Consider the following 112,971-nt stretch of genomic DNA (forward strand, 5'->3'; position numbering starts at 1 on the left):
CCACAAGGACAAGCACGGCTGGTGGGTCGTGGCTCAGCAACAGCTGACCAGCCACAACGGCGACACGTCCCGTGGTCTGAGCATCTTCGCCAACGCCACTGTGCATGACAAAGCCACCAACTTCGTCGACAACTATCAACAGATCGGTTTCGTCTACAAAGGCCCGTTCGATGCCCGTCCGAAGGATGACATCGGTATCGGTGTCGCGCGTATCCACGTGAACGACGATGCTCAGGACAACCGTCGCCTGGTCAACGCCGTCAACGGGATCGACGACTACGACAATCCGGGTTACCTGCCAATCCAGAAGACCGAATACAACTCGGAAATCTACTACGGCGTACACGTCACCGACTGGCTGACCGTGCGTCCTAACCTGCAATACGTGAAGAGCCCAGGCGGTGTGGACGACGTCCAGAACGCGCTGGTGGCAGGCATCAAGATTCAATCGAAGTTCTAACGCTGCAATCGTGTGCGGACCCGCTCCTCCGCACACCTCTCTGATGTGCTTCACAAACGATCAAGGGTCGTGTGTGCTTTACGGGCAGCTCAGCTGCCCGTTTTTTTTGTGAGGCACTGTTGTGGCTCACCCCGCCCCGGATTTCGGGGTGTTTTTTTGATTTGCGTCTGCCTCCTTTGGCGAGGGCGGCGCTTGCCTGCGATGGCAGTCTGTCAGCGAAAACACGTTCGTCTGACGCACCGCAATCGTCGACAGGCAGCCGTTGCAAAGGACAAATGAATCCACTCTCTGGACTGGTACAGCAATGGCTAACAGGGACACAGAGTCGCTTGAGCATCCGCTACAGCGCTTTTACACCTCGGTCCGGCCTCAGCCGACTTTTCAGTGGGAACGCTATCAGCAACGCGATGTGCTGATCATCGACCATCCCCAGTGTCAGGCGGTGTTCAGTCGTCAGGGCGCTCAGTTGCTGCATTTTCAGCCCAAGGGTCAGAAGCCGTGGTTATGGTGCGCGTCGCAGTGGCCAAACGTCGGTGCGATTCGTGGTGGCGTGCCTGTCTGCTGGCCGTGGGTCGGGCGCCATCCCGGTGAGGGCGGCTGGCCCGCTCATGGCTGGGGGCGCTTGCTCGACTGGAAACTGATCGACAGTCAGACCCACGACGCGGGTGTGTCGCTGCATTGGCGATTGTCGTTATGGGATTGGCAGGCCGATCTGCATGCCGAGCTGGGGCAGGGGATGGACCTGCGGCTCGAAACCCGCCACGAAGACAGCGAGCCCTGCCACTTCGGGCACGCACTGCACGCCTACTGGCGCATCAGCGACATCGCCGACGTTGCGCTCGAGGGCCTCGACGGTGTGCAGGGCTACGACGAGCTCAGCCGCAGCCACTGTGAGCAAAAGGGCGAGTTGCGGGTGATGGGCGGATGTCAGCGGGTGTTCGAGCATGCCGGACCGCTGGCGCTGCAGGACGATGCGTGGTCGCGTCGGTTGAGCATCGCCACGAGCGACAGCGACAGCACGGTGGTCTGGCATCCCGGCAATCGACCGTTGCTGGGTGTAGGCGGCGATGAAGCACAGGGCTTCCTGCGCCTCGAGGTCGTGTCGGGCATCGACGATGGCCTGAGCCTAGCGCCGGGGCAGCAGGCGCGGTTGAGCTTGCAGGCGCAGCTGATGCATTGATTGCGAAGCCCTGTAGGAGCGTGGCTTGTCCCGCGACCGGCGGGGAAACCGTCGCAAAATCAGACAATGCGGCGGATCAGTTGTACCAGATTTGCAGATTTCACTGCCGGTGCCCGGCAGGTCGCGGGACAAGCCACGCTCCTACAGAACAGCGCCTGATGAACGCGTTAATTCAACTCATCATCCGCCGGATAGCGGCTGGCATTGAGGCTTTCCTTGATCTTGCGCAGGTGGGGCTGAAAATCCACGCCGCGGCGCAACGTCATCCCGGTCGCGAGCACGTCGAGCACGGTCAGCTGAACGATACGTGACGTCATGGGCATATAGATGTCGGTGTCTTCGGGCAGCGGGATGTTCAGGCTCAACGTGCTGGCCTTCGCCAACGGCGAGTCGGCCGCGGTCAGGCCCAGCACCGATGCGCCGTTCTCGCGGGCGATGCGCGCTACTTCCACCAGCTCGCGCGTGCGACCGGTGTAGGAAATGATCACGAACAGCTCGCCGGTATGCGCCACGGACGCCAGCATGCGCTGCACCAGCACATCGGCATGGGCCGTCACCGCCAGATTGAAGCGGAAGAATTTATGCTGAGCATCCAGCGCCACAGGCGCCGATGCCCCCAGCCCGAAAAAGTGGATCTGACGCGCCTGGATCAACAGGTCGACGGCTTTGCTGATCAGGTTCGGGTCGAGCACCTGACAGACGCTGTCCAGCGACGCGATGGCGCTGGCGAAAATCTTGCGCGTGTAGGCTTCCGGGTTGTCATCGGCTTCGACGGCCCGACTGACATACGCCGCACCGCTGGCCAGGCTTTGCGCCAGCTGCAGTTTGAGCTCCGGATACCCGCTGACGTCGAACGAGCGGCAGAAGCGATTGACGGTCGGCTCGCTGACCTTCGCCGCCTGCGCCAGCGCAGCGATGCTGAAGCGCGTGGCCTGCTGAGGGTTGCTCAGAATCACCTCGGCAACCTTGCGTTCAGCCTTGTTCAACTCGTCGAGACGGCTCTGGATCTGCTCCAGAAGATTGCGTACGCGGTCCATTCAAAGTCCTTTCATGAAGCTGCAACAGGCTGATCTGCGGGCCTTTCTTAAAAAGGTAGTGACGTGGGCCTTTAGCCTGTAGCAAAGGTGGCCTATCGTACTGAGGGCCTGTGGTGATCACCACTGTAATGTGGTTTCGGAAGAAATGTTGTGGTTATTACTACATTTGGCCTTGAGTAACGCCTTTAAAAAAGGTATTTGTAGCCTAACTTGATAAAAGAACCAACATTATGCTCTCGATTACGGTTGAACCGTGCACTTTTGCCTTGTTTGGTGCCTTGGGTGACCTGGCAGTGCGCAAACTGTTTCCTGCGTTGTACCAGCTTGATCGGGCTGGACTGCTGCATGCCGAGACCCGAATTCTTGCCTTGGCCCGTGAGCCTGGAACTCCTCAGGAGCATCTGGCCTACATCGACAAAAGCCTGCGCCGTTTCGTCCCTGAGGCGCAGCTTGAGAGTGAGCACGTTGAGCGTTTTCAGGCACGCCTGAGCTACCTGCACGTGGACTTCCTCAAAGGCGACGACTACGTGGCGCTTGCCGAGGAAGTGGGCGACGCACAAACGATGATCGCCTACTTCGCCACGCCGGCCTCGGTGTACGGCGCCATCTGTGAAAACCTTGCGCTGGTCGGCCTGACCGATCGCACGCGCGCCGTGCTTGAAAAGCCTATCGGCCATGACCTGGCATCTTCGCGCCGGGTCAATGACGCGGTGGCCAAATTCCTTCCGGAAAACCGCGTTTACCGGATCGACCATTATCTGGGCAAAGACACCGTACAGAACCTCATCGCGCTGCGCTTTGCCAACAGCCTGTTCGAAACCCAATGGAACCAGAACTACATTTCCCACGTCGAGATTACTGTGGCGGAGAAAGTGGGCATCGAGGGCCGTTGGGGTTACTTCGATCAGGCGGGTCAGCTGCGTGACATGATCCAGAACCACCTGTTGCAGCTGCTGTGCCTGATTGCCATGGACCCGCCCAGCGACCTGTCCGCCGACAGCATCCGCGACGAGAAAGTGAAAGTGCTCAAGGCACTGGCACCGTTCACGCCCGAACGCCTCGCCACCCAGGTGGTCCGCGGGCAGTACATTGCCGGCTACAGCGAGGGCAAGCCGGTCCCCGGTTATCTGGAAGAGGAAAACTCCAACACCCAGAGCGACACCGAAACGTTCGTTGCCATTCGTGCCGATATCCGTAACTGGCGTTGGGCGGGGGTTCCGTTCTATCTGCGTACCGGCAAGCGCATGCCACAGAAGCTGTCGCAGATCGTGATTCACTTCAAGGAACCGCCGCACTACATCTTTGCCCCCGAACAGCGGATGCAGATCAGCAACCGCCTGATCATTCGCCTGCAGCCCGATGAAGGTATCTCGCTGCAAGTGATGACCAAGGATCAGGGGCTGGATAAAGGCATGCAATTGCGCAGCAACCCTTTGCAACTGAGCTTCTCCGACGCCTACCGCAGCGCCCGCATCCCGGATGCGTACGAGCGGTTGTTGTTGGAGGTCATGCGTGGCAATCAGAACCTGTTTGTCCGCAAAGATGAGATCGAGTATGCGTGGCAGTGGTGCGACCAGCTGATTGCCGGTTGGAAGAAGGCGGGCGACGCGCCCAAGCCTTACGCGGCAGGCTCCTGGGGACCAATGAGTTCCATTGCGCTCATTACTCGTGACGGGAGGTCCTGGTATGGCGATATGTGAACTTGAATTTCCAGCGGGTCTGAAAGCCCTGGAATTCGATAACCCCGAACTGCTGGCCAATGCGCTGGCCGATCACGTGGCCGAGCGTTTGAGCGCGGCCATTTCCAGCAATCCCCATGGCGTGGCCACGCTGGTCGTCTCGGGCGGCAAAAGCCCGGTGGCGTTCTTCCAGGCACTGGCGCAGAAGCCGATTCAATGGTCCAAAGTCTGCATCAGCCTCGCTGACGAGCGTTGGGTGCCGACCGAACACGCCGACAGCAATGCCGGCCTGCTCAAGCGTTATCTGTTTCAGGGGCCGGCAGCGGCAGCGGGCTTCTTCAGCCTCTATCGCCCGACCACGACGCTGGATGAAGCAGCGGCCGCCACCGACGAGGCGCTCAAGGAGCTGCCGAAGATCGATGTGCTGGTGCTGGGCATGGGTGACGACGGCCACACGGCCTCGCTGTTCCCTGACAGCCCGAACCTGGCCGAGGCGCTGGATCTGAACAGCGAACGCCGTTGCCTGCCGATGCAGGCGCCCACGGTGCCTCATCAGCGCCTGACCATGACGCGTTCGCTTCTGGCGTCGGCCGCAACGCCAATCCTGTCCGTCTCCGGGCAGGCAAAACTGGAAACCCTGCGCAAGGCACTGGCGGGCGATGACCTCGCTGAAATGCCGGTGCGTGCGTTCCTCAACCCGTCTTTAGAGATCTACTGGTGCCCATAAGCAAAGGATCAGCCGCCATGGAGAAAAACCAAGTGAAACAGCCGTTGAATAGCATGGCGAGCAAGATTGCCCAGATCGACGAACTCTGCGCGAAAGCGAAGATTCTGCCGGTCATCACCATTGCACGTGAACAGGACGTACTGCCGCTGGCCGATGCGCTGGCGGCCGGCGGCCTGAACGCGCTGGAAGTTACCCTGCGTTCCGAATTCGGTCTCAAGGCCATTCGCACCCTGCGTGATGCGCGTCCTGAGCTGTGCGTCGGCGCCGGCACCATTCTCGATCGCCACATGCTCAAGGCGGCCGAGGAGGCGGGTTCGCAATTCATCGTCACGCCGGGCAGCACCCAGGATTTGCTGGAAGCCGGGGCGCAAAGCGAGTTGCCGCTGTTGCCGGGTATCAGCAGCGCGTCGGAAATCATGATCGGTTATGCGCTGGGCTACCGCCGCTTCAAGCTGTTTCCGGCTGAGATCAGCGGCGGCGTCGGTGCGATCAAAGCGCTGGGCGGCCCGTTCCCCGAAGTGCGTTTTTGCCCCACAGGCGGCGTCAGCGCTGCCAACCTGAAGAGCTACATGGCGCTGCCGAATGTCATGTGCGTGGGCGGTACCTGGATGATCGACAACGCATGGGTCAAAAATGGTGACTGGCAGCGTATTACCGACGCCACGGCTGAGGCCATCGCACTGTTCGATTGATCGTGGATGGCTGACGAAACGTTGATGACGGACAGCTTGCGTTCAAGCGCAGGCTGTTCTAATCGTCGTCAATGAAGGATTGAAGAGATTGCGCTGCCTGACCCTTGCACGGCAGCGCAGCTAAAGAAGTCGTTGTTGCATGGCTGTTTGACGGTGCTCCTTGGTCAGGAGCGCCGTTTTTTTTCGCCTGCCGGTTCAGCGATAAATATGTACCGCACGGGCGCCGCATGAAGCGGATATCTTGGCCGCTCCTTTGTAGTTCGTTTCTTTGGTTTTTACGGCGCCCTGTCAACAGGGCGCCGTTTTTTTTGGATCAAGCTCAGGCCAGCGCACGCAGCGCCGCTACGAGCCGCGCCATGTCATCGGCGCGGGTGGTGAAGCCTGGCGTGATGCGGATGCAAGGCCCGCAACCTGCGCCGTAGCGTGTCACGGCGAAGATTCCATGTTCATCCAGCAGTCGCTGGGCCATGACCTGCTGATCTTCGTGGCGGATGAAGCGAAACGAGGTAATCCCGCAATAAAGTCTCGGATCGTCTGGCGTCAGGACTTCAATGCCCTCGATGGCACGTGCTTCCTTGACCCACAGATCGCGCAGGTAGGCCAGCCGCGCGCCCTTGATCGCCGAGCCGCCGATCGCGCGATGCTCGGCAAATACCGTGGTCAACGTCATCAGCGCGGGGATGTTCGGCGTGCCATAGGGCACCCGGCCAAGGATGTCGTCGTCGGCATAGCGCGTGTCGCCCATGTCCGCATCGATCGCCCCGAGCCGCCCCTGGCGGACATAGACGAAGCCCAGACTCAACGGCGCGCCCATCCATTTCTGCAGGTTGAACCCGGCGAACGGAACGTTGAGGGCGTCGAGCTCGAAATCCAGTTGGCCCAACGCATGGGCGCCGTCGAGGATGACATCGACGCCGTGGGATCGCGCAAGGTCAGTGATGGCCTGAACCGGCATCACCAGCCCCGTGCGATGGGTCACATGGGTCAGCGCCATCAGCTTGATGCCAGGGTTGGCGACGAATGCATCGCGATAGCTCTGCAGCAGCGATTCGTAGGTCGCGGGATGCCGATGGGTGATCTCGACAATGCCCGCGCCGCAGCGCTTGGCCAGCCAGCGCATGGCTGTCTGCACGCTGTTGTAGTCCAGATCGCTGATGAGTACCTGCTCACCGGGCTGAAGCTCGTTGTAGTTGCGGATCAGCGTCTGCAATGACTCGGTGGCGCAGCGGGTGAGCGCAATTTCGTGGGCGCCGACGCCCAGCAGTTGAGCAAGATCAGCGCGGATGACTTCGCTGTCGTGCATGTCGAACCGCTGGCGCACGTAGACTGAGTTACTGCGGTTGACGTACGCCAGGTTCTGCTCGTACTGACGCAACACTTCGCGGGTCATGCGGCCGAAATAGCCGTATTCGAGGTTAAGCGCCCCGGGCTCGACGTCGTATTGCTGGGCAATGTTCTCCCAGAAGGCTTCGTCCCGGGCGCGTCGGTCTGCCTGTTCGGCTGTGCTGCTCTTGGGAATGCTGGTCATCGGGCCGCTCGTGCGTTCAATGAAGAGGTCAGGAAAAGCGAATGGGTGATTTCAACGGGCTGTTGCGGAGGGGTCCCCGAGGGCGGGTGCGCAACGGATCGAGCAGCGAGGACAGCCCGTTGTGGTCGATTTCGTGCATCAGCGCCAGCAGACTGCCCAGCTCTCCAGGGGGAAACCCTTTACGGGCAAACCAGTTCAGGTAGTCGCCGGGCAGATCGGCCAGCAAGCGACCTTTGTACTTCCCGTACGGCATCTCCCGCTCGACTAACAACTTGAGTTTTTCAGGATTCATATTGCTGCCGTTTGTCCGTTTCAATGAACTTGAAAGATACGTGCATTCTGCAACTCCGCCAACAGACAGATCATGCATAAAGCTCGGTGTGGCTGTAGGGTAGTAAATGCAAGTCATTGAATAGTAACGACTTTATTGTTTGACGAAAGCTGGCATGGGCTCTGCAATGATTAACGTATCGAGTTTGGATGTATCAATTCTTCGATTAACCTGCCAGAAAGGAATAGCAAAATGACAGATATCAATAAAGAAGCGGTCTCGGTACTGAACGATCTGATCGAGACCAGCATTGACGGCGAGAAAGGTTTCCACACAGCTGCCGAAGATATCAAAAACCCCGAAATTAAAGCGTACTTCCTTTCTCGGTCCTCAGAGTGCAAAACCGCAGTGGCCGAGCTTCAGGCTGAAGTCCGTACCTTGGGCGGTGATCCGGATAAAACCTCCAGCGCTGCTGGCGGCCTGCATCGTCTATGGGTAGAGCTGAAAGCGGCAGTGACCGGTAAGAGCGACGAAGCGGTGCTGAACGAAGTCGAGCGCGGTGAAGACCATGCGCTGAAGGCTTATAAAGAAGCGCTGCAGAAGGCGACCGAAAAGAACTTGCCTGTGAACGTCACCGGCCTGATTCAGCGTCAGCTGACTGGCGTGCAAGCCAATCACGACAAAGTGAAGGCACTGCGTGACTCTGTCAAAGCAGCCAATGCACGTGCTAGCTGATTGACCTTAGCGGTACGAAAAACGCCAGCCAGCCTGGCGTTTTTTTATGCCTGACGATTCACGACTCAGTGGGCTCGACGCGATTACGGCCATTGCGTTTGGCAAGGTAGAGCGCTTTGTCGGCCACGTTGAAAAGCTGTTCGGGCCTGTCTGCTGCGTGTGGAAGATGCGACGCAATGCCGATGCTTGCGGTGATGGGTGACGGATCGTCTTCGAAGGGAGGCAGCGACTCAATCGCCGCCCGGATTTTTTCGGCAAGCACGCGAGCGCCAGCTAGATCGGTCTCCGGTAAGACCACCAGAAATTCCTCGCCGCCATACCGGGCCGCGAGATCGCCGGGACGTCGAATATTGGCCGAGATCGTCTGGGCGACGTTGCGCAGCGCGACATCGCCGCCGTGGTGGCCATGGCGGTCGTTGAACGCCTTGAAGTGGTCGACGTCGATCATCAGCAGTGACAGCGATTTGCCCGAGCGCATTCCGCGCAGCCACTCCTGTTTGAGCACCTGATCCAGCCGGCGCCTGTTGGCGAGTCCGGTGAGCACGTCCGTTGAGGCCAGCTCGGCCAGCTCCTGCTCGGCGTTGTGGCGCAGGCGCAATTGTTTGCCCAGCAGCCACGACAGCCACAGGATTCCCAGGCACAACAGGCCAGTGGCACTGGCGACGAGGAGGGCGTTGCGTTTCCAGACCGCATAGACCTCGTCCTGAGACTGGGCCACTACCACGATCAACGGCAAATCGCCCACGCGTGAGAACGTGTACAACCGCTCGGTGCCATACAGCTCCGACATTGCAGAGAAGTGGCCACTCACCTGATTGAGGATTCGCTGGAAATTGGGGCGTTGGCTGAAGTCCTCGCCGATCAGGCTTTTACCCGCATCATCGGATTGCCGTGCCAACAGAACGCCTTCGGCATTGATCAGATTGATCGAGCTGTTCTTGCCCACGTCCAGGCTTCTGAACAATTGGTTGAAGTAGGAAAGCCGCATCGTCGCAGCGGCGATGCCGACGAACTGGCCGTCCGCGGAGGGCAGGCGCCTGCTGAAGCTGATGCACCAGTCCTTGAAACCCCAGCGCGATTTGAAGGGGCCATCCACTCGCATGGCAAGCGAGGCGCTTTCGCGGTGCTTCTGGAAGCTTGAGCGGTCGGAGAAGTTGTCTTCGCGGGGAATGACGGAAACCGAATCGGCAATGATATCGCCGCGCCTGTCGAGCAACACCATATCGCCTTTGAAGGGCGCGGCGGTCGCCCGGTCGAAGAACACCAGTTGACGTAATTCAGGAGAGATCGACGTCACGTCCTGACGCTGCCATGCTGAAATCAGGCCCTTGAGCGACGTGTCGTACAGTTCGGCGCTGCGCTGCACGTCGGCATCGATCAGTTGAACCACATTGTTGGCCGAGCGCACGGCGGATTCGGTAGCATTGCCGCGCTCGCGAATCAGCAAGGACGCCACGATCGTCAGGATCGCGATCACCGCCAGGACGCTGCCGAGCATCAGCATTTTTTCCGGGCCGGACCTGTTTTTGAGCCGGGGTGGACCTGTGACTGTCATCAATCCGCTCTGCCTTGGAACATCACCACCCACATCTTGATTCCTGATACGCACCGGGAATCGCCCTGGCTGGTCCGTGCCTGATCGGGAAGGCTAGCGACTCACTGTTTCGAAGCGATGGATTAAAGATACTTTGTGCGCGCCGCGCAAGTCTGAAAATTCCGTAGATATCGCGCAATTTTCTTTATTGCGTGTAAGTCGGACAGATCGGCGAAAGCGCAGAGGAGGACGGCAGGCGTTTACATGGAACAAAGCCGCCAGATCGCAGGCTTCGTTCGCCATTGGAAACTGAATCGTTAACGTGCGCTGAGGGTCACTCGCCTTCGTCGAACTTGTTGTTGATCAGTTCGATCAGGCCATCCAGCGCGGCCTGCTCCTGGTCGCCCTCGGTCGACAGATGAATGTCCGTGCCTTTGCCGGCAGCCAGCATCATGACCGCCATGATGCTTTTGCCGTCGACCATGCTTTCCGGAGTCCGGCCCACGCGGATCTGGCAGGGATATTTGCCCGCCACGCCGACGAATTTCGCTGCAGCACGGGCGTGCAGGCCCAGCTTGTTGATGATAGTGATTTGATGAGCGGGCATCGCGATGGGGATCCTTTCAGCTTAGGTCGCGGTGGCGAACCTGAACATTCTTGAGCGATTGTTGCAGGACCTGACCCAGACGTTCGGTCAGGTAGACGGAGCGGTGATGCCCGCCGGTGCAGCCAATGGCAATGGTGACGTAGGCACGGTTGCTGGCGGCGAAGCGCGGCAGCCATTTGGTAAGGTAGGCGCAGATGTCCTGGAACATCTCCTCGACATCCGGCTGGGCGGCCAGGTAGTCCGCCACTGGCTGGTCAAGCCCGGATTGTTCGCGCAGCTCGGGCTTCCAGTAAGGGTTCGGCAGGCAGCGCACGTCGAACACGAGGTCGGCGTCGACCGGCATGCCGCGTTTGAAGCCAAACGACTCGATCAGGAAGGCCGTGCCTGGCTCAGGTCTGTTCAACAGCCGCAACTTGAGCGTATCGCGCAACTGATACAGATTCAGGTGAGTGGTGTCGACGGTCAGGTCGGCGAGGTCGATGATCGGCCCCAGCAGGGTTTTCTCATCACGGATGGCTTCAGCCAGCGAGCGGGTTGCCGTACTCAGTGGGTGGCGGCGGCGGGTCTCGGAGAAACGCTTGAGCAGCGTCGACTCCTCGGCATCCAGGAACAACACGTCACACTGAATATGCCGGCTGCGCACCTCTTCGAGCATGCGCGGAAAGCGGCTCAGATGGCTGGGCAGGTTGCGTGCGTCGATCGAAACCGCGAGCAGTGGCTCAGCCAGTTCGGTGTGGATCAGCGCTCGCTCGGCCAGTTCAGGCAGCAGCCCGGCAGGCAGGTTATCGACGCAGTAGAAGCCGCTGTCTTCAAGAACATCGAGGGCCGTACTCTTGCCGGAGCCGGAGCGACCGCTGACGATGACCATGCGCATGATCAGTGACCGTTCTGAACGTGAAGCACGACGTTGTAGAGCTCATCGCTGCTCTTCGCGTTCCGCAGGCTCGCCCTGACATCTGCACGGTCAAGCATGCTGGCGATCTGGCGCAGCAGTTCGAGGTGAGCGTCGGTTGCCGCTTCCGGCACCAGCAACACGAACAGCAGATCGACGGGCGCGCCGTCGATGGCGTCGAAGTCGACCGGTTTTTCAAGATGAAGCACTGCGCTGACGGGCGAGTCGCAACCTTTCAGTCGACAGTGTGGAATGGCGATACCATTGCCGAACCCGGTCGATCCGAGCTTTTCACGGGCAATGAGGCTTTCATAGACAGTTTGCTGATCAAGTTCAGGCACCTGCTGCCCGATCATTTTGGCAATCTGTTCGAGGACGGCTTTTTTGCTGCCACCTGGCACGTTCACGAGGGAACGGCCAGGGGTCAGAATGTTTTCAAGTCGAATCATGGGTGGGGGGTATCAGCGAGCTGCCGCACCTTTGAGGATGCTTTGCTGCTTTTCCTTATGCTTGAGCAATTGTCTGTCCAGCTTGTCAGTGAGCAGGTCGATCGCCGCGTACATGTCATCATGCTCCGCATTGGCAACCACCTCTCCACCGTGGATATGCAGCGTGGCCTCGATCTTCTGTTTGAGCTTCTCGACGGCCATCGTCACTTGCACATTGGTAATCTTGTCAAAGTGCCCTTCGAGCTTTTTAAGCTTCAGCTCGACGTACTCGCGCAGGGGCTTGGTCACTTCCAGTTGGTGTCCACTGATGTTGACTTGCATACAGCTTCTCCTTCGTTGCCAGTGCATTAAGAGGCAGGCTTGGGTGCCTGCCACTGGAACGCTGTGGCTTGTGACCTTTACATCAGTCGCTTGCGTTCACTCGAAGGCGCTATCCCTAGAGATTCGCGGTATTTGGCGACTGTGCGACGGGCCACTTGAATGCCTTGTGCCTCCAGTAAACCAGCGATCTTGCTGTCACTCAACGGCTTTTTCTGATTTTCCGCGGCAACCAGTTTTTTGATGATCGCGCGGATCGCCGTGGACGAGCATTCACCGCCTTCGGAGGTGCTTACATGGCTTGAGAAGAAGTATTTCAGTTCGTAGATGCCACGCGGCGTGTGCATGAATTTCTGCGTGGTCACGCGGGAAATCGTCGATTCATGCATGCCGACCGCTTCCGCAATGTCATGCAGGACCAACGGCTTCATTGCCTCGTCGCCGTACTCGAGGAAGCCGCGCTGATGTTCAACGATCTGCGTGGCCACTTTCATCAGGGTTTCGTTGCGGCTCTGTAGGCTCTTGATGAACCAGCGGGCCTCTTGCAACTGATTGCGCATGAACGTGTTGTCGGCGCTGGTATCGGCGCGACGCACGAAGCCTGCGTATTGCGGATTGACCCGCAGGCGTGGCACGGCTTCCTGATTGAGCTCGACCAGCCAGCGTTCATTGTCCTTGCGCACGATGACATCAGGGACGACGTATTCGGCTTCGGTGGATTCGATCTGCGATCCCGGACGCGGGTTGAGGCTCTGAACCAGTTCGATCACCTGGCGCAGGTCATCTTCCTTAAGCTTCATCCGGCGCATCAGTTGCGCGTAGTCGCGGCTGCCGAGCAGGTCGATGTAATCGCTCACCAGACGCTGTGCCTCGGCCAGCCATCTGGTCTTGGCCGGCAGCTGGCGCAGCTGCAGCAGCAGGCATTCGCTCAGCGTGCGTGCGCCGATACCGGCTGGTTCGAACTGCTGGATGCGGTGCAGAACGGCTTCGATTTCGTCCAGCTCGATGTCGAGTTCCGGATCGAATGCGTCGAGCAGCTCTTCCAGCGACTCGTCCAGGTAGCCCTGAGGGTTTATGCAGTCGATGAGGGTAACGGCGATCAGGCGATCGGTGTCGGACATGGGTGCCAGATTCAGCTGCCACAATAGATGGCTTTGCAAGCTTTCGCCGACGGAGGTGCGGGTCGTGAAGTCCCACTCATCATCGTCATTGCTCGGCAGGCTGCTCGCGCTGGTTTGATAAATGTCTTCCCATGCAGTATCGACGGGCAATTCGTTGGGAATGCGCTCGCTCCACTCGCCATCGTCGAGGTTGTCGACGGTCGGAGTGGCTTCCTGATAGGTCGGCTCCTGAACGTCGGGGTTGGGCTTGTGCTCGATGTTGTCGGCCATTGGGTCAACATTATCGAAATCGTCGCCTTCTTCCTGTCGTTCGAGCATCGGATTGGACTCCAGTGCCTCCTGGATTTCCTGTTGGAGATCCAGCGTCGACAGTTGGAGTAAGCGGATGGCCTGTTGCAGCTGCGGCGTCATCGTCAGCTGCTGGCCCATTCTCAAGACTAGCGAAGGTTTCATGGCAGGGGCTTAACACCTTATTCGCCGGCGCACTGCGCGCCATCCACTACTAGGGCGCCGAGGCGCCTACTTAAGCAAATTATATGCCTGAAACCGGAGTGTTTGCCTAGAGTGTGACGACAATTAATCCGGGGTTGGCGATGAGGCGCACGTTTGCGTTCGTCTCCAGCCCCCGTCTTCACCGGGTTACAGGCGGAACTCGTGGCCGAGATACACTTCTTTAACCAACTGGTTGGCCAGGATGGTTTCAGCGTCGCCTTCTGCGATGAGTTGCCCGTCGTTGACGATGTAGGCTGTTTCGCAGATATCCAGCGTCTCACGTACGTTGTGGTCGGTGATCAGAACGCCGATGCCCTTGGCCTTGAGGTGATGAATGATCTGCTTGATGTCGCCCACGGAAATCGGGTCGACACCTGCGAACGGTTCATCCAGCAGAATGAATTTCGGCGCCGTGGCCAATGCGCGTGCGATCTCGACGCGGCGGCGCTCGCCACCCGACAGGCTCATGCCGAGGTTGTCGCGGATGTGAGTAATGTGGAATTCCTGCAGCAGGCTTTCCAGTTCCTTGCGACGTCCGGCGCGGTCGAGTTCCTTGCGGGTCTCGAGGATCGCCATGATGTTGTCCGATACCGACAGTTTGCGGAAGATCGACGCTTCCTGGGGCAGATAGCCAATACCGGCACGCGCGCGGCCGTGCATGGGTTGGTGGCTGACGTCCTGCTCGTCGATGAGCACGCGGCCCTGATCGGCCTGAACCAGGCCCACGATCATATAGAAACACGTGGTCTTGCCCGCACCGTTCGGGCCGAGAAGGCCGACGATCTGACCGCTTTCGATGGAAAGGCTGACGTCACGGACGACCTGGCGACTCTTGTAACTCTTGGCCAGGTGTTGGGCTTTCAGCGTTGCCATTACTGGGCCTTCTGCTGGTCGGTTTTCTTTTTCGGCTGGATCACCATGTCGACACGCGGACGGGCTTCGGTCACCTTGCTGCCTGTCGCGCGGCCGGCGCTGGCAAGCTTGCGGACCGTGTCATAGACGATTTTCTCGCCCTGAGTGGTGTTGTTGTCCTTGTCGATGACCTTGGCCTTGTCGATCAGCACGACGCGGTTCTGCGCTGCGTGGTACTGAATGGTGACGCCCCAGCCCTGGACGGGCTTGGTGTCGCCAGCGGTCTGCAACTGCTCGAAGTAGGCGAGGTTGCCCACCGAGGTCACGACGTCGATGTCGCCGGCAGGGGTGCGAGTGATGGTCACGGTGTTACCGGTCACCTTCATCGAGCCCTGGGTGATGATCACGTCGCCTTTGTAGGTCGCGACACCTTGCTTGTCGTCCAGCTGAGCATCGTCGGCCTGAATACGGATAGGCTGATCCTGATCGTTCGGCAGAGCCCAGGCGCTCACGCTTCCCAGTGCTGCGCCCAGGCCGAGCAAAATAGGGAGGGTTTTAAGGAGCCTCATACTGTCCTCTTGCATTCGATAGCAGGTGTATCCTGCTTTCTTTTAGATAGGCCTTCATACCCGTACCGGTGCTCACGCCGTTGAAGCCGTCGATTCTAACGGGTTGCGCGGTTTCCGCATATTGCTTCTGAGGGAAGACAGTCATGCGGGTACTGGTGATCACGGTGGTGCGTTTCTTTTCGTCGGTGCGGTTGATGCGCACCTGATCGATCAGCTCGACATGGTCGCCACCGGGGGAGACCTCGGCGCGCACGCTCTGTACGTGCCAGGGGAATTCGGTGCCACGGTACATTTGCAGCACCGGCGTGGTCATCAGCGTGACATCGGTGGCCTTCAGATGCTCGACCTTATCGGAGGTCATGTCGTATTGCATGCTGCCGTCGGGCAGGTACTGAATGCTGTGGGCGTTGATCGCGTAATAGTCGATCGCGCTTTCGTCCACCGCAGCCTTGGGTTGATCCATGAAGCTTTCGGGGCTGACGTTCCAGTACCCGACCGCTGCAAGCAGCACCGCCAGAACACCGAAGATCAGAAACGTACGAAACTTTTTGCTGAGCATAAATGCACTTCTATAAGTAGGCGGCGTGGGCCGCTTCGAGGTTGCCCTGAGCGCTCAGGATCAACTCGCAGAATTCTCGGCCAGCGCCTTCGCCGCCACGTGCCTGGGTAGTCCCGTGGGCATGCTGACGTACGAAACCGGCGGCGTTGGCCACGGCCATGCCCAGGCCGACCCGGCGGATGACCGGCAGATCGGGGAGGTCGTCACCCAGGTACGCGACCTGGTCGTAGCTTAGATTCAGTTGCTGCAAAAGCTCGTCGAGGACGACGAGTTTGTCCTCGCGTCCCTGGTAAAGATGCGCGATGCCGAGGTTTTTTGCGCGACGTTCGACGACCGGTGTCTTGCGCCCGCTGATGATCGCCGTGGTCACGCCAGAGTTGATGAGCATTTTGATGCCCTGGCCATCGAGCGTATTGAACGTCTTGAATTCACTGCCGTCTTCGAGAAAGTACAAGCGGCCGTCAGTCAGCACGCCATCGACGTCGAAAACGGCCAGTTTGATGTTTTTGCCACGTTGCATCAGATCGTTCATATCGGCGCTCATTTACATGACTCCCGCACGGAGCAGGTCTTGAAGGTTGAACGCGCCGACGGGGCGATCGTTCTCGTCGACCACGATGAGTGCGCCGATCTTGTTGTCTTCCATGATTTTCAGGGCTTCGGCGGCAAGCATTTCCGGGCGCACGGTCTTGCCGTGCACGGTCATCACTTCGTCGATGATTGCCTGGCGGATGTCGATCGGCCGGTCCAGCGTACGGCGCAGATCGCCGTCGGTGAAGATCCCTGCGAGGCGGCCATCGGCTTCCAGAATGGCGGTCATGCCCAAACCCTTGCGGGTCATTTCCATCAGGGAATCGCGCAGTGGCGTACCGCGTGCAACCTGCGGCAGTTCGGCACCGGAATGCATGACGTGCTCGACCTTCAGCAGCAGACGGCGTCCCAGTGCGCCGCCCGGGTGCGAGAAGGCGAAGTCCTCGGCGGTGAAGCCTCGCGCGTCCAGCAAGGCGACGGCCAGGGCGTCGCCCATGACCAGAGCGGCGGTGGTCGAGGAGGTCGGTGCCAGATTCAAGGGGCAGGCCTCTTTCTCGACGCGGGCATTGAGGTTGATGTCAGCGGCCTTGGCCAGCGTCGATTCCGGATTGCCCGTCAGGCTGATCATCTTGATGCCCAGGCGTTTGATCAGCGGCAGCAGTGTCACGATCTCGGCTGTGGTGCCCGAGTTGGAGAGCGCCAGGATGACATCCGAGCTGGTGATCATGCCCATGTCGCCGTGGCTGGCCTCGGCCGGATGGACGAAAAACGAAGGGGTGCCGGTGCTGGCCAGGGTTGCGGCAATCTTCTTGCCGATATGACCGGACTTGCCCATGCCGACCACGACGACCCGACCCTTGCTGCCCAGAATCATCTCGCAGGCGCTGACGAAATCCGCATCGATGTGCGCAAGCAGCCCTTCCACGGCTTCTATTTCCAGGTGGATGGTGCTTTGTGCCGATTGGATCAGGTCGCGGGCGTTGGCCATGTCTGTAAAGGGTCGCTTGGTGAAAAGGCGGGGATTATAGCGACAATGTTCAAAAGCCTCACGCTTCATCGTCGCTCTTTGTTTATAGAGGCGTTCAGTCCTTCAGTTGATGCTGATTAATCGAAGTGGCTGAAGCAGGAAATTTCCTCTGTGTCTGAAATCTTCTTCTTTGTTTGCGACTCGACACGTTGGTGCTTTGGCGGCTTGGCACACCGGTGTTATAGTTCGCCGCTTGTTCGGCCCCTCCTGATAGTGTGTCGTTCGTCAAGGACGCGGCATCTCAGAGACAGGTTGCATCGCAAGGAGTTTAGATGAGTGCCGATAACGCCTACGCGGTCGAATTGAAGGGCGTGTCCTTCAAACGCGGTACGCGCAGCATCTTCAATAATGTGGACATTCGCATCCCCCGGGGCAAAGTCACCGGCATCATGGGGCCGTCAGGCAGTGGTAAAACCACATTGCTGCGACTGATGGGAGCACAACTGCGTCCAAGCGCGGGCGAGGTCTGGGTCAATGGCCAGAACCTGCCGAAGCTGTCGCGCAGTGACCTGTTCGACGCGCGCAAGCAGATGGGTGTCCTGTTTCAGAGCGGTGCGTTGTTCACCGATCTCGACGTATTCGAAAACGTGGCATTCCCGCTGCGTGTCCATACCAAACTGCCTGAAGACATGATTCGCGACATCGTCCTGCTGAAGCTGCAGGCGGTGGGGCTGCGTGGCGCGGTCGAGCTCATGCCCGACGAACTTTCCGGCGGCATGAAGCGTCGCGTCGCACTGGCCCGTGCCATTGCGCTGGATCCGCAGATCCTCATGTACGACGAGCCCTTCGTGGGTCAGGACCCGATTGCCATGGGCGTGCTGGTCCGGTTGATCCGCCTGCTCAATGATGCGCTCGGCATCACCAGTGTCGTGGTGTCCCACGACCTGGCAGAAACCGCCAGCATTGCCGACTATCTGTACGTCGTGGGCGACGGGCAGGTGTTGGGGCAGGGGACGCCGCAGGAATTGATGCAGTCGGATAACCCTCGCATTCGTCAATTCATGACGGGCGATCCCGACGGGCCGGTGCCTTTCCATTATCCGGCGCCGGATTATCGCGAAGATCTTTTGGGGAAGCGCTGATGCGCAGAAAGTCATTGATGGATCGTGTACGCCTGATGGGGCGCTCAGCGATCGATGTTGTTGCAGTGTTGGGTCGTTCGGGGATTTTTCTGGTTCATGCCCTGCTTGGGCGCGGCGGAATCGGCGGTGGTTTCCAACTGTTGGTGCGTCAGCTTTATTCGGTCGGCGTCATGTCGCTGGCGATCATTGTCGTGTCAGGTGTCTTCATCGGCATGGTTCTGGCGCTGCAGGGTTTCAGTATCCTGGCCAAGTACGGCTCGGAGCAGGCGGTGGGGCAGATGGTTGCCCTCACGCTGCTGCGCGAATTGGGCCCGGTTGTGACGGCGCTGCTGTTCGCCGGTCGTGCCGGCTCGGCGCTGACTGCCGAAATCGGCAACATGAAATCCACCGAGCAGTTGTCCAGCCTCGAAATGATCGGCGTCGACCCTTTGAAGTACATCGTCGCGCCGCGTCTGTGGGCCGGTTTCATTTCGCTGCCAGTGCTCGCGATCATTTTCAGCGTCGTCGGCATCTGGGGCGGATCCTGGGTGGCGGTGGACTGGCTGGGCGTCTACGAAGGCTCCTTCTGGGCGAACATGCAAAACAGCGTTTCCTTTCCCAATGATGTAATCAACGGTGTCATCAAAAGCGTCGTTTTCGCTTTTGTCGTCACCTGGATCGCCGTATTCCAAGGCTATGACTGCGAGCCCACATCCGAGGGGATCAGTCGCGCCACGACCAAGACCGTGGTGTACGCCTCGCTGGCCGTACTGGGCCTGGACTTTATTCTGACCGCCTTGATGTTTGGAGACTTCTGATGCAAAACCGCACCCTCGAAACCGGTGTAGGCCTGTTTCTGCTCGCCGGGATCCTGGCTTTGCTCCTGCTCGCCCTGCGGGTCAGTGGTCTGAGCGCCAGCGCCACCAACGACAGCTACAAACTTTATGCAAATTTCGACAATATCGCCGGTTTGACTGTCAGAGCGAAAGTGACCATGGCCGGTGTGACCATCGGCAAGGTCACTGCAATCGATCTGGACCACGATACCTTCATGGGCCGTGTGACGATGGAAGTGGATAAGCGGGTGAACAATCTGCCGTCCGATTCCACTGCCTCGATTCTGACCGCTGGCCTGCTGGGCGAGAAATACGTCGGCATCAGCGTTGGCGGAGATGATCAGCTGTTGAAAGACGGCGGCACCATCCACGACACGCAGTCGTCGCTGGTACTCGAGGACCTGATCGGCAAATTCCTGCTGAATTCCGTGGGTAAAGACGCTAAATGAGGAGTTTTTTCATGATCTCGATTCTGCGCCGTGGCCTTCTGGTGCTGCTGGCTGCTCTGCCGCTGTTCGCCAACGCTGCACCTGCGTCCTCCGCTCATGATCTGGTGGACCGTACGACCAAGCAGCTGCTGGCTGACCTTGCTGCCAACAAGGACAAGTACAAATCCGATCCGCAGGCGTTCTACGAGGCGCTCAACGGCATCGTCGGTCCTGTGATCGACGCTGACGGCATCTCCAAAAGCATCATGACCGTGAAGTACTCGCGCAACGCTACCCCGGCGCAGATGCAACGCTTCCAGGAAAACTTCAAGCGCAGCCTGATCCAGTTCTATGGCAATGCGCTGCTGGAGTACAACAACCAGGGCATCACCGTTTCGCCAGCCAAGGAAGAAGCGGCTGACCGCACGTCCGTCGACATGTCGGTCAAGGGCAACAACGGCGCGGTCTACCCGGTTTCGTACACCCTCGTGACCATCAACAACGAGTGGAAAGTGCGTAACGTGATCATCAACGGCATCAACATCGGCAAGCTGTTCCGCGATCAGTTCGCTGACGCGATGCAGCGCAACGGCAACAACCTGGACAAGACCATCGATGGATGGGCGGGCGAAGTTGCCAAGGCCAAGGACGCCACCGAGAACTCGCCTGACAAGGTCGTCAAATGAGTGAAGCGGCTATCACGGCGGTGGGCGGCGGCGAGCTGAAGCTGTTCGGCGTGCTGGACTACCGCACCGGCCCTGCGTTGCGCGAGCAGGGCGCTCAACTGATCAAGGCCAGCGATGCGCCGGCTTTGGTCCTTGATTGCTCTGGCGTCGAGAAGTCCAGCAGCGTCGGGCTGGCCCTGCTGCTGGCCTTCATGCGGGACGCCAGCAACGCAGGCAAGACGGTCAGCGTTCGCTCGCTCCCTGAAGACATGCAGGAAATCGCACAGGTATCGGGTCTGACCGAGCTGTTCGAACAACATTGATAGCTGATCATCGATCAAGCCCCTCGTCCGTCTCCTGCAAAGTAGGGTTCGCAACGAGAGGGCTTTTTTGTATGATGGCCGACCCGCGCGCGTAGGGCGCCGATTGAGGTTAAGCATGCAGGCCGTAGAAGTTAAAAGCTTCCTTGAAGGTAAGCTGCCAGAGATTCAGGTCGAAGTTGAAGGCGAAGGCTGTAACTTTCAGCTGAACGTGATCAGCGACGAGCTCGCTGCACTAAGTCCGGTCAAGCGCCAGCAGCAGATCTATACGCATTTGAACCCATGGATCGCTGATGGCAGCATCCACGCGGTCACCATGAAATTTTTCAGCCGCGCTGCATGGGCCGAGCGCACCTGAGCCAAAATGGCGTCGAGATTCTAATGGACAAACTGATTATTACTGGCGGCATTCGTCTTGATGGCGAAATCCGCATTTCCGGGGCAAAGAACTCTGCCCTGCCGATTCTCGCAGCCACGTTGCTGGCTGATGGTCCCGTGACCGTCGCCAACCTGCCGCACCTGCATGACATCACCACCATGATCGAGCTGTTCGGTCGCATGGGCATCGAGCCCATCATCGACGAAAAGCTCAGTGTCGAAATCGATCCTCGCACCATCAAGACCCTCGTCGCGCCGTACGAACTGGTGAAAACCATGCGTGCGTCGATTCTGGTGCTGGGCCCGATGGTTGCGCGTTTCGGTGAAGCCGAAGTCGCATTGCCTGGCGGTTGCGCCATCGGTTCGCGTCCGGTCGATCTGCACATCCGCGGCCTTGAAGCCATGGGCGCGATCATCGACGTCGAAGGCGGCTACATCAAGGCCCGGGCCCCTGAAGGCGGGCTGCGTGGCGCGCACTTCTTCTTCGATACCGTGAGCGTGACCGGTACCGAAAACATCATGATGGCCGCAGCGCTGGCCAACGGCCGAAGCGTGCTGCAAAACGCCGCTCGTGAGCCGGAAGTCGTCGATCTGGCGAACTTCCTCAATGCCATGGGCGCGAAGGTTTCCGGCGCTGGCACCGACACCATCACCATCGATGGCGTCAAGCGACTGGGTTCGGCGACCTACCGTGTCATGCCTGACCGCATCGAGACCGGCACCTACCTGGTTGCCGCTGCTGCAACAGGCGGCCGCGTCAAGGTCAAGGACACCGATCCGACCATTCTTGAAGCCGTACTCGAGAAGCTTCGTGAAGCCGGTGCCGAGATCACCACCGGTGAAGACTGGATCGAGCTGAACATGCATGGCAAGCGTCCGAAAGCCGTCAACGTGCGCACTGCGCCGTATCCGGCGTTCCCGACCGACATGCAGGCCCAGTTCATCTCGCTCAACGCCATTGCCGAAGGCACGGGCGCGGTCATCGAGACGATTTTCGAAAACCGTTTCATGCACGTTTACGAAATGCACCGCATGGGCGCTCAGATCCAGGTCGAGGGCAACACTGCCATCGTCACCGGCTGCGCGAAGCTCAAAGGCGCGCCCGTGATGGCGACCGACCTGCGTGCTTCGGCCAGTCTGGTGATTTCCGCGCTGATCGCGGAAGGCGACACGCTGATCGACCGCATTTACCATATCGACCGTGGTTACGAGTGCATCGAAGAGAAACTGCAGATGCTGGGCGCGAAAATCCGTCGCGTGCCGGGCTAGTCGTTGCGACCCGCTGCCTGAGCCGAGTCGATCGGCCGGGCAGCGTTCGTGACCGAGTGCAGCCAGAATTTTCTGATTCGTTTTACTCCGGGTCTGCGTTGTTCGATCCGGAAGTCGTCGGGCGCCGATTGCGACCCGACGCGCGCTTGCTGATAAGGACTGACGTTTCCAATGTTGACCATCGCACTGTCCAAGGGCCGCATCCTTGACGACACCCTGCCGCTTCTCGCAGCAGCGGGTATCGTGCCGACCGAGAATCCGGACAAGAGCCGCAAGCTGATCATTCCGACGACCCAGGACGATGTTCGCCTGCTGATCGTCCGTGCGACCGACGTGCCGACCTATGTCGAGCATGGCGCCGCCGATCTGGGCGTGGCTGGCAAGGATGTGTTGATGGAGTACGGCGGCCAGGGCCTGTATGAGCCACTGGATCTGCAGATCGCCAAGTGCAAGCTGATGACCGCCGGCGCGGTCGGGGCTGCCGAGCCCAAGGGCCGTCTGCGTGTGGCCACCAAGTTCGTCAACGTCGCCAAGCGGTATTACGCCGAGCAAGGTCGTCAGGTCGACATCATCAAGCTGTACGGCTCGATGGAGCTGGCGCCGCTGGTAGGGCTGGCGGACAAGATCATCGACGTCGTCGACACCGGCAATACGCTGCGTGCCAACGGCCTGGAGCCTCAGGAAATGATCGCTCACATCAGCTCGCGTCTGGTGGTGAACAAGGCGTCGATGAAGATGCAGCACGCCCGTATCCAGTCGCTGATCGATACCCTGCGCACCGCAGTGGAATCGCGACACCGCGGCTGACTGTTTCGCGCGACCGTGATCAAGGTTGCGCCCAGCTATCCGTGTCATAGCCAAATTTCTCAGGTGCCTGCGCGGATGGCTTGGTAGCTTAGGCTCCTGCCTATGCACAAGGCTCCTGAGAAAATGCCATTCATTGAGGCTCACGCTATGACCACTTCCAACACCATTCGCCGACTCAACGCTGCTGACCCTGATTTCGCTCGACATCTGGATCATCTGTTGAGCTGGGAAAGCGTGTCCGACGACTCGGTCAATCAGCGTGTGCTGGACATCATCAAGAACGTTCGCGAGCGCGGCGACGCGGCGCTGGTGGAATACACCCAGCGTTTCGACGGCCTCGATGTCGCGTCGATGGCGGACCTCATTCTGCCGCGCGAACGCCTCGAGCTGGCACTGACACGCATCACACCTGCACAGCGTCAGGCGCTTGAAAAGGCCGCAGACCGTGTGCGCAATTACCACGAGCGTCAGAAACAGGACTCGTGGAGCTACACCGAAGCCGATGGCACTGTGCTCGGCCAGAAGGTCACGCCGCTGGATCGCGCCGGTCTGTATGTGCCGGGCGGCAAGGCTTCCTATCCTTCGTCGGTGCTGATGAACGCCATTCCTGCCAAGGTCGCCGGTGTCGGTGAAGTGGTCATGGTCGTGCCGACGCCGCGCGGTGAAATCAACGAACTGGTGCTGGCGGCCGCGTGCATCGCCGGCGTCGATCGGGTGTTCACCATCGGTGGCGCTCAGGCGGTAGCGGCGCTGGCCTACGGCACCGAGAGCGTCCCGCAGGTCGACAAGGTCGTAGGGCCGGGCAACATTTATGTCGCGACGGCCAAGCGTCACGTGTTTGGCCAAGTGGGTATCGACATGATTGCCGGCCCTTCGGAAATTCTCGTGGTGTGCGACGGTCAGACCGATCCGGACTGGATCGCCATGGACCTGTTCTCCCAGGCCGAGCACGACGAAGACGCCCAGGCGATTCTGGTCAGCCCTGACGCCGACTTTCTGGACAAGGTGGCCGCGAGCATTGCCAGGCTGATGCCGACCATGGAGCGCGCCGAGATCATCAATACGTCCATCAATGGCCGTGGTGCGCTGATTAAAGTGGCGGACATGACCCAGGCCATCGAGGTCGCCAACCGCATCGCCCCCGAGCACCTGGAGCTGTCGGTCGCGGACCCAGAGGCGTGGCTGCCGCAGATTCGTCATGCCGGCGCCATCTTCATGGGGCGTCACACGTCCGAAGCGCTGGGCGATTACTGCGCAGGCCCCAACCACGTGCTGCCGACTTCGGGCACTGCGCGGTTCTCCTCGCCGCTGGGTGTTTACGACTTCCAGAAACGCTCCTCCATCATTTTCTGCTCCGAGCAAGGCGCGTCCGAGCTGGGCAAGACTGCGTCGGTGCTGGCGCGTGGCGAATCCCTGACCGCTCACGCACGCAGCGCTGAATACCGGATCGTCGACAACAATCAGGAAGGCAACTGACATGAGTAAATTCTGGAGTCCCTTCGTCAACGATCTGGTGCCGTACGTGCCCGGTGAGCAGCCGAAGCTGACCAAGCTGGTGAAACTCAACACCAACGAGAACCCGTATGGGCCGTCGCCGAAAGCGATCGAAGCCATGCGCGCCGAGGTCAACGACAACCTGCGTCTGTACCCGGACCCCAACAGCGACCTGCTCAAGCAGGCGGTCGCCCGTTACTACGGCGTTGAAGCCACCCACGTGTTTCTGGGCAACGGCTCCGACGAGGTACTGGCACACGCTTACAACGCGTTCTTCAAGCACGACAAGCCGTTGTTGTTCCCGGACATCAGCTACAGCTTCTATCCGGTGTACTGCGGTTTGTATGGCGTCGAATACGAAGCCATCGCGCTGGATGAGCAGTTCCAGATCCGTGTCGAAGATTACGCCCGCCCGAACGGCGGCATCATTTTCCCGAACCCTAACGCACCGACCGGCTGCCTGCTGGCGCTGGATGCGGTGGAGCAAATCGTCAGATCCAGTCCGGATTCGGTGGTGATTGTCGATGAGGCGTACATCGATTTCGGCGGTGAGACGGCGATCAGCCTGATCAGCCGCTACCCCAACCTGCTGGTCACGCAGACGCTGTCGAAGTCACGCTCGCTGGCGGGACTGCGCGTCGGTCTGGCAGTCGGTCATCCCGATCTGATCGAGGCGCTGGAAAGGGTCAAGAACAGCTTCAACTCTTACCCGCTCGATCGCATGGCGATCGTCGGTGCAGCGGCTGCGTTCGATGACCGCGAGTATTTCCTGAGCACCTGCAAGCGGGTGATCGACAGCCGCGAGCGTCTGGTCGAGCAACTGAAAGCCAAGGGGTTCGAAGTCCTGCCGTCAGCGGCGAACTTCATTTTCGCTCGCCACCCGCAGCACGACGCAGCAGGCCTTGCGGCCAAAGTGCGAGAGCAGGGCGTGATCGTTCGGCACTTCACGCAGGCACGCATCGCGCAATTCCTGCGCATCACCATCGGCACCCCCGAGCAGAATCAGGCGCTGGTGGATGCATTGGGAGCGTTGTAGCGATCTATTGCAGGAGCGCGGCGGTCCGGCCAACCATCGGGTCGCCGGCCCGCCGCTTCTGCATGTCTGAAACTTAATCCTCCGCCGCAGGCGCCGGGGTTTGTGGCGGACGCAGACCCACTTCCGCCATCAGCTTCAATTCCTTGCCGTTGCGCATCACCTGAATCGCGATCTTCTCCGACGGCTTGGTGCGCGCCACCTGGTTCATCGACCTGCGGCCATCGCCCGCGGGTTCGCCATTGATGCTCAGAATCACGTCGCCCAGTTGCAGACCTGCCTTCTGCGCTGGCCCGTCGCGGAAAATGCCTGCCACCACGATGCCGGGGCGGTCTTTCAAACCGAAGGACTCCGCCAGTTCCTGGGTCAACGGTTGCACCTCGATGCCCAGCCAGCCGCGAATCACCTGGCCGTGCTCGATGATCGACTTCATGACTTCGAGCGCAAGCTTGGTGGGGATTGCGAAACCGATGCCTTGTGAACCGCCGGACTTGGAAAAGATCGCCGTGTTGATGCCGGTCAGGTTGCCGTTGGCGTCAACCAGCGCGCCGCCCGAGTTGCCGGGGTTGATCGCGGCGTCGGTCTGAATGAAGTCTTCGTAGGTATTGAGGCCCAGTTGATTGCGGCCCGTGGCGCTGATGATGCCCATGGTCACGGTCTGGCCGACCCCGAACGGGTTGCCGATCGCCAGCGCCACGTCGCCGATGCGAATGCTGTCTGAGCTGCCGAGGGTAATGGATGGCAGGTTTTTCAGATCGATCTTGAGAACGGCGAGGTCGGTTTCAGGGTCGCTGCCGATGACCCGGGCGATGGTTTCGCGGCCGTCCTTGAGCGCCACCACGATCTGGTCGGCGCCCGAGGTCACGTGGTTGTTGGTCAGCAGATAGCCTTCAGGGCTCATGATCACTGCCGAACCCAGGCTCGATTCCATGCGTCGCTGCTTGGGCAGGTTGTCGCCGAAGAAACGCCGGAATTGCGGGTCTTCGAACAGCGGATGGTTGGGCTTGTTATTGACCATTTTGGTCGTGTACAGATTGGCCACCGCAGGCGCGGCGCTGCTGACCGCGTCGGCGTAAGACACCGGCCCTTGCTGGATGAAAGCGGTCTGAGGTGCCTGCTGCAGGTTGACGTCCTGGCTGGGAAGCCCGACCCACTGCGGGAAGCGCTGGATAATCAGTAAAGCGATAAGCACACCAGCGAGCAATGGCCAGCCGAGAAAACGCAGCGCTTTGAACATTGAGCAGAGTCCTGAGAGTAGATGCGCATCACCTGCGCCATAATGGCGGGCATTATACGAGGACCGGACCGGTCTGAACTGCATATTTAGGAGACTTTTATGGCCGTCGCGCTGAGCACTCTGGTTGAAGAAGCGGACCGCTATCTGAGTAGCGCCCGGGTACAGGATTATTGCCCTAACGGATTGCAGGTCGAAGGTCGCCCGCAGGTCACCCGCATCGTCTCTGGCGTGACTGCCAGCCAGGCGTTGCTGGATGCGGCGGTCGAGGCCAGCGCTGACCTGATTCTGGTCCACCACGGCTATTTCTGGAAAGGCGAAAACCCCTGCATCACCGGCATGAAGCAGCGCCGCCTTAAGACGCTGCTCAAACACGACATCAGCTTGCTGGCGTATCACCTGCCGCTGGATCTGCACCCTGAAGTGGGCAATAACGTGCAGCTTGCCCGGCAACTGGACATCACGGTCGAAGGACCACTCGATCCCGACAATCCGCGCATCGTCGGTCTGGTCGGGTCATTGTCCGAGCCGATGACCCCGCGTGACTTCGCCCATCGCGTTCAGTCGACGCTGGGGCGCGAGCCCTTGCTGATCGAGGGCAGTGAGATGATCCGCCGCGTCGGCTGGTGCACCGGGGGCGGGCAGGGCTACATCGATCAGGCCGTGCTGGCCGGCGTGGACCTCTACCTGAGCGGCGAGGCATCGGAGCAGACTTTTCACAGCGCCCGTGAAAACGACATCAGCTTCATCGCGGCCGGCCATCATGCCACCGAGCGCTATGGCGTGCAGGCACTGGGAGACTATCTGGCGCGGCGCTTCGCGCTTGAACATCTGTTCATCGATTGTCCCAATCCGATCTGACCCGGCGAGGCGGGGCAGGCGGTCCAAAGAGTGAGCTATATCGTTAGATCGTTTCGATCTAACCCGCCAACTGAATAGAATCAGGCCCCATGATAAAGTGCCTCGCTCGATAGAGCCCGCAGGCTCTCCATAAAGTACGTTATCCCGTGAGTAACCATGGTCGACAAACTGACGCATCTGAAACAGCTGGAGGCGGAAAGCATCCACATCATCCGCGAGGTCGCCGCCGAGTTCGATAACCCGGTGATGCTGTACTCCGTCGGTAAAGATTCCGCCGTGATGCTGCACCTGGCGCGCAAGGCGTTCTTCCCGGGCAAGCTGCCGTTCCCGGTCATGCACGTCGATACCCGCTGGAAATTCCAGGAAATGTATCGTTTCCGTGACCAGATGGTCGAGGACATGGGCCTGGATCTGATCGTCCACATCAACCCGGACGGCGTCGCGCAGGGCATCAACCCGCTGACCCACGGCAGTGCCAAGCACACGGACATCATGAAAACCGAGGGCCTGAAGCAGGCTTTGGACAAACACGGTTTCGACGCCGCCTTCGGTGGCGCACGTCGTGACGAAGAGAAGTCTCGCGCCAAAGAGCGCGTGTATTCCTTCCGCGACAGCAAGCATCGCTGGGACCCGAAAAACCAGCGCCCAGAGCTGTGGAACGTGTACAACGGCAACGTCAACAAAGGCGAGTCGATCCGCGTGTTCCCGCTCTCCAACTGGACCGAGCTGGACATCTGGCAGTACATCTATCTGGAAGGCATCCCGATCGTGCCGCTGTACTTCGCCGCCGAGCGTGAAGTCATCGAGATGAATGGCACATGGATCATGATCGACGACGATCGCTTGCGTAATCACCTGTCTGACGAAGACAAGAAACGCATCGTCAAGAAGAAAGTCCGTTTCCGCACACTGGGCGACTACCCGTTGACGGGCGCTGTCGAGTCCGAGGCCACCAGCCTTACCGACATCATTCAGGAAATGCTCCTGACGCGAACTTCCGAGCGCCAGGGCCGGGTCATCGATCACGATGGCGCCGGCTCCATGGAAGAAAAGAAACGTCAGGGTTATTTCTAAGGGACAGCGCCAAGTTTCAAGCGGCAAGCTGCAAGCGAATCAACAGCGAGCGATCGAAATGGATTTCGAGAAACTTCTGGTTTGGCAGAGAGCAAAGGCGTTGGCGGTAAGCCTCTACATGGAGCTCGCCAACTGTGGTGATGTGGCTTTCAAGAGTCAGATCACGCGCTCCGGACTCTCTGTTCCCAGCAATATCGCCGAAGGTATGGAGCGTTTCACCAACACGGAAAAGCGTCGTTTTCTGTCGATTGCCAAAGCTTCCTGTGGGGAGTTGCGAACACAGATCATGATAGGTGGTGAGATCGGTTACATACCGGCATTGCTGGCTGACCGCTGGATAAATGAAACCCGCGAGATTTCAAAGATGCTCAGTGGGTTGATCAATAGAATTTCTGACTAGCTGTACGCCGACAAGCTTACCGCTTGAAGCTTACAGCTTGGAGCCTGAATGCAATGAGCCATCAATCTGAATTGATCAGCGAGGACATCCTCGCCTATCTGGGCCAGCACGAACGCAAGGAGATGCTGCGTTTTCTGACCTGTGGCAACGTCGACGACGGCAAGAGCACCTTGATCGGTCGTCTGCTGCACGATTCCAAGATGATCTACGAAGACCATCTGGAAGCCATCACCCGAGATTCGAAGAAGTCCGGCACCACCGGCGATGACGTCGACCTGGCGCTGTTGGTCGACGGTCTGCAGGCCGAGCGCGAGCAGGGCATCACCATCGATGTCGCCTATCGCTACTTCTCGACCTCCAAACGCAAATTCATCATCGCCGACACCCCCGGCCACGAGCAGTACACCCGCAACATGGCCACTGGTGCGTCGACCTGTGACTTGGCGATCATCCTGGTCGACGCCCGTTATGGCGTCCAGACCCAGACCCGTCGCCACAGCTACATCGCCTCATTGCTGGGCATCAAGCACATCGTGGTCGCCATCAACAAGATGGACCTCAATGGTTTCGACGAGAACATCTTCGAGCAGATCAAGGCTGATTACCTGAAGTTCGCCGAGCGTATCTCGCTCAAGCCGACCACCATGGAATTCGTGCCGATGTCGGCGCTCAAGGGCGATAACGTCGTGAACAAGAGCGAGCGTTCGCCTTGGTACACCGGCAAGTCGCTGATGGAGATTCTCGAGACCGTCGAGATCGCCAACGACCGCAATTTCTCCGATCTGCGCTTCCCGGTGCAGTACGTGAACCGCCCCAACCTGAACTTCCGTGGCTTTGCCGGCACGCTGGCCAGTGGCGTGGTTCACAAGGGCGACGAAGTGGTCGTGCTACCGTCGGGCAAGAGCAGCCGCGTGAAATCCATCGTCACGTTCGAAGGCGAGCTGGAGCACGCAGGTCCCGGTCAGGCGGTTACGCTGACCATGGAAGACGAAATCGACATCTCCCGTGGCGACCTGTTGGTGCATGCCGACAACGTCCCGCAAGTGGCTGACGCGTTCGACGCGATGCTGGTGTGGATGGCCGAGGAGCCGATGCTCCCGGGCAAGAAGTACGACATCAAGCGCGCGACTTCCTACGTGCCAGGTTCGATCGCCAGCATCACCCACCGCGTTGACGTCAACACGCTGGAAGAGGGCCCGGCCAGCTCGTTGCAACTCAACGAAATCGGCCGGGTGAAAATCAGCCTCGACGCTCCGATCGCGCTGGATGGCTACGACAGCAACCGCACGACCGGCGCATTCATCGTCATTGACCGTTTGACCAACGGCACCGTGGCGGCGGGCATGATCATCGCCAAACCGACTGTGACAGGCGCAGGTCAGCACCACGGCGCACTGGCCCACGTCTCGGTCGAGGAACGTGCGCAGCGTTTCGGTCAGAAACCGGCCACCGTTCTGTTCAGCGGCCTCTCGGGCGCAGGCAAGAGCACACTGGCGTATGCCGTGGAGCGCAAGCTGTTCGACATGGGCCGCGCGGTGTTCGTCCTGGATGGCCAGAATCTGCGCCATGACCTGAACAAGGGCTTGCCGCAGGATCGCGCCGGGCGCACCGAGAACTGGCGTCGTGCCGCTCATGTCGCACGTCAGTTCAACGAAGCGGGTCTGCTGACACTGGCGGCATTCGTCGCTCCCGATGCGGCGGGCCGTGAGAACGCGAAGAGCCTGATCGGCAGCGATCGTCTGATCACCGTTTACGTCCAGGCCTCGCCGCAGGTCTGCCGTGAACGCGATCCTCAAGGCCTCTACGCTGCGGACAAGGACAACATCCCGGGCGAGTCCTTCCCGTACGACGTGCCGCTGGACGCTGATCTTGTGATCGACACTCAGTCGCTGAACGTCGAAGAAAGCGTCAAGCAAGTGCTCGATCTGCTGCGCACACGCGGCGCGATCTGAGTCACAGGCTGCAACCAGGAAACCCGCCAGCGATGGCGGGTTTTTTGTTTGTCCCGGATTTGTGACGGCCCGCGAATATCGCACTGTAGGCGTGAGCTGGCTCGCGAAGACTGAATTCCGGACGCTACCTCTCCACCGACTGCACCGGCCTCTTCCTGGCTAAAGCCAGTCCTACAGATGCGGCAAGCTTTTCGCAGGACCGGCTTCATGCTCCGGCCTCTCCCCGACCGAAGCCGGTCCTGCAGACGCCGCAAGCTTTTTGTAGGACCGGCTTTAGCCGGGAAGGCGTTGGGTGTTACGCCGCAGATCAAAGGGGCATTAGAGACACTTGGCTCACTCCTGCAAGGTGGATCAGCTGCTGTAGCAACCCGGTGAACTGGCTCCCTCACACAGCTGGCCATAAAAAAGCCCGCCGCTGAGTGGATCAGGGGCGGGCTGTTTCGGGTGTCTTCGATTACTTTTTCAAGCCGTAGTGCTCATCCAGCATGCCTGGCGTGTTTGGCGCCTTGGGTGCGTAATCACGTGGCGGCTCGGCGGCCGTGCGGGGTGGCGTCAGGCGGTCGCGCGGGGCCTGCAGCGCATCCGGGTGCAAAGCGGCCAGCAGACGTTGGCGAGTCAGGTCGTCGGTCGCCAGACGGTCGGCGCCTTCGGCGAGGTGTTCCTGGACATCCTGGTAGCTCTGGGACAGCTTTTGCACCAGATTAGCCGTGCTGTTGAAGTGAGTGACCACCTCGTTCTGATATCTGTCGAAACGCTCCTGAACGTCATCCAGCTGGCGCTGAGTGCTGTTAGGCGCGGCATGGGGCAGCGCACGCGCCACGAAGAAACCGATGGCGACACCAACGATCAGGGCGATAGTCGGCAGCAACCAAACTAAGAGCGAGTAATCCACGAGTCCTTCCTCTATAAACGGCTTTGCTTTACGTTAACGGCTCGAACCTGCGCTGTATAGCGGCGACGCGTCGCCAACATGCCAGCCACAGACAATCAGCTAGACGAGTCGACCCATTTGAAGGTCACGGAGTTCATTCTTGCTCATGCGTGAAACCCCTGTATTCATCGACGGCCCGGTGGGCCAACTCGAAGCCTTGTACCTTGACCTGGAAGGGGCCAAAGGCCTGGCGCTGATCTGCCATCCTAACCCGGTTCAGGGCGGCACGATGCTCAATAAAGTGATCTCCACTTTGCAGCGTACAGCGCGCGATGCGGGTTTCATTACCCTGCGTTTCAACTACCGTGGCGTCGGCACCAGCGCCGGCAGCTCGGACATGGGCCAGGGCGAGGTCAACGATGCCGAAGCGGCAGCGACGTGGCTGCGGGAAAAACATCCCGATATGCCGATCACCCTGTTCGGTTTTTCCTTCGGTGGATTCGTCGCCGCGACACTCGGCGGCCGGCTCGAGGCGAAGGGCGAAACACTGAATCATCTGTTCATGGTCGCGCCCGCGGTCATGCGCATCGCTGATCCAGCGGCACTGCCGCAGAAAGGCCCGTTGACCCTGATCCAGCCGGAAACCGACGAAGTTGTCGACCCACAACTGGTGTACGCATGGTCTGACGCGCTTCAGCGCCCCCATGAGCTGCTGAAAGTGGCAGAATGCGGACACTTTTTCCACGGCAAGCTGACCGACCTCAAGGATCTGGTCCTGCCGCGCCTTTCGAATTGATCGCAGTACACAGAATAAGCGACTAGCCATGACCACTCGTATCCTGACCGGTATCACCACCACCGGTACGCCACACCTGGGCAATTATGCGGGCGCCATTCGCCCGGCCATCGTCGCCAGCCGCCAGAGCAATGCCGATTCGTTCTATTTCCTGGCCGACTACCATGCGTTGATCAAGTGCGATGACCCGCTGCGCATTCAGCGCTCGCGTCTGGAAATCGCCGCAACGTGGCTGGCAGCCGGTCTGGACGTCGAGCGCGTGACCTTTTACCGCCAGTCCGACATCCCTGAAATCCCAGAACTGACCTGGCTGCTGACTTGCGTTGCCGCCAAAGGGCTGCTCAATCGGGCCCACGCCTACAAGGCGTCTGTGGACAAGAATGTCGAGGCCGGCGAAGACCCGGATGCCGGCGTCAGCATGGGCCTGTTCAGCTATCCGGTGCTGATGGCCGCTGACATTCTGATGTTCAACGCGCATCAGGTCCCAGTGGGTCGAGATCAGATTCAGCACGTGGAAATGGCCCGTGACATTGGCCAGCGCTTCAATCACCTGTTCGGCAATGGCAAAGAATTTTTCGTGATGCCCGAGGCGCTGATCGAAGAGAGCGTGGCGACCTTGCCCGGCCTGGACGGCCGGAAGATGTCGAAGAGCTACGACAACACCATTCCACTGTTCAGCAGCGCGAAGGAGATGAAGGACGCGATCTCGCGCATCGTCACCGACTCCCGCTTGCCGGGCGAGGCCAAGGATCCGGACAACTCGCATTTGTTCACCCTGTATCAGGCGTTCGCCACCGGCGAGCAGAGCGATAAATTCCGTGCCGATCTGCTGCAGGGGCTGGGCTGGGGCGACGCCAAGCAGCGTCTGTTCCAGTTGCTCGACAGCGAGCTGAGTGAAGCGCGCGAGAACTACCATCGTCTGATTGAACGCCCGGCTGATCTGGAAGATATTCTCCAGGCGGGCGCGGCCAAGGCCCGCCGCATCGCAACGCCGTTTCTGGGCGAGCTGCGTGAGGCGGTTGGCCTGCGTTCTTTCCGTGCAGCGCCGCAAGCCGTCGCGACCAGCAAGAAAAAAGCCAGTAAAGGCGCGCGGTTCGTCAGCTTTCGTGAAGACGACGGCAGCTTCCGCTTCCGCTTGCTGGCGGCCGATGGCGAGCAACTGCTGCTCTCGCGCAACTTCGCTGACGGCAAGGCCGCCGGTGCGGTGACCAGACAGCTGCAGCAAGGTGGCGATCTGGACATCCGCAGTGAGGGTGCTGCCTTCAGCGTATGGCTTGGGGGTGACTGCGTCGCCGACAGCCCGAGCTTCGCCGATGCCGCCGCGCGCGACGCCGCAATAGAGAGCCTGAAGCTGGCCTTGGCGCCACAACAGGATTAATTGCCATTCCAACGGGCCATCGCTACAGTGGCGGCCCGTTTTTGCTGCTCAGCTAACGAATATGACCCCCCTAGAAAGCTATCAGAACGACCTTAAACGCCCCGAGTTCTTTCACGACGCCGCGCAGGAAAATGCGGTGCGTCATCTGCAGCGCCTGTACGACGACCTGATCGCTGCCCATGAGAACAAGCCTGGCCTGTTCGGCAAGCTGTTCGGCAAAAAGGAAGCCGTGGCGGTCAAGGGCCTGTATTTCTGGGGCGGCGTGGGGCGCGGCAAGACCTATCTGGTCGACACCTTCTTCGAGGCGCTGCCGTTTCAGGACAAGATGCGCACGCACTTTCACCGCTTCATGAAGCGTGTGCACGAAGAAATGAAAAACCTGAAGGGCGAAAAGAACCCGCTGACCCTGATCGCCAAGCGCTTCTCCGAAGAAGCCCGCGTGATCTGTTTCGATGAGTTCTTCGTGTCTGACATCACCGACGCCATGATCCTCGGCACGCTGATGGAAGAACTGTTCAAAAACGGCGTGACCCTCGTAGCGACCTCCAACATCGTGCCTGACGGGCTCTACAAGGACGGCCTGCAACGTGCGCGCTTCCTGCCTGCCATCGCGCTGATCAAGCAGAACACCGACATCGTCAACGTCGACAGCGGCGTGGATTATCGCCTGCGTCACCTGGAGCAGGCCGAACTGTTCCACTTCCCGCTCAACGAGGCGGCGCAAGAGAGCATGCGCAAGAGCTTCCGGGCGTTGACGCCTGAATGCACGAAGGCGATCGAGAATGACGTGTTGATCATCGAGAATCGCCAGATCAAGGCGCTGCGCACGTGTGACGACGTCGCCTGGTTCGATTTCCGCGAGCTGTGCGACGGTCCTCGCAGCCAGAACGACTACATTGAACTCGGAAAAATCTTCCATGCCGTGCTGCTCAGCGGTGTAGAGCAGATGAGTGTGACCACCGACGACATTGCCCGGCGCTTCATCAACATGGTCGACGAGTTCTACGATCGCAACGTCAAGCTGATCATTTCTGCGGAAGTCGAGTTGAAAGACCTGTACACCGGCGGCCGCCTGAACTTCGAGTTTCAGCGTACGTTGAGTCGTCTGCTGGAAATGCAGTCCCACGAGTTCCTGTCCCGCGCGCACAAACCCTAGCAGCCGCTGCAAGCTGCGAATCGTAGGAGCGCGCTTGCCCGCGATGGCGATGGGTCGGTCAGAACAAGGTCGTCTGACACAACGCTATCGCGGCAAGCGCGCGCCTACAGTCTGGTTTTTTCAGGCTGCCTGCTGAAACTGCTGGCGGTACTGGTTCGGCGACAGATCAGTGTGTTGTCGGAACAGGCGTGCGAAGAAGCTCGCATCGTCGTAGCCGACTTCATAGCTGATGGTCTTGATGCTTTTGCGCGAACCTGACAGCAGCCCCTTGGCGGTTTCGATGCGCAGGCGCTGCAAGTAGTGCAATGGCTTGTCGCCGGTTGCGGTCTGGAACCTGCGCATGAAGTTGCGAATGCTCATGCCGTGTTCCCGAGCGACGTCCTCGAAGCGGAATTTGTCGGCGAAATGCTCTTCCAGCCAATGCTGAATCTGCAGGATGATCACGTCCTGATGCAGCTTCTGTCCCCCAAAACCCATGCGACCCGGCGCATAGCTGCGCTGCACTTCATACAAGATGTCGCGCGCGACGGTCTGCGCCACGTTAGGGCCGCAGAAGCGTTCGATCAGATAGATATAAAGGTCGCAGGCTGAGATCGTGCCGCCTGCGCAGTACAGGTTGTCGGCATCGGTCAGGTGTTTCTCCTGGTTGAGCAGCACCTTGGGGAATCGCTCGGCAAATTCATTGAAGAAGCGCCAGTACGTGGTGGCTTCCTTGCCGTCGAGCAGCCCGGCTTCGGCCAGCCAGAACACGCCGCTGGCTTCGCCGCACAGAACCGCTCCCCGAGCATGCTGCTCGCGCAACCAGGGCAGGATCTGCGGATAACGCTCACGCAGCGTGTCGAAATTGTCGACGAAAGCGGGAAGGATGATGATGTCGCTGTCATCGAGCACGCCGTCGACCGGCAGCACGACCTCACTGAAACTGCGCACCGATTGACCGTCCGGGCTGACCAGACGCGTTTCGAAAGCGGGGTTGAGGCCCTGGCCCAATTGCTTGCCATAACGCAGGCTGGCCAGGTGGAAGAAGTCCTTTGCCTGGGTGAGGGTAGAGGCAAAAATTCCGTCGATCGCAAGGATACTGACGCGCCGCAACGGCACGGTGGGTTGAGTAGACATAATCTGTTGTTCTTATATGGGAAAGTGGTCATGCAACGGCGTGATCGTCTTATTTTTTGTCGGATGTGTCCAGTGTCGTCGTCAATCCGCTCGGCATACGCTCATGCTCCAACTCTGTCCGACAATCCCGCCAGCCCAAGGTGTCCCATGCTTCCAAGAACACTCTTCAGCGCCGAACACGAGCTCTTCCGCGACAGCGTCCGCAAGTTTCTCGAGCAGGAAGCCGCGCCCTGGCACGCGCAGTGGGAGAAACAGGGCCACATCGACCGCACGCTCTGGAACCGCGCGGGCGAGCAAGGCATGTTGTGTTCGCACCTGCCGGAGGAGTACGGCGGCATGGCTGCGGACTTCCTCTACACCACCGTGGTGATCGAGGAAATCTACCGGCTGGGCCTGACCGGCATCGGATTTTCCCTGCACTCTGACATCGTGGCGCCCTACATCCTGCACTACGGCAGTGAGGCGCTTAAGCAGAAATACCTGCCGAAAATGGTCTCGGGCGAACTCGTCACCGCCATTGCCATGACCGAACCTGGCGCCGGTTCTGATCTGCAAGGCGTCAAGACGACTGCGGTGCTCGACGGTGACGAGTACGTCATCAACGGCTCCAAGACCTTCATCACCAACGGCTTTCTGGCGGACCTTGTGATCGTGGTGGCGAAAACCGATCCAAAGGCCGGCGCGAAGGGCACCAGCTTGTTCCTTGTGGAGGCGGGCACGCCAGGGTTCGAGAAGGGCAAGCGTCTGGAAAAGGTGGGCATGAAGGCGCAGGACACGTCGGAATTGTTCTTCCAGGACGTGCGAATCCCTAAGGAAAATCTGCTGGGCCAGGCGGGAATGGGCTTCGCGTATTTGATGCAGGAGCTGCCGCAGGAGCGCCTCACGGTCGCCATCGGCGCCATTGCGTCGGCTGAAGCTGCGCTGCAGTGGACGCTGGAGTACACCCGTGAACGCAAGGCTTTCGGTCAGGCGATTGCGGATTTCCAGAACACGCGCTTCAAGCTGGCCGAGATTGCCACTGAAGTGCAGATCGGCCGCACGTTCATTGACCGGTGTCTGGAGCTGCACCTGGAGGGCAAGCTGGATGTGCCCACTGCCGCGATGGCCAAGTATTGGTCAACCGACCTGCAATGCAAGGTGCTTGATGAGTGCGTGCAGTTGCACGGCGGCTACGGCTTCATGTGGGAGTACCCGATCGCACGTGCCTGGGCAGACGCGCGGGTGCAGAGGATTTATGCGGGAACCAACGAAATCATGAAGGAGATCATTGCCCGATCGCTGTAGGGAGAGGGCATGAACACTGTGGGAGTGAGCTTGCTCACGAAAGCGGCGGTTCTGTCACAGCAATGGTGACTGACACGATGCCTTCGTGAGCAGGCTCACTCCCACAGGTGCTTGCTAACCCGTTAAATCAGGTCAAGCCGATGTATCGATTCACGGCGCAGGGTTGGGCTGATCCTTGTGAATCGCTTCGATCCCCGCCAGCACTTCCTCAGACAACACCAGCTCGGCGCTGGCCAGGTTGCTCTCCAGCTGTTCGAGCGTGGTGGCACCGATGATGTTGCTGGTCACGAACGAACGGCCAGTGACGAACGCCAGCGCCATTTGCGCCGGATCAAGGCCGTGCTCGCGGGCCAGTGCCACGTAGCGAGCGCACGCTGCTTCCGACTGCGGGTTGAAATAACGCGTGAAGCGGCTGTACAGGCTCAGACGACCTTTGGCCGGACGCGCGCCGTTTTCGTACTTGCCAGACAGCATGCCGAACGCCATCGGCGAGTAAGCCAGCAGGCCGCATTGTTCGCGAATGGCGACTTCGGCCAGACCGACTTCAAAGCTGCGGTTGAGAAGGTTGTAAGGGTTCTGAATCGACACCGGCCGGGTCAGGTTGTGGGCGCGGGATTCGGCCAGAAAGGTCATGGCGCCCCACGGCGTTTCGTTGGACAGCCCCGCGTGACGGATTTTGCCTGCCTTGACCTGTTCATCCAGCGCTTCGAGCACTTCGAGCAACGGTGTGAAGTGTTCGTCGCTGTGGGTATAGCCCAGCTTGCCGAAGAAGTTGGTGCTGCGTTCCGGCCAGTGCAATTGATAGAGATCGATGTAGTCGGTCTGCAGGCGCTTGAGGCTGGCGTCGACCGCGGCGACGATGTGGTCGCGGTTGAATTTCAGATGACCGTCACGCACATAGTCGATGCCGTTGCCCGGTCCGGCGATCTTGCTGGCGAGGATCCAGTCGGCGCGATCGCCCGATTTCTTGAACCAGTTGCCGATAATGGTCTCGGTGCTGGCGTAGGTTTCTTTTTTCGGCGGGACCGGATACATCTCGGCCGTATCCATGAAATTGATCCCCGCCGCCTTGGCGCGTTCGATCTGGGCGAAGGCCTCGGACTCGCTGTTCTGCTCGCCCCAGGTCATGGTACCCAGGCAGATTGCGCTGACGTTGAGGTCGGTTCTACCCAGTTTGCGATAGTCCATCTGGCTCTCCTTTTTGAAAAGAGCCATAAAAGCAGGTTGAAATTTTTTTCGCAATCTGCATAATTCCGCGTCTCTTTGTCGTGGGAGTGATGCCCCGCGCCACAAGACACCGCTGCGATCGAACGCGCTGACCCGAGCCCCCTATAGCGTTCGTGCCCGGCGGCCTTTGACTTGTCAAAGACCGTACTAATGAGTATGCTCCGCCGTCTATTTTTCAGGGCGGCCTTTGAGGCTATAAAGAATGAAAACTTTTACCGCTAAACCGGAAACAGTAAAGCGCGACTGGTTCGTCGTCGACGCTGCTGGCCAGACCCTGGGTCGTTTGGCCACCGAAATCGCGAGCCGTCTGCGTGGCAAGCACAAGCCGGAATACACTCCGCACGTCGACACGGGCGACTACATCGTCGTGATCAACGCTGAGCAAATCCGTGTCACCGGTGCCAAGACCTCCGACAAGATCTACTACTCTCACTCCGGTTTCCCGGGCGGGATCAAGTCGATCAACTTTGAAAAGCTGATCGCCAAAGCTCCTGAGCGCGTGATCGAGACCGCGGTCAAAGGCATGCTGCCTAAGAACCCGCTGGGTCGCGACATGTATCGTAAGCTGAAAGTCTATGCGGGCGCTGCACACCCTCATACTGCTCAGCAGCCCCAAGAACTGAAGTTTTAACGGAATAGTTCATTATGTCGGCGACTCAAAATTACGGCACTGGCCGTCGCAAGACCGCAACCGCACGCGTTTTCCTGCGTCCGGGCACCGGTAACATCTCTATCAACAACCGTTCCCTGGACACGTTCTTCGGCCGTGAAACTGCCCGCATGGTAGTTCGCCAGCCGCTGGAACTGACCGAGACTGTCGAAAAATTCGACATCTACGTCACTGTGATCGGCGGTGGTGTGAGTGGTCAAGCTGGCGCAATCCGCCACGGTATCACCCGCGCTCTGATGCAATACGACGAAACTCTGCGTAGCGCTCTGCGCAAAGCAGGCTACGTCACTCGCGACGCTCGCGAAGTTGAACGTAAGAAAGTCGGTCTGCGTAAAGCGCGTAAGCGTCCGCAGTACTCGAAGCGTTAATTCGCTTTTCGTTCAAAAAGAACGCTCAGTTTCCGCTTGGAACTGGGCGTTTTTTTATGGGCGTCTATTATTGTCTGTGACAACACGACTCATCCGTGGACGCCGCGATCTACAAGGCTCCCTGATTTAGCCAAACGGTAACTCCCTTGCAGCCAGGAGGGCTTTTTACTTACCATTCGGCGGGTTTTTTTGACAGCTAGAACAATAATTCCAAAAGAAACCCGGCCAAGCGGGTTTTCGAAAAGCTGATGGGAGAGGACGCAATGAGCAATGACGGCGTGAATGCAGGCCGGCGTCGCTTCCTTGTCGCAGCCACGTCTGTGGTAGGCGCAGCAGGAGCGGTTGGAGCTGCGGTCCCGTTCGTGGGGTCATGGTTTCCCAGCGCCAAAGCCAAAGCCGCAGGCGCTCCCGTAAAGGTCAACATCAGCAAGATAGAGCCCGGCCAGCAGATGATTGCCGAGTGGCGCGGGCAGCCGGTCTTCATTGTGCACCGCACGCCGGAAATCCTCTCCAATCTGGGCAAGATTGCCGGCCAGCTTTCCGATCCCGAATCCAAGAACTCCACTCAGCCTGCTTACGTCGACCCTGTCGTCCGGTCGATCAAGCCCGAAATGCTGTTATTGATCGGCATCTGCACTCACTTGGGATGCTCGCCCACCTTTCGCCCTGAAGTCGCTCCGGCCGATTTGGGCAAGGACTGGGTTGGTGGTTATTTCTGTCCTTGTCACGGCTCCCATTACGACCTGGCCGGGCGCGTCTACAAGGCGCAACCTGCACCCCTGAATCTGCCAGTGCCGCCGCATTCCTACGAGTCGGACTCAATCATCGTCATTGGTGTCGATCAGGAGAAAGCGTAATGAGCAAGTTCATGGACTGGATCGATGCGCGCTTCCCCGCGACCTCCATGTGGGAAGACCATCTCAGTAAGTATTACGCCCCGAAGAATTTCAACTTCTTCTACTTTTTCGGCTCGTTGGCGCTGCTGGTGCTGGTGAATCAGATCGTCACCGGGGTCTGGTTGACGATGAGCTATACCCCGTCGGCGGAGGAAGCGTTTGCGTCCGTCGAGTACATCATGCGCGACGTCGAATACGGCTCCATCTTGCGCCTGTTGCACTCCACGGGCGCGTCGGCGTTCTTTATCGTCGTCTACCTGCACATGTTCCGCGGGTTGCTTTACGGGTCGTATCAGAAGCCGCGGGAGTTGGTCTGGATCTTCGGCATGCTCATCTATCTGGCGCTGATGGCTGAGGCCTTCATGGGCTACCTGTTGCCGTGGGGCCAGATGTCGTACTGGGGCGCACAGGTGATCATTTCGCTGTTCGGCGCGATTCCGGTCATTGGTAACGACCTGACCCAATGGATTCGCGGCGATTATCTGATCTCGGGCATCACGCTCAACCGTTTCTTTGCGCTTCACGTCGTTGCACTGCCCATTGTCATCCTGGGGCTTGTCGTGCTGCACGTGCTGGCGCTGCACGAGGTCGGCTCCAACAATCCGGACGGCGTGGACATCAAGAAATACAAGGACGAAAACGGCAAGCCCCTGGATGGCATCGCGTTCCATCCGTACTACACCGTGAAGGATATCGTCGGTGTGGTGGTGTTCCTGTTCATTTTTTGCTCAGTCGTATTCTTCTTTCCCGAGATGGGTGGCTACTTCCTCGAGAAGCCTAACTTCGAGCAGGCGAACGCCTTCAAGACGCCGGAACACATTGCGCCTGTCTGGTACTTCACGCCGTTCTACGCGATCTTGCGAGCGATCCCCGACAAGCTTCTGGGTGTCATGGCGATGGGCGCCGCCATCGCTGTGCTGTTCGTCTTGCCGTGGCTGGATCGCAGCCCGGTGAAATCCATGCGATACAAGGGATGGCTGAGCCGGATCTGGTTGCTGCTGTTTTGTGTGGCCTTCGTGATTCTCGGGATTCTGGGTGTGCTGCCGCCCAGCCCGGGGCGTGCGTTGCTGTCGCAGGTGTGTACGTTCGTGTACTTCGCCTACTTCATCCTGATGCCGTTCTACACGCGCATGGAGAAGACGAAACCGGTTCCGGAAAGGGTGACTGGCTGATGAAAAAGCTACTGGCTGTTTTCTTGCTGGCTGCACTCCCTGTCCTGTCTTTGGCCGACGAACACGGCGGCCTGGAGTTGGAAAGCGTCGATATCGATGTCGCCGACAAGGTCGCGATGCAGGACGGCGCCCGGACGTTCGTCAACTATTGCATGGGCTGTCACGGCGCCAAATTTCAGCGTTACGAGCGAGTGGCCGACGACCTAGGCATTCCTCATGAGCTGATGCTGGAGAAACTGGTCTTCACCGGCGCCAAGATCGGCGATCACATGAGTTCCGGCATGCAGCCTGCGGACGCCAAAGTGTGGTTCGGCGCTGCGCCGCCGGATCTGACCCTGGTGGCACGCGTGCGCGGCACTGACTGGCTTTACGGGTATCTGCGCTCGTTCTACGAGGATCCCGCGCGGCCATGGGGCGTCAACAACAAAGTGTTCCCCAATGTCGGCATGCCTAATGTGCTTGAGGGATTGCAGGGCCGTCAGGTGATTGGCTGCAAGCAAGTGCAACTGGTCGAGGAGGGCAAGAAGCAGTATGACCCGCTGACCGGCTCGCCGCTGACCCATGAGGCGTGTGATCAGCTCACCGTCTTGCCGAAAACGGGCACCCTGACCGAAGAGCAGTTCGATCAGAAAATCAAAAATCTGGTGACGTTCCTCGCCTATTCGGCGAACCCGGTGAAGTTGCAACATCAAAGAATCGGCACTTACGTGCTGCTCTATCTGGCGGTCCTGTTCATATTTGCGTACCTGCTCAAGCGCGAATACTGGAAGGACGTGCACTGATCGAAGATGGGTGTCGCTGACGCAGAACGCGCTCCGCAGAGCCTCGTTCGGGTAATGCACGCAGAGCAGGTATAGTGGCGGGCGAAAGATTGCAGAATTTACTTCGAGTAAATGAGCTATCTTGTCGCCCGCGACGGACACCTGCCACTGTGGATGTTGCCGGAGGCGCCTTCGGGGCGCGTTCGTTTTTTCTGCTTTTGAATATCAAACAAGCGAGGAGGATCGCCATGGGCGTGACCAACCGGTTGGCCTGTTACTCCGACCCCGCCGACCACTATTCCCATCGCGTGCGCATCGTGCTCGCCGAGAAAGGTGTCAGCGCCGAGATCATTGATGTTGTAGACGGTCGTCATCCGGCCAAACTGATCGAGGTGAATCCGTACGGCAGCGTGCCGACGCTGGTTGATCGTGACCTGGCGTTGTACGAGTCGACGGTGGTGATGGAATACCTGGATGAGCGTTATCCGCATCCGCCTCTGCTCCCGGTTTACCCGGTCGCACGTGCCAATAGCCGTTTGCTGATCCACAGGATTCAGCGTGACTGGTGCGCGCTGGTGGATGTGATTCTGGATCCGCGCAGCAAAGAAGCTGTCCGGGCCCAGTCGCGCAAGGAACTGCGTGAAAGTCTGACCGGCGTTTCGCCGCTGTTTGCTGAGAAGCCTTTTTTCCTCAGTGACGAGCAAAGTCTGGTCGACTGCTGTCTATTGCCCATACTCTGGCGCCTGCCGATTCTGGGTATCGAATTGCCGCGGCCTGCCAAGCCGCTGCTTGATTATATGGAGCGCCAGTTTGCGCGTGAGGCCTTCCAGGCAAGTCTGTCTGCTGCCGAACGTGACATGCGCTAAGGCCTAAGGAGCCGTTTGATGAACTCCAGTCGCCCCTATCTGATCCGCGCTCTTTATGAGTGGATCGTAGATAACGATTGCACGCCGCACATTCTGGTCAACGCCGAATACCCGGCGGTACAAGTCCCTCAAGGCTTCGCCAATGATGGCCAGATCGTTCTGAACATTTCGCCAAGCGCCGTACGCCATTTGCACATGGACAATGACGCAGTGAGTTTCGAAGGCCGTTTCGGCGGTGTCCCCCACAGCCTGTACGTCCCTGTCTCGGCCGTCATGGGGATTTACGCACGCGAGAATGGCCAGGGCATGGTGTTCGATCTCGAACCTGCCGTGGATGACGACGAAGATCTGGATGTCGATGACGACGTGCCGCCACCGGATGACGAGCCACCACGTCCGACCGGTCGGCCGAGTCTGAAAGTGGTCAAATAACGACTGCGCTGCAACGAAAAAAGGCGATCCCGGGGGATCGCCTTTTTTATTGCGTATCGATTGAAGCGGCAGGAGCGCTTGCTCGCGATGGCGTTGAGTCAGTGACTGTTCGCTGAATCTCACACCGCGATCGCGAGCAAGCTCACTCCTGCAGGGGTGTGAATCAGTCGATGTACTCGAACAGCTTCACGATCTTCTGCACGCCGGCCACGCCTTGCACCAGATTGGTCGCGCGGTTGGCTTCAGCCTGAGTGAGCAGGCCCAGCAGGTAAACGATGCCGTTCTCGGTCACCACTTTGATTCGCGAACCCGGGATCGCGCTGTCAGTCAGCATCTCGGTCTTGATCTTGCTGGTCAGCCAGGCATCGTTGCTGCGGGCCAGCAGCGAGGAGGGCGCGATGACCTGCAGCTCGTTGTCGACTTTCTTGACCTTCTGCACTTGGCTGGCGGTCTGTTCGGCCAGTTGCTTGAGGTCGGCCCGAGGCGTCTGGCCGGCCAGCAGGACCACACCGTTGAAGCTGGTGACGACGATGTGCGAGTTGTTGTCCAGATCAGGGCTGGCCTTGGCGATGTTCACCGACACTTTGGTCTCAATCAGCGAATCGTCGATCTTGCTGCCCAGGGTGCGAGTGCCACGGTCATCATCGATGGGCGCTTCACGGCTGGCGTTGACCACAGAGCTGCATCCGCTGACGCCCAGGCAAAGCGTCAAACCCAGCAGGCAGAGGCGTTTGGATATCATTCTTCACTCCCGAACAATTGGCTGTCGATCAAATCGCAAAGGCAATGGATCGCCAGCAGGTGGACTTCCTGAATACGAGCGGTGACCTTGGCCGGGACGCGGATTTCGACGTCTTCAGGCAGCAGCAGTGAGGCTACATCGCCGCCGTCGCGACCGGTCAGGGCTACGACAATCATTTCACGATCATGTGCGGCCTGGATGGCCTGGATGATGTTCGCCGAGTTGCCGCTGGTTGAGATTGCCAGCAGCACGTCGCCAGGTTGACCCAGCGCGCGGATCTGTTTGGAAAAGACTTCGTTGTAACTGTAATCGTTGGCGATCGAGGTGATCGTCGACGTGTCGGTGGTCAGCGCGATGGCCGGCAGGCTCGGACGTTCGCGCTCGAATCGGTTGAGCAACTCCGACGAAAAGTGCTGCGCGTCGCCGGCGGATCCGCCATTGCCGCAAGCGAGCATTTTGCCTTCGTTGAGCAGCGCGTTGACCATCACCTGGCTGGCTTGCTCGATGTAAGGTGCAAGAACGTCCATCGCCTGCTGCTTGGTATCGATGCTGGCCTGAAAAAGCTGGCGAATTCGGGATTGCATGTCCATCTATGTAAACCTTAATAGGGGCAGCGGGTCGGGTGACGTTTGAAGTGTGTCATCGGCTTCCCGGCACAAAACTGTGCAGCCCGCAAAGCAAAGAGCAAAAAAAAAACGGTATGGAATCATCGGCCCGCCTGGCTATGAACGGAAGCATTGCCGCTCTGGCGTGGGCCTTTCAGCTGTCGAAGGCATTCTTCAGCCAGTTCAGTGCGGGTGCTGTTCCCGGATCGCCATTGATCGCCACGACATCGAAACGGCAGGGTGAATCGGCCCATTTCGACTCGCTTTGCAGAAACGACTGGGCGGCCAGGGTGAGCTTTTCCTGCTTGCGAAAATCCACGCTTTCCAGCGCACCACCCCAACCTGCATGGCGACGATAGCGAACTTCGACAAATACTACTGTATCGCCGTCGAGCATGACCAGATCAAGCTCGCCGCGCTTGCACAACCAATTCTGTGTAATCAGCCGCAAACCCTGCTGCTGGAGGTGCCGCAGGGCGTAGGCTTCGGCCTCGCGCCCTGCGGTCTGTCGGGTGTTGCCAAGGGTCAAGGAGCGGTGTCCGGCAGACGCTGAACCTTGCCATCGACAAATTCGGCCCATGGCAGTTGACGTTCGATGCGCTGGCCCTGGCCAATCGCCAGACTGCCGGAGAGGCCGTCGATGCGGGTGTCGGGCAGTGTTTTCAATTGGGTCAGACGTGGCGCCAGACGATAGGCGTCGATGCCCATGGCGTACAGGCGACCCAGGCTGCCGCCGGCCTGAGGCCACTGCGTGGTGACTTGCTGGCGCAGCGGGTCGGCAGCATTGAGCAGCCAAGGCGTTTCGCAGAAGCGCACGCCAGCCAGGTCGTTGTACATCGCCTGGTCGCCGCTGTTGGTGAACAAGTGCGAAGTCGCGTAGACCGGCACGTCGCCCGCGTACTGGAAGACCATGGTTGGCTTGATCTGCTGAGCCTGTTGCGGCGTTGCGGCGAGGAACATGAAGTCCACGTCCTGGCGGCGGCTCGGCTGAGCAGCCATCTGCGCGCCCGTTGTGCTCTGCAGTCGCTGAGCGCGGCCTTCGCTGTTGCGCAGTTGGAACAGATCGGCGACTTGCTGGGCCAGCGCCACCGGCTGATCGATGCGCTCCACACCCAGCAGCGTGCCGCCTTTGGCCTGCCAGCTCTGGCGGAACGCCTCGAGCACGCGATCGCCCCATTCGCCTTTCGGCACCATGGCGACAGCGCTGCGTTTACCATCGGCCCAGGCGCGGCGTGCAACTTCCCGCGCTTCGTCTTCGGCCGCCAGACCAAACTGGAACAGCTCGGCAGGCCCCTGCGCGGTGGTGTCGCTGTAGTTCAACGCGAGGGTCGTGATCGGCAGTTGTTGATGAGTGCTCAGCTGTTTGACCAGTGGTTTCTCCAGTGGACCCACCACCAACTGGACGCCTGCCGCTTTGGCCTGTGCATAAAAGGCATCCATGGACGTGACGCGGGAGCTGTCGAACACCTCGATGGCGGGCGGCGTCTGGCCAGCTTGCTGGGCCTGATAATGAGCCGCCATGAAGCCATCACGCAACGCGCGCGAGACCGAAGCGAGCGGACCGTCCTGCGGAAGCAGCAAGGCAATCTTGGTCAGTGGCTGGCTTTTCAGTTCGCGTAACTGAGCCAGGGCTGACGGCAACTGGCGCGCGGCCGGATGCTGCGGGTTCTGCGCTTTCCAGTTATCGATGGCGGCCTGCTGCTGTTCCAGCGTGCCTGCGCCCTTGACCGCGCGGGCCAGGCTCAGCCAGCCGCCCATGTCGTCATTGGCGGTGCTTTGCAATTGCTCGGGCGGCAAGGCCGCGACCAGCGTCCAGATCGCGTCGTTGTTAGCGCTCAGGGCGTCGCCTTGCAGCAACGGGCCCATGAAGACGCGCTCGCTCGCGGCGGCCAGTGTCTGGCCATCGGCTTCCAGCGCGCGGGCGCGGACGGTATGGGTGCGGGTCTGCAGATCGACCGGCATTTCACCCAGGTGCTGCAGGCTCGGATGATTCAGCGCGGTCAGCGCAGCTTTTGGCTGGCTGCGTCCCAGCGCGAGTTCAGCCGAGAGGGTATTGGCGTAGATCTGCTTGTCGGTCTTGAGCTGATCCATCTGCACCTGCTCAAGAATGCTGGCAGCGCGACCTGGGTTGTTCTGGCGTGCAGCCAGATCCGCAGCGGTCAGTTTCAGCAAGGCAGCCTGATCAGGCGTTTTCGCCGTCGAAGCTTGTTCGAGCAACTGCTCGATGCTGGCGTCAGTGGTGCGTGGCAGTTCGCCAAGACTGGAGGAGGGCGAACCGGCGCAAGCCGCCAACAAGGCAGCCAGGCAGAGGGCAGAGAACAGCCGCAGGCAAGCGATCATGTATATGTTCCTGATACTCGAGCAAATAAGCGTGGAATTGTACCCAAGCACTGGCCGGGGCGCGACGTTGAAGGCGTCAAAGCTGCGATATGGATCGTCCTGAGGCGCACAGGCGCGCCCTGGTCGGCAGGTTTCCCATCCGCGGCATCGTGCCCGTGTGTGAGCGAATCTTTGCGTCCATTTTTCAATATCCCTGTTCGCTGCGCCCGATTGTCCTGGCCAGAGGCTGTACAATGCAGGCTTTCTACACAACATGAGGTGTGCGCTTTGACTGCTCCGGGTGCTTCGAATTCCACTACAGGCTCGCTTTATGTGGTGGCCACGCCGATTGGCAACCTGGACGACATGAGCGTGCGCGCGCTGAAAGTGCTTCGTGACGTTGCACTGATCGCTGCCGAGGATACGCGTCATTCATTAAGGTTGATGCAGCATTTCGGCATCGCCACCCCGCTGGCTGCATGCCATGAGCACAATGAGCGTGATGAAGGCAGTCGTTTCATCACCCGTCTGCTGGCCGGGGATGATGTCGCGCTGATCTCCGACGCAGGCACGCCGCTGATCTCCGACCCGGGTTATCACCTGGTGCGTCAGGCGAGGGCGGCGGGTATTCAAGTCGTGCCGGTGCCAGGTGCCTGTGCCTTGATCGCAGCCTTGTCGGCGGCAGGGCTGCCGTCCGATCGTTTCATTTTCGAAGGTTTTCTGCCCGCCAAATCAGTGGGGCGCAAGTCGCGTCTCGAGCTTCTCAAGGAGGAGCCTCGTACGCTGATTTTCTATGAGGCGCCGCACCGGATTCTGGAATGCCTGCAGGACATGGAAGCTATATTCGGCGCCGAGCGGCCTGCGGTGCTGGGTCGAGAGCTGACCAAGACGTTCGAAACCCTCAAAGGGCTGCCCTTGGGCGAATTGCGTGCTTTTGTCGAAGGTGACAGCAATCAGCAGCGCGGCGAATGCGTGGTGCTCGTGTCGGGGTGGAGTGAGCCGCAGGGCGAGGACGTGATTGGCGCCGAGGCGCGGCGCGTGCTCGATCTGTTGTTGCAAGAGATGCCGCTCAAGCGTGCGGCCGCGCTGGCGGCGGAGATCACCGGCGTGCGCAAGAACCTGTTGTATCAGGTGGCGTTGGAGAAGCAGAAAAGCGAGTGACCCACGCTGTTTGATTTTTCAGGCAAACGTGTGAGCGGCTTATTAAAGCTTGTTCTCAAGGCGCCCTGCCATTACCCTTGGCGGCGGAGAGTCGATTGGACAGTCGCTGCCTTTCATTGTTCCGCAATGAAGGGGGGAGGAAAGTCCGGGCTCCATAGGGCGGAGTGCCAGGTAACGCCTGGGGGGCGCGAGCCTACGGAAAGTGCCACAGAAAATAACCGCCTAAGCACTTCGGTGCCGGTAAGGGTGAAAAGGTGCGGTAAGAGCGCACCGCACGACTGGCAACAGTTCGTGGCTAGGTAAACCCCACTCGGAGCAAGACCAAATAGGGTTCCAAGGCGTGGCCCGCGCTGGAACCGGGTAGGTTGCTAAAGATGTCCAGTGATGGCCATCGTAGAGGAATGACTGTCCTCGACAGAACCCGGCTTACAGATCGACTCTCCACCTTTTTTTCTCCCCTCGTTTGTACCGTTTCTCCCTCCGCGTAATGCCAAAAAAATCTTAAACCTCACAAATCACTTTAAGTTCTGCGCTGAACTTTCTGTTCATCCTCGGAATTATCCGTAGGAACAATCCGAATTTTTTCAAAACTCCTGCATTACCTCTCCTAAATCTCCGTCCTGTAAGGGTTTTCCTTAAGAAGTCGCCTTGACGGTGTGGTGGGCGCATTCCTATAGTGTGCGCAAGTGGCGGAAAGTGGCGTGAAGTGGGTTTTTTGAGCGCAAAAAGATAATATTCGGAGATCGCGCCTGTGTTCCGTGGTGCAAACGCAATCAATCTCGACGCAAAGGGCCGTCTCGCTATGCCGAGCCGGTACCGTGACGAGCTCGATTCGCGTAGCGCCGGCCAGTTGATCGTAACCATTGATACCGTCGACCCATGCTTGTGCATCTATCCGCTTCCGGAATGGGAGTTGATCGAAGCCAAATTGCGTGAGCTCGCCACATTCCGTGAAGAGAACCGTCGTCTGCAGCGGCTGTTGATCGGGAATGCGGTTGACCTGGAACTCGACGGCAGTGGCCGTTTTCTTGTGCCGCCCCGTTTGCGTGAGTACGCCAAGCTCGATAAGCGAGTAATGCTGGTAGGCCAGCTGAACAAGTTTCAATTGTGGGATGAGGACGCCTGGAACGCACTTGCTGATGCGGACCTTGCGGCCATTCAAAAACCGGGCGCGATGCCTGATGAACTGCGTGATTTGATCCTGTGACTACGAATAGCGGCTTTACCCACATCACCGTACTGCTCGAAGAAGCCGTCGAGGCTCTCGCGGTGCGCGCGGATGGCTGCTATATGGATGGCACTTTCGGGCGCGGCGGACACAGCCGTCTTATATTGCAGCACCTGGGGCCGGACGGCCGACTTCTCGGATTCGATAAAGATCCTCAAGCGATTGCCACAGGGCAAACGCTGGCGGCCGAAGACGGCCGCTTTGTCATTGTGCAGCGCAGCTTTGCCGAGTTGGGCGCCGAGGCTCTGGAACGCGGCTTTGCAGGGAAAGTCAGCGGCATTCTGCTGGACTTGGGCGTTTCTTCGCCGCAACTCGACGACGCCGAGCGTGGCTTCAGTTTCATGAATGACGGCCCGCTGGACATGCGCATGGATCCGACCCGTGGCATCAGTGCGGCGGAGTTCGTCAACAGCGCGCCGGCCGAAGAGATCGCCCGCGTCTTCAAGGAATACGGCGAAGAGCGTTTTGCCAAGCGCATGGCAGGCGCTGTCGTGGCTCGTCGCGAAACCCAGCCCTTCGAGCGCACTGCCGATCTGGCCGAAGTCCTGAAAGTGGCCAATCCTGCGTGGGAAAAGGGCAAGAACCCTGCAACGCGCGCGTTTCAAGGGCTGCGGATTCATGTCAATAACGAGCTCGGCGACCTTGAAGCCGGCCTCGACGCGGCACTCGACGCGCTCGAAGTGGGCGGACGCCTGGTCGTGATCAGTTTCCATTCGCTGGAAGACCGCATCGTCAAGCTGTTCATGCGCAAGCTGGTGAAAGGCGAGGCGGACAACATGCCGCGCAACCTGCCGATTCGTCATCAGGCGTTCGAGCCGCGCATCAAGTTGATCGGCAAGGCGCAATTCGCCTCCGATGAAGAAACACGTGCCAACCCGCGCTCGCGCAGCGCAGTGATGCGTGTTGCGGAGAAACTACGGTGAGTCGCGTATTCTTCAAGCCGTTGCCGGGCGGCAGCTTCTTCATGCTGCTGCTGTTCGTCGCCGTTCTCGTTTCCGCGATCGCCGTTTCCTACAGCGCGCACTGGAACCGTCAGTTGCTCAACTCGCTGTACGCTGAACTGAGCGTGCGCGACAAGGCGCAGGCCGAGTGGGGTCGGTTGATTCTTGAGCAAAGCACCTGGACCGCGCACAGCCGTATCGAAGCGCTGGCCACGGATCAACTCAAGATGCGCATCCCCAACGCTGCCGACATCCGGATGGTGTCGCCATGATGAAACTCGAAGGGGCTCTCTACCCGTGGCGGTTCCGCGTCGTGGTCGGCCTGCTGTCGGTCATGGTGCTGGCGATTTCCTACCGCATCGTCGACCTGCAGGTCATCGATCATCGCTTCCTTATTGAGCAGGGCGATGCGCGCAGCCTGCGTACTGTTTCGATTCCGGCACACCGTGGCCTGATCACCGACCGCAACGGCGAGCCGCTCGCCGTCAGTACGCCGGTGACCACCATCTGGGCCAACCCTTCGGAAATGCAGGCCGACAAGAGCAAGTGGGGCTTGCTGGCCCAGGCGCTTGGGCAGGACCCTAAATCGCTGACCGACCGCCTGAATGAACAGGCCACCAAAGAATTCATTTACCTGGTCCGGGGCCTCACGCCGGAGCAGGGCCAGTCGGTGCTCGATCTGAAAGTCCCAGGCGTCTACGGCAAGGAAGAATTCCGTCGCTTCTATCCTGCAGGCGATGTCACTGCTCACATGGTCGGCTTCACCGACCTGGACGATCATGGCCGCGAAGGCGTCGAACTCGCCTACGACGACTGGCTCGCCGGGGTGCCGGGCAAACGGCAAGTGATCAAGGATCGGCGCGGCAGGTTGATCAAAGACCTGCAAGTGAAGAAAAACGCCAAGGCCGGGAAGACCTTGGCTTTGTCTATTGATCTGCGCCTGCAATACCTGGCGACCCGCGAATTGCGCAACGCCATTCAGGAAAACGACGCCAAGGCCGGCAGCCTGGTGATCATGGACGTGAAGACCGGCGAAGTGTTGGCGATGGTCAACCAGCCGACCTACAACCCGAACAACCGCCGCACCATGGTGCCTGCGGCAATGCGTAACCGCGCGATCATTGACGTGTTCGAGCCGGGCTCGACCATGAAGCCGATTTCGATGACTGCGGCACTGGACAGCGGCCGCTGGAAGCCTAGCGACAAGGTCGAGGTCTATCCGGGCACGCTGCAGATCGGCAAATACACCATTCGTGACGTGACCAAGACCGAAGGCCCGATCCTCGATCTGACCGGCATCCTGATCAACTCCAGTAACGTGGGGATGAGCAAGGTGGCGTTCGACGTGGGCGGCGAGGCCATCTTCCGTGCCATGCAGCGTGTCGGCCTTGGCCAGTACACCGGTCTGGGCTTCCCGGGCGAGCGCGTCGGTAACCTGCCGAACTACCGTGAATGGCGCAAGGCGGAAACCGCGACGCTGTCCTACGGCTACGGTTTGTCGGTGACTGCATTGCAATTGGTACACGCTTACTCGGCGCTGGCGAACAACGGCAAGATTGTCCCGCTGACCATTCTGAAGACCGACAAGCCGTCGGATTCGGTCCAGGCGATTCCGGAAACCACGGCCAAAACTCTCCAGGGCATGCTGCAGCAGGTGATCGAGGATCCGCGCGGCGTCTATCGTGCGCGGGTGCCGTCGTATCACGTTGCCGGCAAGTCGGGTACTGCGCGCAAGACGTCCGTGGGTACCAAGGGCTACGCCGAAAACTCCTACCGTTCGCTGTTCGCAGGCTTCGGTCCGATGAGCAATCCGCGTTACGCGATCGTGGTGGTCATCGACGAGCCGAGCAAAGGCGGCTACTTCGGTGGTCTGGTTTCAGCGCCAGTGTTCAGCAAAGTGATGTCCGGTACGTTGCGTCTGATGAACGTGCGCCCGGACAACCTCGGTCCGATTCCGCCGGAACAACAGGCCAACGCGGCGCCGCTCGTCGTTCCAGTCAAGGGAGGACGTGGCTGATGTCTTTCAACCTGAGCAAGATTTTCGCGCAGAGCGATCGTGACCTGCTGATCCGCGAACTGACCCTGGACAGCCGCAAGGTTCGCCCGGGCGATCTGTTCCTCGCGATCCCGGGCTTCAAGGTCGACGGCCGCGATCACATCACCGACGCGATTGCCCATGGCGCTGCCGCCATCGCCTATGAAGTCGAAGGCGCCAAAGTGCTGCCGATCACGGACATCCCGATGATTCCGGTCAAGGGCCTGGCAGCCCAGCTGTCCGATATCGCCGGCCGTTTTTACGGCGACCCGAGTCGTAGCCTGGACATGGTCGGCGTGACCGGTACCAACGGTAAAACCAGTGTGACGCAACTGGTCGCCCAGGCGCTCGACCAACTCGGACAGCACTGCGGCATCATTGGGACGCTGGGCACCGGTTTTTACAGTGAACTGCACAGCGGCATCCACACCACGCCTGATCCGATTTCCGTGCAGTCGACCATTTACGACCTCAAGAAGGCCGGCGCCAAGGCCATCGCCATGGAAGTGTCGTCCCACGGCCTGGATCAGGGCCGCGTGACTGCGTTGGCGTTCGATGTTGCGGTGATGACCAACCTGTCCCGCGATCATCTGGACTACCACGGCACGATGGAAGCCTACGCCGCGGCCAAGGCCAAGCTGTTCGCGTGGAATGACCTGCGTTGCCGCGTGATCAATCTGGATGACCAATTCGGCCGGCAACTGGCCGCCGAACAACACGTCTCGCGTCTGATCACCTACAGCCAGGAAGACAGCAGCGCTTACTTGTTCTGCCGCGATGCGCATTTCGATGACGATGGTGTGCGCGCCACGCTGGTCACGCCGCAAGGTGACCATGCCTTGCGCAGCAGCCTGCTGGGCCGCTTCAATCTGAGCAACGTGCTGGCCGCGGTCGGCGCGTTGATGGGGCTGGATTACCCGCTGGACGACATCCTCAAAGTGCTGCCGGGTCTCGAAGGACCGGTTGGCCGCATGCAGCGTCTGGGTGGCGGGTCTCGGCCGTTGGTGGTCGTTGACTACGCGCACACGCCCGACGCGCTGGAAAAAGTCCTCGCGGCCCTGCGGCCTCACGCCAAAGGTCAGCTGACCTGCCTGTTCGGTTGCGGCGGCGATCGCGATCGCGGCAAGCGTCCATTGATGGCCGAAGTGGTCGAGCGTCTTGCCGACAAGGTTCTGGTGACCGACGACAACCCGCGCACTGAAGACGCGATGCGCATTTTCGACGACATCCGCGCAGGATTCAGCGCGGCGGACAACGTCGATTTCGTTGCAGGTCGCGCCACTGCCATTGCCCGGATCATTGAGCAGGCTCAGGCCGCCGACGTGATCGTGCTGGCAGGCAAGGGTCATGAGGATTACCAGGAAATCGACGGCCAGCGTCATCCGTTTTCCGATCTTGAAGAAGCCGCCAAGGCACTGGACGCATGGGGGGCTGCACATGCTTAAGCCACTTATGTTCAGCGAATTGCTGGTGCCGCTCGATGCCCGTCGCGTCGGCGAAGACGTCAGTTTCAGCGGGGTCAGCATCGACAGCCGTGCGATCAATCCGGGGCAGCTGTTCGTTGCCCTGACCGGTCCGCGTTTCGACGGTCATGATTACCTCGATCAGGTCGCCGCCAAAGGCGCCGTCGGGGCGCTGGTCGAGCGCGAAGTGCCAGGCAGTCCGTTGCCGCAACTGATCGTCGGCGATACCCGCAAGGCGCTGGCGCAGATGGGTGCGCTGAACCGCAATGCCTTCATCGACAAGCCGGTGGCTGCGATCACCGGATCCAGCGGCAAGACCACCGTTAAGGAAATGCTTGCGAGCATTCTGCGCACCCGTGGCCCGGTATTGGCGACGCGTGGCAACCTGAATAACGAATTGGGCGTGCCGCTGACCTTGCTGGAACTGGCGCCAGAATTCGACGCCGCGGTGATCGAACTGGGTGCCTCGCGAATCGGCGAGATCGCGTTCACGGTCAGCCTGACCAAGCCTCACGTCTGCGTGCTGACCAACGCCGGCACCGCCCATGTGGGCGAGTTCGGCGGGCCAGAGAAAATCGTTCAGGCCAAAGGTGAAATCATCGAGGGGCTCGACGCTCGCGGCGTTGCGGTGTTGAACCGTGACGACAAAGCGTTCGACATCTGGGTCGCCCGCGCCAATGGCCGCAAGGTCCTGAGCTTCTCGACCCGGGACAGCCGCGCTGACTTTTACGCCAGCGATCTGGGCATCGACGCTCGTGGTTGCCCGACGTTCACGCTGCACAGCCCGATCGGCTCAGCGCAAGTGCAGCTGAACCTGCTGGGCGCGCATAACGTTGCCAATGCGCTGGCCGCCGCCGCTGCCGCGCACGCGCTGAATGTATCGCTGGCCGGGATCGTCGACGGTCTGAACAGCGTGCAGCCGGTCAAAGGCCGCACCGTCGCGCAACTGGCGACCAACGGCATTCGCGTGATCGACGACACCTATAACGCCAACCCGACGTCCGTCGCTGCGGCCACTGACATCCTCACCGGATTCCCGGGCCGCAAGGTGCTGGTCCTCGGTGATATCGGCGAGCTGGGCGACTGGGCCGAGCAAGGCCATCGCGACGTTGGCCAATACGCTGCGGGCAAGGTCGACGCGCTGTATGCCGTCGGTCCGCTGATGGCCCATGCCGTCGAGGCTTTCGGGCAGGATGCCCGCCATTTTGCGAGTCAGGCCGAGCTGATCGAGGCGCTGCGCGGCGAACACGATAAAAACACAACCATTCTGATCAAAGGTTCACGCAGTGCCGCGATGGAAAACGTCGTGGCAGCACTCTGCGCAACCGAGACTTACCCCTTGAAGGCGGAGAAACATTAATGCTGCTGCTGCTGGCCGAGTATCTGCAACAGTTCTACAAAGGCTTCGCGGTCTTCCAGTACCTGACCCTGCGCGGGATCCTCGGCGTGCTCACTGCATTGTCGCTGTCCCTGTGCCTGGGCCCATGGATGATCCGTGCCCTGCAGAACAAACAGATCGGCCAATCCGTGCGTAACGACGGACCTCAATCGCACCTGTCCAAATCCGGCACGCCCACCATGGGCGGGGCGCTGATCCTGTCCGCCATCGGTATTTCCACGTTGCTCTGGGCCGACCTGACCAACCGCTATGTGTGGGTCGTGCTGATCGTGACGTTGCTCTTTGGCGGCATCGGCTGGGTCGATGATTACCGCAAAGTCATCGAGAAGAACTCCAGAGGCCTGCCAAGCCGCTGGAAGTACTTCTGGCAGTCAGTGTTTGGCCTGGGCGCTGCGCTCTTCCTTTATATGACTGCGCAGACACCGGTCGAAACCACGCTGCTGATCCCGATGTTCAAGGATTTCAGCATCGCGCTGGGCGTCGGCTTCGTGATCCTGACCTACTTCGTGATCGTCGGGTCCAGCAACGCGGTGAACCTCACCGACGGCCTGGACGGTCTGGCCATCATGCCGACTGTCATGGTCGGCGGCGCACTGGGGATCTTCTGCTACCTGTCCGGTAACGTGAAGTTTGCCGAGTACCTGCTGATCCCTTATGTGCCGGGCGCAGGCGAGTTGATCGTATTCTGCGGCGCGCTGATCGGCGCCGGTCTGGGTTTCCTATGGTTCAACACCTATCCGGCTCAAGTGTTCATGGGCGACGTCGGCGCGCTGGCGCTGGGTGCCGCCTTGGGCACCATCGCCGTGATCGTCCGTCAGGAAATCGTCCTGTTCATCATGGGCGGCGTCTTCGTCATGGAGACCCTGTCAGTCGTCATTCAGGTTGCATCCTTTAAATTGACCGGCCGCCGCGTTTTCCGCATGGCGCCGATTCATCACCACTTTGAACTCAAAGGCTGGCCCGAGCCGCGCGTGATCGTCCGTTTCTGGATCATCACCGTGATCCTCGTGTTGATCGGCCTTGCCACGTTGAAACTGAGGTAGAACGAGTGTCACTGATCGCTTCTGACCACTTCCGCATCGTTGTCGGCCTCGGCAAGAGCGGCATGTCCCTGGTTCGCTTTCTGGCGAGCCGGGGCGTGGCGTTTGCTGTGGCCGATACGCGGGAGAATCCGCCAGAGCTTGCGACCTTGCGCCGTGACTACCCGCAAGTGGAAGTGCGTTGTGGTGAGCTGGACGTCGAATTCCTCTGCCGCGCCGACGAGCTCTACGTCAGCCCCGGCCTGGCGCTGGCGACCCCTGCGCTGCAGCAGGCTGCGATGCGCGGTGTGAAATTGTCCGGCGACATCGAGCTGTTCGCGCGTAACGCGAAGGCGCCGATCGTCGCGATCAGCGGTTCCAACGCCAAGAGCACCGTGACCACTCTGGTGGGCGAAATGGCGGCGGCGGCGGGCAAGCGTGTCGCTGTCGGCGGCAATCTGGGCGTGCCTGCGCTGGATCTGCTCAGCGATGACGTCGAGCTGTACGTGATGGAGTTGTCGAGTTTCCAGCTGGAAACCACCGACCATCTGGGCGCTGAAGTGGCGACCGTCCTGAATGTCAGCGAAGACCACATGGACCGCTACAGCGGCCTGCCGGCCTACCACCTGGCCAAGCACCGGATTTTCCGTGGGGCGCGGCAAGTGGTGGTCAATCGTCAGGACGCGCTGTCCCGACCATTGATCGGCGAAGGCGTGCCTTGCTGGACCTTTGGTCTGAACAAACCTGACATCAACGGCTTCGGTCTGCGAGAAGAGAACGGCGAAAAATACCTCGCCTTCCAGTTCGACAATCTGATGCCGGTCCGTGAGCTGAAAATCCGCGGCAGTCACAATCAGGCCAATGCGCTCGCAGCGCTGGCGTTGGGACACGCTGCGGGCCTGCCATTCGACGCAATGCTGTCGAGCCTGCGCACGTTCGCCGGCCTCGTGCATCGCTGCCAGTGGGTGCGTGACCGTAACGGCGTCGGTTACTACGACGACTCCAAGGCCACTAATGTCGGTGCCGCACTGGCAGGCATCGAGGGCCTGGGCGCGGACATCAGCGGCAAGCTGGTGCTGATCGCCGGCGGCGACGGCAAGGGCGCTGATTTCTCTGCGCTGAAAGCCCCGGTCGCCACTCATTGTCGGGCTGTCGTACTGCTGGGGCGCGACGCTGAACTGCTCGCCGCGACCTTCGGCGATTCGGTGCCTCTGGTACGCGTCACCACATTGGAAGAAGCCGTGCAACGTGCTGCCGAACTGGCGCAGGAGGGTGACGCGGTATTGCTGTCCCCGGCCTGTGCAAGCCTGGATATGTTCAAGAATTTTGAAGAGCGCGGACGCCTGTTCGCTCAGGCCGCGAGGGCCTTGTCATGATCTTTGGCGTGATCAAGCCTTACCCGTCGCCGATCATCAGCGGTCGTGGCGTCGATGTGGACTTCCCGATGCTCGCCGGCTGCCTGGCGCTGCTGGGGCTTGGCCTTGTGATGATCACCTCCGCGTCGTCGGAAGTGGCGGCCGTGCAATCGGGCAACGCGCTGTACATGATGACTCGCCATCTGATCTATCTGGTGTTGGGTCTTGGCGCGTGCGTCGCCACAATGATGGTGCCGGTCGCGACCTGGCAGCGCCTGGGCTGGCTGATGCTGATCGGCGCCTTTGGCCTGTTGGTCATGGTGATCGTGCCTGGCATCGGCCGCGAGGTGAACGGTTCGATGCGCTGGATCGGCTTCGGCATGTTCAACGTACAGCCCTCGGAAATTGCCAAGGTTTTCGTGGTGATTTTCCTTGCCGGCTACCTGATTCGCCGCCAGCAGGAAGTTCGCGAGAGCTGGATGGGGTTCTTCAAGCCGTTCATCGTCCTGCTGCCGATGGCCGGTCTGTTGCTGATGGAGCCTGACTTCGGGGCCACCGTCGTGATGATGGGGTCGGCCGCTGCGATGCTGTTCCTGGGCGGCGTCGGTCTGTTCCGCTTCGCCCTGATGGTGGCGTTGGCGGTGGGCGCGGTATTCGTTCTGGTTCAGGCACAGCCTTATCGTATGGCCCGTCTGATCACCTTCACCGATCCGTGGTCCGATCAGTTCGGCTCGGGCTACCAGTTGACCCAGGCACTGATTGCATTCGGGCGTGGCGAGTGGTTCGGCGTCGGTCTGGGCAACAGCGTACAGAAGCAGTTCTATCTGCCTGAAGCGCATACTGACTTCGTGTTCTCGGTACTGGCCGAAGAACTGGGTGTCGTGGGTTCGCTGGCGACGGTTGCGCTGTTCGTGTTCGTCAGTATTCGCGCCATGTACATCGGCATGTGGGCAGAGCGCGCCAAGCAGTTCTTCGCCGCGTACACCGCGTACGGTCTGGCGTTCCTGTGGATTGGTCAGTTTCTGATCAACATCGGTGTGAACGTCGGCCTGCTGCCGACCAAGGGCCTGACCCTGCCATTCCTCAGCTACGGCGGCAGCTCGCTGATCATCTGCTGCGCAAGCCTCGGGCTGCTGCTGCGCATCGAATGGGAATCGCGCAACAACATGGGCAGTGAAGAAGCCGAATTCAAGGAAAGCGATTTTGCCGAGGAGCCCACTCATGGCCGTCGGTAATGTCTTGATCATGGCGGGCGGCACAGGCGGACACGTGTTCCCGGCCCTGGCCTGCGCGCGTGAATTCCAGGCACGTGGTTACACCGTGCACTGGCTGGGCACGCCACGCGGCATCGAAAACGAACTGGTGCCTGCGGCCGGCTTGCAGCTGCATCTGATCAACGTCACGGGTCTGCGTGGCAAGGGGCGTCTGTCCCTGCTCAAAGCACCTTTCATGTTGCTCAAGGCGCTGGGGCAGGCGCGCAAGATCGTACGCGAGCTCAAGCCTGTTTGTGTGGTCGGCTTCGGTGGTTACGTGACCGGCCCGGGCGGGCTGGCTGCCAGGCTTTCCGGTGTGCCGTTGATCATTCACGAGCAGAACGCCGTGGCCGGGACCGCCAACCGCAGCCTGGCGTCCTTTGCGGCGCGGGTGTGCGAGGCATTTCCACAGACGTTCGCCGCATCGGCCAAGCGCCGCACCACCGGCAATCCGGTGCGTGCCGAACTGTTCTTTGAAACGCCGCGTCAGGCATTGATGGGGCGCAAGCCGCGCTTGCTGGTACTGGGCGGAAGCCTGGGCGCCGAACCGCTGAACAAGTTGCTGCCCGAAGCGTTATCGCAGGTGCCCGTTGAAATAAGGCCTGAAGTGTTTCATCAGGCCGGCAGGAATCACGATGAAGTCACTTCCGAGCGTTATCGCGCGGTGGGCGTGGAGGCGCAGGTCGCCCCCTTCATCAAGGACATGGCCCAGGCCTATGGCTGGGCGGATCTGGTGGTGTGCCGCGCAGGTGCGTTGACCATCAGTGAACTGGCTGCCGCCGGGTTGCCGTCGTTGCTGGTGCCGCTGCCCCACGCGATCGACGATCACCAGTCGCGCAATGCCGAATATCTGGCTCGTGAAGGCGCTGCCTTCGTGATGCCGCAAGCGACAACTGGCGCGGCGGAGATGGCCGCTCGCCTGAAAGAGGTTTTGATGCAACCCGAACAATTGAAGCGCATGGCCACCACGGCACGCCAACTGGCCAAGCCGGACGCCACCAACACCGTCGTCGATGTCTGCCTGGAGGTGGCCCATGGTTGAGAATCAACGTGCGATGCCGCAGCCGGAAATGCGCCGGATTCGTCGCATTCACTTCGTCGGCATCGGCGGCGTGGGCATGTGCGGGATTGCCGAAGTGTTGTTGAACCTGGGCTATGACGTTTCAGGTTCCGACCTCAAGGCGTCGCCGGTCACCGAGCGTCTCGAATCGTTCGGTGCGCACATCTTCATCGGCCATCGCGCAGAAAATGCATCGACCGCCGACGTGCTGGTGGTTTCCAGTGCCGTCAACACGTCCAACCCGGAAGTGGCGACCGCGCTCGAGCGTCGCATCCCCGTGGTGCCACGGGCCGAAATGCTCGCCGAGCTGATGCGCTATCGCCATGGCATCGCCGTCGCCGGTACCCACGGCAAGACCACCACCACCAGCCTCATCGCTTCGGTGTTCGCCGCGGGCGGTCTTGATCCAACGTTCGTGATCGGTGGCCGGTTGAACGCTGCCGGGACCAACGCACAGCTCGGCACCAGCCGTTATCTGATTGCCGAAGCCGACGAAAGCGATGCCAGCTTCCTGCACCTGCAACCGCTGGTCGCTGTGGTCACCAACATCGACGCAGATCACATGGCGACTTACGAAGGTGACTTCAACAAACTGAAGAAAACCTTCGTCGAATTCCTGCACAACCTGCCGTTCTACGGACTGGCCGTGGTGTGCACCGACGACCCGGTCGTGCGCGATATCCTGCCGGCGGTCAAACGTCCGGTCATGACATATGGCTTCAACGAAGAAGCCGACGTGCGCGCCATCAACGTCCGTCAGGAAGGCATGCGCACTCACTTCACCGTGTTGCGTCGCGACCGCGAGCCACTGGAAGTGTCGGTGAACATGCCGGGCAACCACAACGTGCTCAACTCGCTGGCGACCATCGCCATCGCCACCGACGAAGGCATCACCGATGAGGCCATCGTTCAGGGCCTGTCCGGCTTCCAGGGCGTGGGGCGTCGGTTCCAGGTCTACGGTGAGCTGCCGGTCGAAGGCGGCAACGTGATGCTGGTCGATGACTACGGTCACCACCCGCGTGAAGTGGCGGCGGTCATCAATGCCGTGCGCGGTGGCTGGCCGGATCGCCGGCTGGTCATGGTGTACCAGCCGCACCGTTACAGCCGTACCCGCGACCTGTACGACGATTTCGTGCAGGTGCTCAACGACGCCAATGTGCTGCTGCTGATGGAAGTCTATCCCGCAGGCGAAGAGCCGATTCCCGGTGCCGACAGCCGTCAACTGGCGCACAGCATTCGTCAGCGCGGTCAGCTGGACCCGATCTACATCGAGCGTGGCGTCGAGCTGGCTCCCTTGGTCAAGCCGCTGCTGCGCGCAGGCGACATCCTGCTGTGCCAGGGCGCCGGCGACATCGGCGGCCTTGCTCCGCAATTGCTGAAAAGCCCGCTGTTCACCGGTGCGATCGTGGCCTCAACCGAAGGTAAGCTGAAATGACAGCCGCCCTGCAATCCTCCCTGTTCTCGACTCTGGAGCCGAAAAGCTTCGGTCGTGTAGCCGTGCTCTTCGGTGGCAAGAGCGCGGAGCGGGAGGTTTCGCTCAAATCCGGCAACGCAGTGCTCCAGGCACTGACGAGCGCGGGCGTCGATGCGTTCGGTATCGATGTGGGCGACGATTTCCTGCAACGGCTGGTCAGCGAAAAGATCGACCGGGCGTTCATCGTGTTGCACGGCCGTGGCGGTGAAGACGGCACGATGCAGGGCCTGCTCGAATGCCTGGGCATCCCGTACACCGGCAGCGGCGTGCTGGCTTCGGCGCTGGCGATGGACAAACTGCGCACCAAGCAGGTGTGGCAGAGCCTCGGTCTGCCGACGCCTCGGCATGCGGTATTGAGCAGTGAAGCGGATTGTATTTCCGCCGCGACGGAACTGGGCTTTCCTTTGATCGTCAAACCCGCCCATGAAGGTTCCAGTATCGGTATGGCCAAGGTGAACCGCGTCGACGAATTGATCGCCGCATGGAACGCCGCCACTGCCTACGATTCACACGTGTTGGTCGAACAATGGATTCAAGGTCCGGAGTTCACCGTCGCCACGCTGCGCGGGCAGGTATTGCCGCCCATCGGTCTGGGCACTCCCCACAGTTTCTACGATTACGACGCCAAGTACCTGGCTTCCGATACTCAGTACCGGATTCCATGCGGCCTCGATGCAGGCAAAGAACAGGAGCTCAAAGCCTTGACGGCGCGTGCGTGCGAAGCGGTCGGCATTGCCGGCTGGGCACGCACCGATGTCATGCAGGACGCCGAGGGCAAGTTCTGGCTTCTGGAGGTCAACACCGTGCCCGGCATGACCGATCACAGTCTGGTGCCGATGGCCGCGAAAGCTGCCGGTCTCGATTTCAAACAGTTGGTGTTGGCGATTCTGGCCGACAGTGTCCAGGTGCGAGGGTAAATCATGCACGGCGCGACGCTTCGTCATCAGCAATCAGCTCCCGGTCGCAAGCCGGTGCCGCGTGGCGCGAGCCGGATGGTGGCCAAAGAGCCTCTGTCCGCGCGCATGCCCAGACCGAGCTTCGGTTTCCTGCGCAGCCTGATGTGGCCGGTGCTGCTGGTGGTGTTTGGCTTCGGAACCTACGAAGCGGCCCAACGTCTGTTGCCCTACGCCGACCGGCCGATCTCGCGGATCAACGTTCAGGGCGACCTGAGCTACATCAGCCAGCAGGCCGTGCAGCAGCGCATTGCGCCTTATGTGGCGACCAGTTTCTTCAACATCGATCTGGCCGGCATGCGTACCGAGCTTGAGCAGATGCCATGGATCGCCCACGCCGAAGTCCGCCGCGTCTGGCCGGACCAGGTGGTCATCCGTCTGGAAGAACAACTGCCGGTTGCGCGCTGGGGCGACGAGGCCCTGCTGAACAACCAGGGCCAGGCTTTTACGCCGCGCGAGCTGGCGAACTACGAACACCTTCCGCAGTTGTTCGGCCCACAACGGGCTCAACAGCAGGTGATGCAGCAGTACCAGGTCTTGAGTCAGATGTTGCGCCCGCTGGGCTTCTCCATCGCTCGTCTGGAACTGCGCGAGCGAGGCAGCTGGTTCCTGACCACCGGCGCAGGCAATGCAGGCCCAGGCCTGGAGCTGCTGCTGGGACGTGACCACCTGGTTGAGAAGATGCGCCGCTTTATCGCCATCTACGAAAAAACGCTTAAAGAACAGATCACGAACATTGCGCGAGTCGACCTGCGTTACAACAACGGCCTTGCCGTCGGTTGGCGCGAGCAGGCGCCAGCGCCAACGACGGACAAACCCGCCGTCGCGAAGAATTGATAAGAGGCAGGACCCATGGCAAACGTGCAAAGCGGCAAAATGATCGTCGGATTGGATATCGGCACCTCCAAGGTGGTGGCGCTGGTAGGCGAAGTCGCGGCTGATGGCACGCTGGAAATCGTCGGTATCGGCACCCACCCGTCGCGCGGCCTCAAGAAGGGCGTGGTGGTGAACATCGAGTCGACCGTGCAATCGATTCAACGCGCAGTGGAAGAAGCGCAGCTGATGGCTGGTTGCCGCATTCACTCGGCGTTCGTCGGCGTCGCCGGTAACCACATTCGCAGCCTGAACTCCCACGGCATCGTGGCGATTCGTGACCGCGAAGTCAGCTCCGCCGACCTGGAGCGCGTTCTTGACGCTGCCCAGGCCGTGGCGATTCCGGCTGATCAGCGTGTGCTGCACACCCTGCCGCAGGATTACGTGATCGATAACCAGGAAGGCGTTCGCGAACCTCTGGGCATGTCCGGCGTACGTCTGGAAGCCAAGGTTCACGTGGTCACCTGCGCCGTCAACGCCGCTCAGAACATCGAGAAGTGCGTGCGCCGCTGCGGCCTGGAAGTCGACGACATCATCCTGGAGCAACTGGCCTCGGCGTATTCGGTCCTGACCGATGACGAGAAAGAGCTGGGCGTCTGTCTGGTCGACATCGGTGGTGGCACCACTGACATCGCGATCTTCACCGAAGGTGCGATCCGTCACACCGCCGTGATCCCGATTGCGGGCGATCAGGTCACCAACGACATCGCCATGGCGCTGCGCACGCCAACCCAGTACGCCGAAGAAATCAAGATCCGTTACGCCTGCGCCCTGGCCAAGCTGGCCGGTGCCGGCGAGACCATCAAGGTGCCGAGCGTGGGCGACCGTCCACCTCGTGAGCTGTCCCGTCAGGCGCTGGCCGAAGTGGTCGAGCCGCGTTACGACGAACTATTCACCCTGATCCAGGCCGAGCTGCGTCGCAGTGGCTACGAAGACCTGATCCCGGCCGGCATCGTGCTGACCGGTGGTACCTCGAAAATGGAAGGCGCGGTCGAACTGGCCGAAGAAATCTTCCACATGCCGGTACGCCTGGGCGTGCCGCACAGCATCAAGGGGCTCGCGGACGTGGTTCGCAACCCGATTTACTCCACCGGCGTCGGCCTGTTGCTGTACGGACTGCAAAAGCAGTCTGACGGCATCTCGCTGTCCGGCCTTTCCGGCTCCGGTAGCAGTTATAGCGATGAACCGAAAGCGCCAGTGTTCGAGCGTCTCAAACGCTGGGTTCAGGGGAATTTCTAAGATTCAAAAAGTGGTAGGCAGGCAACAGGCGACATAAAACTAGAGAACTGAAGGAGAGGGAACATGTTCGAGCTCGTAGACAACATCCCACAAAGCCCGGTAATTAAAGTTATCGGCGTTGGTGGTGGCGGCGGCAACGCAGTCAATCACATGGTCAAGAGCAACATCGAAGGCGTCGAGTTCATCTGCGCCAACACGGATGCTCAGGCGCTGAAAAACATCGGCGCGCGGACCATCCTGCAGTTGGGTACCGGCGTGACCAAAGGCCTGGGCGCAGGTGCGAACCCTGAGGTCGGTCGTCAGGCCGCACTGGAAGATCGTGAGCGTATTGCAGAAGTTCTGCAGGGCACCAACATGGTCTTCATCACCACCGGCATGGGCGGCGGTACCGGTACCGGTGCTGCACCGATCATCGCTGAAGTGGCCAAGGAAATGGGCATTCTGACCGTTGCAGTGGTCACCCGTCCGTTCCCGTTCGAAGGCCGCAAGCGCATGCAGATCGCCGATGAAGGCATCCGCGCGCTGTCCGAAAGCGTCGACTCGTTGATCACCATTCCCAACGAGAAGCTGCTGACCATCCTGGGCAAGGACGCAAGCCTGCTGTCGGCATTCGCCAAGGCTGACGATGTACTGGCCGGTGCCGTTCGCGGTATCTCCGACATCATCAAGCGTCCCGGCATGATAAACGTCGACTTCGCCGACGTGCGCACCGTGATGTCCGAAATGGGCATGGCGATGATGGGCACCGGCGCTGCAAGCGGTCCTAACCGTGCACGTGAAGCGACCGAAGCAGCCATCCGCAACCCGCTGCTCGAAGACGTCAACCTGCAGGGCGCGCGCGGCATTCTGGTCAACATCACCGCCGGTCCTGACCTGTCTCTGGGTGAGTACTCCGACGTGGGTAGCATCATCGAAGCGTTCGCCTCCGAACACGCCATGGTCAAGGTCGGTACCGTTATCGATCCGGACATGCGCGACGAGCTGCACGTGACTGTGGTTGCAACCGGTCTGGGCGCGAAAATCGAGAAGCCTGTGAAGGTCATCGACAACACCATGCAGACCGCTCAAGCCGCACCTGTGCAGCAGCAGGCAGTCCGTCAGGAGCAGCCATCGGTGAACTACCGTGACCTGGACCGTCCAACCGTGATGCGCAATCAGGCTCACGCAGGCGCGACAGCCGCGGCGAAAATGAACCCGCAAGACGATCTGGATTACCTGGATATTCCAGCCTTCCTGCGTCGTCAGGCTGATTGATGAGTTCTATCAGGGGTATAAGGGTGATTGGTGTTCAGCAAAGGCGAGGTCTGCTATCATCGCCAGCCTTTGTTGATACTAATTCGCGATATGCGCTGAAGCGGCCAATGCCATGATTAAACAACGCACCCTGAAGAATATTATCCGTGCCACAGGTATCGGCCTGCACTCGGGGGAAAAGGTTTACCTGACCCTCAAACCTGCACCTGTGAACGCTGGCATTGTGTTTTTCCGTACCGACCTCGAGCCGGTTGTCCAGATCAACGCGCACGCGTTGAACGTCGGTGACACCACGCTCTCCACAACGCTGTTCAACGGCGACGTGAAGGTCGATACGGTAGAGCACTTGCTATCGGCCATGGCCGGCCTTGGCATTGATAACGCCTACGTTGAACTTTCTGCCTCCGAAGTTCCGATCATGGATGGCAGCGCAGGTCCCTTCGTATTCCTGATTCAGTCGGCTGGCCTGGAAGAGCAGGACGCACCGAAGAAATTCATCCGCATCCTTAAAGAAGTCTGCGTTGAGGAAGACGGAAAATACGCGAAGTTCATGCCGTTCGAGGGTTTCAAGGTGAGTTTCGAAATAGATTTCGACCACCCGTTCCTGAAAAACCGCACGCAAACTGCAAGCGTCGACTTCTCCAGCACTTCATTCGTGAAGGAAGTGAGCCGCGCCCGGACATTCGGTTTCATGAAAGACATCGAATACCTGCGCAAACACAACCTTGCACTGGGCGGCAGCGTCGAGAACGCAATCGTCGTGGACAAGGACGGCGTGTTGAACGAAGACGGCCTGCGGTACGAGGACGAATTCGTCAAACACAAGATCCTGGATGCCATCGGTGACCTGTATCTGTTGGGCAACAGCCTGATCGGCGAGTACCACGGCTTCAAGTCGGGACATGGCCTGAACAACCGTCTGCTGCGTGCATTGATTGCACAGGAAGACGCTTGGGAAGTCGTGACCTTCGAAGATGCCAGTACCGCACCGATCTCTTACATGCGCCCTGTTGCGGCAGTGTAAACAGTCTCTTCTTCTAGTTTGATTATTTAAGGCCACCTTCGGGTGGCCTTTTTTATGCGCGATCGAAAGGCAGTGCGGCTTCCTGGCTGAAGCCGGTCCTACAGTGTGCGAGGCAGGACCGGCTCTGTATCGGTAACACCGGCTTCAGCCGGGAAAGAGCCGGTGCGAACGCTGGCTTTTCGCCGCTTATGATTTTCCAGGCTCTTTCGGCACCGTATGCGCCGCCAATCGCTCCAGCGCTGCGCGCAGCTTGGGATCGCTGATTCCCTCGGCCGTTGCGCTGATGGTTTCGGCGGCGTTTGACGAAATGCCTCTTGAGTGACCAACGGCAGCCCGATGAATTGTCGCAGGCTGCACCTTGAGCTGCAGGCGCGTGAGGTTCGAGAATTCCTTGAACGCCACCAATTGCCGCTGCAGACGTTTTTGCTGATAGCGCAGCCGCGTGGCCCAATGTCCGTCAGTGACCACCAGCAGCAGCGTGCCTTCCCGCCACGAAGCCACATGACAGTGAGGGCGAGCGGCCGGTTGCAACTGACTTTCAAGCAGGCGCTGCAAATGCGCCAGCCGTTGGGCGTGGTTGAAAATGGCTTTGAGTGGCCTGGCTTCGCGCAACAGAACGGCCGGTGCGCGAGCCGGTAAAGGACGAAATGCCATGGAAGTTGCCTGACGGTACACGGCATCATGTTACCAGAACGCCGGACGTGACCCCTGTACTCATTGGGTCTGAGGGAAGCTCACTGTTGCGCCTGATGAAAAAACATTAATCAAACTTCTGCCCTCGATGGGTTGAAGTCCGAAGAAATGCCCCTATTGTACTTCTGCCCCGTAACATTGCTGTGCCAGCATCGTGGAATAACGCCACTTTCCTCACCACCATTTCCGGGTAGAATGCTCGTTCGCATGCGGCCATGAGGGCTGCACGGGCGACTCACGGGGCCGCCCTCCATCCCTATGTGTGGAAGATCCTGTCGATATGTTTGCACCTTTGTTAAAAAAACTTTTCGGAAGCAAAAACGAGCGCGAAGTGAAGCGCATGCTCAAGACGGTTCAGGTCGTCAACAGCTTCGAAGAGCAAATGGTGGCCCTTTCGGACGAGCAACTGCGCGCCAAGACCGAAGAGTTCAAGGCCCGCATAGCCAAAGGTGAGACCCTCGATAAGCTCCTGCCTGAAGCTTTCGCGGTCTGCCGCGAGGCGGGTAAACGCGTCATGGGGATGCGTCACTTCGACGTTCAGCTGATCGGCGGCATGACGCTGCACGAAGGCATGATCGCCGAGATGCGTACCGGTGAAGGTAAAACCCTGGTAGCGACCCTGGCGGTATACCTCAATGCGTTGTCCGGCAAGGGCGTGCACGTGGTAACCGTGAACGATTACCTGGCCCGTCGTGACGCCAACTGGATGCGTCCGTTGTACGAATTCCTCGGCCTGACCGTAGGCGTCGTCACGCCATTTCAGCCGCCTGAAGAAAAGCGTGCTGCTTACAATTCGGACATCACCTACGGCACCAACAACGAATTCGGTTTCGATTACCTGCGCGACAACATGGCCTTCAGCCTGGAAGACAAATTCCAGCGCGAGCTGAACTTTGCCGTGATCGACGAAGTGGACTCGATCCTCATCGACGAAGCCCGTACGCCGCTGATCATTTCCGGTCAGGCCGAAGACAGTTCCAAGCTGTACACCGAAATCAACAAGCTGATCCCGAAGCTCGAACAGCACATCGAGGAAGTGGAAGGTCAGGTCACCAAGCAAGGTCACTTCACCATCGACGAGAAGTCCCGTCAGGTGGAGCTGAATGAATCCGGCCACCAGTTCATCGAAGAAATGCTGACCGAAGTGGGTCTGCTGGCTGAAGGCGAGAGCCTGTACTCGGCGCACAACCTGGGTCTGCTGACCCACGTTTACGCCGGTCTGCGTGCGCACAAGCTGTTCCATCGCAACGTCGAATACATCGTTCAGGACGGCGGCATTCTGCTGGTCGACGAGCACACGGGCCGTACGATGCCGGGTCGTCGCCTGTCCGAGGGCCTGCATCAGGCCATCGAGGCCAAAGAGCACCTGAACATTCAGGCCGAAAGCCAGACACTGGCATCGACCACGTTCCAGAACTACTTCCGTCTGTACAACAAGCTGTCCGGCATGACCGGTACTGCAGACACCGAAGCGTTCGAATTCCACCAGATCTACTCGCTGGCCGTCATGGTCATTCCGCCGAACAAGCCGTTGGCGCGTAAGGATTTCAACGATCTGGTGTACCTGACCGCCGAAGAGAAATACGCGGCGATCATCACGGACATCAAGGCTTGTCTGGCCGAGCGACGTCCTGTTCTGGTCGGCACTGCGACCATCGAAACTTCCGAGCACATGTCCAATCTGCTGCGCAAGGAAGGCATCGATCACAAGGTTCTGAACGCCAAGTTCCACGAAAAAGAAGCTGAGATCATCGCCCAGGCCGGTCGTCCTGGCGCGCTGACCATCGCCACCAACATGGCCGGTCGTGGTACCGACATCCTGTTGGGCGGCAACTGGGAAGTGGAAGTCGCCAGCCTGGAAGATCCGACGCCAGAGCAGATCGCACAGATCAAGGCCGACTGGCAGAAGCGTCATCAGCAAGTGATCGAAGCGGGCGGCCTGCACGTCATCGCTTCCGAGCGTCATGAATCGCGTCGTATCGACAACCAGCTGCGCGGTCGTGCGGGCCGTCAGGGTGACACCGGTTCGAGCCGCTTCTACCTGTCGCTGGAAGACAGCCTGATGCGCATTTTCGCCTCTGACCGGGTGAAGAACTTCATGAAGGCGCTAGGCATGCAGTCTGGCGAGGCGATCGAACACCGCATGGTGACCAACGCAATCGAGAAGGCGCAGCGCAAGGTCGAAGGACGCAACTTCGACATCCGTAAGCAATTGCTCGAGTTCGACGACGTTTCCAACGAACAGCGTAAAGTGATCTACCACATGCGTAACAGCCTGCTGGCTGCGACCAACGTTGGTGACACCATTGCCGAGTTCCGCGAGGAAGTCCTGGACGCGACCATCAGTGCGCACATCCCTCCACAATCGCTGCCAGAGCAGTGGGATGTGGCCGGTCTGGAAGCCGCGCTGAACAGCGATTTCGGGGTCAAGCTGCCGATTCAGCAGTGGCTGGACGAAGACGATCACCTGCACGAAGAAACCCTGCGTCCGAAACTCCTTGAAGCCATCATGCAGGCTTACAACGAGAAGGAAGATCAGGCGAGCGCCGAAGCGTTGCGCACCTTCGAGAAGCAGATTCTGTTGCGCGTTCTGGACGATCTGTGGAAAGACCACCTGTCGACCATGGACCATCTGCGTCACGGTATCCACCTGCGCGGCTACGCTCAGAAGAACCCGAAGCAGGAATACAAGCGCGAGTCGTTCACGCTGTTCCAGGAATTGCTGGATTCGATCAAGCGCGACACCATCCGTGTGCTGTCTCACGTCCAGGTTCGCCGCGAAGATCCGGCCGAGGAAGAAGCCCGTCTGCGCCGCGAAGCCGAAGAACTGGCTCAGCGCATGCAGTTCCAGCACGCCGAAGCACCGGGGCTGGATCAGCCTGAGGCGTTGGCGGAGGACGGTGAAGACGTCGCCGTTGCCGCCGCCACGGCCATGTCGCCAGTGCGCAACGACCAGAAGCTGGGCCGTAACGAACTGTGCTGGTGTGGTTCGGGCAAGAAATTCAAACACTGTCACGGCCAGATCAATTAAGTAACGGCTCGACAGTGGCTGCACCGTAATACCGCGCCGCGACCGGCTTTGCCGTCGCGGCGTTTTTCAATTGATCGAGCCGTACCGGCGATAGCGGGCGGCCGGCTATTTCAAGGAGCGCATTTCATGGCTGTTGGTCTTGGTCCTCTGCCGACGCTGCACCCGGTTCCCGGTTTCGAACTTGGCATCGCCTCTGCCGGCATCAAGCGCCCGGGGCGCAAGGATGTCGTGGTCATGCGCTGCGCCGAAGGCTCCAGCGTCGCGGGCGTGTTCACCCTGAATGCCTTTTGCGCAGCGCCGGTGATCCTCTCCAAGCAGCGCGTGGGCGGCACCGTGCGTTATCTGCTGACCAACACCGGCAACGCCAACGCGGGCACCGGCGAGCCTGGGCTGCAAGCCGCTGAGCGCACCACCGCGCGTCTGGCTGACCTGACCGGCGTCGACGCCAGCGCCGTGCTGCCGTTTTCCACAGGCGTCATCGGTGAGCCGTTGCCTGTGGAAAAAATCGAAGGCGCACTGCAAGCGGCGCTGGATGATCTGTCCGTGGATAACTGGGCTGCCGCGGCCACAGGCATCATGACCACTGACACGCTGCCCAAAGGCGCGAGCCGTCAGTTCCAGATCGATGGCGTGACCGTCACCGTCACCGGCATCAGCAAGGGCGCGGGCATGATTCGCCCGAACATGGCCACAATGCTCGGCTACATCGCCACCGACGCCAAGGTTTCCCAGAGCGTATTGCAGGACCTTATCCGCGACGGTGCGAACAAATCGTTCAACCGCATCACCATCGATGGCGACACCTCGACCAACGACTGCTGCATGCTGATCGCCACCGGTCAGGCCGACCTGCCGGAGGTCACCGAAGCCCGCGGTCCGCTGTTCGACGCGCTGAAAAAGGCTGTCTTCGAAGTCTGCATGGAAGTGGCTCAGGCCATCGTGCGTGACGGCGAGGGCGCGACCAAGTTCGTGACCGTCGAAGTCAACGGTGGCGCCAACCATCAGGAGTGCCTGGACGTCGGCTACACCGTCGCTCATTCGCCGCTGATCAAGACCGCATTGTTCGCCTCCGATCCCAACTGGGGCCGCATTCTGGCAGCCGTGGGGCGTGCGGGTGTGCCGGACCTGGACGTGAGCAAGATCGACGTGTTCCTCAGCGGCGTGTGCATCGCCAGCAAGGGCGCGCGGGCCTCTACTTACACCGAAGCGCAAGGTTCGGCGGTCATGGCTGAAGAAGAAATCACCATTCGCATCGAGCTGGGGCGTGGCGATTGCAGCGAGACCATCTGGACCACTGACCTGTCCCATGAGTACGTGAAGATCAACGCGGAATACCGCACCTGATCGGACCTTGTGTGGCGGGCATGCACACTCCGGTGCTGAATCTGTAAGGGCGAATGCCTGCGACAGGGCGGTATCAGCGTCAGGCTTCATCGCCGGACTGCCGCATTGCCAATGAATTCGCCCTCGACAGGGTTCATTTCATACAGATATCAATGGAGCTGAAACATGAGCCTGCACCTGATCATCGGCGACAAACGCTACTCCTCTTGGTCATTGCGACCTTGGCTGGTGCTTGAAATGATCGGCCAGCCCTTCACTGATCAGGTCATCCGTCTGAATCAGGCGGACACTTCCCGCCTGATTCGCGAGCATTCACCCACCGGCAAGGTGCCTGCGCTGAAATGCGAGCACGGCACCATCGTCGATTCGCTGGCGATCTGCGAATACCTTGCCGAACGTTTTCCCGACGCTGCGCTGTGGCCGGTGGATGTGGCGGCGCGTGCTCAGGCGCGTTCGGCGTGCGCTCAGATGCACAGCGGCTTCGTCGCTCTGCGCTCCAACCTGCCGATGGACCTGCGCCGCGATGAGGCGCTGGAAGTCATTCCGGTGGAGGCACAGGCCGACATCGATCGCATGGTCGAGCTGTGGTCCGAGTGCCGCGCGGCGTCCAGAGACGGTGGCCCGTTTCTGTTCGGCAAGCCAGGCATTGTCGACGCGTTTTTCGCGCCGGTAGCCGTGCGGCTGCGCACGTACCACGTCGACTTGCCGGATGCGGCGAGTGCGTATGTCGAGACGATTTACCAATGGCCTGCATTCAAGCGTTGGCAGCAGGCCGGTCTGGAGGAAGGTTAACGTGAAACGCATCCATGTGGCCGCCGCCGTCATTCGTGGCATCGACGGCAGGATTCTCATCGCCCGACGTGCCGACAAGCAGCACCAGGGCGGCTTGTGGGAGTTTCCCGGTGGCAAGGTCGAACCTCAGGAATCCGTCGAAACAGCGCTGGCCCGAGAGCTGAACGAGGAGCTGTGCATCGTCGTCAAGGCGGCGCGCCCGCTGATCAAGATCAAGCACGATTACCCCGACAAGCAAGTGCTGCTGGATGTCTGGGAGGTCTCTTCCTTCACTGGCGAACCTCACGGGGCGGAAGGTCAGCCGCTGGCCTGGGTGTCGAATCGCGAGCTGGCCGGTTACGACTTTCCGGCTGCCAATCGGCCCATCGTCGCGGCCGCCCGTTTGCCTGCCGAATACCTGATCACCCCGGATGCCCTCGACACCCCGCAACTGTTGCAGGGCATGCAGAAAGCGATTGCCGACGGGATCAAACTGATCCAACTGCGTGCGCCGAATGGCTATGACCCGAAATACCGCGATGTGGCGGTCGATGCGGTCGGCCTGTGTGCGGGCAAGGCGCAGTTGATGCTCAAGGGCCCACTGGAATGGCTGGGCGATTTTCCCGCCGCTGGCTGGCACCTGACCAGCGAGCAATTGCGAAAGTACGCCAGCAAGGGCAGGCCGTTTCCCGAAGATCGCTGGTTGGCGGCGTCTTGCCACAGCGCTGAAGAACTGAGCCTTGCAGAGCAGATGGGCGTGGACTTCGTCACCCTCTCGCCAGTCCAGCCGACGCAGACTCACCCGGACGCGCAGCCGCTGGGTTGGGAGCTGGCCCGCGAGTTGATCGATGGCTTCAGCAAACCGGTTTACCTGCTTGGCGGAGTGGGGCCTGCCGAGCGCGAGCTTGCGTGGGAAAACGGCGCACAAGGTGTAGCCGGAATCCGGGCGTTCTGGCCAACCGTCTGAACGCGATTCCTGCAGGCGCGGGACACGTCGCGCGCTTGCAGGCTTGTGGTCACTCAGGCTTCTTCGCTGGCTCCCACAGGATTTCTGCCACACCTTCGCGTCGGGCGATGATCCTCGCGGCGACAAACAGCAAATCCGACAGCCGATTGATATAAGCCAGCCCGACGCCGGTCAGGGGCTCCAGGCTGTTCAAGTGCTGGCAACGGCGTTCGGCGCTGCGTGCCAGGCTTCGACAGACATGCGCCTGAGCGATCAGCGACGAACCGCCCGGGAGAATGAAGTTCTTCAGCGGGCCGAGTTCCTCATTCCAGCGATCGATCGCCGCTTCCAGACGCTCGACTTCGGCGGCATTCAGCGCCTGATATTCGGGCATCGCCAGCTCACCGCCCAGATCGAACAGCCGGTGCTGGCATGGGCCAAGCACTTCGATGATTTCCTGCATCGCCGGCATTGCTCCCGCCAGCCCTTCAAGGCCGGCCAACAGCAACCCTAACTGGCTGTTCAGCGTGTCGACCTCGCCAATCGCCTCGATGCGAGGGTGATCCTTGGGCACGCGGCGGCCATCGCCCAGCCCGGTTTCACCCTTGTCACCCGTGCGCGTGTAGATTTTCGACAAGCGAAATCCCATCGTTTTCTCCTGGTCCTGCGGACCTATTCATTACCGGCAATGATCTGCTCGGGCACATTCATTTCGCTGCCCGCCAGCGGCAGGCGCAAGGTGAAGCAGGTGCCTTGGCCCAGCGTGGAATGCACTTCCATCTGGCCCTTGTGGTTGTTGGTGATGATGAAATAGGAAACCGAAAGCCCGAGCCCGGTGCCCTGGCCGATTTCCTTGGTGGTGAAGAAGGGCTCGAACGTGCGCTTGCGTACGCTTTCCGACATGCCGATGCCGTTGTCCTCGACCTGAATTTCGGCCCATGGCGGATTCAGGCGAGTGCGCAGAATGATGCGTCCTGGCTCGGCGTCGTTCTCGCGCTGGTGAATGGCCTGCGCCGCGTTTTTCAGCAGATTGAGCAACACCTGCTCCAGTTCATTGGCGGTGCCGGGCACCGGTCCCAGGTTGGGATCGAACTGACGGATAATGTTCTGGCCCTTGAAATCGAAGCCGATGGTCAGGTCGAAGTCGTTGCTGGCGATTTCCACAGCCTGATCGATCAGCGCCGGGAGATCGCAAGGTGCCATTTGCCGATTGCTGCGACGACTGAAACTGAGCATGTGACTGACGATCTTCGCCGCCCGCGCACCTGCCTGCTGAATGCCGTCGAGCAATTGCGGCACTTCGCGGGCGCTGAGGTACTGGTTCACTGCGCTCAGCTCGACGCCTTCCTGTTCGGCCTGCTCCAGGTTCTTCGGCAATTCCGGCGACAGGCGACGGCGAATGTTCTGCACGTTGTGCATGATCGCGCCAAGCGGGTTGTTGATCTCGTGCGCCATGCCGGCTGCCAGGCCGCCCACCGACAGCATTTTCTCCGATTGCACCATCATTTCTTCCAGCGACAGGCGCTGGGTGATGTCGTCGATCCGGATCACCGCCCCGCGACCTGCGCCCCCGGTCAGCGGGTAGAAGGTGAGGGCGTAATGGTGCGAGACGTCGCCCTTGACCCAGGTCACCCGCTCGATCTTGGTGACGGTGTGGCGTTCGACCGTCTGTTTGATCTGTGGCAGGAAGGCCTTCATCGGCGCAAAGGCCAGGTAGATCGGCTGGTTCAAGGCTTCGTCAAGGGGCGTGCCCGACAGCGCGCCCGCTTCCTGATTCCACTGCGTGACGTAAAGCTGTTCGTCCAGCGCGATCAACGCCGAAGGCATCGAGTCGATGATGCTGTTGAGGTAGTTCTGAAAGCCGGTCAGCTTCTTCTCGATCTTGCTGCGTACCTGAACTTCCAGCTCCAGTTTGCGGTTGGTGTGGCGGGTTTCTTCGGCCAGTCCTTGCGCCTGATCGTAAGCTTCCTGCGACTCGTCACGCGCGCGCTTGAGCTGCTGCTCACGGGCCTCCATGCGCGACAGCATGGTGTTGAATGCCTCGGCCAGCGAGCCGATCTCGTCATGATTGCCGGGGCCGGCACGCAGCGCGTAGTTCTCCTCGCGGGTGACTCGCCGGGACAAGTCTTCCAGCTGATAGATCGGCTCGGTGATGAAGCGGCGAATCTGCCGGGCGACCCCGGCCCAGAGCAGCACGCTGAAAATCAGAATGCCAAGGCTGGCCGTCAGTGTGCCGGTGTAGAACGCCGTCGGCAGTTCGCTGCTGGCCACCAGCAGCAGGTGGCCGGGCGCCTGACCGGGCTTGGGCACTGGAATCACTTGAGTATTGCGAAACTCGGTGATGCGCCAGCTTTCCAGATTGCGATAGTGATCGGGCAGGCGCAGCTTGTCGCCCTGTTGCATTTGGGCCAGTCGATTGCCGTTGCTGTCATAGACTGCCGCTGCCCTCAAAGGGCTGTAGTTTTTCAGCTCCTTGAGCAGCGCTTGCGCGTTGTAGGGCGAAGACAGCGCCTGTTCGGACAGGCCGGGATTGCTGATCAGCCGGCCGATCGTCTGCAGGGCCTGCGGCGCCATCGCTTCCTGAGAAATGTAGTAAGCGGCGCTGATGAAGGTCAGGTTGGCGACCAGCAGGACCGTAGTCAGCAAGACCAACAGGGCGGCCAGAAGCTTTTGACCGACCGGCAGATTTTCAAGGCGCTGGCGCAATGGCATGGGGCAGAGTCACCGAAATGAGGAGCAGGCAGGTTAGCGCTGTTCGCGGCTTGCGCAAACCCGAACCGGCGAAATGATCGGCACCCGGCAAAGCGCGACCTTCTCCGTGGTCAGTCGCTGGGCAGGCCCTTGGCGACCAGGTGGGCGGTCAGCCTCTCGCGCACCCGGTTCAGCTCTGGCGCGGGACAGCCGTGTTCAACCGCTTTGGCGCAGAGGTAACCGAGCAAGTAGCTGATTTCGGTGCGCCGTCCGTGCGCCACGTCCTGATACATCGACGAGTAATTGGCTGCAGTGGCCTGAATCACCCGATTCACCTCGTCGTGCAGACCCGTGGCGGCGCCGGGTCTGCCGCATGCGTTCAGCACTTGAACCAGTTCGTCGCACAGCGCACGGACTTCTTCGCCCTGTCGCAGCAACGCGCCATTGGTGCACGCGTGCAGCACCGTCAGCGGGTTGATCGCGCAGTTGAGCGCCAGCTTGCGCCAGAGGCGGTCGAGAATGTCAGCGGTCCATTGGTGAGGAATTCCCGCTGCCGAGAGCTCGTCCAGCCATGGCGGCGGTGTCTGCGTGGTATCGCCGAGCCAGTTGAAGCCTTGTCCGGCAAACACGACGTTCCATGGCGGGTTGCAGAACGCGCCTTCGGTGCTGGAGACGAAAATGCAGCGAGCCTTGGGGATCATCGCTGCGACGGCATCCTGGCTGCCCAGACCATTCTGCAGCAGCAGAACCTCGGCGCCGTCGACCAGACGCGAAGCGATAGAGGCCACGGCACGTTCCGCGTCGTACGCCTTGCAGGCGACCAGCAGTCGCTCGACAGGCTCCGCAGACGCGGCCGATTGGGCAGGGATGGCAAAGGTCTGACGCTGGCCTCCTTCATTCAAAACGAGCCCGCCGTGCGCGTGATAGGCCGCCAGTCGCGCTTCGTTACGCAAGATCAGCCGCACTGGCAGGCCGGCGCGAGCCAGTCGCGTGGCCCACAGACTGCCCAGGCTGCCCGCGCCGAGTATGTGCCAGCACAGCGGTTTCAAGAGCGGGCGCGCCGCAGGTCAGTGAGTGCGGTGGGCAGTGAAAACAAAATCGACATCGCAGGCTCACATGAACGTGGGAAAAGTCTCGTTATAATGAGCGGGCTTTCATACCGTCAAGTCAGGCGTGCTCCATCCACATGTCGAGCCGCGCCGTATCAATTGGAGAATCTACATGCCCTCGTTCGACGTAGTGTCCGAACTGGATAAACACGAAGTCACGAATGCCGTCGACAACGCGATCAAGGAGCTGGACCGCCGCTACGACCTCAAAGGCAAAGGCAGCTTCGAGTTCAAGGAAAAGGAACTCACCGTCAACCTCACCGCCGAGGCCGAGTTTCAGCTCGAAGCCATGATCGAGATCCTTAAACTGGCCCTGATCAAGCGCAAGATCGACGTGCAATGTCTGGAAGTGAAGGATGCCTATCCGTCCGGCAAAGTGATGAAGCAGGAAGCGACGCTCAAGGAAGGCATCGACAAGGAGCTGGCCAAGAAAATCGTCGCGCACATCAAGGACGCCAAGCTCAAGGTCCAGGCCGCCATCCAGGGCGAGCAAGTGCGCGTGACCGGCAAGAAGCGTGACGATCTGCAGGAAGCCATCGCCGCCCTGCGTGCGAAAGAATTCGGCATGCCGCTGCAATTCAATAACTTCCGCGACTGATCCCGCCGATTTGCCTCAACGCGGGAACCTGAGGGTTTTACGCGCGTCGGAGTGCAGGTCCCCTTGAAACGATGGCGCCTGTGAGCGTCATCGTTTCTGCTTTCGTTTCGCGACCACAAGGAGCACTCAATGGAGCTGGATTTGAACGGCCAGGTGGATCACCTGGTCAAGGCTTCCCAAGCCTGGATTCCCATGGTCATGCAATACGGCAGCCGCGTGCTGCTGGCGGTCGTCGTGCTGCTGGTCGGCTGGTGGCTGATCAATAAACTGACTTCAAAAGTGGGCGCGCTGCTGGCCCTGCGTCACGTTGATCTGGCGTTGCAGGGGTTCATCAGCAGCCTGGGCAACATCATTCTCAAGATCCTCCTGATCGTCAGCGTCGCCTCGATGATCGGCGTCGAAACCACCTCGTTCGTCGCTGCGATCGGTGCTGCCGGTCTGGCCATCGGCCTGGCGCTGCAAGGCAGCCTCGCCAACTTCGCCGGCGGGGTGCTGATTCTGCTGTTTCGTCCCTTCCGCATCGGTGACTGGATCGAAGCGCAAGGTGTGTCGGGCACCGTCGACAGCATTCAGATCTTCCACACGATCATCCGCACCGGTGACAACAAGACCGTGATCCTGCCCAACGGCAACCTGTCCAACGGCATCATCACCAACACCAACCGTCAGCCGACCCGCAAGATCACCTTCGATGTGGGCATCGACTACGACGCCGACCTCAAGCAGGCGCTCGGCGTGCTGATGGAAATGGCCGACGATCCGCGCGTGCTGCAGGATCCGGCGCCGCAGGCCGTGGTGGCGGCGCTTGGCGACAGCTCGATCACCGTGTCACTGCGGGTCTGGACCAAGACCGGCGATTTCGGTGAAGTGTCCAACCGTTTCAACGCCGAGATTCGTGATCGCCTGCGTGCAGCGAACATCGACATCCCGTTCCCGCAGCGCGTGGTTCGTGTGGTGCAGGAGCAGCAGGAAGCAATGCCTCAGCGTTAAACCCTGAGCAGAAACGCAAAAGCCCCGGCTCGAAAGAGACCGGGGCTTTTTGTTGGGTGTCGGGAGTGCGTCAGAGGGCGGGCGCGTTGCCGGGTGAAGATCAGGGCTGTTCGCTTACCTGCGTTTCGGCCGGTTTCTCGTCCTCTTCGCGCTTCTCCTTGCGCGCTTCCTGCACCCAGTGCAGCGCAATCATGAACAGCGTCGGTACGCCCATCAGCGCCGTCACCAGGAAGAAGTTGTGATAGCCCAGCTTCTCGACCATGACCCCTGAATAGCCTCCAATCAGACGCGGCAGCAGCAGCATGATCGAGCTGAGCAGGGCGTACTGCGTGGCCGAGAACTTCAGGTTGGTCAGGCTCGACAGGTACGCCACGAACGCCGACGTCGCAAGGCCTGAACTGAAGTTGTCCAGCGAGATGGTGACAATCAGCATTTTCAGATTCGGGCCCATGTCGGCCAGCATCAGGAACAGCAGGTTGGTGGCGGCAGAGGTTGCTCCGCCAATGAACAGGATCGGCAGAATGCCGAACCGCACGATCGCCAGACCGCCGAATGCCGCGCCCACCAAGGTCATGACCAGCCCGAAAATCTTGCTGACGCTGGCGATCTGATCCTTGGTGAAGCCTTGGTCGATATAGAACACGTTTGCCATCACGCCCATCACCGTATCGGACATGCGATAGGTTGCGATCAGGCCGAGCAGCAGCAGCGCTTGCCAGCGGTAACGCAGGATGAAATCGTTGATCGGCGTCAGCACCGGCGCCAACCCGCGACGTCCTACAGAAGAAAGGCACGCGCCTGTCAGGAGGGTGTAGAGAATCGCACGCAGAAAGGCGCGGTCTTCCATGAGCAGGTCTTTCCAGGTCGTACCTTGAAAGAGCACGCTGGCGAAGTCGGTGTTGTACAACTGCGTGAACATGGCAGGCACCGACACCAACAGGACGATCAGCACGAACACCGATGCCAGTTGATGAACGAAGCCGTAACGGGCCGCCGACAGCTGCGTGCGCAATGGCACGGACGGCTCGCGCATGATCAGGCTGGTGATCAGCGCGGGCACCATGAGCAAACCGAACAACACGTAGGTGCCGGTCCAGGCGGAGTGTTTGTAAGCGAAGCCGGTGGAGCCGAAACCTTCGGCAAAATACAGCGCGCCGGCCGTGGCAAGCAGCGCCGCGACCCGGTAACCGGCCATGTAACTGGCGGCGAGGGTGGCTTGCTGGCTATCGCTGGCGATCTCCAGGCGGTAAGCATCGATGGCGATGTCTTGCGTGGCAGACGAAAAGGCGACCAGAACGGCAATCGCGATCAGCCAGGACAGGTGCTGCTGCGGGTCGCAGAAGCCCATGCCGATCAGACCCAGTGTCACCAGAGATTGCGACAGCACCAGCCAGGAACGCCGACGGCCAAGCCGACCCAGCAGCGGCAGACTCCATTGGTCGAGCAGGGGCGACCACACCCATTTGAACGCGTAGGCCAGGCCGATCAGGCTGGCATAACCGATGGTTTCACGGGCCACGCCCGCTTCGCGCAGCCAGACAGAAAGCGTAGAGAACACCAGCATGTAAGGCATGCCTGCGGCAAACCCGAGCAGCAAGAGCACAAAGGTAGAGGGGCTGGCATATGCGGCGAGCGCGGCGCGCCAGGTTTTGCGGGGCATGGGCTGGAATCTGCCTCAGATTACGTAAACAAAGCGCGCACTCTAACCGTTGTGCTCTGTCGGACGCCAGCCATGACGCTGCATATCCACACGATTGTTACGGATGGTCACGCCTTCGGCACGCAACCGCGCCCGTTGCTCCTTTCCCGACACGGTGCCTGCCGCCAGGCTGAGTCGACCTCCGGCGCCCAATACGCGATGCCACGGCAGGGTGCTGCCGTCTGGCAACTGGCTCAAGGTGCGGCCCACGAAGCGTGCCGCTCGTCCTAAACCGGCCAGCTCGGCCAGCTGCCCGTAACTCACGACTTTTCCCTCCGGCACTTGATGCAGCGTGAGGTAAAGTGCCGTGCGCCGGGCCTCTGCGGGAGACAGGCCGGTGGGGTCGTTTTCGATCGAGGATTGTTCGATCACGCATTCGTTCCTGATTGTAGGACCAACGGGAATTTTCGATAAGGAACTTGGGAAATTTCCTACGGTCAGTGTTACCTGTGCCGGCGGTCCCTCGATTGCCTTGACGTTGTCCGCAAGGATAATGCCCGATTTTCCGCGAACCAGAGCCTTGTAGTTGCTTATGTTGTCCAGAACCCTGTTGTGTCTAGCTATTACCAGCGCTTCCACTCCCTTGCTCGCCGACACCGTCTGGTTGAAGAACGGTGACAAGCTGACCGGGACCATCAAGGTCTTCGACGGCGGGAAGCTGCTGCTCAACACCAAGTATGCAGGCGATATCCCGCTGGACTGGAAAGAGGTCAAGACGCTGGAGAGTGACCAGCACTTGCTGGTCAAGCAGGACGCCTACAACGGTGAAATATCCAAGTCGCTGCACGCCGCCGATGACGGCAAGGTCACCCTTGCCAACGGCGACGCGCCCAAGACCGTGGATCTGGCCAGCATCCAGCAGATCATGAAGCCCAAACCTGTGGTGACTGATCTGGTCTGGAAGGGCAATGTCGACGCCGCCCTGGACTTCCAGCGTGCTGACAAAGACACCGACGACTACAACATCGCGTTCAAGACTTCGGCTACTCATGGCAGATGGCGTCACAACGCCGAGGGTGAGTACAACCGCGAGACGCAGGACAAAGAGACCACCACCGACAACTGGAACGCCGAGTACTCCATCGACCGGTTCATCACCGACAAGTGGTTCTGGGATGGCCGGATTACCTACAAGCACGACAACATCGAAGACCTGCGCCGCCAGAGAACGGTCGGTACCGGTCCGGGCTATCAGTTCTGGGACGATGAACTGGGTGCGTTCAAGGTCGGGACGCTGCTTAACCGCACGGATTACGAATACTCCAACGGGGAGAAAGACAACTTCTACTCGGTATCCGGCACCTGGGACTACAACCGCTACCTGATTGGCAAGAAGGTTGAGTTCTTCACCAACGGCGAACTCGGCAAGCCTATCAGTGGCGTTGCCGATTACAGCCTGGATACCGAAATCGGCCTGCGTTACAAAGTCACCGAGTGGGCGTCCCTCAACCTCAAGGCCGAGAAGAACATCATCAGCGGATCTGACGACGGCGATCTGGACAAGACTCGTTACACCGCAGGCTTCGGCGTGGCCTGGTAAGGCGGTTTCTTGATATTGGTCCCGCAAGTAGAGCTTCAGTCGACTTGCGGAGTCAGGCACTGTGGGAGCGAGCGTGCTCGCGAATGCTTGCTGGCTGTCGTCGCATCTTTGCCGGATGTCATGACCGCTTCGTGAGCAAGCTCACTCCCACAGAGATCTCCGGGTATTCCCGAACTCTCCGGCCACACCCAACTCCCGTAGGAGCGAGCTTGCTCGCGAAGACTGAGTAACAGCCGAAGCATTTTCAGCGGATGTACCGGCCTTTCGTGAGCAAGCTCACTCCCACAGAGATCTCTGGGTATTCCCGAACTCTCCGGCCACACCCAACTCCCGTAGGAGCGAGCTTGCTCGCGAAGACTGAGTAACAGCCGCTTCATCTCCACCGGACACACCGGCCAATTCGCGGGCAAGCGCGCTCCTACAAGGGTACGCGGGGCTGACTGGTAACAAAACCTGTGGGCAAGCTTGCTCATGAAAGCTGACGTCCAGACACTACATTTCCACCGCATCCACTGGCCTCTTCCCGGCTGAAGCCGGTCCTACAGACGCTGCGAGCTTTTCGTAGGAACGGCTTTAGCCGGGAAAGCGTCGGGGGTCACGCCGTTGATCGAGGGGCTGTTAAAGACAGTTGGCTCACTCCCACAGCGTTCGCGATTGGCCCACAGAGTTTTTACGCGATTTCTTCGCAAAATCGTCACAGCTTCTCAATCTGGCACCCGCCTGCGATAACGATTATCTTGTTCCCGATACCCGCCGATGTGGGTCTTTTCGTCTGTGCAGATTACGTTTTCTTTGAGGAGCCCCACCATGAGCGCCAAAGCCAACCGGCAAGCCCGAGCATTGCTGCTCAAGGAATATCGTGGCGTGCTGTCGACTCATTCCAAGTCGATGCCCGGTTTCCCCTTCGGCTCCGTGGTGCCGTATTGCCTGGACGACCAGGGCCGTCCGCTGATCCTGATCAGCCGCATCGCTCAGCACACCCACAATCTGCAGCTCGACCCCAAATGCTCGCTGCTGGTGGGCGAGCGGGGCGCCGAAGACGTTCAGGCCGTCGGGCGCGTCACTGTCATGGCCGAGGCGCATAAGCTCAGCGATGACGTGGCCATCGAAGCTGCCGCTCAGCGCTATTACCGCTATTTCCCCGAATCGCAGAGCTACCACAGCGCGCACGATTTCGACTTCTGGGTGCTGACGCCGGTGCGTTATCGCTTCATCGGCGGCTTCGGCGCGATCCACTGGCTGGACGAGGTCGCACTGACCAACCCTTTCGCCGGTGCCGCCGAGACCAGCATGGTCGAGCACATGAACCAGGACCACGCCAAAGCCATCGCGCACTATGTCGAACTGGCGGGTCTGCCGGCGACCGAGCCCGCGACGCTGGTCGGCATCGACAGCGAAGGCATGCATCTGCGCATCGGTCAGGGACTGTTCTGGTTGGCCTTCCCGGAGCCTTGTAATACGCCGACACAAGTGCGCCAGGCCTTGGTTCAGCTGGCTCACGCTGAAAAATGGCCGGTCGCTGAAGCCGTCGAGGCTTGAATTAACGAATTTGCGACTTCATCTAGGCTCTACTGGAAGACGTCTTCCGTTGAGGAACTGATTTGATGCGCGCTTTTCTTTTGCTTTTATTGCTTTTTCCGGTGCTCGAGCTGTTCGTGCTGGTAAAGGTCGGGATGTCTATCGGCTTTCTGGCGACGTTCCTGTTGGTCGTCGCAGGCTCGATGCTTGGGATTTTCGTGATTCGCGTCGCCGGTCTGGCCACTGCCATGAGCGCACGCGAAAGTCTGGCTCGGGGCGAACTGCCCGCGCAGCAGATGATGGATGGCTTGATGATGACGGTAGGTGGCGGGCTTCTGGTGCTGCCGGGCTTCATCAGTGATGTGCTCGGTGTCATTTGCCTGATGCCGTTCACTCGTCGTCTGCTGGCCAACAAGGTGCGCCAGCGTGCGCAGGATCAGGCCGCGCGGCAGCGGGCTTTTGCCGAAGACATGCATGCGGCGAACCCCGCAGGCCCGAGCGCGGGTCGCCCGAGTGCGCGGCGGCCGGAGGTCATCGAAGGTGAGGTGATCGAAGGCGAATACGAGCCGCTCGACAAAAAGTGATCCGCCTCCATGACTTGCACGGCACCTTCGGGTGCCGTACTGCTTTTTGGCGACCGCCATTTCGTTAAAAAATTTCTGGGTCGAGCCTTGTAATCAGCTTGCTCGCCCTTATGTATGGGTCACCGCAAGGTTTCTGGCGCATTTCGTCAGACCGTATTCTGCGGTTCGCTCGCGAACCGTAACCGGCAAGCCCGGATGTTTTAACCCCCCGGTGCCAACACCGGGCGTTCAAAAACCATAATTAGGAGATCGACAATGAAGCTTCGTCCTCTGCATGACCGCGTCGTAATCCGTCGCAGCGAAGAAGAAACCAAGACTGCTGGCGGTATCGTGCTGCCAGGTTCGGCTGCTGAGAAACCAAACCGTGGCGAAATCATCGCCGTCGGTGCCGGTCGCATCCTGGACAACGGTGAAGTACGTGCGCTGGCCGTGAAAGTGGGTGACAAAGTGGTGTTCGGCCCTTACTCCGGCAGCAACACTGTGAAAGTAGACGGCGAAGACCTGCTGGTGATGAGCGAGAACGAAATTCTCGCGGTCGTCGAAGGCTGAGTTGATACCCCGCATTTCCCGTTACTACAAAGTATTTAAGGAATAACGATCATGGCTGCTAAAGAAGTTAAATTCGGCGACGCTGGCCGTAAAAAGATGCTGGCTGGTGTAAACGTCCTGGCCGACGCTGTCAAAGCAACTCTGGGCCCGAAAGGCCGTAACGTCATCATCGAGAAAAGCTTCGGCGCTCCGCTGATCACCAAAGACGGTGTGTCGGTTGCCAAAGAAATCGAATTGAAAGACCGTTTCGAAAACATGGGCGCGCAGCTGGTCAAAGACGTTGCCTCCCGTGCCAACGACGACGCTGGTGACGGTACCACCACCGCTACCGTTCTGGCTCAAGCCATCGTCAACGAAGGCCTGAAAGCCGTCGCTGCCGGCATGAACCCGATGGACCTCAAGCGCGGCATCGACAAGGCGACCATCGCCATCGTTGCTCAGCTGAAATCGCTGTCCAAGCCTTGCACCGACACCAAGGCCATTGCTCAGGTCGGCACCATCTCGGCCAACTCCGATAATTCCATCGGCGACATCATTGCCGAAGCCATGGAAAAAGTGACCAAAGACGGTGTCATCACCGTTGAAGAAGGTTCGGGTCTGGAAAACGAGCTGTCGGTCGTTGAAGGCATGCAGTTCGACCGTGGCTACCTGTCCCCGTACTTCATCAACAAGCCGGACACCATGGTTGCTGAGCTGGACAGCCCTCTGCTGCTGTTGGTTGACAAGAAGATCTCCAATATCCGCGAAATGCTGCCAGTCCTGGAAGCCGTCGCCAAAGCCGGCCGTCCTCTGCTGATCGTTGCCGAAGACGTTGAAGGCGAAGCCCTGGCGACTCTGGTTGTGAACAACATGCGTGGCATCGTCAAAGTCGCTGCCGTCAAGGCGCCAGGCTTCGGTGACCGTCGCAAGGCCATGCTGCAGGACATCGCTGTCCTGACTGGCGGTACCGTCATCTCCGAAGAGATCGGTCTGAGCCTGGAAAGCACTACCCTGGAGCACCTGGGTAACGCCAAGCGCGTCGTGCTGAACAAAGAAAACACCACCATCATCGACGGTGCCGGCGTGAAGACCGACATCGACGCACGTATCGCTCAGATCCGTCAGCAAATCGGTGACACTTCGTCCGACTACGACAAAGAGAAGCTGCAAGAGCGTCTGGCCAAGCTGTCCGGCGGCGTTGCAGTGATCAAGGTCGGTGCCGGTTCCGAAGTTGAAATGAAAGAGAAGAAGGCCCGCGTTGAAGACGCCCTGCACGCAACCCGCGCAGCCGTCGAAGAAGGCGTGGTACCTGGCGGTGGCGTGGCTCTGGTCCGCTCCCTGCAGGCCATCTCCGAGCTGAAAGGCGACAACGCCGATCAGAACGTCGGTATCGCACTGCTGCGCCGCGCTGTTGAAGCACCGCTGCGTCAGATCGTTGCCAACTCCGGCGACGAGCCAAGCGTTGTAGTCGACAAGGTCAAGCAGGGTTCGGGTAACTTCGGTTACAACGCTGCCACCGGCGAATACGGCGACATGATCGAAATGGGTATTCTGGACCCGGCTAAAGTGACTCGTTCTGCTCTGCAGGCCGCGTCCTCCATCGCCAGTCTGATGATCACCACCGAGGCGATGATCGCTGACGTGGCTGAAGACAAGCCTGCAGCTGGCGGCATGCCAGACATGGGCGGCATGGGTGGCATGGGCGGCATGATGTAAGTCGGCCTTCACCCTTTAGCTGTAATAAAGAAACCCCGCTTCGGCGGGGTTTTTTTATGGGGGACTGGCTTTGGATCGTTACTCTGATGCCCTTCGGGCCTATCGCGAGCAAGCTCACTCCTACATCTGTTGCAACGTGCCGCGGTCTGATGGACTGAGTTGATCGCCTTCGTGTTCGCCAAGAATTTCGATGGAACACCGAAATGCGGACGAGGAGATCTGTCGGACTGCGGCACGTTGCAACAAATGTGCGAGTGAGCCAACTGTCTTTAACAGCCCCTCGATCAACGGCGTGACGCCCGACGCGTTCCCGGCTAAAGCCGGTCCTACGAAAAGCTCGTAGCGTCTGTAGGACCGGCTTCAGCCGGGAAGAGGCCAGTGGATGCTGTGGAAATGTAGCGTCTGGACGTCACCGTTCATGAGCAAGCTTGCCCCATAGGTTTTGTAACCAGTCAGCGCCGCGTACCTTTGTAGGAGCGCGCTTGCCCGCGAATTGGCCGGTGTATCCGGTGGAGATGCTTCGGCTGTTACTCAGTCTTCGCGGGCAAGCGCGCTCCTACGGGAGTTGGGTGTGGCCGGAGAGTTCGGGAATACCCGCAGATCCCTGTGGGAGCTTGCTCGCGATCGGCGACGCAGTCGCCGTAGAAACTATGCGGTCTGCTTGGTGAACCGCGTCATCCGATGCTGCTGCCGCTGCGCGCCAGATCGCGGGACAAACCGCGCTCCTACAAAGGATTTGTGGCGTTGCCAGGATTTGTGTCGAGCGCAGAATTTGTGGGAGCGAGCTTGCTCGCGATCGGCGACGCAGTCGCCGTGAATCGGGGCTATGCGGTCTGCCTGGTGAATCGCGTCGTCCGATTATGCTGCCGCTGCGCGCCAGATCGCGGGCAAGCCACGCTCCTACAAGGGATTTGTGGCGTTGCCAGAGTTTGTGTCGAGCGCAGAACTTGTGGGAGTGAGCTTGCTTGCGATGGGCCCGCAGGGCATCGATGTAGCGCCCTCAAGCCAACACCTATCCAGAAACCGCCGCTCCTTCAACCACCTTATCCCTCCCAGCCTCTGGCCGGTAAAGCACGGCGTAGTAAGCGCCCAGACAAATCAACCAGCAGAACACCGCTGTCCAGATGTTGTGTGAGAAGAAGTGCGCGCCCTGGAGCATTCGTCCAATGGAGAAGATCGTCCCCAGGCTGAAAGCGAAGATCAGGCCCGCTCTGGCCAGCCGGGGTCTTCGGTCGCGGAACACGAAGAACAGTGCGAACAGCGTGAAGCCGGTTGCCGCATGACCGCCGGGCCAGCATCGGCCGGGGCTGTCGGTTTGTGGGCGTGGGCTGAGGAGTTCGCTGTAGGTTTCTTTGCCCCCGAACTCAGTCAGGCTCCAGGGGCATTGCACCGCTGTCACCACCTTTACAGGTGTAACGAAACTCGTGGACAGCGCCATGGACAGCACCATACAGCCCAGTTCACGCCGCCACGGTTTGAGTTTTTCGACGAAGAAGGCGGCTGCGTAACCCGCGACCGAGAACAAGCCCAACGCGATGACCACCTGTTTGGCGCGGTCATGCAAGACGTTTTCCAGGAAGTAACTGTGACGACCGATGAAATCGCCGGTGGCCGGGTCATAAGCCAGCTTGGCGATGTCCATGTCCAGCGACGTCAACTCCAACAGCAGCAACGTCAGGGCGGTCAGCGCCGGAATGCCCAGGAAAACCCAAAGGTTGATCGGGCGGGAGGCCGGCCGTTGGAAGACTTGTGACATGGTAGATTCCGTGTAATGACGAGGAAAATTGCAGGTGAATCAAAGCGTCGGCAGTCTGTGCGCGGCGCTGTCGGCGGGGTGTGAATCGCGGGTGAAAAAAACGTTATGCACGGCGACGCTGGCCCTTGGGCGCTCTTGGCCGTAAGCTGCCGCCAACTTCGAGCATCTTGAACGCGTTCTTCGTAGCGCCTTCATGGCATGCCGACAACCGCAATGGGAGACCTGCACTCATGAGAATTCTGCTGGTTGAAGACAATCGCGACATTCTCGCGAACCTCGCCGACTATCTTGGCCTCAAGGGCTACACCGTCGATTGCGCGCAGGATGGCTTGTCCGGCCTGCACCTGGCGGCCACTGAACACTATGACCTGATCGTGCTCGATATCATGCTGCCCGGCATCGATGGCTATACCTTGTGCAAGCGCCTGCGCGAAGACGCACGCCGGGACACCCCGGTCATCATGCTTACCGCCAGAGATCAGCTGGATGACCGCCTGCAGGGCTTCCGTTCCGGGGCTGACGATTACCTGCTCAAGCCGTTTGCGCTGTCCGAACTGGCTGCGCGGATCGAAGCGGTGTTGCGTCGTGCACAAGGCGGCGGACGTCGTACGTTGCAGGTTGCCGATCTGGAGTACGACCTCGACACCCTGGAAGTCACGCGCGCGGGCAAGATGCTCAAGCTCAACCCTGTCGGCCTCAAACTGCTGGCGGTGTTGATGCAGAAAAGCCCGCACGTGCTACGCCGCGAGGTGCTTGAAGAGGCACTGTGGGGCGACGATTGCCCGGACAGCGACAGCTTGCGCAGTCATGTCCACCAATTGCGTCAGGTGATCGACAAGCCGTTCGACAAACCTCTTCTGCAGACCGTGCACGGTGTTGGCTATCGCCTGGCCGAGGGCCGCGATGGAGTTTAAGCAAAGCCTTGCCCAGCGGATCATCATCGCGTTTGCGCTGATGAGTGCGCTGGTTGCCGGGTCGTTCGCGATGGGCATCGTTGCCACCGTCCATCTGGTCGAAGAAAAGCTGATCTCGGCGGGGTTGGGCGGCGACCTCACTCGCTTGCTGTTGATGGACAGCGTCAGCGACTGGAGTCACCGTCCCGAGCCCGACCAGCTGTTCTACTTCAGTGGCGGGCCGGGCGATTTCGAACTGCCCAAGGATTTGCGCCACCTGGAACCGGGATTTCATGAAGTGTTTCGCGGGCCGTTGTCGTACCACGCGATGGTCGAGATCGTCGACGGCCGACACTACGTGCTCCTTCAGGATCAAAGCGACTTCGAAGAGCGCGAGCGTGTGCTGTTCGCCGTCGTGTTGGTGGGCTTCGTGCTGGCACTGGCGCTGGCGGTGTTCCTTGGCTGGGTGCTGGCGCGTCGGGTGATGGCGCCAGTGGTGCGGCTGGCCCGGCAGGTTCGCCATCGCGATCAATTACTCGGTCTGGCGCCGCCATTGGCGCCGGACTACGCCGCCGACGAAGTGGGTGAGTTGGCGGTGGCCTTCGATGCGACGCTCGGGCGTCTGCGCGATGCACTGACCCGCGAACGGATGTTCACCAGCGACGTCAGCCATGAGCTGCGTACGCCGCTGATGGTGCTGGCCAGTTCTTGCGAGCTGCTGCTGGGCAACCCGGCGCTGGATCAGCGGGCCAGGGCGCAGGTCGAGCGGGTGGCGCGGGCGTGCGAAGAGATGCGCGATCTGGTGCAGACGTTCCTCATGCTGGCTCGTACCCAGCGCGATGACGCCGGCATGCACCCTCAGCTGACGTTGCAAGGCGCCGCGCAGCAATTGATCAACCTGTGGCGAGAGCCGATCGAGACCAAGGGGTTGAAGCTGGAGTACTGTCCTGCGGATCCATCAGACAAACCCTACAACGCTACGTTCCTGTATGCGGTGATGGGCAACCTGCTGCGTAACGCCTTGCACTACACCGATCAGGGCTTCATTCGCCTGACGCTGCGAGACGAAGGCTTCATGGTGGAAGATTCCGGTGTGGGCATTCCCGAGGAGAAGCGCGAAGCGATGTTTCAGCCGTTCGTGCGCGGCAACGAGAAGCGCGGAGAAGGGCTGGGGCTGGGGCTGTCGCTGGTCCAGCGGATCTGCGAGAACCAGGGATGGACCGTTACGCTCGACACCATGGAGCCTAACGGCTGCCGCTTCAGCGTGGACATGCGATCGGACCGGCAGTGACAGCCGATTGCGTTGAATGCAAATGGCCAAAATGAAATGTTGCAGGGATCTGACGCGATATGGCTATATGCTAGCCCTATCGTCTTGAAAAACCCCGTAACATTTGGCCCGCTTTTTCGACGCTTTTTTCACACCAGCATTACCTGCCGATGACGCTGCTCTGCCTAGTTTAGCGGAGTCAACTTCAGGAGATGCACCCATGAGCAAGCGGATCGAGCTGGATTTCTCGCGCAAGTACGACGACGAACACGCGAAAAAATATTTGCACAAACACAAGGACGGACTGGCTCGACGGTTGTCTGATCGCCGGGACAAGCAGCTGGCGCGTCGTGCGCTGGCGCTGGCAGGTGAGCCGGGGCTGGTGCTGGACTTGCCGTGTGGTGCGGGTCGTTTCTGGCCCGTATTGGCAGAAAAAGAGAACCGCGTGATCATCGGCGCAGACAACTCGGCCTCCATGGTCAAGATTGCCTGCGAGTCTCAGCCGGCCGACGTGGTGAAACGGGTACAACCCTTGCAGACATCTGCATTCGCCATCGACATGCCGGATAACGCAGTCGACAGTATTTTTTCCATGCGCCTGCTGCACCATATCGGTAAAGCCGAGGACAGGGCGGTGTTGCTGAAGGAGTTTCATCGGGTGACCCGAGACAGCGTGATCGTCTCGCTGTGGGTTGATGGCAATTTCAAAGCCTGGAAACGCAAGCGCGCTGAGAAGACCCGAAACCCGCACGATTTCCAGAATCGTTTTGTGTTACCGGTCGATACGGTCGAAGCTGAATTTCAACAGGCAGGATTCCGTATCCAGGAACGACTGGATTTCCTGCCGATGTACGCCATGTGGCGTGTGTATCTATTACGTAAGAGGTAACAGGATGGCCGTGGATTTCGCTGCAGAGTTTACCGTTCCTGCCAAGGACCGTTTCGCCTACTTCTGGAACACCCGGGGCGAATGGGTGGAAGAGCCCAACGTTCGCCGGGGCGGTGAGAGTGGTGTGCAGCGCGTCGTTTCAGAGAATGGTCGCCTGCTGTACGTGAAGCGCCAGACCGGCCACATCTATCGCAGCTGGCTGCACCCGTTCGGTCGTCCGACGGTGCTTCGCGAGCGTGACGCACTGGAAGGCCTGCACCACCTGAACGTCAACGTCCCACGCATGGTGTTCTGCGGGGCAGAGCGCGATGAAAACAACGAGTGGCGTGCGCTGCTGGTCACCGCTTCTCTGGACGGCTACGTCGAATTCGAGAAGTGGCTGGAAGCGGGCGGTCGCGAGCAGTACGGCGAAGCCGTTTATGAGCAGATGCTCAAGGAACTGGCCGGCAATCTGGCTCGCATGCACAAGGGGCGCTGGCAGCACAGCTGCATCTACATCAAGCATGTGTTCGTGCGCGTCGTCGGCGAAGGCGCGGATGCCAAGCCTGAGGTCGCGCTGCTCGATCTTGAGAAATGCCGACAGCGAATGACCGCCTACGCCGCCGCTCAGCACGACATGAAACAACTGCGTCGCCACTCGTCGTTCAAACCTGCAGATTGGAGCAAGCTAGTCTACTTTTACGAAACCGCGTTTGGCAGCTCCATCAAAGGTTTAGATCGATGAAGTTAGAAATGGCACGAGGTTTGTTTTTGATCGGGGCGTTGGGAGTCACTTCCATTGCCCTGGCTGCCTGGGATCAGCCCGGGCCGAAGATTCTGAGTGCTGTGCATGGCGAAGGGGCCTGTCCTTTGCCTCGGACCAAGGCTGTTGCTTCGGCCCAACCCGATCATGATCTGCTGTTGTTGATGTTTGGCCTGGCACAAGGAACGGGGCCGCAGCATTGATACAACCACCGGACCAAAAGGCCCCGAACATCGGGGCCTTTTTATTTTGATTGGTTCAGGGCCTGCCGTTCGCTAGAAATGCTTACTCTGCCGACTCCAAGTCCAGAAGGCATCAACGTGACGCCCGAGAAGCCAACAACGCATACACACACGGCAACACAAACAGGGTGAACAACGTGCCGACCGACATCCCTGTGGCAATCACCAGGCCGATGTCGAAACGGCTGACCGCGCCGGCGCCGGTCGCGAGGATCAACGGCACCATGCCGAACACCATGGCTGCAGTGGTCATCAGCACAGGGCGCAGTCGGATCGCGGCGGCTTCTTCCACGGCTTCACGCGCCGTGAGGCCTTTGTCGCGGCGCAATTGATTGGCGAACTCGACGATCAGGATGCCGTGTTTGCTGATCAATCCAATCAGCGTCACCAGCCCGACCTGGGTGTAGATGTTCAGCGTCGAAATCCCCAGAAACAGCGGAATCAGCGCGCCGCAAATCGACAGCGGCACCGTGACCAGAATGACCAGCGGATCGCGGAAACTCTCGAACTGCGCCGCCAGCACCAGGAAGATGATCGCCAGCGCCAGCCCGAACGTCACCCACAGTGCATTGCCCTCCTGAACGTATTGTCGGGAGGCGCCGGCGTAATCGTAGGAAAAGCCGGGAGGTGCTTCCTCACTGGCGATCTGCCTGACCAACTCGATCGCCTCGCCCTGGCTTACCAGTGGAAAACCGGAAATGATCGCGGCGTTCAGTTGCTGAAACTGATTGAGCTGGCGCGGCCTTGCCCTGTCGCTGACTGATATGAGCGTCGAAAGCGGCAGCATTTTGCCTTCCGCGTTCTTCACGTAGTAGTTGGTGAGCCACTGGGGATTGTCCCGAAACGCCCGCTCAACCTGAGCGATGACCTTGTAGCTTCGGCCATCGATGGTGAAGCGGTTGATCTCCGCCTCGCCCAGCAATGTCGCCAGGCTCGCGCCCAGGTCCTGCATCGACACGCCCATCTGTGCGGCCTTGGCGCGGTCGATATCGACCACCACTTCCGGCTTGTCGAACGCCAGATCGATGTCCAGAAACGCGAACTTGCCCGAATCCGCCGCGCGCTTCTTGATCCGGTCGACCACTTCCAGCAGCGCCGCGTAATCATTGGGCGTGTTGACCACGAACTGAAACGGCAGGCCTTCTCCGGTGCCGGGCAGGGAAGGCAGGTTGAAGCCGAAAATCTGCAGGCCGGTGATGCTGTTCAGCTTGGCCTGGACCTCGGGCAGCAATTCCATCTGCGTGCGGCTGCGTTCATCCCACGGCTTGAGCAGGAAGCCACCCACACCCGTCTGCACGCCGTTGAAGCCGTTGATCTGGAACGACGAGTAGTACTCGGGAAACGCCTTGAAGATCTCGATGAACTGATCCGTGTAGCGGTTCATGTAATCGAGGTTGGTCGGCTGCGGCGACGTCGCCATCATGAAAATGATGCCCTGATCTTCGTCAGGGGCCAGTTGCGACTGGCTGAACTTGAGGAACACCGGGATCAGGCACAGCACCAGTACAGCGAAGACGATCACCACCGCTCGGGTGTTCAACGTCCCGTGCAGCAGGCGCTGGTAGCGCACTTTCAAGCCCTCGAAGACCTGATCGAGCTTATGCGCCAGGCCGCTCGGGTTCTCGTCGTGTCGCAGGAGCAGGGCGCACATCATCGGCGACAGCGTCAGCGCCACGATGCCGGAAATCACCACGGCCCCGGCCAGCGTCAGGGCGAACTCCTTGAACAGCGCACCGGTGAGCCCTTCGAGGAAGCCGATGGGGGCGTACACCGCCGCCAGGGTGATCGTCATCGACACCACCGGCATGGCGATCTCGCGCGCGCCTTCAAGGGCGGCATTCAGCGGCGTCTTGCCTTCTTCGATGTGCCGATGGATGTTCTCGACCACGACAATCGCGTCGTCCACCACCAGACCGATGGCGAGCACCATCGCCAGCAGCGTCAGCAGGTTGATGGAATAGCCCATCATCTGCATGAAGAACAGCACGCCGATCATCGAGAGCGGGATGGTAATGACCGGGATCAGCACCGAGCGCAGCGCGCCGAGGAACAGGAAGACCACGACGATGACGATCAGCACGGCTTCGATCAGCGTTTTCACGACCTCGTGAATCGATGCCTGAATGAACAGCGTGGCATCGTAGGCGATGGAGGCTTTCAGGCTCGGCGGCAACTGGGCTTCGAGCTCCGGCATGATCCGCCGCACCTCCTTGATCACATCCAGCGGGTTGGAGCTGGGCGTGCCCTTGATGCCGATGTACACCGAGGGCGTGCCGTCGAACGAGCTGACGGTGTCGTAGTTTTCCGCGCCCATCTCCACGCGGGCCACATCGCCCAACAACACGCGACTGTCGCCCACGGTTTTCAGCGGTATCGCGGCGAAGGTTTCCGGGGATTTCAGATCCGTTGTGGCGTTGACGCTGGTGACGACGTATTCGCCTTTTACTTCACCGGCCGCCGAAAGGAAGTTGTACTTGCGCACTGCGTCAGTGACGTCATTGGCGCTCAGGCCGAAACCCGCCAATTTTACCGGGTCGAGCCACAGGCGCATGGCGAAGACCTGATTGCCGAGAATCTCGGCTTCGGCCATCCCCGGCAGGGTGGCCAGCTTCGGTTGAATGACCCGCGACAGGTAATCGGTGATCTGTGGGTTATTCAGTTCGGCGCTGTAGAAACTGATGTACATCAGCGCCGAGGCGTCGGCCGCTTCTTTGGTCAGGACCGGATCTTCGGCGTCCTGCGGCAGCTTGTTCTTTACCTCGTTGGCCTTGGCCAGCAGTTCGGTATAAAGCCGGTCGCTGTTGGCGCCGATGCGCGCGTAGATGGAGATGACCGAAAAATTCTGTCGACTCACCGACGTCATGTAGTCGATGCCTTCAGCGCTTGCCAGACTTTGCTGCAAAGGTTGCGTGATATAGCCCTGAATGGTTTCGGCATTGGCGCCGGGATACGCCGTGGTCACGGTGATCAACGCGTTTTCCATCTGCGGGTACTGGCGGATGGTCAGCTTGTTGAAGGCCTGGAAACCCAGCAACACGATCAGCAGGCTGATCACGCTGGCGAGCACCGGACGGCGGATGAACGGGTCTGTGAATGCCATGAATGCTCCTTGGACAGTCAGCCGATCAATCAGCCTTGGGCTGAGAGTTCTGCTCGGCGGGTGCTGCCTGATCGGCACTGATGGCGACGGCGGCGCCGTTGTCGAGTTTGAGCTGGCCACCGGTCACCACTTGCTCGCCCGGTTGCAGGCCCTTGCTGATGATGACCTGACCGCCGCGACGCTCGCCGGTGGTGACGAAGCGCCGTTCGACGATGAGCTGCGGTTCGCCCTTGGCATCTTTTTCCGGCTCGCCGTCGCTGCCTTTTTTAGGAACGACGACGTACACCGAGTTGCCGTAGAGCGTGTAGGTGATCGTGCTTTCGGGCAGCACCAGTTGCCGGCTGTCCTCACCGAGCAGCACTTGCAGGTTGGCGAACATGCCCGGCAGCAGCTTGCTGTCGGGATTGGGCAGCGTGGCGCGGACCAGCACATTGCGCGTCGTGTCCTCGACCCTGGGGTTGATCGCGCTGATGCTGGCGGTGAACACGCTGTCCGGATACGCCGAAACGCTGACTTGCACCTGCTGGCCGATGGCGAGTCTGGGCACCATTTGTTCCGGTACATAGAAGTCGGCGTAAAGGCTGGTGAGGTCTTGAAGGGTGGCGATCACCGTGCCGCTGGCGAGATAGTCGCCGACGTCCACCTGGCGGATGCCGATGGTGCCGCTGAAGGGCGCCAGAATTCGTTTCTTGGCGAGCGAGGCATTCAGTTGCGCCACGGTAGCCGCCGCTTTCTTCTGGGTCGCGGCGAGCTTGTCGAATTCGCCTCGGGAAATGGCCGAGTCGCCCACCAGCTTGCTGCCGCGGGCGTAGTCGACCTGGGCGAGCCCCAAGTCCGCTTCGGCAGTACCCAACAAACCTTTTTCAACATCGCTGTCGAGTTGCACCAGCGGTTGGCCGACCTTGACCTTCTGCCCGGATTCGAACTGCACAGCCCTCACCGTGCCGGCGATCTCCAGTGCCAGATCGACACCTTGCAATGCCTTGAGCGTGCCGATGGCCGGCAGCCGGTTCTGCCACGCGCGTTCTTCGGCCACAGCGACCGCCACATTGATCGGCGGCTTCGGAGCGCTGAATTGCTGTATCTGCTGGTAGATCGAAAACGCCTTGTAGCCACCCAAGGCGAGCACCACGATCAACACGACTCCCAACATGATCACCATGCGGCGACGCAACATATTTCACTTCCTTGGAAACTCGATGCCCTACGGGCTCAGGCGTTGATTTGAACCACTCATTTTGATGCCCGCAGGCATCAAAGTCGCAATCCCAAGGCAACCCCTGTCCCACTCACACCAGATGCAGATGGTTGTCCCACAATCCCGAAGGCAATGCCAGTGGCTGGGCGACCAATGTGTTCTGGCGGCAGTCGTAAAACCGGCAGCGACCCTGGCCCGAGGTCACGACGAACCCGTCCGCGACCGCGCCGACGCCTGCGCAATCAGGCAGTGACGCGTCCAGGCGAAGTGCGCCGCTGTCCAGGTCCCAGATAAAGAAGCGGTTGCCCCTCGGCGCAGTCAGCGCGACCAGCCGCAATTCGTCGTGTATCGCCACGCTGGCGGTGTAATGCGCCATCGACTGCAGCTGCTGCGCGGCAACCGGGAATGCCTGGAACGGCTGGCCCGGACGCTTGATCGCCAGCAACTCGGCTGACTCGTGAGAGGGCCCCATGAACTGCTGACCGGCGACAACCGTGCCGTCGCTGGCGATCGCCATGTGCCGCACGCTGTTCATCTGTTGCGAAAGCGTTTCCTTGCTCAGTAACGTGCCGTCTCGCTGCATCAGCACAAGGCTGGGCTCCATCGCATCGAGGTTCATTTCGACGCGGCTTTCCGCCTCGGTCCGGATGCCACCGTTGGCGACCACGAGCGTCTCGCCATCCGGCATCCATGACACCTGATGCGGGCCGATGCCGTGGGTCGGCATCTCACCGGCATGCTCCAGCCGGTCACCGACGAAACGGTAGATGCCCAGCAGGCCACGGCCCGGATCACGCGTGTCGTTTTCAGTGGCGTAGAGCCATTCGCCGCTCTGGTGGATGACCGCGTGGCCGTAGAAATGCCGGTTCGGTCGCGATGTGATGGTTTGCAGCAGACGCCCGTCGCGCAGGTCGATCAGGTAGCTTTGCGTCCCCGGCCTGCGCGCGACGAACAGCGCCAGCGGCCGGTGCGGATGGTTGATGATGTCGTGGCAACGCTGGGCGACGGCGGTGGCGAACACCTGAGTGCCATCCACGCGATAGCCCACGGCGTAGTGCTGCCCGTCGCTGCCGTCCCGGGCGGACAACAGCAGCGGGCTTTCGCCCTTTTTCCTGAAAAGCGTCCAGCCGCCCAGCGTGCAGGCGCTGAGCACGAGACTGCCGAGGGCCAGAGCCTGACGTCGCAACATATCAGTCACCATCGTTGGCGTTGAAACCTAACTGAATGCCCAGCGCCTTGGCCAGTTCGCCTTCATGCAGGCGATGGACGACGTTCAGGCTGTCGTAAAAAGCGTTCAATTGCTGACGGCCTTCTTCAGTGGCCAGCAAATCCGCCAGGGGCGGTTTCAACGCGGCGAGCTGCTTGCGGCTCTCTGCGTAAGCCGCGTCGATCTTGTCGGCCAACGGCTTCTGCCCGGCGGGCAACAGGCCACGCAAACCTTTGTTGTCGACACCCGACCAGACGGTTTCGGCGCTGGCGAGGCTCGCCTGCAGGCTGCTCAGGGACGCCTTGCTGCGCCACGCTTCGGCCTGGAAAGGTTGCGGCATGCCTTTGGTCTGGCGACCCAGTGGCGTACCGAGTTTCTTCTTCAGCGTGTCCAGCGCAGTCACTTGCACGCGCAGCAATTCGGCAATCGCTTCGTGAGCGTCAGCGTAGCGCTGGTTGGGGAATTTGCTCAGCTGCGCGAGCATGCCGTCGCTGTTGTTCCAGCTGTTGAGGATGTCTTCGGCCAAGGCTTTCTGACGCTCGCCGATGGCGATCAGCAGCGGGCAATAGCGGCTTTTCTGTTCGGCGTTGGCCATGTCGATGTTGGCGTCGAAGAGAATGTATTCGTAGGCCGACAGGCCCTGGACCACCACGCTGGATTTCGCCAGCGCATCGGCAGTGATCTGCGGCTGAGCGGTGACCAGTTGCTCGACCTGACGCCCGACGAGGTTTTTCTTGTCTGGCCAGAACTGAATCTGCCACGCACGATTGCCCTCGGCCAAGGGACCGATCAACAGCGGTTGCAGCTCGGCCCAGGCTTTTTGCGCATGCAGAAAGTCAGCGCGCGCGGTGTCCAGATCGGATTTGCCCTCACAGTAGGCCAACGCGCTGACCGCCAGCTGCCTGTCTGCATCCACCCAGCGGCTGTAGGTCGGCAGGATCACCTGTTTGGCGATGGCTGCCGACGTCACCGCCTGCGGGTCGGAAGGCGCGCAGGCGCCGAGCGCGAGGGCGGCCAGACTGGTGAACAACAGCTTGGGACGGAACATGCCCGACTCCTTATCTTTGAAAAACGTTATAGAGAATTCAGGAACGCCAGCAGCGCCGCACGTTGCTGGGCATCGAAGGCCAGCACCTGGCGCTGTGCGGGCAACGCCTCGCCGCCATGCCAGAGCACCGCTTCCATCAGGTTGCGGGCGCGCCCGTCATGCAGAAACCGGGTATGGCCGCTGACCGTCTGCGTCAGGCCGATGCCCCACAGCGGCGGTGTGCGCCATTGCTGGCCGCTGGCCTGAAACTCGCTGAGGTTGTCGGCCAGGCCCTCGCCCATGTCGTGGAGCAACAGATCGGTGTAGGGCCGGATCACCTGGTTGGCCAGCTCAGGTTCGGCGGCATCGGCGGAAGTGGTGAACTGTGGCGTGTGGCATTGCTGACAGCCGGCCTTGAAGAACAGGTTCTTGCCCGCCAGCACTTGCGGGTCGGCGACGTCACGGCGCGCGGGAACACCCAGATTGCGCGTATAGAAGGTCATCAGTCGCAGGATGTTGTCGCTGACTTCAGGTTCGCCATCTGGCCCCTCGCCATTGGGCGCAGCCAAGCAGGCCGTTTGCGTCGAGGTGCAATCGTCGGCTGGCTTCAGACGGGATGTCAGCCCCATGTCGCCCGCCAGGGCGTGGGCATTCTGCTGATTGACGCTGGGCTGCGAGGCCTTCCAGCCGAACCGCCCAAGCACGGCTTTTTGCTGCGCATCGTCCCAGACTCGGTTGGGCGTGCCGGTGATGCCGGTGCCTTTTTTGTCCTCGGGATCAGCGTTGGCGAGAATCGCCGCCTCAGGGATTGCCTCGAGCAGGCCCAGGCCGATCATGGGCGGGGCAATGCGCGCCGATGCGCGGGTCTGCGGGTGCATCGGGCCGTACCCGAGCTGGGTGATCTGCAGGGTAGGGCGGCGCAGTTGCACCGGCGTGCCGTCGCGGAAGTGCAGGGTCATCGAGTCGTATTCGACCCGCACCTTGCCTTCCGGCGGGACACCGGGAATGGCCATGTCCTGCAACTGAGTGCCGTAAACGGGTTCGGGTGTCAGCCCCAGTTGTTCGATCTGCCGGGCGAATGCGGGGTCATTGGGGATCGACAGGCGCACCAGCATCGACACGGCGTTGTCGGCTCCTGCCTCGGGAGGATGACCACGGCCATCCTTGATGTGGCAGTTCTGACAGGCATTGGTATTGAACAGCGGGCCGAGGCCGTCGCGGGCGGTCGTCGTGGCCGGCGCGATGACCCAAGGGCTGCGGAAAAAACTGTTGCCCACGCTGAAGTCCAGGCGCCGGGATGGCGACAGGTTGGCAGAAGGCATGGAGAAGGCGTTGCGGTCGCTTTTGTTGACGGTGGCCGCGCCGGCGGACTGGGCCTCGCCGGGTTCGGCGGTGCTGAAACGCGGGGCGTCATCGCACCCGCCAATGGCCATGGCCACGAGCAGGAATAACGAGGAACGGGACCGCGCAGTCATACAGATCCTGCAAAGGGCTGGAAATCGGGGCGAGCAAGCTTACCAGCCCCGACTTTGATGAATAAGAGGGATTTGCGTTTGTAAGTGCCTCTCGCAATGTGTTGTTACCAATTCGCCGATCGAGCGCGATCAATCGGCAAGTTCAGGTGCCGGCGATCTCCAGTGTGGGGTTTTCCACCAGCAGTTGCATAAGCCGCCGTTCGCCTTCGACCACCTTGAATGAGCGGTAGTCGCCAATGCCGTCGAGCTGTCGCTCTCGCTCCCGGATGGCCAGCTCCTTGGCCCGCTCGTAGCCGTAATACTCGACCCGGAACGACTTGGTGACGCTGCTGCCGTTGCGCAGTGTTGTCCGCGCGACCCAATAGGCGACGCCGGTGTAGCAGCGGTAATGCACTCCGGGATGTCCGCTGGTGTTGGTGGCGATGATGCGCTGACGAATATCGCGGCTGAGTCTGGGCAGATGGCTCAGGAGCAGTTGATCGCGGCATGCGTCGGCTGCCTTGCGCGCCGCTTCGCGACCGCCATAGCGGGAGAATGAGAACAGTCGGTTGAAGGTTTTGCCATCGCGATAGAGCGTCACTTTCCAGGCTCGAGGCCCCTTGATGCCGACCAACAGATGGATGCCGTAATCGTTGGCTTTCTGCTTGCTGACGCGGCGCCTTTTCTTGTCTCTCTTGGGCACTGTCTGTCTCCTCCTGGATGGGATGGGGTCAAGGAAGTACGCATGATCGACGGCGTGGGAAGGGCGTTCAATCCGACGGCGAGCGAACAGGAAATGCCTTACAAACCTTACGGATCGATCCTCAAATTCGGTCGCGTGTGAGGTGTTTCCAGCCTTCGAATGACAAAAAAAATGCCGGCCCGTGACCGGGTCGGCATTGGTTTGTCGTTCGCTTGAACGGGCGGCGAACAGGCACCGCCCGATTTGTCAGAACTCGTGGTCGGCGTTGTCCGGGTTCAGGTCCGTGATGCCCAGTTTGCCTGCGGCCTGCTCGATCGCGCCGGTCTGTTTGACCAACGCACCGATGGCGTCACGCACCACTTGATTACCGGCAGTGTTGCCAGCGGCGATCAACTGGTCGAAGTGCTCGCCCTTGTTCGCATGATCGACGATGACTTGCAGCTTGGCCTGGGTGTCGTCCAGGTCTGCACGCAGTGTGGCATCGGTGGCGGCGTCCGCTTTGGCGACGAGGGAAGAGAGGCTCGCCCCGCTGACCTTGCTGCCATCCACGCGGGTGTACTCGCCCAGATAGACGTTGCGGATGCCCAGGCCGTTATAGAAGTGGGAATTGTGGGTGTTGTCGCTGAAGCAGTCGTGTTCGTCTTCGCTGGAGTTGGCCTCCAGTGCGACCTTCATACGCTCGCCGGCCAGTTCGCCCAGCGACAGGCTGCCCATGCCGAACAGCATTTTGCGCAGGCCGCTTTCGGCAGGCTCGGCTTCCAGCGTTGCCCGGTAGTTGTCGGCCACGCCGGGTTTCCAGTTGTTGACCATCTCTTCGAGGTCGCTGATCAGCAGCTGTGTCACGGCTTTCAGGTACGCGCGACGACGGTCGTTATGACCTCCCGTGCCGCCTTGACCTTCGATGTAATCGCTGGCCGGGCGCTCACCCGCGCCTGGGCCCGTGCCATGCAGATCCTGACCCCAGAGCAGGAATTCGATGGCGTGATAGCCAGTGGCAACGTTGGCTTCGGAGCCACCCAGCTCATTAAGGCTCGCAAGCTTTTCCGGGGTGATTTCGGTGACATCGACCTTGTCTTCGCCGACCTGTACCGAGGTGTTGGCGATGATGTTGGCGGTTGCGCCAGGGTTGCCCAGGGCGTGCTGATAATCCTTGGCCACATAGTCGATCAGGCCTTCGTCCAGCGGCCAGGCATTGACCTGACCTTCCCAGTCATCAATCAGGGTGTTGCCGAAACGGAAGACTTCACTTTGCATGTAAGGCACGCGGGCTGCGGTCCAGGCGTCGCGGGCCGCTTTGAGCGTTTGATCGTTGGGTGATGCGAGGAAGGCGTCGACGGCCGTGCCCAGTTTCTTCGCGGTTGACTCGGCGTCGCTGAACACGGCAAACACGATGCTGGCGTAATTCGCGACCACTGCCTTGGTGGTGGACTCGTCTGTCTGGGCGGGGGCGGCAGCGGGAGCGGCGGGTGCGGAGGCTGCCGCTGCGGGCGTCGGTGCGGCGGCGGCGGGCTTGTCCTTGCCTTGGTCACAGCCGGCCAGAGAAATAGCGAGGGCCAGCAGACTAGCGGTTGCCAGAGGCGTACGAATCATGACGGAATCCTGCGTCGAAAGAGTATGTGAGCGTTGGCGAGCGCCAAAAAAGCTGCGACATAATGCGAAGGATTTGCATTCCGTGTAAAGGCAAAACGCCCTTACTGGCGAGGGGAGATATTTCAAGCTGTTACAAGGATTCGGAGCCCGTCATCTTGCAGGAGCGGGTTCCTGCAGGCCGGTGACCTGAGCTTACAACACGCCGACGTGAGTACGTTGCGCCTGCTTCAGATACGACAGCAATTCACGGGCGGGCAATGGTTTGCTGTAGAAGTAACCCTGACCTTCGTGGCAGCCCTCGGAAATGATGTACGCCTCTTGCTCCGTCGTTTCGACCCCTTCGGCAATCACCTGCATGCCCAGGCTCTTACCCAGCTGGATGATCGCGCGCACGATCGTGGCGTCGTCATCGTCGTCGATCAGGTCCTGAACGAAGCTCTTGTCGATCTTGATTTTGTCCAGCGGCAGGCTTTTCAGGTAACTCAATGACGAGTACCCGGTGCCGAAGTCGTCGATGGCGATCAGCGCACCGGAGCGGCGCAGGCTGAGCAGATGCTGAGCGGCGGTGCTGATGTCTTCCATCAGGCCGGTTTCAGTGACTTCCAGCTCCAGACTGCGGGGCGGCAAACGGTAGATCTGCAGGAGGTTGTTGACCACACGAGGCAGCTCGGAGTGGTGCAACTGCACGGTGGACAGGTTCACCGCCATGCGCAGATCGGTAAAGCCCTGGTCATGCCACTCGCGCAGCTGTTTGCAGGCCTGGTCGAGCACCCACTCGCCGATGGCGATGATGGTGCCATTCTGCTCGGCCAGCGGGATGAACTGATCCGGCGGCACAAAGCCATGTTCCGGATGAATCCAGCGAATCAACGCCTCGACGCCCACCACGCGTTGATCGCGGTAGCTGATCTGAGGCTGATACACCAGATGAAACTGATTGCGCACCAGCGCTTCGCGCAGGTCTTTTTCCAGTTCGCGACGTCGGCGCATCTCGCTGTCGACGCTGGCGATATAGAACTGATACCGGTTGCGCGAGCGGGTCTTGGCCAGCGTCATGGTCTGTTCGGCTTTTTGCAGCAGCTTCTCGGTGCTGTCGCCATCTTCCGGGAATAACGTGATGCCGATGGTCGCGCGCAGCCGGATCTCCTCGTTCTCCACGGCGAAAGGCGCTTCGAGGTCGTCGAGGATATTCTGCGCAAGCTCAGCGGCTTCATATGGTTGCTCGATGTCGGCCTGAACCAGCGCGAACTGATCGCCGCCCAGACGTGCCAGCGCACCGAGTCTTCCGCTGTGACTGCGCAGGCGATCGGCCAGCGCGAGCAGCAGTTGGTCGCCCGCCTGATAACTGAACTGCTCGTTGATGCCTTTGAAATCGTCCAGACCCACGCACAGCACCGCCACGCGATGTTGCACCTTGCCGGCGTCGATGAGGATTTTGTCCAGTTGCTGCTGCAATTGCTGGCGATTGGGCAGCCCGGTTAGGAAGTCGTACTGCGCCATGCGCAGCAGGCTCGACTCGGCCTCATGGCGCAAATGGGTGTTGCGCTCGATGGATGCCAGCAGTTGGTTCGCCGTATTGACCCAGATGCCCAGCTCGTTTTTCTCGTGGCCCTTGAGCAATGGAAGTTGGTGCTCGCTGGGACGATCGGGGTTGATGCTGGTCAGGTGTTCGATGATTCGCGAGAGCGGTTTGGTCAGCAGCCAGTGATAGACCAGATAAAGCACCAGGCCCATCGCCAGCGCGCGCAGCACGCCTGAGATGAAGATGATCATCGAGTTGATCAGAAAGCCTTCGCCGTAAGTGGCGGTGTCGAGGGTAATGCGCAAATCGCCGTAATACTCGCTGTACGGGCTGCGGCCCACCAGTTGCGTGGTGAAACTGCGCTCCTGGCCGAGGATCAGGTCGGTCAGCCAGCGGGTAGGGGATGCCTTGAGGTCGCGGGTTTTTTCTGCCAGCAGGGTCTCATTGGGATGACCGATGGACGCCATGCGCACGGCCTTGTCCTGGAACAGCCCCTCGATGACCTGCATGCCCATCTCACGGTCCAGGCTGTAGACAGCCTGCGTAGACGGGTCGCGGAACATGTCGAGGATCCGCGCGGCATCGGTGGCGACAGCTTGTCGGGTCTTGTACGCGTCGTAGACGATCTGCGCACAACTGAGCACAACGCCGACGATCAGTGCCGAAAGCAGCACGACGCGCAGCAGCTTTACCGACAAGCTGTTTTTGAGTTCCAGCTTCAAATGGGCATTCCTTCATCCATGCTGATAGCGGGGCGACTGCTTGCAAGCATTGACATTGCAGGCCTTCGGGTCAAGCGTCCTGGTTAACGCATGACTCGTATGATTCGGATAACGTTTCACATGCAGGCACGTAAGGCTATCACTACTGTGTCGGTAGACAGTGGGCGGAACTTGAGCCTCGTTTCGTCGAATGGGCGTCAGCTGATATTAGTCCGCTATCGCTTTCTGACAATACATAAAGGATGAACAGAAGGCGAAAAAAAACCCGGCCAGGCCGGGTTTTTTGTGTGAGTCAGTCATCAGGCGGTGAAGTTTTTGCCTTCGAACTGTTCAGCGACGAACTTCCAGTTCACCAGGTTCCAGAATGCTTCGACGTATTTTGGACGCAGGTTACGGTAGTCGATGTAGTAAGCGTGTTCCCACACGTCGCAGGTCAGCAGCGGGGTGTCGCCGCTGGTCAGCGGGTTGCCGGCACCGATGGTGCTGGCCAGTGCCAGGGAGCCGTCAGCTTTCTTCACCAGCCAGCCCCAGCCGGAGCCGAACGTGCCGATGGAGGTCTTGCTGAATTCTTCCTTGAACTTGTCGAAGGAACCGAACGCAGCGTTGATGGCATCTGCCAGTGCGCCAGTTGGCTGACCGCCGGCGTTAGGGGCCAGGCAGTTCCAGTAGAAGGTGTGGTTCCAGACCTGGGCTGCGTTGTTGAAGATACCGCCCGAGGAGGTCTTGACGATTTCTTCCAGGGATTTGCCTTCGAACTCGGTGCCTGGCACCAGGTTGTTCAGGTTCACGACGTAGGTGTTGTGGTGCTTGTCGTGGTGGTATTCCAGAGTTTCCTTGGAGATGTGCGGTGCCAGAGCGTCATGAGCGTACGGCAGCGGCGGCAATTCGAAAGCCATGGTAATTCTCCTAATCAGGTCAGTTGCGGTTTGCGCAAGGCCGATCACGGGCGGCCAGACAGAACATACGCCGGCGAGTTTTATACTCTTTGCGACGCAGGGGCTGGATCATAGCACCGGCCCCGGCCCTTAACCACGCAACAACTGTGTGGGATAGAGGTTCCAGAGCATTGCAATCAATTCCAGGTTCACGCCGAGCGGACCAGCTGCAATGCCACGCTGAACATCATGACCGCCACCATCAGATCCAGCAGTCGCCACGTCGTCGGGCGTGCCAGCCACGGCGCCAGCCACGCCGCGCCCAGCGCCAGAGTCGAAAACCACAACAGCGACGCGCTCGCAGCGCCCACCACATAGGCTTCGGGCACGGCTTGCTGGGCTCCGAGCGAACCGATCAACAGAACGGTGTCGAGGTAGACGTGCGGATTGAGCAGCGTTACCGCCAGTGCGGTCAGCAGAACGGCGCGACGCGAGCGCTGACCATTGGCGTCGCCCTGCGCCAGGCTTTGCGGCGAAAGGGCGCGACGCAGCGCCTTCGCCCCGTACCACAGCAGGAACACCACGCCGCCCCAGCGCGCCACCGCTAACAACGCGGCGTTGTGCGCGAGCACGTTGGCCAGCCCGAATACACCGGCGGCCACCAGAACCGCGTCGCACACGATACACAGCACCGCGACCGAGACGTGATGCTCGCGGCGCAGGCTTTGCGCAAGGACGTACGCGTTCTGTGTGCCGATGGCCATGATCAGACCGCCGGCCACCAGCAGCCCGTTGAGATAGCTTTGCCACATGGTAGTTGGCTCCCGAGTCGGATCAGTGGGCGTTCTTCGCCAGCTCACGCAGAACGGCCAGCGCTCTGTGCGCATCGTCCCTACCGACGAAAAGATGATCGTGATAGAACCCCGCGATGACGTTGCAACTGATCCCCGCATTGCCCAGCGCCGTGGCGAAGGCGGCGGTCAGTCCGACGGCTTCCAGTGACGAGTGCACAGTCAGGGTGATCCACGCCATCACATAAGCCGAATCAAGTCCCAGCGCCCAGGCTTGCTGGCGTTCAAGAATGACCGTCATGCCTTCGCGCTCGCGAAAGCTGCCCAGAGGCTGGGTTCCGTGCAGATGACTGACGTCGGGCACGCTGCAGAACACGTAATCGCCGTCGTTCAATTCAGGACTCATGCTGCGCAGCAGCACACCGAGGGAGGTTTCACCGGACATGACATATCTCGCTAAACAGAAGTGGCCATTGTCGGGTCCGACGCGGTATAAGAAAAACCAATAAACATGATCGCTCATTAGGAAAACTGATGTTCGACTACAAGCTGTTGGCAGCGCTCGCTGCGGTGATAGAACAGGCGGGTTTCGAGCGTGCGGCGCAGGTCCTGGGGCTCTCCCAGTCAGCGGTGTCTCAGCGCATCAAATTGCTGGAAGCACGGGTCGGCCAGCCGGTGCTGATACGCGCGACGCCGCCCAGTCCGACCGACATCGGTCGCAGGTTGCTGAACCATGTGCAGCAGGTTCGTCTGCTTGAACGGGACTTGCAAAGCGTAGTGCCGGCGCTGGACGAAGGCGGCACGCCCGAGCGACTACGTATCGCTCTGAATGCCGACAGTCTGGCCACCTGGTGGGCGCAGGCAGTAGGCGATTTTTGCGCAGAACATCAATTGCTGACCGACCTGGTGGTCGAAGATCAGGACGTCGGCCTCAAGCGCATGCGCGCCGGAGAAGTGGCGGCGTGCCTGTGCGGCAGCGAACGGCCAGTGGCGGGCGCCCGCAGTCTTTTGCTTGGCGCGATGCGTTATCGTGCGTTGGCGAGTCCGGCATTCATTGCCCGGCACTTTCCCGAAGGGGTCACCGCCACGGCGCTTGCGCGCTCGCCGGCGCTGGTATTCGGCCCGGACGATTTTCTCCAGCATCGCTATCTGGCGTCGCTGGGTGTCGAGGGCGGGTTCGAACACCATTTGTGCCCTTCGTCCGAAGGCTTCATGCGCATGACCGAGGCCGGGATGGGCTGGGGACTGGTGCCCGAACTGCAGGTCGGCGAGCAACTGGCGAGCGGCCGTCTGGTGGAACTGGTGCCCGATCACTGCATCGATGTCCCGCTGTACTGGCATCATTGGCGCAATGGCGGGCTGTTGCTGACGCAGTTGACTGCACATCTGGCGAAAAAAGCCGGTCGTTGGCTGGTGCCCCTTCAGACACACTAAGCGTCTCTGATTCCCGCGCCATCAGGCGGCGGCAGCGGTTCAAATCCTATGAGCGCGGGATGGCCCCGCATTCATGCATGAAACACGGTAAGCAAACGGAGCGGTAAATGAAGATTCTGGTCACCGGCGCAAGCGGCTTCATCGGCGGGCGCTTCGCGCGTTTTGCCCTGGAGCAGGGGTTGAGCGTTCGGGTCAACGGCCGCCGCGCAGAAGGCGTCGAGCATCTGGTCCGGCGCGGAGCCGAATTCATTCAGGGCGATCTCAACGATCCCGACGTGGTTCACGCACTGTGCGACGACGTCGAAGCCGTGGTGCATTGCGCCGGGGCGGTCGGCACGTGGGGGCGTCGGCAGGACTTTCATAAGGGCAACGTTCAGGTCACCGAAAACGTCGTCGAGGCCTGCCTCAAACAGCGCGTGCGGCGGCTGGTGCATCTGTCCTCGCCGTCGATTTATTTCGATGGCCGTTCGCACCTGAATATCCGCGAAGAACAAGTGCCCAAGCGCTTCAACAATCATTACGCCGCGACCAAGTATCTGGCTGAGCAGAAAGTGTTCGGCGCTGAAGAGTTCGGTCTGGAGGTCATTGCGCTGCGCCCGCGCTTCGTGACCGGCGCCGGGGACACGAGCATTTTTCCGCGGCTGATGCAGATGCAGCGCAAGAAACGCCTGTCGATCATTGGCAACGGGTTGAACAAGGTCGATTTCACCAGCATTCAGAACCTCAACGAAGCCTTGATCAGCAGCCTGCTCGCCAGCGGTTCGGCGCTGGGCAAGGCGTACAACATCAGCAACGGCGCGCCGGTGCCGATCTGGGATGTGGTCAATTACGTGATGCGCCAGATGCAATTGCCGCCGGTCACGCGTTATCGCTCTTATGGCCTGGCCTATGGCGTGGCGGCGCTGAACGAGGCGGCGTGCATGATGTGGCCGGGCCGACCTGAACCGACGCTGTCCAGACTGGGGATGCAGGTGATGACGCGTGATTTCACGCTTGATATCAGCCGCGCCCAGTATTATCTGGACTACCAGCCCAACGTCAGCGTCTGGACCGCGCTCGATGAGTTCTGCGGCTGGTGGAAAGCGCAGCACGGCGGGGCGCTGTAAACGGCTGTCAGCATCCGTGGTTATACTGCCTGCCATTCAGATTCAGCGGTTTTTTCAAAGGGAAACGCATGCGCAAAGATCCGTATGACGACGTCGATGACGTCCCAAGCCTCAGTGCCAAAGATGATGACGATGATTTCCTTCCCGACGCCGGTGCCCGCGAGCGCACCACCGTGTATTCGCGCACCACGCCGGTCGTCAAAGTCAAAGCGCCCGGTACCGGCGCCTTGTGGGCCTTGATCGGGGCGCTGTTCATTGCGTTCTGCGGCCTGGGCTGGTGGAGTTTTCAACAGGTGACGTTGATGGAGCAGCAATTGGTCGCCACGCAGGAAAGCTTCGCGCGCATCAGTGAGGAAGCCGCTGGCAGGCTGCAGGATATTTCCGGAAAGGTGGTCGCGACCGAATCGGTTGCCAACAGCGGCGGCGAAGCGCTCAAGGCTCAGATCAAGCAGCTGCAGGATCAGTTGGCTGACCAGAGCAAGCAGCAACAGGGCGTGGCCGGTCTGCAGGGCGGGCTGGATAAACGACTGGAGCAGATCAGCACGCAGAGTGCTCAGCAGCAAGCGGTCAATCAGCAGTTGCAGGATCAGCTCAAAGCCGTGACGACTGAACTGGCCGCCTTGAAAGCGGCGGTGGCAGACAGCAAATCGGCGCAGTCGGGTCAGGATCGTCTGGACAACGAGGTCAAGAGCCTGAGCGCGGACGTGGCCACTCTCAAGAAGAGCAACAACAGCCAGGCGATCGAGCGTCTTGAGCAGGACATGATCGTGCTCAAGAGCGAGCAGGACAATCGTCCGGCGGCAGGCGCTTCCACGGGTGCGAGTACGGCGGAGTTCGATGCATTCCGCGGGCAGATGACGCGCAACCTGAATACTTTGCAGAGCCAGATTCAGACGCTGTCGCAGCAGATCAACGCCCGGCCGCAGTAGGTTAAATCGGGCTTTGGATTGCTGCATCGAAGCCCTTCGCGCCTGATTGCGAGCAGGCTCGCACCCACATTTTTTGCAACGACCCCCATTCTGTTGGACCGAGTGGTCAGCCTCTAAAGCTACCTGCTCGGTTCCTCAGGCCATGGCACATTCCAATCCATGTGGGCGCGAGCTTGCTCGCGAGCGGCCCGAAGGGCATCAGAGTAACAACCTGAAACCTTGTTAGCCCTCAAGCCCTTTCACCACCTGGAGCCTTACAGCGTCGGGTAATCCAGATAGCCTTCGGCGCCCTTGGCGTAGAACGTCTCGGGATGCGGCTCGTTCAGCGGCGCATCTTTGGCCAGACGCGCTGGCAGGTCAGGGTTGGCAATGAACGGCACGCCGAACGCCACAGCGTCTGCCTTGCCGCTGGCAAGCCACTCGTTGGCGGTTGCTTTGGTGAACTTTTCGTTGGCAATGAACGCGCCGCCAAAAGCCTGTTTCAGACGCGGTGCCAGGCTGTCATCGAGCTCACGCTCACGTGCGCAGATGAAGGCGATGCCGCGTTTGCCCAGCTCGCTCGCAACGTAGGTAAAGGTTTCGGCCAGGTTGTCGTCGCCCATGTCATGTGCGTCTGCGCGAGGGGCCAGATGCACGCCCACGCGACCCGCGCCCCAGACTTCAACGACTGCATCGGTCACTTCCAGCAACAGACGCGCGCGGTTTTCCAGCGAGCCGCCGTAGGCATCGGTGCGCGTGTTGGTGCTGCTCTGCAGGAACTGGTCGAGCAGATAACCGTTGGCGCCGTGGATTTCAACGCCGTCGAAGCCCGCTGCCTTGGCGTTCTCGGCACCGACCCGGTAGGCGTCGACGACGTCTTCGATTTCGGCCAGCTCCAGTGCACGTGGCGTCGGATAGTCAGCCAGCGGACGAACCAGGCTGACGTGGCCTTTGGCGGCGATGGCACTTGGCGCCACCGGAGCTTCGCCGTTCAGGTAGCTTGGGTGTGAAATCCGACCGACGTGCCACAGTTGCAGGACGATCTTGCCGCCAGCGGCGTGCACGGCTTTGGTGACATTGCCCCAGCCGCGCACCTGATCGTTGGACCAGATGCCCGGCGTATCCGGATAGCCCACGCCCATCGGCGTGACGGAGGTCGCTTCGCTGATGATCAGGCCGGCCGATGCGCGCTGCACGTAGTACTCGGCCATCATCGCGTTGGGCACTCGGCCTTCATCGGCACGGCAGCGGGTCAACGGCGCCATGATGATGCGGTTGGCCAGTTCCAGGTCGCCCAGTTTGATCGGGTCAAAAATTGTTGCCATCGGGGAAATCCTCAAAGCAGTCAGTAGTGGATGAATCCGCAGTCGTTCGAATTCATGGGGTGACAGCAGCCAGCTCGGCGTCGCCGCGCTGACGGAAATTGATCAGGGTGACCAGCAGCGCCAGTACCGCCAGAGCTCCGGCAGCCAGCGGCACGCTGGTGAGGCCGAAGCCGTGGGCGATGACGCTGCCGCCGACCCATGCGCCAAGGGCGTTGCCGACGTTGAACGCGCCGATGTTCAGGGTCGATACCAGGTTGGGCGCTTCCTTGCCGAAGGTCACGACGTTGATCTGCAGGGCCGGCACCGCGGCAAAGCACGCCACCGCCCAGAGGAACAGCGTGACCTCGGCAGGGATCAGCGTGACGCTGGTCCAGCTCAGGAGGGTCGAGACCACCGCCATGGTGATGAACACGCCGATCAGCGTCGCAGCCAGACGGCGATCCGCCAGTTTGCCGCCGATGATGTTGCCGACGGTCAGCCCCAGGCCAATCAGCATGAGGGTCCAGGTCACGCCCCGTGGCGATACGCCGGTGACTTCGCCCAGCAGCGGCGCAACGTAGGTGAACAGTGCGAACACCGACGCGGCGAACAGTGCCGTCATGCTCAACGACAGCCAGATGCCGGCGCCTTTGAGTGCGCCCAGCTCGGCGCGCATGTCGAGTTTCTCTTCATCGTGTCGCGTGGGCAGAAAACGGATAAGGCCGATGAAGGCGATCACACCGATCACCGTCACAGCGAAGAAGGTCGAGCGCCAGCCGGCCTGCTGGCCCAGCGCGGTGCCCAGCGGAACGCCCAGTACGTTGGCCAGGGTCAGACCGGTGAACATCAGTGCCACGGCTGAGGCGCGACGATTGGCCGGGACCAGACCTGCCGCCACCACCGAGCCGATGCCGAAAAACGCGCCATGGCACAGCGCCGTGACCACGCGGGCGAACATCAGCACGTTGTAGTCCGACGCGATGGCGCAGAGCAGATTGCCGATGATGAAAATGCCCAT

General features: G+C 60.2%; 109 protein-coding genes and 1 other RNA gene (2 of these 110 running past the window's edge). 68 read left to right on the plus strand and 42 right to left on the minus strand.

Annotation, left to right across the window (positions count from 1 at the left end; translation table 11 throughout):
* Both AAGQ88_RS04430 and AAGQ88_RS04435 read left to right on the plus strand, forming a co-directional pair.
* Positions 1-460, plus strand: the end of a protein-coding gene (locus AAGQ88_RS04430; protein ID WP_285423063.1) for a carbohydrate porin. The gene continues 896 nt to the left of window position 1, outside the view; 460 of the gene's 1,356 nt are visible here — the last part of the coding sequence; the start codon falls outside the window, past its left edge; it ends in the stop codon at positions 458-460.
* Between the two features lie 304 nt (positions 461-764).
* Entirely contained in the window at positions 765-1,640 is an 876-nt protein-coding gene (locus AAGQ88_RS04435) for a D-hexose-6-phosphate mutarotase (RefSeq protein ID WP_342654538.1), read from the plus strand.
* Between the two features lie 167 nt (positions 1,641-1,807).
* Here AAGQ88_RS04435 and AAGQ88_RS04440 read toward each other — a convergent pair whose 3' ends face one another.
* The gene (locus AAGQ88_RS04440; RefSeq protein ID WP_093461956.1) at positions 1,808-2,677 is read right to left on the minus strand and encodes a MurR/RpiR family transcriptional regulator; all 870 of its coding nucleotides are present in this window, start codon (positions 2,675-2,677) and stop codon (positions 1,808-1,810) included.
* Positions 2,678-2,907: 230 nt separating this feature from the next.
* Here AAGQ88_RS04440 and zwf point away from each other — a divergent pair, with 230 nt between their 5' ends.
* Genes zwf through AAGQ88_RS04455 form a run of 3 tightly spaced genes read left to right on the plus strand, consistent with a single transcriptional unit; the run spans position 2,908 to position 5,775 of the window.
* Positions 2,908-4,377: a glucose-6-phosphate dehydrogenase gene (gene zwf / locus AAGQ88_RS04445; RefSeq protein WP_093461953.1), complete on the plus strand. Its 1,470-nt coding sequence runs from the start codon at positions 2,908-2,910 to the stop codon at positions 4,375-4,377.
* On the plus strand, positions 4,364-5,083 hold the full coding sequence (gene pgl / locus AAGQ88_RS04450; RefSeq protein WP_285423065.1) for a 6-phosphogluconolactonase: 720 nt from the start codon (positions 4,364-4,366) through the stop codon (positions 5,081-5,083). Before zwf ends, pgl begins: the two co-directional genes overlap by 14 nt.
* Before the next feature lie 17 nt (positions 5,084-5,100).
* Positions 5,101-5,775, plus strand: a complete 675-nt coding sequence (locus tag AAGQ88_RS04455; protein ID WP_093461947.1) for a bifunctional 4-hydroxy-2-oxoglutarate aldolase/2-dehydro-3-deoxy-phosphogluconate aldolase — start codon at positions 5,101-5,103, stop codon at positions 5,773-5,775.
* A 319-nt stretch (positions 5,776-6,094) separates the two neighbouring features.
* Here AAGQ88_RS04455 and AAGQ88_RS04460 read toward each other — a convergent pair whose 3' ends face one another.
* Together AAGQ88_RS04460 and AAGQ88_RS04465 are read right to left on the minus strand one after the other, a co-directional pair.
* The gene (locus AAGQ88_RS04460) at positions 6,095-7,303 is read right to left on the minus strand and encodes an aminotransferase class V-fold PLP-dependent enzyme (RefSeq protein ID WP_342654539.1); all 1,209 of its coding nucleotides are present in this window, start codon (positions 7,301-7,303) and stop codon (positions 6,095-6,097) included.
* A 28-nt stretch (positions 7,304-7,331) separates the two neighbouring features.
* Positions 7,332-7,595 carry a DUF3820 family protein gene (locus AAGQ88_RS04465; RefSeq protein WP_342654540.1) on the minus strand — a complete coding sequence of 88 codons (264 nt, stop codon included), beginning with the start codon at positions 7,593-7,595 and terminating at the stop codon, positions 7,332-7,334.
* 231 nt (positions 7,596-7,826) lie between these two features.
* Between AAGQ88_RS04465 and AAGQ88_RS04470 the strand changes: the two genes are divergently transcribed.
* A complete protein-coding gene (locus AAGQ88_RS04470; protein WP_342654541.1) occupies positions 7,827-8,309 on the plus strand; it encodes a PA2169 family four-helix-bundle protein in 483 nt (160 codons plus the stop codon).
* A gap of 58 nt (positions 8,310-8,367) precedes the next feature.
* Here the strand turns inward: AAGQ88_RS04470 and AAGQ88_RS04475 are convergent, their stop codons facing one another.
* The 11 genes from AAGQ88_RS04475 to AAGQ88_RS04525 all read right to left on the minus strand — a co-directional run bounded on the left by AAGQ88_RS04475 (position 8,368) and on the right by AAGQ88_RS04525 (position 17,221).
* A complete protein-coding gene (locus tag AAGQ88_RS04475) occupies positions 8,368-9,813 on the minus strand; it encodes a sensor domain-containing diguanylate cyclase (RefSeq protein ID WP_342655737.1) in 1,446 nt (481 codons plus the stop codon).
* A 364-nt stretch (positions 9,814-10,177) separates the two neighbouring features.
* The gene (locus tag AAGQ88_RS04480; RefSeq protein WP_285423069.1) at positions 10,178-10,450 is read right to left on the minus strand and encodes an HPr family phosphocarrier protein; all 273 of its coding nucleotides are present in this window, start codon (positions 10,448-10,450) and stop codon (positions 10,178-10,180) included.
* 16 nt (positions 10,451-10,466) lie between these two features.
* Positions 10,467-11,324, minus strand: coding sequence for an RNase adapter RapZ (rapZ, locus tag AAGQ88_RS04485; protein ID WP_285423070.1), 858 nt, complete (start codon positions 11,322-11,324; stop codon positions 10,467-10,469).
* Positions 11,325-11,326: 2 nt separating this feature from the next.
* Positions 11,327-11,791, minus strand: coding sequence for a PTS IIA-like nitrogen regulatory protein PtsN (gene ptsN, locus AAGQ88_RS04490; RefSeq protein ID WP_342654542.1), 465 nt, complete (start codon positions 11,789-11,791; stop codon positions 11,327-11,329).
* Between the two features lie 12 nt (positions 11,792-11,803).
* Positions 11,804-12,112 (minus strand): ribosome-associated translation inhibitor RaiA, encoded by a 309-nt coding sequence (raiA, locus tag AAGQ88_RS04495; RefSeq protein WP_003377554.1) that lies wholly within the window; start codon positions 12,110-12,112, stop codon positions 11,804-11,806.
* Between the two features lie 77 nt (positions 12,113-12,189).
* A complete protein-coding gene (locus AAGQ88_RS04500) occupies positions 12,190-13,683 on the minus strand; it encodes an RNA polymerase factor sigma-54 (RefSeq protein WP_342654543.1) in 1,494 nt (497 codons plus the stop codon).
* 186 nt (positions 13,684-13,869) lie between these two features.
* The gene (gene lptB, locus AAGQ88_RS04505) at positions 13,870-14,595 is read right to left on the minus strand and encodes an LPS export ABC transporter ATP-binding protein (RefSeq protein WP_093461922.1); all 726 of its coding nucleotides are present in this window, start codon (positions 14,593-14,595) and stop codon (positions 13,870-13,872) included.
* Positions 14,595-15,143, minus strand: a complete 549-nt coding sequence (gene lptA / locus AAGQ88_RS04510; protein WP_093461919.1) for a lipopolysaccharide transport periplasmic protein LptA — start codon at positions 15,141-15,143, stop codon at positions 14,595-14,597. The genes lptB and lptA overlap by 1 nt, the downstream gene beginning before the upstream one ends.
* The gene (lptC, locus tag AAGQ88_RS04515) at positions 15,130-15,702 is read right to left on the minus strand and encodes an LPS export ABC transporter periplasmic protein LptC (RefSeq protein WP_093461916.1); all 573 of its coding nucleotides are present in this window, start codon (positions 15,700-15,702) and stop codon (positions 15,130-15,132) included. Before lptC ends, lptA begins: the two co-directional genes overlap by 14 nt.
* 10 nt (positions 15,703-15,712) lie before the next feature.
* Positions 15,713-16,246 (minus strand): HAD family hydrolase, encoded by a 534-nt coding sequence (locus AAGQ88_RS04520; protein ID WP_342654544.1) that lies wholly within the window; start codon positions 16,244-16,246, stop codon positions 15,713-15,715.
* Complete coding sequence (locus AAGQ88_RS04525; protein ID WP_285423074.1) at positions 16,247-17,221, minus strand: KpsF/GutQ family sugar-phosphate isomerase; 975 nt, start codon at positions 17,219-17,221, stop codon at positions 16,247-16,249.
* Between the two features lie 311 nt (positions 17,222-17,532).
* On the opposite strand from AAGQ88_RS04525, the gene AAGQ88_RS04530 reads away from it, so the two are divergent.
* From AAGQ88_RS04530 to hisC, 10 genes are all read left to right on the plus strand, one after another.
* Positions 17,533-18,342 carry an ATP-binding cassette domain-containing protein gene (locus AAGQ88_RS04530; RefSeq protein WP_285423075.1) on the plus strand — a complete coding sequence of 270 codons (810 nt, stop codon included), beginning with the start codon at positions 17,533-17,535 and terminating at the stop codon, positions 18,340-18,342.
* Entirely contained in the window at positions 18,342-19,139 is a 798-nt protein-coding gene (mlaE, locus tag AAGQ88_RS04535) for a lipid asymmetry maintenance ABC transporter permease subunit MlaE (RefSeq protein ID WP_285423076.1), read from the plus strand. Before AAGQ88_RS04530 ends, mlaE begins: the two co-directional genes overlap by 1 nt.
* The gene (gene mlaD, locus AAGQ88_RS04540) at positions 19,139-19,606 is read left to right on the plus strand and encodes an outer membrane lipid asymmetry maintenance protein MlaD (RefSeq protein ID WP_093461900.1); all 468 of its coding nucleotides are present in this window, start codon (positions 19,139-19,141) and stop codon (positions 19,604-19,606) included. Before mlaE ends, mlaD begins: the two co-directional genes overlap by 1 nt.
* 11 nt (positions 19,607-19,617) lie before the next feature.
* Positions 19,618-20,271, plus strand: a complete 654-nt coding sequence (locus tag AAGQ88_RS04545; protein ID WP_285423077.1) for an ABC transporter substrate-binding protein — start codon at positions 19,618-19,620, stop codon at positions 20,269-20,271.
* On the plus strand, positions 20,268-20,573 hold the full coding sequence (locus AAGQ88_RS04550; RefSeq protein WP_285423078.1) for an STAS domain-containing protein: 306 nt from the start codon (positions 20,268-20,270) through the stop codon (positions 20,571-20,573). The genes AAGQ88_RS04545 and AAGQ88_RS04550 overlap by 4 nt, the downstream gene beginning before the upstream one ends.
* 115 nt (positions 20,574-20,688) lie before the next feature.
* Complete coding sequence (locus AAGQ88_RS04555; protein WP_093461891.1) at positions 20,689-20,928, plus strand: BolA family protein; 240 nt, start codon at positions 20,689-20,691, stop codon at positions 20,926-20,928.
* Positions 20,929-20,951: 23 nt separating this feature from the next.
* Positions 20,952-22,217, plus strand: coding sequence for a UDP-N-acetylglucosamine 1-carboxyvinyltransferase (gene murA, locus AAGQ88_RS04560; RefSeq protein ID WP_093462571.1), 1,266 nt, complete (start codon positions 20,952-20,954; stop codon positions 22,215-22,217).
* Between the two features lie 171 nt (positions 22,218-22,388).
* Positions 22,389-23,024: an ATP phosphoribosyltransferase gene (hisG, locus tag AAGQ88_RS04565; RefSeq protein ID WP_074753869.1), complete on the plus strand. Its 636-nt coding sequence runs from the start codon at positions 22,389-22,391 to the stop codon at positions 23,022-23,024.
* A gap of 147 nt (positions 23,025-23,171) precedes the next feature.
* Positions 23,172-24,500, plus strand: coding sequence for a histidinol dehydrogenase (hisD, locus tag AAGQ88_RS04570; protein ID WP_285423079.1), 1,329 nt, complete (start codon positions 23,172-23,174; stop codon positions 24,498-24,500).
* Between the two features lies 1 nt (position 24,501).
* Positions 24,502-25,554: a histidinol-phosphate transaminase gene (hisC, locus tag AAGQ88_RS04575; protein WP_342654545.1), complete on the plus strand. Its 1,053-nt coding sequence runs from the start codon at positions 24,502-24,504 to the stop codon at positions 25,552-25,554.
* 73 nt (positions 25,555-25,627) lie between these two features.
* Here the strand turns inward: hisC and algW are convergent, their stop codons facing one another.
* Positions 25,628-26,788, minus strand: coding sequence for a Do family serine endopeptidase AlgW (gene algW, locus AAGQ88_RS04580; protein WP_285423081.1), 1,161 nt, complete (start codon positions 26,786-26,788; stop codon positions 25,628-25,630).
* Between the two features lie 99 nt (positions 26,789-26,887).
* Between algW and AAGQ88_RS04585 the strand changes: the two genes are divergently transcribed.
* The 4 genes from AAGQ88_RS04585 (at position 26,888) to cysN (ending at position 31,072) form a co-directional block, all read left to right on the plus strand.
* The gene (locus AAGQ88_RS04585; protein ID WP_342654546.1) at positions 26,888-27,646 is read left to right on the plus strand and encodes a Nif3-like dinuclear metal center hexameric protein; all 759 of its coding nucleotides are present in this window, start codon (positions 26,888-26,890) and stop codon (positions 27,644-27,646) included.
* Positions 27,647-27,802: 156 nt separating this feature from the next.
* Positions 27,803-28,720, plus strand: a complete 918-nt coding sequence (gene cysD, locus AAGQ88_RS04590) for a sulfate adenylyltransferase subunit CysD (RefSeq protein WP_093461876.1) — start codon at positions 27,803-27,805, stop codon at positions 28,718-28,720.
* Positions 28,721-28,778: 58 nt separating this feature from the next.
* The gene (locus tag AAGQ88_RS04595) at positions 28,779-29,120 is read left to right on the plus strand and encodes a four helix bundle protein (RefSeq protein WP_342654547.1); all 342 of its coding nucleotides are present in this window, start codon (positions 28,779-28,781) and stop codon (positions 29,118-29,120) included.
* 53 nt (positions 29,121-29,173) lie between these two features.
* On the plus strand, positions 29,174-31,072 hold the full coding sequence (gene cysN, locus AAGQ88_RS04600) for a sulfate adenylyltransferase subunit CysN (protein ID WP_093461872.1): 1,899 nt from the start codon (positions 29,174-29,176) through the stop codon (positions 31,070-31,072).
* A gap of 454 nt (positions 31,073-31,526) precedes the next feature.
* Here cysN and AAGQ88_RS04605 read toward each other — a convergent pair whose 3' ends face one another.
* Complete coding sequence (locus AAGQ88_RS04605) at positions 31,527-31,964, minus strand: DUF1043 family protein (protein ID WP_093461870.1); 438 nt, start codon at positions 31,962-31,964, stop codon at positions 31,527-31,529.
* A gap of 145 nt (positions 31,965-32,109) precedes the next feature.
* Here AAGQ88_RS04605 and AAGQ88_RS04610 point away from each other — a divergent pair, with 145 nt between their 5' ends.
* The 3 genes from AAGQ88_RS04610 (at position 32,110) to zapE (ending at position 35,273) form a co-directional block, all read left to right on the plus strand.
* Positions 32,110-32,739, plus strand: a complete 630-nt coding sequence (locus tag AAGQ88_RS04610; RefSeq protein WP_342654548.1) for an alpha/beta fold hydrolase — start codon at positions 32,110-32,112, stop codon at positions 32,737-32,739.
* Between the two features lie 28 nt (positions 32,740-32,767).
* Positions 32,768-34,117, plus strand: coding sequence for a tryptophan--tRNA ligase (locus AAGQ88_RS04615; protein WP_342654549.1), 1,350 nt, complete (start codon positions 32,768-32,770; stop codon positions 34,115-34,117).
* Positions 34,118-34,178: 61 nt separating this feature from the next.
* Positions 34,179-35,273: a cell division protein ZapE gene (gene zapE / locus AAGQ88_RS04620; RefSeq protein ID WP_093461864.1), complete on the plus strand. Its 1,095-nt coding sequence runs from the start codon at positions 34,179-34,181 to the stop codon at positions 35,271-35,273.
* A 120-nt stretch (positions 35,274-35,393) separates the two neighbouring features.
* Here the strand turns inward: zapE and AAGQ88_RS04625 are convergent, their stop codons facing one another.
* Positions 35,394-36,290, minus strand: coding sequence for a GlxA family transcriptional regulator (locus AAGQ88_RS04625; RefSeq protein WP_285423266.1), 897 nt, complete (start codon positions 36,288-36,290; stop codon positions 35,394-35,396).
* Between the two features lie 246 nt (positions 36,291-36,536).
* Between AAGQ88_RS04625 and AAGQ88_RS04630 the strand changes: the two genes are divergently transcribed.
* On the plus strand, positions 36,537-37,673 hold the full coding sequence (locus AAGQ88_RS04630) for an acyl-CoA dehydrogenase family protein (RefSeq protein ID WP_342654550.1): 1,137 nt from the start codon (positions 36,537-36,539) through the stop codon (positions 37,671-37,673).
* Between the two features lie 150 nt (positions 37,674-37,823).
* Here AAGQ88_RS04630 and AAGQ88_RS04635 read toward each other — a convergent pair whose 3' ends face one another.
* Positions 37,824-38,861 carry an NADP(H)-dependent aldo-keto reductase gene (locus AAGQ88_RS04635; RefSeq protein WP_093461858.1) on the minus strand — a complete coding sequence of 346 codons (1,038 nt, stop codon included), beginning with the start codon at positions 38,859-38,861 and terminating at the stop codon, positions 37,824-37,826.
* 241 nt (positions 38,862-39,102) lie between these two features.
* On the opposite strand from AAGQ88_RS04635, the gene rplM reads away from it, so the two are divergent.
* The 7 genes from rplM to AAGQ88_RS04670 all read left to right on the plus strand — a co-directional run bounded on the left by rplM (position 39,103) and on the right by AAGQ88_RS04670 (position 44,065).
* Entirely contained in the window at positions 39,103-39,531 is a 429-nt protein-coding gene (gene rplM / locus AAGQ88_RS04640; protein ID WP_062384256.1) for a 50S ribosomal protein L13, read from the plus strand.
* A 14-nt stretch (positions 39,532-39,545) separates the two neighbouring features.
* On the plus strand, positions 39,546-39,938 hold the full coding sequence (gene rpsI / locus AAGQ88_RS04645) for a 30S ribosomal protein S9 (protein ID WP_062384252.1): 393 nt from the start codon (positions 39,546-39,548) through the stop codon (positions 39,936-39,938).
* Positions 39,939-40,201: 263 nt separating this feature from the next.
* Positions 40,202-40,795: a ubiquinol-cytochrome c reductase iron-sulfur subunit gene (gene petA / locus AAGQ88_RS04650; RefSeq protein WP_093461856.1), complete on the plus strand. Its 594-nt coding sequence runs from the start codon at positions 40,202-40,204 to the stop codon at positions 40,793-40,795.
* Positions 40,795-42,006 carry a cytochrome bc complex cytochrome b subunit gene (locus tag AAGQ88_RS04655; protein ID WP_285423087.1) on the plus strand — a complete coding sequence of 404 codons (1,212 nt, stop codon included), beginning with the start codon at positions 40,795-40,797 and terminating at the stop codon, positions 42,004-42,006. Before petA ends, AAGQ88_RS04655 begins: the two co-directional genes overlap by 1 nt.
* Positions 42,006-42,788 carry a cytochrome c1 gene (locus AAGQ88_RS04660; RefSeq protein ID WP_342654551.1) on the plus strand — a complete coding sequence of 261 codons (783 nt, stop codon included), beginning with the start codon at positions 42,006-42,008 and terminating at the stop codon, positions 42,786-42,788. The genes AAGQ88_RS04655 and AAGQ88_RS04660 overlap by 1 nt, the downstream gene beginning before the upstream one ends.
* Positions 42,789-43,015: 227 nt before the next feature.
* Positions 43,016-43,633 (plus strand): glutathione S-transferase N-terminal domain-containing protein, encoded by a 618-nt coding sequence (locus tag AAGQ88_RS04665; protein ID WP_342654552.1) that lies wholly within the window; start codon positions 43,016-43,018, stop codon positions 43,631-43,633.
* An 18-nt stretch (positions 43,634-43,651) separates the two neighbouring features.
* Entirely contained in the window at positions 43,652-44,065 is a 414-nt protein-coding gene (locus AAGQ88_RS04670) for a ClpXP protease specificity-enhancing factor (RefSeq protein ID WP_342654553.1), read from the plus strand.
* A gap of 163 nt (positions 44,066-44,228) precedes the next feature.
* Here AAGQ88_RS04670 and AAGQ88_RS04675 read toward each other — a convergent pair whose 3' ends face one another.
* The 4 genes from AAGQ88_RS04675 to AAGQ88_RS04690 all read right to left on the minus strand — a co-directional run bounded on the left by AAGQ88_RS04675 (position 44,229) and on the right by AAGQ88_RS04690 (position 47,752).
* Complete coding sequence (locus AAGQ88_RS04675) at positions 44,229-44,807, minus strand: BON domain-containing protein (protein WP_285423089.1); 579 nt, start codon at positions 44,805-44,807, stop codon at positions 44,229-44,231.
* Positions 44,804-45,397: a phosphoheptose isomerase gene (locus AAGQ88_RS04680; RefSeq protein WP_093461840.1), complete on the minus strand. Its 594-nt coding sequence runs from the start codon at positions 45,395-45,397 to the stop codon at positions 44,804-44,806. Before AAGQ88_RS04680 ends, AAGQ88_RS04675 begins: the two co-directional genes overlap by 4 nt.
* A gap of 169 nt (positions 45,398-45,566) precedes the next feature.
* Complete coding sequence (locus AAGQ88_RS04685) at positions 45,567-45,941, minus strand: YraN family protein (protein ID WP_285423091.1); 375 nt, start codon at positions 45,939-45,941, stop codon at positions 45,567-45,569.
* Positions 45,938-47,752: a penicillin-binding protein activator gene (locus AAGQ88_RS04690; RefSeq protein WP_342654554.1), complete on the minus strand. Its 1,815-nt coding sequence runs from the start codon at positions 47,750-47,752 to the stop codon at positions 45,938-45,940. Before AAGQ88_RS04690 ends, AAGQ88_RS04685 begins: the two co-directional genes overlap by 4 nt.
* Positions 47,753-48,097: 345 nt before the next feature.
* On the opposite strand from AAGQ88_RS04690, the gene rsmI reads away from it, so the two are divergent.
* From rsmI to lpxC, 18 genes are all read left to right on the plus strand, one after another.
* Positions 48,098-48,892 carry a 16S rRNA (cytidine(1402)-2'-O)-methyltransferase gene (gene rsmI, locus AAGQ88_RS04695; protein WP_342655738.1) on the plus strand — a complete coding sequence of 265 codons (795 nt, stop codon included), beginning with the start codon at positions 48,098-48,100 and terminating at the stop codon, positions 48,890-48,892.
* A gap of 87 nt (positions 48,893-48,979) precedes the next feature.
* An RNA gene (gene rnpB / locus AAGQ88_RS04700) (RNase P RNA component class A) lies at positions 48,980-49,337 on the plus strand.
* 306 nt (positions 49,338-49,643) lie between these two features.
* A complete protein-coding gene (gene mraZ / locus AAGQ88_RS04705; protein ID WP_037017349.1) occupies positions 49,644-50,099 on the plus strand; it encodes a division/cell wall cluster transcriptional repressor MraZ in 456 nt (151 codons plus the stop codon).
* Positions 50,096-51,043: a 16S rRNA (cytosine(1402)-N(4))-methyltransferase RsmH gene (rsmH, locus tag AAGQ88_RS04710; RefSeq protein WP_285423094.1), complete on the plus strand. Its 948-nt coding sequence runs from the start codon at positions 50,096-50,098 to the stop codon at positions 51,041-51,043. Before mraZ ends, rsmH begins: the two co-directional genes overlap by 4 nt.
* Positions 51,040-51,333, plus strand: a complete 294-nt coding sequence (gene ftsL, locus AAGQ88_RS04715; protein ID WP_093461826.1) for a cell division protein FtsL — start codon at positions 51,040-51,042, stop codon at positions 51,331-51,333. Before rsmH ends, ftsL begins: the two co-directional genes overlap by 4 nt.
* The gene (locus AAGQ88_RS04720) at positions 51,330-53,078 is read left to right on the plus strand and encodes a penicillin-binding protein 2 (protein WP_093461824.1); all 1,749 of its coding nucleotides are present in this window, start codon (positions 51,330-51,332) and stop codon (positions 53,076-53,078) included. Before ftsL ends, AAGQ88_RS04720 begins: the two co-directional genes overlap by 4 nt.
* Complete coding sequence (locus tag AAGQ88_RS04725) at positions 53,078-54,541, plus strand: UDP-N-acetylmuramoyl-L-alanyl-D-glutamate--2,6-diaminopimelate ligase (RefSeq protein WP_342654555.1); 1,464 nt, start codon at positions 53,078-53,080, stop codon at positions 54,539-54,541. The genes AAGQ88_RS04720 and AAGQ88_RS04725 overlap by 1 nt, the downstream gene beginning before the upstream one ends.
* Positions 54,534-55,919 (plus strand): UDP-N-acetylmuramoyl-tripeptide--D-alanyl-D-alanine ligase, encoded by a 1,386-nt coding sequence (murF, locus tag AAGQ88_RS04730; protein ID WP_342654556.1) that lies wholly within the window; start codon positions 54,534-54,536, stop codon positions 55,917-55,919. The genes AAGQ88_RS04725 and murF overlap by 8 nt, the downstream gene beginning before the upstream one ends.
* Positions 55,919-57,001, plus strand: a complete 1,083-nt coding sequence (mraY, locus tag AAGQ88_RS04735) for a phospho-N-acetylmuramoyl-pentapeptide-transferase (protein ID WP_285423097.1) — start codon at positions 55,919-55,921, stop codon at positions 56,999-57,001. Before murF ends, mraY begins: the two co-directional genes overlap by 1 nt.
* Before the next feature lie 5 nt (positions 57,002-57,006).
* A complete protein-coding gene (gene murD, locus AAGQ88_RS04740; protein WP_342654557.1) occupies positions 57,007-58,353 on the plus strand; it encodes a UDP-N-acetylmuramoyl-L-alanine--D-glutamate ligase in 1,347 nt (448 codons plus the stop codon).
* Positions 58,353-59,567, plus strand: a complete 1,215-nt coding sequence (gene ftsW, locus AAGQ88_RS04745) for a putative lipid II flippase FtsW (RefSeq protein ID WP_285423267.1) — start codon at positions 58,353-58,355, stop codon at positions 59,565-59,567. Before murD ends, ftsW begins: the two co-directional genes overlap by 1 nt.
* Positions 59,554-60,627, plus strand: a complete 1,074-nt coding sequence (gene murG, locus AAGQ88_RS04750) for an undecaprenyldiphospho-muramoylpentapeptide beta-N-acetylglucosaminyltransferase (RefSeq protein ID WP_285423099.1) — start codon at positions 59,554-59,556, stop codon at positions 60,625-60,627. Before ftsW ends, murG begins: the two co-directional genes overlap by 14 nt.
* Entirely contained in the window at positions 60,620-62,080 is a 1,461-nt protein-coding gene (gene murC / locus AAGQ88_RS04755) for a UDP-N-acetylmuramate--L-alanine ligase (RefSeq protein WP_285423100.1), read from the plus strand. Before murG ends, murC begins: the two co-directional genes overlap by 8 nt.
* Complete coding sequence (locus AAGQ88_RS04760) at positions 62,077-63,036, plus strand: D-alanine--D-alanine ligase (protein ID WP_342654558.1); 960 nt, start codon at positions 62,077-62,079, stop codon at positions 63,034-63,036. Before murC ends, AAGQ88_RS04760 begins: the two co-directional genes overlap by 4 nt.
* A gap of 3 nt (positions 63,037-63,039) precedes the next feature.
* Positions 63,040-63,909: a cell division protein FtsQ/DivIB gene (locus AAGQ88_RS04765; protein WP_093461798.1), complete on the plus strand. Its 870-nt coding sequence runs from the start codon at positions 63,040-63,042 to the stop codon at positions 63,907-63,909.
* A 15-nt stretch (positions 63,910-63,924) separates the two neighbouring features.
* Complete coding sequence (ftsA, locus tag AAGQ88_RS04770; RefSeq protein WP_093461795.1) at positions 63,925-65,184, plus strand: cell division protein FtsA; 1,260 nt, start codon at positions 63,925-63,927, stop codon at positions 65,182-65,184.
* Between the two features lie 63 nt (positions 65,185-65,247).
* Entirely contained in the window at positions 65,248-66,438 is a 1,191-nt protein-coding gene (gene ftsZ, locus AAGQ88_RS04775) for a cell division protein FtsZ (protein WP_062384185.1), read from the plus strand.
* A gap of 112 nt (positions 66,439-66,550) precedes the next feature.
* Positions 66,551-67,462 (plus strand): UDP-3-O-acyl-N-acetylglucosamine deacetylase, encoded by a 912-nt coding sequence (lpxC, locus tag AAGQ88_RS04780; RefSeq protein WP_093461792.1) that lies wholly within the window; start codon positions 66,551-66,553, stop codon positions 67,460-67,462.
* A 186-nt stretch (positions 67,463-67,648) separates the two neighbouring features.
* On the opposite strand, the gene AAGQ88_RS04785 is transcribed toward lpxC, so the two are convergent.
* Positions 67,649-68,116 carry a DciA family protein gene (locus AAGQ88_RS04785; protein ID WP_342654559.1) on the minus strand — a complete coding sequence of 156 codons (468 nt, stop codon included), beginning with the start codon at positions 68,114-68,116 and terminating at the stop codon, positions 67,649-67,651.
* Positions 68,117-68,435: 319 nt separating this feature from the next.
* Between AAGQ88_RS04785 and secA the strand changes: the two genes are divergently transcribed.
* From secA to AAGQ88_RS04805, 4 genes are all read left to right on the plus strand, one after another.
* Complete coding sequence (gene secA, locus AAGQ88_RS04790) at positions 68,436-71,186, plus strand: preprotein translocase subunit SecA (RefSeq protein ID WP_342654560.1); 2,751 nt, start codon at positions 68,436-68,438, stop codon at positions 71,184-71,186.
* Positions 71,187-71,312: 126 nt separating this feature from the next.
* Positions 71,313-72,530, plus strand: coding sequence for a bifunctional glutamate N-acetyltransferase/amino-acid acetyltransferase ArgJ (gene argJ / locus AAGQ88_RS04795; protein WP_342654561.1), 1,218 nt, complete (start codon positions 71,313-71,315; stop codon positions 72,528-72,530).
* A gap of 165 nt (positions 72,531-72,695) precedes the next feature.
* Positions 72,696-73,322 (plus strand): glutathione S-transferase family protein, encoded by a 627-nt coding sequence (locus AAGQ88_RS04800; protein WP_285423105.1) that lies wholly within the window; start codon positions 72,696-72,698, stop codon positions 73,320-73,322.
* Between the two features lies 1 nt (position 73,323).
* Positions 73,324-74,268 (plus strand): Nudix family hydrolase, encoded by a 945-nt coding sequence (locus tag AAGQ88_RS04805; RefSeq protein WP_342654562.1) that lies wholly within the window; start codon positions 73,324-73,326, stop codon positions 74,266-74,268.
* A gap of 49 nt (positions 74,269-74,317) precedes the next feature.
* Here the strand turns inward: AAGQ88_RS04805 and AAGQ88_RS04810 are convergent, their stop codons facing one another.
* From AAGQ88_RS04810 to AAGQ88_RS04820, 3 genes are all read right to left on the minus strand, one after another.
* On the minus strand, positions 74,318-74,896 hold the full coding sequence (locus tag AAGQ88_RS04810; RefSeq protein ID WP_342654563.1) for a cob(I)yrinic acid a,c-diamide adenosyltransferase: 579 nt from the start codon (positions 74,894-74,896) through the stop codon (positions 74,318-74,320).
* Between the two features lie 23 nt (positions 74,897-74,919).
* Positions 74,920-76,959, minus strand: a complete 2,040-nt coding sequence (locus tag AAGQ88_RS04815) for an ATP-binding protein (RefSeq protein WP_342654564.1) — start codon at positions 76,957-76,959, stop codon at positions 74,920-74,922.
* A gap of 110 nt (positions 76,960-77,069) precedes the next feature.
* On the minus strand, positions 77,070-77,978 hold the full coding sequence (locus tag AAGQ88_RS04820) for a putative 2-dehydropantoate 2-reductase (protein ID WP_342655739.1): 909 nt from the start codon (positions 77,976-77,978) through the stop codon (positions 77,070-77,072).
* Between the two features lie 181 nt (positions 77,979-78,159).
* On the opposite strand from AAGQ88_RS04820, the gene AAGQ88_RS04825 reads away from it, so the two are divergent.
* Positions 78,160-78,645: a YajQ family cyclic di-GMP-binding protein gene (locus tag AAGQ88_RS04825; RefSeq protein ID WP_093461769.1), complete on the plus strand. Its 486-nt coding sequence runs from the start codon at positions 78,160-78,162 to the stop codon at positions 78,643-78,645.
* 135 nt (positions 78,646-78,780) lie between these two features.
* Positions 78,781-79,635: a mechanosensitive ion channel family protein gene (locus AAGQ88_RS04830; protein ID WP_093462567.1), complete on the plus strand. Its 855-nt coding sequence runs from the start codon at positions 78,781-78,783 to the stop codon at positions 79,633-79,635.
* A 100-nt stretch (positions 79,636-79,735) separates the two neighbouring features.
* Here AAGQ88_RS04830 and AAGQ88_RS04835 read toward each other — a convergent pair whose 3' ends face one another.
* Together AAGQ88_RS04835 and AAGQ88_RS04840 are read right to left on the minus strand one after the other, a co-directional pair.
* Positions 79,736-81,295, minus strand: coding sequence for an AmpG family muropeptide MFS transporter (locus AAGQ88_RS04835; RefSeq protein ID WP_285423109.1), 1,560 nt, complete (start codon positions 81,293-81,295; stop codon positions 79,736-79,738).
* A gap of 42 nt (positions 81,296-81,337) precedes the next feature.
* Positions 81,338-81,706 (minus strand): MGMT family protein, encoded by a 369-nt coding sequence (locus AAGQ88_RS04840; RefSeq protein ID WP_342654565.1) that lies wholly within the window; start codon positions 81,704-81,706, stop codon positions 81,338-81,340.
* A gap of 160 nt (positions 81,707-81,866) precedes the next feature.
* Between AAGQ88_RS04840 and AAGQ88_RS04845 the strand changes: the two genes are divergently transcribed.
* The 5 genes from AAGQ88_RS04845 (at position 81,867) to groL (ending at position 87,220) form a co-directional block, all read left to right on the plus strand.
* Positions 81,867-82,874, plus strand: a complete 1,008-nt coding sequence (locus tag AAGQ88_RS04845) for a DUF481 domain-containing protein (protein WP_285423111.1) — start codon at positions 81,867-81,869, stop codon at positions 82,872-82,874.
* A gap of 807 nt (positions 82,875-83,681) precedes the next feature.
* Positions 83,682-84,413: a HugZ family protein gene (locus tag AAGQ88_RS04850; protein ID WP_342654566.1), complete on the plus strand. Its 732-nt coding sequence runs from the start codon at positions 83,682-83,684 to the stop codon at positions 84,411-84,413.
* A gap of 65 nt (positions 84,414-84,478) precedes the next feature.
* Positions 84,479-84,976 (plus strand): FxsA family protein, encoded by a 498-nt coding sequence (locus tag AAGQ88_RS04855; protein ID WP_342654567.1) that lies wholly within the window; start codon positions 84,479-84,481, stop codon positions 84,974-84,976.
* Between the two features lie 255 nt (positions 84,977-85,231).
* Complete coding sequence (locus AAGQ88_RS04860; RefSeq protein WP_062384143.1) at positions 85,232-85,525, plus strand: co-chaperone GroES; 294 nt, start codon at positions 85,232-85,234, stop codon at positions 85,523-85,525.
* Positions 85,526-85,576: 51 nt separating this feature from the next.
* Positions 85,577-87,220, plus strand: coding sequence for a chaperonin GroEL (gene groL, locus AAGQ88_RS04865; protein WP_093461751.1), 1,644 nt, complete (start codon positions 85,577-85,579; stop codon positions 87,218-87,220).
* Positions 87,221-88,232: 1,012 nt separating this feature from the next.
* On the opposite strand, the gene AAGQ88_RS04870 is transcribed toward groL, so the two are convergent.
* Positions 88,233-88,976: a phosphatase PAP2 family protein gene (locus AAGQ88_RS04870; protein ID WP_342654568.1), complete on the minus strand. Its 744-nt coding sequence runs from the start codon at positions 88,974-88,976 to the stop codon at positions 88,233-88,235.
* Between the two features lie 230 nt (positions 88,977-89,206).
* Here AAGQ88_RS04870 and colR point away from each other — a divergent pair, with 230 nt between their 5' ends.
* The 5 genes from colR (at position 89,207) to AAGQ88_RS04895 (ending at position 92,973) form a co-directional block, all read left to right on the plus strand.
* Positions 89,207-89,890, plus strand: a complete 684-nt coding sequence (colR, locus tag AAGQ88_RS04875; RefSeq protein WP_342654569.1) for a two-component system response regulator ColR — start codon at positions 89,207-89,209, stop codon at positions 89,888-89,890.
* The gene (locus AAGQ88_RS04880) at positions 89,880-91,160 is read left to right on the plus strand and encodes a HAMP domain-containing sensor histidine kinase (RefSeq protein WP_342654570.1); all 1,281 of its coding nucleotides are present in this window, start codon (positions 89,880-89,882) and stop codon (positions 91,158-91,160) included. Before colR ends, AAGQ88_RS04880 begins: the two co-directional genes overlap by 11 nt.
* Positions 91,161-91,359: 199 nt before the next feature.
* Positions 91,360-92,028: a class I SAM-dependent methyltransferase gene (locus tag AAGQ88_RS04885; protein ID WP_342655740.1), complete on the plus strand. Its 669-nt coding sequence runs from the start codon at positions 91,360-91,362 to the stop codon at positions 92,026-92,028.
* A gap of 4 nt (positions 92,029-92,032) precedes the next feature.
* Positions 92,033-92,752: a lipopolysaccharide kinase InaA family protein gene (locus AAGQ88_RS04890; RefSeq protein WP_342654571.1), complete on the plus strand. Its 720-nt coding sequence runs from the start codon at positions 92,033-92,035 to the stop codon at positions 92,750-92,752.
* Complete coding sequence (locus tag AAGQ88_RS04895; RefSeq protein WP_285423118.1) at positions 92,749-92,973, plus strand: hypothetical protein; 225 nt, start codon at positions 92,749-92,751, stop codon at positions 92,971-92,973. Before AAGQ88_RS04890 ends, AAGQ88_RS04895 begins: the two co-directional genes overlap by 4 nt.
* A 112-nt stretch (positions 92,974-93,085) precedes the next feature.
* Here AAGQ88_RS04895 and AAGQ88_RS04900 read toward each other — a convergent pair whose 3' ends face one another.
* The 11 genes from AAGQ88_RS04900 to AAGQ88_RS04950 form a co-directional block, all read right to left on the minus strand.
* Positions 93,086-96,112, minus strand: a complete 3,027-nt coding sequence (locus AAGQ88_RS04900) for a multidrug efflux RND transporter permease subunit (protein WP_342654572.1) — start codon at positions 96,110-96,112, stop codon at positions 93,086-93,088.
* Positions 96,113-96,137: 25 nt separating this feature from the next.
* The gene (locus AAGQ88_RS04905) at positions 96,138-97,289 is read right to left on the minus strand and encodes an efflux RND transporter periplasmic adaptor subunit (RefSeq protein ID WP_342654573.1); all 1,152 of its coding nucleotides are present in this window, start codon (positions 97,287-97,289) and stop codon (positions 96,138-96,140) included.
* Between the two features lie 112 nt (positions 97,290-97,401).
* A complete protein-coding gene (locus AAGQ88_RS04910) occupies positions 97,402-98,499 on the minus strand; it encodes a DUF1513 domain-containing protein (protein ID WP_342654574.1) in 1,098 nt (365 codons plus the stop codon).
* A 1-nt stretch (position 98,500) separates the two neighbouring features.
* Positions 98,501-99,565, minus strand: coding sequence for an imelysin family protein (locus tag AAGQ88_RS04915; RefSeq protein WP_342654575.1), 1,065 nt, complete (start codon positions 99,563-99,565; stop codon positions 98,501-98,503).
* A gap of 26 nt (positions 99,566-99,591) precedes the next feature.
* Entirely contained in the window at positions 99,592-101,019 is a 1,428-nt protein-coding gene (locus AAGQ88_RS04920) for a di-heme oxidoredictase family protein (RefSeq protein ID WP_342654576.1), read from the minus strand.
* 142 nt (positions 101,020-101,161) lie between these two features.
* Positions 101,162-101,701 carry an AP2 domain-containing protein gene (locus AAGQ88_RS04925; RefSeq protein WP_143070286.1) on the minus strand — a complete coding sequence of 180 codons (540 nt, stop codon included), beginning with the start codon at positions 101,699-101,701 and terminating at the stop codon, positions 101,162-101,164.
* A 246-nt stretch (positions 101,702-101,947) separates the two neighbouring features.
* Entirely contained in the window at positions 101,948-103,291 is a 1,344-nt protein-coding gene (locus tag AAGQ88_RS04930; protein ID WP_342654577.1) for an imelysin family protein, read from the minus strand.
* Between the two features lie 192 nt (positions 103,292-103,483).
* Positions 103,484-105,535: a bifunctional diguanylate cyclase/phosphodiesterase gene (locus tag AAGQ88_RS04935; RefSeq protein WP_285423125.1), complete on the minus strand. Its 2,052-nt coding sequence runs from the start codon at positions 105,533-105,535 to the stop codon at positions 103,484-103,486.
* A gap of 299 nt (positions 105,536-105,834) precedes the next feature.
* Complete coding sequence (locus tag AAGQ88_RS04940) at positions 105,835-106,431, minus strand: Fe-Mn family superoxide dismutase (RefSeq protein ID WP_342654578.1); 597 nt, start codon at positions 106,429-106,431, stop codon at positions 105,835-105,837.
* Between the two features lie 188 nt (positions 106,432-106,619).
* Entirely contained in the window at positions 106,620-107,222 is a 603-nt protein-coding gene (locus AAGQ88_RS04945) for a LysE/ArgO family amino acid transporter (protein ID WP_342654579.1), read from the minus strand.
* Between the two features lie 22 nt (positions 107,223-107,244).
* Positions 107,245-107,646: an ACT domain-containing protein gene (locus AAGQ88_RS04950; protein WP_342654580.1), complete on the minus strand. Its 402-nt coding sequence runs from the start codon at positions 107,644-107,646 to the stop codon at positions 107,245-107,247.
* A gap of 89 nt (positions 107,647-107,735) precedes the next feature.
* On the opposite strand from AAGQ88_RS04950, the gene AAGQ88_RS04955 reads away from it, so the two are divergent.
* The 3 genes from AAGQ88_RS04955 to AAGQ88_RS04965 all read left to right on the plus strand — a co-directional run bounded on the left by AAGQ88_RS04955 (position 107,736) and on the right by AAGQ88_RS04965 (position 110,670).
* On the plus strand, positions 107,736-108,635 hold the full coding sequence (locus AAGQ88_RS04955) for a LysR family transcriptional regulator ArgP (protein WP_285423129.1): 900 nt from the start codon (positions 107,736-107,738) through the stop codon (positions 108,633-108,635).
* Between the two features lie 107 nt (positions 108,636-108,742).
* Positions 108,743-109,741, plus strand: a complete 999-nt coding sequence (locus AAGQ88_RS04960) for an NAD-dependent epimerase/dehydratase family protein (protein WP_342654581.1) — start codon at positions 108,743-108,745, stop codon at positions 109,739-109,741.
* A 68-nt stretch (positions 109,742-109,809) separates the two neighbouring features.
* Entirely contained in the window at positions 109,810-110,670 is an 861-nt protein-coding gene (locus tag AAGQ88_RS04965) for an ATPase (protein WP_285423131.1), read from the plus strand.
* A 254-nt stretch (positions 110,671-110,924) separates the two neighbouring features.
* Here the strand turns inward: AAGQ88_RS04965 and AAGQ88_RS04970 are convergent, their stop codons facing one another.
* Entirely contained in the window at positions 110,925-111,974 is a 1,050-nt protein-coding gene (locus AAGQ88_RS04970) for an alkene reductase (RefSeq protein WP_285423132.1), read from the minus strand.
* A 52-nt stretch (positions 111,975-112,026) separates the two neighbouring features.
* A protein-coding gene (locus AAGQ88_RS04975) for an MFS transporter (protein WP_285423133.1) crosses the window boundary here: on the minus strand, positions 112,027-112,971 show its 3' portion. Its footprint extends 222 nt past the window's final position; the window shows 945 of its 1,167 coding nt (coding positions 223-1,167); the start codon falls outside the window, past its right edge; it ends in the stop codon at positions 112,027-112,029.

The sequence above is a fragment of the Pseudomonas sp. F3-2 genome, from assembly GCF_038804275.1.
Classification (GTDB): Bacteria; Pseudomonadota; Gammaproteobacteria; order Pseudomonadales; family Pseudomonadaceae; genus Aquipseudomonas.

Coding starts and splice junctions, on each gene's coding strand:
- AAGQ88_RS04435 (WP_342654538.1), top strand. CDS start 765: ATGGCTAACAGGGACACAGAGTCGCTTGAGCATCCGCTACAGCGCTTT.
- AAGQ88_RS04440 (WP_093461956.1), bottom strand. CDS start 2,677: ATGGACCGCGTACGCAATCTTCTGGAGCAGATCCAGAGCCGTCTCGAC.
- zwf (WP_093461953.1), top strand. CDS start 2,908: ATGCTCTCGATTACGGTTGAACCGTGCACTTTTGCCTTGTTTGGTGCC.
- pgl (WP_285423065.1), top strand. CDS start 4,364: ATGGCGATATGTGAACTTGAATTTCCAGCGGGTCTGAAAGCCCTGGAA.
- AAGQ88_RS04455 (WP_093461947.1), top strand. CDS start 5,101: ATGGAGAAAAACCAAGTGAAACAGCCGTTGAATAGCATGGCGAGCAAG.
- AAGQ88_RS04460 (WP_342654539.1), bottom strand. CDS start 7,303: ATGACCAGCATTCCCAAGAGCAGCACAGCCGAACAGGCAGACCGACGC.
- AAGQ88_RS04465 (WP_342654540.1), bottom strand. CDS start 7,595: ATGAATCCTGAAAAACTCAAGTTGTTAGTCGAGCGGGAGATGCCGTAC.
- AAGQ88_RS04470 (WP_342654541.1), top strand. CDS start 7,827: ATGACAGATATCAATAAAGAAGCGGTCTCGGTACTGAACGATCTGATC.
- AAGQ88_RS04475 (WP_342655737.1), bottom strand. CDS start 9,813: ATGCTGATGCTCGGCAGCGTCCTGGCGGTGATCGCGATCCTGACGATC.
- AAGQ88_RS04480 (WP_285423069.1), bottom strand. CDS start 10,450: ATGCCCGCTCATCAAATCACTATCATCAACAAGCTGGGCCTGCACGCC.
- rapZ (WP_285423070.1), bottom strand. CDS start 11,324: ATGCGCATGGTCATCGTCAGCGGTCGCTCCGGCTCCGGCAAGAGTACG.
- ptsN (WP_342654542.1), bottom strand. CDS start 11,791: ATGATTCGACTTGAAAACATTCTGACCCCTGGCCGTTCCCTCGTGAAC.
- raiA (WP_003377554.1), bottom strand. CDS start 12,112: ATGCAAGTCAACATCAGTGGACACCAACTGGAAGTGACCAAGCCCCTG.
- AAGQ88_RS04500 (WP_342654543.1), bottom strand. CDS start 13,683: ATGAAACCTTCGCTAGTCTTGAGAATGGGCCAGCAGCTGACGATGACG.
- lptB (WP_093461922.1), bottom strand. CDS start 14,595: ATGGCAACGCTGAAAGCCCAACACCTGGCCAAGAGTTACAAGAGTCGC.
- lptA (WP_093461919.1), bottom strand. CDS start 15,143: ATGAGGCTCCTTAAAACCCTCCCTATTTTGCTCGGCCTGGGCGCAGCA.
- lptC (WP_093461916.1), bottom strand. CDS start 15,702: ATGCTCAGCAAAAAGTTTCGTACGTTTCTGATCTTCGGTGTTCTGGCG.
- AAGQ88_RS04520 (WP_342654544.1), bottom strand. CDS start 16,246: ATGAGCGCCGATATGAACGATCTGATGCAACGTGGCAAAAACATCAAA.
- AAGQ88_RS04525 (WP_285423074.1), bottom strand. CDS start 17,221: ATGGCCAACGCCCGCGACCTGATCCAATCGGCACAAAGCACCATCCAC.
- AAGQ88_RS04530 (WP_285423075.1), top strand. CDS start 17,533: ATGAGTGCCGATAACGCCTACGCGGTCGAATTGAAGGGCGTGTCCTTC.
- mlaE (WP_285423076.1), top strand. CDS start 18,342: ATGCGCAGAAAGTCATTGATGGATCGTGTACGCCTGATGGGGCGCTCA.
- mlaD (WP_093461900.1), top strand. CDS start 19,139: ATGCAAAACCGCACCCTCGAAACCGGTGTAGGCCTGTTTCTGCTCGCC.
- AAGQ88_RS04545 (WP_285423077.1), top strand. CDS start 19,618: ATGATCTCGATTCTGCGCCGTGGCCTTCTGGTGCTGCTGGCTGCTCTG.
- AAGQ88_RS04550 (WP_285423078.1), top strand. CDS start 20,268: ATGAGTGAAGCGGCTATCACGGCGGTGGGCGGCGGCGAGCTGAAGCTG.
- AAGQ88_RS04555 (WP_093461891.1), top strand. CDS start 20,689: ATGCAGGCCGTAGAAGTTAAAAGCTTCCTTGAAGGTAAGCTGCCAGAG.
- murA (WP_093462571.1), top strand. CDS start 20,952: ATGGACAAACTGATTATTACTGGCGGCATTCGTCTTGATGGCGAAATC.
- hisG (WP_074753869.1), top strand. CDS start 22,389: ATGTTGACCATCGCACTGTCCAAGGGCCGCATCCTTGACGACACCCTG.
- hisD (WP_285423079.1), top strand. CDS start 23,172: ATGACCACTTCCAACACCATTCGCCGACTCAACGCTGCTGACCCTGAT.
- hisC (WP_342654545.1), top strand. CDS start 24,502: ATGAGTAAATTCTGGAGTCCCTTCGTCAACGATCTGGTGCCGTACGTG.
- algW (WP_285423081.1), bottom strand. CDS start 26,788: ATGTTCAAAGCGCTGCGTTTTCTCGGCTGGCCATTGCTCGCTGGTGTG.
- AAGQ88_RS04585 (WP_342654546.1), top strand. CDS start 26,888: ATGGCCGTCGCGCTGAGCACTCTGGTTGAAGAAGCGGACCGCTATCTG.
- cysD (WP_093461876.1), top strand. CDS start 27,803: ATGGTCGACAAACTGACGCATCTGAAACAGCTGGAGGCGGAAAGCATC.
- AAGQ88_RS04595 (WP_342654547.1), top strand. CDS start 28,779: ATGGATTTCGAGAAACTTCTGGTTTGGCAGAGAGCAAAGGCGTTGGCG.
- cysN (WP_093461872.1), top strand. CDS start 29,174: ATGAGCCATCAATCTGAATTGATCAGCGAGGACATCCTCGCCTATCTG.
- AAGQ88_RS04610 (WP_342654548.1), top strand. CDS start 32,110: ATGCGTGAAACCCCTGTATTCATCGACGGCCCGGTGGGCCAACTCGAA.
- AAGQ88_RS04615 (WP_342654549.1), top strand. CDS start 32,768: ATGACCACTCGTATCCTGACCGGTATCACCACCACCGGTACGCCACAC.
- zapE (WP_093461864.1), top strand. CDS start 34,179: ATGACCCCCCTAGAAAGCTATCAGAACGACCTTAAACGCCCCGAGTTC.
- AAGQ88_RS04630 (WP_342654550.1), top strand. CDS start 36,537: ATGCTTCCAAGAACACTCTTCAGCGCCGAACACGAGCTCTTCCGCGAC.
- AAGQ88_RS04635 (WP_093461858.1), bottom strand. CDS start 38,861: ATGGACTATCGCAAACTGGGTAGAACCGACCTCAACGTCAGCGCAATC.
- rplM (WP_062384256.1), top strand. CDS start 39,103: ATGAAAACTTTTACCGCTAAACCGGAAACAGTAAAGCGCGACTGGTTC.
- rpsI (WP_062384252.1), top strand. CDS start 39,546: ATGTCGGCGACTCAAAATTACGGCACTGGCCGTCGCAAGACCGCAACC.
- petA (WP_093461856.1), top strand. CDS start 40,202: ATGAGCAATGACGGCGTGAATGCAGGCCGGCGTCGCTTCCTTGTCGCA.
- AAGQ88_RS04655 (WP_285423087.1), top strand. CDS start 40,795: ATGAGCAAGTTCATGGACTGGATCGATGCGCGCTTCCCCGCGACCTCC.
- AAGQ88_RS04660 (WP_342654551.1), top strand. CDS start 42,006: ATGAAAAAGCTACTGGCTGTTTTCTTGCTGGCTGCACTCCCTGTCCTG.
- AAGQ88_RS04665 (WP_342654552.1), top strand. CDS start 43,016: ATGGGCGTGACCAACCGGTTGGCCTGTTACTCCGACCCCGCCGACCAC.
- AAGQ88_RS04670 (WP_342654553.1), top strand. CDS start 43,652: ATGAACTCCAGTCGCCCCTATCTGATCCGCGCTCTTTATGAGTGGATC.
- AAGQ88_RS04675 (WP_285423089.1), bottom strand. CDS start 44,807: ATGATATCCAAACGCCTCTGCCTGCTGGGTTTGACGCTTTGCCTGGGC.
- AAGQ88_RS04680 (WP_093461840.1), bottom strand. CDS start 45,397: ATGGACATGCAATCCCGAATTCGCCAGCTTTTTCAGGCCAGCATCGAT.
- AAGQ88_RS04690 (WP_342654554.1), bottom strand. CDS start 47,752: ATGATCGCTTGCCTGCGGCTGTTCTCTGCCCTCTGCCTGGCTGCCTTG.
- rsmI (WP_342655738.1), top strand. CDS start 48,098: ATGAGCGTGCGCGCGCTGAAAGTGCTTCGTGACGTTGCACTGATCGCT.
- AAGQ88_RS04720 (WP_093461824.1), top strand. CDS start 51,330: ATGATGAAACTCGAAGGGGCTCTCTACCCGTGGCGGTTCCGCGTCGTG.
- AAGQ88_RS04725 (WP_342654555.1), top strand. CDS start 53,078: ATGTCTTTCAACCTGAGCAAGATTTTCGCGCAGAGCGATCGTGACCTG.
- murF (WP_342654556.1), top strand. CDS start 54,534: ATGCTTAAGCCACTTATGTTCAGCGAATTGCTGGTGCCGCTCGATGCC.
- mraY (WP_285423097.1), top strand. CDS start 55,919: ATGCTGCTGCTGCTGGCCGAGTATCTGCAACAGTTCTACAAAGGCTTC.
- murG (WP_285423099.1), top strand. CDS start 59,554: ATGGCCGTCGGTAATGTCTTGATCATGGCGGGCGGCACAGGCGGACAC.
- murC (WP_285423100.1), top strand. CDS start 60,620: ATGGTTGAGAATCAACGTGCGATGCCGCAGCCGGAAATGCGCCGGATT.
- AAGQ88_RS04760 (WP_342654558.1), top strand. CDS start 62,077: ATGACAGCCGCCCTGCAATCCTCCCTGTTCTCGACTCTGGAGCCGAAA.
- AAGQ88_RS04765 (WP_093461798.1), top strand. CDS start 63,040: ATGCACGGCGCGACGCTTCGTCATCAGCAATCAGCTCCCGGTCGCAAG.
- ftsA (WP_093461795.1), top strand. CDS start 63,925: ATGGCAAACGTGCAAAGCGGCAAAATGATCGTCGGATTGGATATCGGC.
- ftsZ (WP_062384185.1), top strand. CDS start 65,248: ATGTTCGAGCTCGTAGACAACATCCCACAAAGCCCGGTAATTAAAGTT.
- lpxC (WP_093461792.1), top strand. CDS start 66,551: ATGATTAAACAACGCACCCTGAAGAATATTATCCGTGCCACAGGTATC.
- AAGQ88_RS04785 (WP_342654559.1), bottom strand. CDS start 68,116: ATGGCATTTCGTCCTTTACCGGCTCGCGCACCGGCCGTTCTGTTGCGC.
- secA (WP_342654560.1), top strand. CDS start 68,436: ATGTTTGCACCTTTGTTAAAAAAACTTTTCGGAAGCAAAAACGAGCGC.
- argJ (WP_342654561.1), top strand. CDS start 71,313: ATGGCTGTTGGTCTTGGTCCTCTGCCGACGCTGCACCCGGTTCCCGGT.
- AAGQ88_RS04800 (WP_285423105.1), top strand. CDS start 72,696: ATGAGCCTGCACCTGATCATCGGCGACAAACGCTACTCCTCTTGGTCA.
- AAGQ88_RS04810 (WP_342654563.1), bottom strand. CDS start 74,896: ATGGGATTTCGCTTGTCGAAAATCTACACGCGCACGGGTGACAAGGGT.
- AAGQ88_RS04815 (WP_342654564.1), bottom strand. CDS start 76,959: ATGCCATTGCGCCAGCGCCTTGAAAATCTGCCGGTCGGTCAAAAGCTT.
- AAGQ88_RS04825 (WP_093461769.1), top strand. CDS start 78,160: ATGCCCTCGTTCGACGTAGTGTCCGAACTGGATAAACACGAAGTCACG.
- AAGQ88_RS04835 (WP_285423109.1), bottom strand. CDS start 81,295: ATGCCCCGCAAAACCTGGCGCGCCGCGCTCGCCGCATATGCCAGCCCC.
- AAGQ88_RS04845 (WP_285423111.1), top strand. CDS start 81,867: ATGTTGTCCAGAACCCTGTTGTGTCTAGCTATTACCAGCGCTTCCACT.
- AAGQ88_RS04850 (WP_342654566.1), top strand. CDS start 83,682: ATGAGCGCCAAAGCCAACCGGCAAGCCCGAGCATTGCTGCTCAAGGAA.
- AAGQ88_RS04855 (WP_342654567.1), top strand. CDS start 84,479: ATGCGCGCTTTTCTTTTGCTTTTATTGCTTTTTCCGGTGCTCGAGCTG.
- AAGQ88_RS04860 (WP_062384143.1), top strand. CDS start 85,232: ATGAAGCTTCGTCCTCTGCATGACCGCGTCGTAATCCGTCGCAGCGAA.
- groL (WP_093461751.1), top strand. CDS start 85,577: ATGGCTGCTAAAGAAGTTAAATTCGGCGACGCTGGCCGTAAAAAGATG.
- AAGQ88_RS04870 (WP_342654568.1), bottom strand. CDS start 88,976: ATGTCACAAGTCTTCCAACGGCCGGCCTCCCGCCCGATCAACCTTTGG.
- colR (WP_342654569.1), top strand. CDS start 89,207: ATGAGAATTCTGCTGGTTGAAGACAATCGCGACATTCTCGCGAACCTC.
- AAGQ88_RS04880 (WP_342654570.1), top strand. CDS start 89,880: ATGGAGTTTAAGCAAAGCCTTGCCCAGCGGATCATCATCGCGTTTGCG.
- AAGQ88_RS04885 (WP_342655740.1), top strand. CDS start 91,360: ATGAGCAAGCGGATCGAGCTGGATTTCTCGCGCAAGTACGACGACGAA.
- AAGQ88_RS04890 (WP_342654571.1), top strand. CDS start 92,033: ATGGCCGTGGATTTCGCTGCAGAGTTTACCGTTCCTGCCAAGGACCGT.
- AAGQ88_RS04895 (WP_285423118.1), top strand. CDS start 92,749: ATGAAGTTAGAAATGGCACGAGGTTTGTTTTTGATCGGGGCGTTGGGA.
- AAGQ88_RS04900 (WP_342654572.1), bottom strand. CDS start 96,112: ATGGCATTCACAGACCCGTTCATCCGCCGTCCGGTGCTCGCCAGCGTG.
- AAGQ88_RS04905 (WP_342654573.1), bottom strand. CDS start 97,289: ATGTTGCGTCGCCGCATGGTGATCATGTTGGGAGTCGTGTTGATCGTG.
- AAGQ88_RS04910 (WP_342654574.1), bottom strand. CDS start 98,499: ATGTTGCGACGTCAGGCTCTGGCCCTCGGCAGTCTCGTGCTCAGCGCC.
- AAGQ88_RS04915 (WP_342654575.1), bottom strand. CDS start 99,565: ATGTTCCGTCCCAAGCTGTTGTTCACCAGTCTGGCCGCCCTCGCGCTC.
- AAGQ88_RS04920 (WP_342654576.1), bottom strand. CDS start 101,019: ATGACTGCGCGGTCCCGTTCCTCGTTATTCCTGCTCGTGGCCATGGCC.
- AAGQ88_RS04930 (WP_342654577.1), bottom strand. CDS start 103,291: ATGATTCGTACGCCTCTGGCAACCGCTAGTCTGCTGGCCCTCGCTATT.
- AAGQ88_RS04940 (WP_342654578.1), bottom strand. CDS start 106,431: ATGGCTTTCGAATTGCCGCCGCTGCCGTACGCTCATGACGCTCTGGCA.
- AAGQ88_RS04945 (WP_342654579.1), bottom strand. CDS start 107,222: ATGTGGCAAAGCTATCTCAACGGGCTGCTGGTGGCCGGCGGTCTGATC.
- AAGQ88_RS04950 (WP_342654580.1), bottom strand. CDS start 107,646: ATGTCCGGTGAAACCTCCCTCGGTGTGCTGCTGCGCAGCATGAGTCCT.
- AAGQ88_RS04955 (WP_285423129.1), top strand. CDS start 107,736: ATGTTCGACTACAAGCTGTTGGCAGCGCTCGCTGCGGTGATAGAACAG.
- AAGQ88_RS04960 (WP_342654581.1), top strand. CDS start 108,743: ATGAAGATTCTGGTCACCGGCGCAAGCGGCTTCATCGGCGGGCGCTTC.
- AAGQ88_RS04965 (WP_285423131.1), top strand. CDS start 109,810: ATGCGCAAAGATCCGTATGACGACGTCGATGACGTCCCAAGCCTCAGT.
- AAGQ88_RS04970 (WP_285423132.1), bottom strand. CDS start 111,974: ATGGCAACAATTTTTGACCCGATCAAACTGGGCGACCTGGAACTGGCC.